This window comes from Nocardia sp. NPDC003963, assembly GCF_053605105.1.
In genome coordinates this window covers 1-94,782 of sequence record NZ_JBSGIP010000022.1, presented here as the reverse complement: position 1 = coordinate 94,782, position 94,782 = coordinate 1, and the positions used below count along the sequence as shown (strand labels likewise).

Genomic DNA, 94,782 nt, shown 5'->3' with positions numbered 1-94,782 from the left:
GTGGGGCCCGCCCCGGTTCTGGAGCGACGAAGCGAAGGAGCGCAGCGACTGAGCGCAGGAGTGAAGAACCGGGGTTAATAGGGCCCCACCCCGCGGCGCCGGAGGCGACGCCATAAACACCGCCCCACCCCGCGGCGCCGGAGGCGGCGCCATAAACACCGCCCCACCCCGCGCCGCCGGAGGCGGCGCCATGACTCAGCCCAGTGCGTGGTCGAGGTCGCCCAGGAGGTCTTCGATGTCTTCGAGGCCGACCGAGAGGCGGACGACTCCGTCCGACAGTCCGATGCTCGCGCGGCCCTCGGGGCCCATGGCTCGGTGGGTGGTGGTGGCCGGATGGGTGATGAGGCTTTTCGCGTCGCCGAGGTTGTTGGAGATATCGACGATCCGCAGGCCGTTGAGTACTTCGAAGGCTCGTTTCTTCGCGTGGTCGGCGGCGGCCTTCAGTTCGAAGGTCACCACGGTGCCGCCGCCGCTCATCTGTTCGGCCGCCAGGGCGTACTGGGGGTGCGATTCCAGGAGCGGGTAGCGAACCCAGCTCACGGCCGGGTGTTCGTCGAGGTACTGCGCGATCCGCAGCGCCGAATCGGTGGACTGCCGGACCCGCAGCGGCATCGTTTCCAGGCCTTTGAGCAATGTCCAAGCGTTGAACGGGCTCAGTGCGGGGCCGGTATGGCGCATGAGCGTTTTCACCGGGCCTTCGATGTAGTCCGCGGTGCCGAGGATGGCGCCGCCGAGTACCCGGCCCTGGCCGTCGATGTGTTTGGTGCCCGAATAGACCACTACGTCGGCGCCGAGTTCGAATCCACGCTGCAGCAGGGGGGTGGCGAAGACATTGTCCAGTACGACCTGGGCGCCCGCGGCGTGGGCCAGTTCGCAGACCTTGCGTACGTCGACCAGGGTCTGCATCGGGTTGGCCGGGGTTTCGAAGAACACCGCGGTGGTCGGTTCGGCGAGGGCGGCTTCCCACTGGTCGAGGTCTTCACCGTCGACGAAAACCGTCTCCACGCCCCAGCGGGGCAGGATCTCGTTGCACACCACGAAACAGGACCCGAACAGGCTGCGGGCGGCTACCAGCCGATCGCCTGCCTTCAGTAGCGCGCCGAGTGCGACGAAGACCGCGGCCATACCGCTGGCGGTCGCGAAACAGGCTTCGGCGTTGTCGAGCAGCCGCATCCGTTCCTGGAAGGTGGTCACGGTGGGGTTGCCGTAGCGGGAGTACACATAGTGCGGGTTGTCGCCGGTGAAGGCGGCTTCGGCGGCTTCGGCGCTGGCGTAGACGAACCCGGAGTTCAGGTAGAGGGCCTCGGAGGTTTCGTCGAATCCCGATCGGGTCAGGCCGCCGCGGACGCCCAGTGTCGCCGGTCCGACTCCTTCGGGTAGCGGACGTTCGAACGAGCCGCCGCTGATCACGACTGCCGCCAGGGGAGTCCGTCGGCTCGCCAGCCGGCGCCGCCGCGGTGTCCGAGTGCGTCGAGCGGTCCCTCGAATCCCTCACTGATGTTGTAGGCGGGAGCGATACCGGCCGCTGTGGCGGCGTCGGCCGCGTGGGCCGAGCGCTGACCGGAGCGACAGAGGAAGAGCACGGGTGCGTCGGCGGGGCGGTCGGCCAGCGCGCTACGCAGCTGGTCGACGAATTCGGTATTGCGGGCTCCGGTGCCGTCGACCCACTCGACGAGCAGGGTGGGTTTGGCGATCGGGCTGGTGTCGGGTACCCCGACGAACTTCCACTCGGCTTCGGTCCGCACATCCACCAGGACTGCGTCCGGATGTTCGGTCAGCAGCTCCCATGCCTGCTGCGGGCCGATATCCCCTGCGTAACTCATACGTGGCACCTCCTGCGAATCCGCACTTGCCGCATCCGATCGATGCGCGCCAGGTCGTCACCCGGAGCACCCCACCGCGGAGGAGGGTTGCCGACCAGCGAGCCGGGGCTTGGCACTGGTACTCATGACCTAAGGAATGAGATTGCCCGGCCCGGCCCGGCCGTGTCAAACCCCGGTTGACGTGCCCGGTGGAATCATTCGACCGGCTGGTTGCACACCAGCCAGTCGTCGTCGGTGTGGAACAGCCACCAGGTCGCGGTCTTCTCGTCGCCCTCGACCCGGCTGGTCACTTCGACGGTCGCCGTATCGCCGTTGACCTGGACGGGGCCGAATCTCGTGATCTCGATGTCCTTCCCGGTCTCGCCGGGCTTCAGTTGTCCGGCCAGCGGTGAGCGCGCGGGTACGAAACCGGGACAGACCGCTTCGCGGGGCGGGGCCACCCCGTAGCGGCTGTTCGCCTCGGCGAATTCGCGGACCGCTCCGTTGATCCGGTCGGAATCTGTGACATTTTTCTCAGCGGGCGACACCAGGCCGGCGATCAGCACGCCGGCCAGGACCAGTGCCGCGACCGCCGCGGCCACGATGAACGGGGTGATCGAGCGCGGTCGTTCCTCGTCGCCGGATTCGGTGGCCGGCTGCTCCTCGGCTCCTCCGTTGTCGGTCATACCGACGATCATCCCTGGTCCCCGGATCGGTCTGTGCCCACACCCCGATAGAATCGCGGGTGAGGTGGGTGCCGCAGTACAGCGCTACCCGCACAGACGTGGGAAGACGAACGGTGAACAGCCGCCCGCGGACGGCGCGATGTAGGTGCATACGAGCCGCGCGTCAAGTTAGCCTAAGCTAACAACAACGCCAGTGATTCTTTCGACCGATAAGGGTGCGCGTAACAGATGACCGAGCAGAAGGAAGCGAACCGCCCGCTTCGGATCGCGATCGTCGGGGCCGGGCCGGCCGGTATCTATGCCGCTGACGCGTTGATGAAATCCGATGCAGACGTCTCGATCGATCTGTTCGAGCGGATGCCCGCCCCGTTCGGACTGATCCGCTACGGCGTGGCTCCGGACCATCCACGGATCAAGGGAATCGTCACCGCGCTGCACAAGGTGCTGGACAAGGAGCAGGTGCGCCTGCTCGGCAATATCGACTACGGCACCGATATCACCCTGTCCGATCTCCGCCGTTTCTACGACGCGGTGATCTTCTCCACCGGTGCCAACGCCGACCGGGCACTGCCGATCCCGGGGATCGACCTGGACGGCTCCTACGGCGCGGCCGATTTCGTGTCCTGGTACGACGGCCACCCTGACGTTCCGCGCACCTGGCCGCTGGACGCGGAGAAGGTCGCGGTCCTCGGTGTCGGCAATGTCGCGCTCGATGTGGCGCGGGTGCTGGCCAAAACCGGTGACGAGCTGCTGCCGACCGAGATCCCGCCGAACGTGTACGAGGGCCTGAAGGGCAACAAGGCCGTCGAGGTGCACGTATTCGGCCGCCGCGGTCCGGCGCAGGCCAAGTTCACTCCGCTGGAACTGCGCGAACTCGACCATTCCCCGACGATCGAGGTCATCGTCGATCCGGAGGACATCGACTACGACGAGGGCTCCGAGGCCGCGCGCCGCCACTCCAAACAGGTCGATATGGTGGCCAACACCCTCGAACAGTGGGCCATTCGCGATCAGGGCGACCGCCCGCACAAGTTGTTCCTGCACTTCTTCGAATCCCCCTCCGAGATCCTCGGCGAGGACGGCAAGGTCGTGGGTCTGCGGACCGAGCGCACCCAGCTCGACGGCACCGGCAATGTCAAGGGCAGCGGCACCTTCAAGGAATGGGATGTGCAGGCGATCTACCGCGCCGTCGGTTACCTGTCACAGAACATCTCCGAACTGCCCTTCGACGACCAGGCCGGCGTCATCCCGAACGAGGCCGGCCGGGTCCTGGTCGACGAGAACGCCGACGGTGCCGCCCGCTACCTGCCCGGCACCTATGTGACCGGCTGGATCAAGCGCGGTCCGGTCGGGCTCATCGGCCACACCAAGGGCGACGCGAACGAAACGGTCGCCTGCCTCGTCGACGACAGCAAGAACTTCGCCGCGGCGGAGAGCCCGGAGCCCGAAGCCGTGCTCGAATTCCTGGAGGGCCGGGGTATCCCGTTCACCACCTGGGCCGGCTGGTACCGGCTCGACGCGCACGAGCGGTCGCTGGGCGAGCCCGAGGGCCGCGAGCGGGTCAAGGTCGTCGAGCGCGAGGATATGCTGCGCGCCAGCGAACCCCACAAGGTCTAATCCGTGGTCCGCTCCTCCCGTTCCACCGCCGGGAGGAGCGGATACCCCGACATCTCAGGCATGCTGTAGCAGTGTTCGACGCCCATGTGCACATCATCGATCCGCGTTTTCCGCTGATCGAGAACGAAGGCTATCTACCGGAGCCCTATACCATCGCCGACTACCGGCGACGGATGGCTCGGTTCCGGCCTTCCGGTGGCGCGGTGGTGAGCGCATCGTTCCAGGGCAACGACCAGAGCTATCTGCGGGCCGCCCTGGCCGAACTGGGCCCCGGCTGGGTGGGGGTGACCCGTCTCGATCTGGACGCCTCGGATTCGGAGATCCTGGACCTGCACGAGGCCGGAGTGCGCGCGGTCCGGTTCAACCTCAAACGCGCGGCCGCCGATATCACGACCATGACCCGGCAGGCCCTGCGCGCCCACGAGTTGGCGGGCTGGCATGTGGAGATCTATGTGGACGGCCAGATGCTGGCCTCGCTGCAACCGGTGATCCTGAAACTGCCGAAGGTTTCCATCGACCACCTCGGCATGTCCGCGGAGGGGCTGTCGTATCTGCTGAATCTGGTCGATCGCGGGGCGCGGGTGAAGGCGACCGGTTTCGGCCGGGTCGATATGAATATCGCTACGGCGCTGCGCCGGATCCACGCGGTCAATCCGGAGGCGCTGATGTTCGGCAGCGATCTACCCGGTTCCCGCGCCGGCCGGCCGTTCCGGGAATCGGATGTGGAATTGATCTGCGATGTGGTGGGCACGGATATGAACGCGGTCCTCGAGGACAATGCCCGCGCGTTCTACGGATTGCCCGCGGTGGATCGAACCATCGAGGATCCGACTCCGACACTGCCGCTGATCGTTCCGCCCCGGGACGACCGGCCCCCGGTACACGACGGCACCACCCGGCCGCTACCCATCGTCCAGAAGCGGCCCGGACGCAGCTGACAGCAGTGCTTGCGCTGTGGCCGGCGAACTTTCGTGCTCTGAACTGGTGTGCCCGAGTACGCCGCATTAATCTCGTTCCGATGAGCAGCGGTTGGCGATCGGCATTCGGTCACCTCTCCGCCCGGCTCGAAGGGGCGATCGATCGGACCGCCCGGATTCTGCATCGCGATATCTCCGGCCACGCCGCCCACCCCTCGAATTCGGCGATCGGCGCATTCTCCGACGAAGACAGAATGGCCGCCGATCTGCTCCGCGGGAGAATGGCCGGGGGCCGAACGATCGATGTGTGTGATCGAGCTGGTGTGGCGTCGGTGCTGGACGTTCGGAGACCCTTGGTCGAGGTGATCGAGGGGCGGGCGAAGAAGCTTTTCGGGCATACGGCGAGTATCGCCCGGTACGATACTCGCGGTGGTGGCCGGATCTGGTACAGCGCCCAGCACCACTCGAAGGATCCGGGGCATGTTCAATATCCTTTGATCCGGCGGGTTTTCGAGGCTTTCGTGAACGAGCCGAACGGCCGTCGGCGGATTGCGCTCAACGAACAGAATGCTTTTTCCGACGACGCGGTGCGTGGACTGGATCTGGACGACGCCGTCCGGCAGCGCGGTGACCATCTACATATCCGGGCACTTGCAGCTCACCACGGGATCCGTGGTGAGCTGGGGGATATCGAAATCGCGGAGTTCCTGACCACGGTCGATCCCGGACGGGAACGGCTGCATCATCTGTGGTATTTCCTGAACAACGTGAAGCATATGCACAACCAGGAACCGCCCCCGTCGGGTGAGAAGATCATCGACCACCTACGGAAATGGACGTCCGAGCACGATGCCGATCTCCGGGCCACCGGAACATGGCCCAATGCCGACGGGCCACAGCGATTGACCTTCGACGATCTGGCTTCGTGGTACGAGGAGTACCTGGGTGAACCTTTCGACCCGACGAAGAATATCCGCGATATGCTCAATCCGAATCTGATGGATACGTCCAATCCGGTGAACGAGATCCTCCGCTATCGGAACAACGAGCGAGACGTCAGGATAATGGATAGTATCGACGGCTGGAGCCGACAGGGATATGACGTATTCGTCGGGCAGGGGGCCAGCCATTACGCCATTCAGAAGGAATTCTTGCAGCAGCGGTACGGTGAGCCGCTGATATACCGTCCCGGACAGGCGAGTGGAAACCTGCTGATGGATGCGAGCACCTCGTCCGCCGAGATCCGGCAGAGCGTGTCCGCGACGCGGGACCGGATGGCTCGAGCGGAGAACCCGATCGACGAAGTGCTGCTGTCCGAGGAGTTGCGGGTACTCGAATACGAACTGGCGCAGCGGCCCTGACGTGTCCGCGGTTCAGGCCGCGATCGCGCCGATCACCCAAACTCCACTCGCGAGCAGCGCGCCCAGTAGCTCCACCAGAATCGAGAGTCCCACTCCTTTTATCGCGTGTTTGCTCGATACCCAGGCCTGTCGGTTGTCGGGAAGACGCTGGAGTTCGGAGAGGTAGACGCCGACAACGAAACCCACGAACAGGCCGACCACGGGGATTACGAAGAAGCCGACGATACCGGCGATACCGCCCAGGAGCAGCGTCCGGTTCGGCACACCCGCCTCCTTCAATTTCCGGCCCGGCCAGGTGTATTTCACGACCCCCGAGATGACCAGCAGAACGGTACCGACGGCGAGTACCGTCCACGCGGTGGTACCGCCGGTGACGAACGCCCAGACGGCGATCGCTCCGAAGATCAGGATCACCCCCGGCAGAATCGGCACCACGATACCGACCAGGCCGACCAGGATCACCAGGCCGACAACGATTTCTCCCCATACGCTCACAGCACCAAAGTAGCCGGGATCCGCGGCCGGTGGGATGGCGGAAATCCGCGTCCGGCGGCGTGGGCCGCCGAACGCCGCGAGTACCTATACCGGGCGGGGCAGGCCGAGGGTGCGCGCGGTCAGGTCCAGGACTCCGTCCCGATGGCGCCGGGCGGCAACCATATCGGTGATCTCGGGGCGCATGCTCGCGAAGATCGCGAGAGTCAGGAACTCGCTGTCGGTATCGGGTGCGGCCTGTGCGATCAGGTCGGTGAGGAGAGCACGCCAGGGCGCCCACGTATCGGAATGGCAGCCGTCGGGCAGCGCCCGCATCAGTGGGGCCAACTCGATGGCGGTGAGGTCGAAGACCGCCGCGACGACGGCAAGGATCCGATCGTTCACGGGCAGTGCGGAATCCGCCGCGAGAGCGCGGACGGTGTCCCAGGTCCGGCTGGTCCGGTCTTCGACCAGGGCTCGGATGAGACCCTCGCGGTCGCTGAACCTGCGGAACAGGGTGCCCTTGCCGACTCCGGTGGCCGCCGCGATGTCGTCCATGGAGACGCCCTCACGTTTCTCGTCGCAGATCAGGCGTCCGGCGACGGACAGGATCGCGGCGCGATTGCGTTCGGCGTCGGCACGCATCCGGACTCCTCCTGTTGACAAAAGCGGACTGTTGGTCCGTATGATACAGGCGACTAAACGGACTACTGGTCCGTATCGAGGAGGTGGAGTGCTGTGCGTGCAGTTCGATATCACGAGTACGGAGCGCCGGAGGTGCTGCGTGTCGAAGAGGTCGAGGATCCGGTGCCGGGGGAGGGCGAACTGCTCGTCCGGGCCACGGCCACCGGAGTCAACTATTTCGAGGTGCAGGTGCGCGCCGGGGTCCTGCCCGACCCCCTCGGCTCGCCGTTACCGCATATTCCGGGTATCGAAGTGGCCGGCACAGTGATCGCCGTCGGTCCCGGCGTCGACGGTCGCCGCATCGGTGAACGTGTGATCGGGAATGTCGCCTCCGGCAGTTACGCCGAGCTGGTCGTGATTCCCGCGGCGGCTGCTGCCCCGCTGGACGAGCGGCTCGGCGAACACCGAGCGCTGGCACTGCTCGGGCAGGGGGCGACGGCGGTCGGGGTCCTCGAAGCCGCCGGAATCGGGCCCGGGGATACGGTTCTGGTGGAGGCGGCCGGCGGTGGTATCGGAACTCTGCTGGTGCAGCTCGCCGGACGCGCCGGGGCCCGGGTGGTGGCCGCCGCGAGCGGAGAGGCCAAGCGCCGCCTGGCCGCCGACCTGGGCGCCGACACAACTGTGGACTACTCGCGACCAGGCTGGACCGACGAGGTGGGTCCGGTATCGGTGGTTCTCGAAACAGTCGGCGGGCAGATCGCCCGCGAGGCCTACGGCCTGCTCACCGCGCCCGGCGCCCGGATGGTCGTCTTCGGTACCGCGAGTGGGGAACCGGTGGAGATCGGCTCGCAGCAGCTGCTTCCGGTCGGTGCCACGCTGATCCCGTTCAGTCTCGGCTACCGCCCGCAACGATGGCCGGAACTGATCCGTCGCGCCGAGGAATTGACGGTGCGCGGCGAACTCGCTCCTGTTATCGGCGCCGTCCTCCCGCTGGCCGAGGCCGCGACGGCGCACCGTGCCTTCGAGGCCCGCACCGCGCTCGGTAAGACGATCCTCACCCTCTGAGCCGGCCGGCCCCCACGCGGCGAACTCACCTTGTTTCCGGGGCTTTCCGAACTGCTCATATATCGAGGAGTCGCCGGAACCGATCGCCCGCATCACCGGGATCGCGACCCGGCCGCACCGCATCACCGGGAGCACGTTTCCGGAAGCCCGGCCGGAGCGGGAGGGTCCATGATGAGCCGACCAGTAGAGGAATATGGAGGTAGCGATGCGGCCGGTGGTTCTGATCGTGGCGGTGGTCCTGTTCGCGGCAATGGGTCTGTACGCGCTGGCCGTACCGGCGAAACTGACCCAGCCCTTCGGTATCTCGGTCACCACCGCGGCCGGGCGTTCCGAGGTGCGCGCGGTGTACGGCGGATTCGGGCTGGCGGTGGCCGGTGCCCTCGGCTGGGCCGTCGCGGGGACCGGCGAACTACGACGCGGCGTGGTACTGGCGGTAGCTGTCGCGCTCGGCGGGATGGCGGCCGGGCGGGCGATCTCGCGGCTACTCGACAGCTCGGTCCCGTTCTATCCCATCTGGTTCTACTTCTGGGTGGAGGTGATCGCGGCCGCCGCGCTGTTCGCGGTCGCCTGAGATCGCGGATGCGGATACGGCGCACCGGCCGGCCCCGGCGAGTACTGCGTGCCGATCCCGGGAGCGGAATCGGTCCGGTTCCGGTCTCAATTCTGGCGGGGCAGGAGTTCGGTGACGAAACGATCCAGGAAGCCGTCCAGCGGTTTGCCGCTCGCCGGGACCACGACGAACTTGCTGAGTCCGGCTTCGAGGTAGCCGTCTATCAGCCGGTGCAACTCCGGCCAGCTGCCCGCGACGAGTTCGGCCGGGTCGGTTCCGGGACGCTGAAGCGCGATCCTCGCGAAGAGCTCGGCCGGGATACCGTCCTCCGCCAGCAGCAGGGTGATTCCGAAGTGATCGGCTTCGATCTCCCGCCCGGCCGCCGCGGCCTCGGTGTTTATCGCCGCGACCCCGGCGGCCGCTTCGGCCGGGGTCAGGAAGCTGCCCAGCCAGCCGTCACCGTACCGGCCGATGCGCCGGAACGCGGCGGGTGCGCGCCCGCCGAGCCAGATGTCCAGGGGGCGGGCCGGGCGGCTACCCACCCGCGCGCCGCGCACGGTGAAATAGTCGCCTTCGAAATCCACACCGTCGGCACGGAGCACGGCGCGCAGTAATCGCAGGGATTCGTCGAATACGTCGCCGCGCCGACCGGCCACCGGGAACAGTTCGCGTTCCCGCGGGGTGGCGGGTTGCAATCCGAATACCGGCAGCACTCGTTCGGGGGCGAGGGCCGCCAGTGACGCCAGTTGTTCGGCGACCAGGACGGGATGGCGGCCGGGCAGGATGGCCACGGATGTCCCGACCTTCAAACGCGTGGTGCGTGACAGCGCGAACGCCATTCCGACGGTGGGGTCCACCGCCGGTGCGTAGATCAGTTCGGAGAACCACAGGGAATCGATACCCGCGCCTTCCAGCCGGTCCACGAGATCCGGCAGATTCGCCGGATCGCTGTTGGAGCCCGTACCGATGCCGAATCGAACTTTCATCTCGCCACTCCTGGTCTGGACGAACTGCCCGTACTGCGACCCTACGGAACTCCGGCGGGCCCCGGCGTTCGGCGACGAGTCGCCCGGCCCGTTCGCTCCGAGGATTCCCGCCGCGCGGCGATATCGGGTTGTGGATCCGCGGTGGCGACGGCTCTCTCGTCCGGTTACCGCCGAGGTTGTGCGCCCAATGGCGGCCGGAGCCATCGCTCGGGGCCCGGAATTCGTTACATATCCGGCCCATCCAATTGGTAATCGGTGTCGAATACAAGTTGGGTGTCTCATAGCTACAAGCCATAACTGCTGCTAGGGCGTTTCGTTTGGTCTCGTCTGCCGGCTGTCGGGGGCTTGGGTGAGAGCGCAACCGTAAGAGTCCGGGCGTCTGTCCGGGCGGACAACGAAACCATAGAAACGAGGATTGAAATGGGACTGCTCGGTGGTCTGCTGGAACTCGTGGGTAGCGTCGTCACGAACCTCGCCGCGGTTGTCGGCGTGCTCCTCTGATCAGATCGCCCCGCCGCCGGATGTGCTCGTAGACACTGCACCCGACGAGCATTTCCGTTCAGGCGATTTCGATATCGCCGGATGCCCGCCTCGGCCGTTCGCTGCGCGGCGACGGCCCGGGCGGGCATTCCGGTGTAGCAATCCTTTTTGCGCCGAGTGTTCCGGGCGCATTCGTATTCGCCGTGAGGAGTTCAAGTGCTTCTGAGTGTTGTCGGGCAGCTCGTCGGCACGGTGCTCGATCTCGTGATCGCGCTGCTCGTTCCGTAGCCGGCTCGCGCTGGGCCGATTGCCGAACGACGCCGTCGGGAGCCGCGTCGTTCCGATGAATCCGGAGGTCTGGATGAGCCGCGCCCGCACGGTGTTCGAACGGATGGTCTGCGCGTTCGCCGCGGCGCTGACCGCCTCCGTCGGCACGCTCGCGATCGGCCCGGCCGCGATCGCCCGGGCCCAGGACGGCGTCGAGGTGGCGCTGGCGGAGGCCGGAGGTTGCCCCGGCCTTTTCGTGCTCGGCGTGCAGGGCACCGGCCAGTCCACCCCGAACTCCCCGGTCGCGGCGGATGCCGGCCTGCTGTCGCTGGTGCTGGGCCCGTTGGCCGAGATGCTGAGCGGGCCGGCGGTAGGTCGCGCCTACGTCCCCTATCTGGCCGGTTTCGGTGGTGCGTTGCCCGGTGCCACCTCGGCACCGTATTCCGTCTCGGCGGGTGCGGGATTGGAACGGCTGCGCGATATGGCGGCCGAAGTCACCGGGCACTGCCCACGTTCCCAGCTGGGCGTGATCGGTTATTCACAGGGTGCGCACGTTGTTTCGATGTTCGCCCGCGAGGTCGGAGCCGGCCGGGGCTCCGTCCCGGCCGACCGGGTCGCGGCGGTGGCACTGCTGGCCGACCCCACCCGTGCGCCCGGGGCCGCGGTGTTCCCCGGACAGCCGGGGAGTGGCCGCCCGCAACCGGCCCCCGGCACCACGGGTGCGGAACTGGACGCCTTGCCGGAATTTCCGCAACACCCCGCGCCGGGTGGTGGAATCGGTCCGCTGCGCGATATCGCTCCGGATTTCGGGGAACTCACTGGCCGGGTCGCCTCGTTGTGCCTGCCCGGGGACCTCGCCTGCGATGCGCCCACCGATGCCCCGCTGCTGCATATGGTGGTGAACATCCTGGGCCAGGCCGAGCTCATCCCGTCGGATCCGGTGGCCGCGCTGGAGTCGATCGGTGACGGTTTCTCCTCGACCCTCGCACGCACCGCGACAGCGGTCGTCACCCATGATCTCCGCGGATACTCGCTGGGTACCCTGTCGCTGACGCCGGAGAAGCCGCTGGGTGTCCGGCTGGCCGAGGCCGCGGATCCGCGATCGGGGAGCGAACCCCAGGCGCGCGAGGCGCTGCTGAAACTGGGTACCAGCGCGCTCAACACGGTGCTGGCGATCATCGGTATCGCGCTCGAACCCGCCGAGGTCGCCGGAATCGCTACCGCGCCCGACCCGCTGACCGGTCTCGAACGTGCCACCGACGCGCTCATCGACGCTGTCCGCCGTCCGCTGCCACGCCGCACCGTGTTCAACCTGGTCAGCAAGACCTTCAACGCGCTGGGGCAATTGAGCGCCGAGAACGGAGAACTCCTCGACCCCGCGCTGTGGCTGCGGTACGCGGATACCGTGCGCAAACACGGCGACTACTTCCACGCGGGTTTCACCGCGGACGGCCGGCCCGCGGCCGACCTGGTGCTGAAGTGGTTCACCGCGGTCGCCGGAGATCTGGCCACCGATCGCGTACCGGAACCGTCCCCGGCACAGTCGGTTCCGTCCGCGCCCGGTGAACCGGCCCCCGCACCCTCTTCGCGGCCCACACTGCCGCCGCTCCCGCCTGTCGCCGAGCCCGATATCCGCAATGTCGCGGTGGGCGGAGCGGATTCGCCGCAGACACGAGCGGTGGCCGATACCGCATCGCAACGGCACCTGTACGACCTCGCTCCGTATCTGCTGGGTCTGGTGTTGACGGCGGCGGTCTCGATCGGCGCGTGCAGTGCTTTCGGTATCGCGCATCGGGTGCGTGGTCTCCGTTTGCCGGCGCCGGACCGTGCCCGCCGGTACGCCGGCCGGGTCGCCGGATTCGCCCACCGGGTCCGGGACCGAGCCGCGGGGGGTCACCCCCGTGCCCGGGAACGCCGGCCGTGGCTCGGCTCTCGCGGTGGGTCACGCGGCGGTCGCCGCTGACTGCGCGCCTCCCCGTACTATTCGGTCGCGGACCGGCCGGTTGCGGCAGCGCGGCGGTGTGGCCAGCGATTGTCGGCCTGCGCCGCGGCGATGGCCGCGTAACCGGGTTCGCGCATCCGGCCCGCCGCGATCAGGGCTTCGGCCTTGCCCCGATTGATCTCCGACCACGGGCTCTTCGGCGTCCGGGGCGAATAGCGCTGCAGGTAGTGGGTGGTGTCGAAGGCGCGGCGATGGCTGTCTATCCAGCCGTAGCAGAGCGCGACGTCGAGAGCCTCGGTGATGGTGATCGTGGGGACGGGGGCGTTCTTCTTGGCGATCTTCAGCCAGATCTCCGAAGCGCGGTCGTGGTGGGCGGACAGCCAGGCCGCATAGTCCGCGGCGGTATCGAAAGTTACGGAGGTGTACTCGACGGTGGACATATGCGGACCTCTTCCGGCTCGTCTGTGCTGGTCTGCCTCGATCCTCCGGCAATAAGTGCGCACCGAATGAGCACTTATTTCCGGGCGTCGCCGTAGCGTCCGACCAATTCCGCGCCCAGGGCGGCGAGCTCTTCGCGCACCGCGTCCGGTGCCACGACCTCTACGGTCGCGCCCCAGCCCGCGAGCTGTTCGGCGATCGAGCGTGCGGTGTGCGCGGTGAACCGGACCCGGACCCGGCCGTCGGGTTCGGGTCCGAGGATTTCGCAATGCCGGCCGTGCCGGTCGCGCAGGACCGGGAGCAGGCGTGCACCGATCAGGACGACGGCGGAGGTGGTCGCGCGGCGCTGCTCCATTTCCGCGACGACTTCGGACCAGACGGCGGACAGGTCCAGATCGGCGGGGCGGTGTGCTTCCTCGTCGGTGGGGTCGGCGCGCAGGATGCGGTCCACGCGGAAGACGCGGCGGCCGTGTTCGGTGCCGGCCACCAAGTACCAGATGGCGTCCTTGTCCACCAGGCCCCACGGATCGACCACGCGGTCGGTCGCCGATCCGGCTCGGCCCGGGTAGCGCAGGGCGACCCGGTGGCGCCGTACGACCGCCTGCTGTAACTGCCGCACCGTTTCGGGGAGTTCGCGTTCGGTGCGGCCCCAGCCGGCCGGATCGATCACCACCGCCTCGGCGGCGGCCGCGGCCTCCCCGCGAAAGGTCGCCGGCAGGGCACGCAGCAGTTTGCGCAGTGCCGAGCGCGCTTCCGGCACCGCACCGGTGGAAGGGCCGGTGAGCAGGAACAACGCGCGTGCCTCGCCCGCCGTCAATCCGCTCAGATCGGTCCGGGCACCGCCGACGAGCTGCCAGCCGCCGCCGCGCCCGGGCTGTGGATACACCGGGACACCGGCGGTGGAGAGCGCCTCCAGATCGCGGCGCGCGGTCGCCACCGATACCTCGAGTTCGGCGGCGATCTCGGCGGCGGTGACTCGGCCGCGGGTCTGCATCAACAGCAGGGTGGCCACCAGACGATCTGCTCGCATGGCCCGATTCTGCCCCGGAAAGTGCTCAGAAGTTGAACACTTTACCCCGCGATGATGGTTCCACCAGCTCGAAACCACGACCGAGGAGAACGACCATGCTGCGCGGAATGACCACTGTGAATTTCTACGCCGACGATCTGGCGGCGGCCAAGGACTGGTACACGGAGTTCCTCGGGACCGCGCCCTACTTCGAGGTACCCGGGTACTACGAGTTCCGGGTCGGCGATTACGAGCACGAATTCGGTCTGATCGACGGTGCCCACCGGCCGGAGCGTGGCGAACCGGAACCGGGCGGTGCGATCCTGTACTGGCATGTCGATGATCTGGCGGCCACCTACGACCGGCTGCTCGAACTCGGCGCCACCGCATACGAGCCGATCACCACCCGGGGGCCCGGTTTCGTCACCGGTTCGGTGGTCGATCCGTTCGGGAACGTGCTCGGCATCATGAGCAACGTCCACTACGTGGAGGTCCTGGGCCGGAAATGAGGTCCGCGTACGCCGCGGGCCGGTCAGAACAGTGTCGGCTCGCCGAAACCGGGCGTGCGTTCGATCGCCAGCAGCTTCGATTTCGTGCCGATTCCGCCCGGTGCCGAGAAACCGTGTAGCGAATGGTCGGCCGCCAGGACGCGGTGGCAGGGCACGATCAGCGGGATCGGGTTGCTGCCGAGCGCCTGGCCGACGGCCTGCGCCGCTCCGGCGGCGGCGCAGCGTCGGGCGACCTCGCCGTAGCTGAGGGTGTGACCGGGATCGATGGCGCGGGTGACGGTGTACACCGTCCGGTGGAACTCGGGCAGTCCGGTGAGGTCGAGCGGTATCCCGCGCAGGTCGTCGAGATCGCCGTCGAGGTGGGCCCGGATACGGGCTATCGCTTCGGCGCGCGGGCCGTCGGCCGGAACGGGGATCGCGCGGGCGTCCGCACCGGTGGCCCGGGCGAAGGTGGTGCCGGGATCGTGACCGGGCAGCTGGAAGCGGACCACGGTGTCCGCGCGCCACGCGATGGCGCAGCGGCCGATCGCGGTATCGAAATCCGTCGCGTCGAGGGGTGCGACCGCACTGTCCGGCATATCGACAGTCTGCTCGCGGCCACCGACGGCCGCCCGTCCGGACGCCGATCGCACCGGCCCCGTGACTCGGAGCCGTTGTTGTCATACTGTCAATATGCCCGGCAGGGCAGACACTGGATCGACGACGAACCGAGGTAGGGCGTGAGTACACCATCCACCGCCACCAAGCAGGGCCCGCTCGCGGGCATTCGCGTGATCGAACTGGCCGGGATCGGGCCCGGGCCGCATGCCGCGTTGCTGCTGGCCGATCTCGGTGCCGATGTGGTGCGCGTCCAGCGCGCCGGTCAGCTGCCCGGCGGGGCCGATCGGCCGCAGCTGCGCGGCCGCACCGTCGTGGAGGCGAATCTCAAGGATCCGGCGGATATCGAGAAGGTGCTCGCCCTGGTGGCGAAGGCCGATGTCTTCATCGAGGGCTTCCGCCCCGGCGTCACCGAACGGATGGGGCTCGGTCCCGACGATCTGTTCGAACGCAACCCGGGTCTGGTGTACGGCCGGATGACCGGCTGGGGTCAGGAAGGTCCGCTGTCCGACCGCGCCGGGCACGACATCAACTACATCAGCCTCACCGGCGTCCTGCACGCTATCGGCCGCAAGGGCGAACGGCCGGTGCCTCCGCTGAACATGGTCGGTGATTTCGGCGGCGGTTCCATGTTCCTGGTGTTCGGCATCCTGGCCGCTCTCGTGGAACGGCAGAACTCCGGAAAAGGCCAGGTCATCGATGCCGCGATGGTCGACGGGACGCTCGCGCTGTCGAATATGATCTGGGCCTTCCGCGGTACCGGCGCCTGGTCCTCGGAGCGCGGGACGAACCTGCTCGACACCGGTATGTCGTTCTACGACACCTACGAGACCTCCGACGGCAAGTACATGGCGGTCGGCGCCATCGAACCCCAGTTCTACGCCCAGCTGCTGGCCGGTCTGGAGATCGATCCCGAGGGGCTGCCGTTCCAGATGGACCCGGCCGGGCAGGACACGCTGAAGAAGCTGTTCACCGAGAAGTTCCGCAGCAAGACCCGCGACGAATGGGCCGCGATCTTCACCGGCACCGACGCCTGTGTGAGCCCGGTACTCACCTTCGACGAGGCGGGCGCGAACGAACATATCGCCGCGCGCGGTTCACTCATCGAAATCGACAATGTCACCCAGCACGCGCCGGCGCCGCGCTTCTCCCGCACCCCCAACGGTGTGCCCACCCCGCCGCCCACCGAGGCGACCCCGATCGAATCGGTCTGGACGGACTGAGACGAGAAACGGCATACGAGTTCATCGGTGACGGCTCGCGATCTGCTACCGGCCCTGCCGGTGGCAGATCGTGTGGCCGACCGGTGGTCGAGCCCGGGCAGTGCCATTCCGCTTCACCGCCATCGCGAAATGTATTCTGATACAATGCTTTCCGCATTCGGGCCGTAGGCCGACCGATCGGCCTTCTGGATACTGGGAGTCAGGAATGGGAATCGCGGGATCCGGGCCGCCCTGCGGCGATCGTCGTGAGCAAATTCCTGAATACTTCCGATCGAATTTTCAAGCCAGCGTGTACATTTGTGAAACATCGCGTCGCTCCTGTCCATGGTGAACTCGGTTCAGAGGGCTCTTCTGACAGTTCTCGGGAAGACGAAGGACAACGTTGCGTTGGGTGCGGAATTCCGGCGAAAATTTATGGAAGCCAATGCGGACGCCATTGAAAGAGGCGTCCAGCTGAAATTGGATGCGGAAGCAAGGGGTACCACGGCCTTCGCGGATGTGGTGTCGAGTGAGGAGCGGAAGCAGTTTCGGGTGGGGGTTCGCGCCAACTCCTTTTTCTATGATCCTTCTTCGGTTGCGCGGATCAAGATTCCGAAGGATTTCACAGAAGACGACCACGCCATAATGGCCCACTATCTGGGCGATGGTTTCCGATCGCTGAACCTGCAGCTGAGGGCAGGTAACTACGACGCCGGAAAGTATATGCGAGAAACGCTCTCCAAATTTGATACGTATACTGGAGTGGGATTCCGGGGTGTCGATTTTCCGGATCATATACTCGATATGTATCGAGAGGGTAATATCGTGAGGGATAAGGGGTTCGGCAGTTTCTCGAAATATTTGGAAGGCGCGAAGAGTAGGTCGACGTTGCTCCGAATATTCGCGACGTCGGGCAGGGATATCAGTGAGTACTCCAAATATCGCTTCGAAGCCGAATTCATCCTTCCGGACAGGGTGCCGATGAAAGTCATCTATCGACAGGACCCCACCCCTCATAATCAAATGAGATACATCGATCTCCTGGAAGTATGACCGGCGCCGCTCTGTAGGGATTCGCTACGAGATCCGGGAGCGCGGATACCGTAGCCGGTTGGAATACTACGGCCCAGCGGATCGGTACGTCTGTATCAGAACCAGGTGACGGGCCGGATGTAGTTGGCCAGATCGACCAGTGCGTAACGGTGGCGGCGACCGGGCGCCAGGCGGGCGAGTGTGCGCAGCCCGGACTCGGTGCCGTCGCGCAGCGCGTGTTCGGTGAACGCGACCCCCATGATCGGCTGCCGGGGCGGCCGCGGAATGTTACCGGCCTGCAGCCAGGCCAGCGCGCTGCCCAGGACCATGACTCGCAGTTGGACGGCCCGTCGCTCGTCCGTGGGCAGCGCTTCCACGCGGGCCGCCGCTTGGCGCAGCAGATGTTCCGGCAGTTCGGCCACCGGCGCGCTGGTGAGCAGCAGCAGCACCACGGTCATCCGGGCGGTGGTGTAGTAGCGGGAGGAGCCGGGGACTTCGTCCAACGCGGTGACGGCTTCCGGATGGCGGCCGGCGGCAGTGAGCAGCCGGGCCGAACCGAACGCCGCGCTCACCAAGCCGTGATCGGTGCGCCAGGTCGTGGCGTAGAAATTCTCCGCGTAGTCGCGCCAGGCCCGGGTCTCGTCCGGTTCCCAGTGCTGGAGTACGAGTTCGGCGGTGGCGGCCAGGGCCAGCTTCGGCGCCAGCTCACCCGGCAGCATCCGCAGTACGGCATCGAACGCGGAATAGGCCTTCTCGTAGTCCTTCTCGCGTAACCCGGCGATACCGGTGTACCAGTCGATCCGCCAGTCCCGGCGTCCCGGCTGCGGTATCGCGTCGAGTAATTCGGTGGCTTCGGTGGCGCGGTCCAGGTCCAGCAGGATCCGTGCCTCGGCCAGGCGTAGTTCCCGTTCCAGATTCTCCGGTGCTGCGGCCGGATCCTCGGCGAGTTGTTCGCGCGCCTCGTACAGCGCGGCCAGTGCCTGGTCCGGATCCGATTGCAGGGTGTCGGTCAGCCGGGCGGCCGCCGGATCGGAACGCGATAGCGACGGGATCGGCAGGGCGGCGGCGATATCGGTGGCCGAGAGCAGCGTATCGCGCGCGATACCGTCGGCGTAGGCATCGGTCTGGCCGATCAGTTCCTGAGCGCCGAACGCGCTGCGCTGTTTACCGAAAACTGTGGATCGGTGCGGTCGTTCCACGCCGGTGTCGAGCGCCAGGATCTCCCGCAGCACGCCGGACAACTGGTCGGCCATGGCGCCGGCCGACGGGAACCGGCGATCCGGATCGGAATCACCGGCGCACAGCAGCAACCGGTGGAACGATTCGTAGCGGGCCAGGATCGGTTCGTCCTCCGGCGTGGGCAGACCGTCCCGATAGGCGCCGTGCTCGGTGGGCATGTTCAGGGTGAGGACGGCGAGCGTACGGCCGACGGTGTAGATATCGGAGGCGACGGTCGGACCGGTCCGGGCGATCTCGGGTGCCTGGAAACCGCGCGTTCCGTACAGGTTCCCGTAGGCCTCGAGCGGCGCCACCGCCCCCAGATCGAGCAGTTTGACCTGGTCCTCGGTCACCATGATGTTGTCGGGTTTGAGGTCGTTGTAGGTGAGTCCGGTCGCGTGCAGATAGTCCAGTGCGGGCAGCACTTCCAGGATGTAGGCGATGGCCTGGGCCACCGGGATCCGTTCCGGGCGTTTGTGGTCGTCGAGCATGCTGCGCAGGGAGCGGCCGCCCACGTACTCCATCACGATGAACCCGATCGGTTCCCCACCCGACGGTAGGTGTTCGACGAAATTGTGGATTTTCACGATGCCGGGATGGGCGACCTCGGCCAGGAATTCCCGCTCTGCCACGGCGACCGCCTGCGCCTCGATATCGTCGGCGTGCAGCAGCCCCTTGAGCACCACCCAGCGGTCGCTGACATTGCGGTCGACGGCCAGATAGATCCAGCCCAGCCCGCCGTGCGCGAGACAACCCTGGACCTCGTACTGTCCGGCCACCATATCTCCGGGGGCCAGGGTCGGGCGGAAATCGTAGGGGGCATCGCAATGCGGGCAGATACCGCGGGTGCTCGCCGGACCGCCCGCACTCGACCGGCCGACCGGCTTACCGCAGCGCCAGCAGAACCGCTTGCCCTCCGCGACGACCGGATCGGCCAGTACCGCGGCGACCGGGTCGGCCGCTTCGACGGGCGGTATCTCGACCAGACCCGCGACCAGGGTGCGCACCGTGGGCCGGGAGCGGACGGTGCGGGAACTCCGGCCGGTACGCAGCTGGGAACCGCTGCCGCGCCCCGAACTCCCGGTGGATCCCGAACTCGTCCCGGTACCGGCCGAGGGGACGGCGGCCGCGGTACCCGGGTAGGCGGCCGTACCCGCGACCGCGGCCGTCTGCGTCCCGGCGACCGCGGCGGTCGGGGGACCGGCGTCGTCCCCGGAAGTGTGCCGCTGGTCGCGGGCCCGACCGGCCCCGAGCCGGGTGGCCGCATGCGGTTGCCCGTCCGGCGGCCGCGCGGCGTCGACGGCACGAGTCGGCGGCGGCTCCGGAACATCACCGGAGCCGGACCGGGTATCCGACTCGTCCGTCGACAAGGCGATCAGTCCCGATAGACCGGTGGCGGGGGTCCGGGGGAAGGGCCGAGGGCCGACAGCCACGTGTTGTAGAGACGGTTCCAGGTACCGTCCGCGCGGATTCGATCGAGGGTCCCGTTGACGAACCGCACCAGATCCTCGTCCCCCTTGGGGATACCGATCCCGTACGGCTCTTCGCTGATACTCGGGCCCACCAGTTCGGTGTAGGGGTCCTGTTCCTGGAGACCGGCCAGGATCGCGTCGTCGGTACTCACCGCGTCCACCTGGCGCTGCTGCAGGACCACCAGGCAATCCGCCCAGGTGGGGACGGTGAGAATGGATGCGTCGGGCTGGATCTGGCTGATATGTTCCAGCGAGGTGGTGCTACGGATCGTGCACACCCGTTTGTTCGCCAGATCCTTCAGGCTGTTGATCCCGGAGTTCTGCATCGCCAGCACCCGCTGATGTGCCTTCAGGTACACGGTGGAGAAGGCGACCCGCTCCAGTCGCGCGCAGGTGATGGTCATGGTTTTGACGACCATATCCACCCGGTGCTCGACCAGCGCCGCCTCGCGCTCCTCCGAACCCAGGCTGCGGTACTCGATCCGGTCGGGATCGCCGAACAGGTCGCGGGCCACTTCGCGGGCGATATCGGCGTCGAAACCGACGATCACACCGCTCTCCGGGTCCCGGAAGCTGAACAGGTTGCTGCCGGTGTCCAGTCCGACCACCAGCCGACCGCGGGCCCGGATCCGGTCCAGCACCGGACCCGTCGCGCCCGGACCGGTGGGGCGCAGACCGGCCGTCGGGTCGCCGCAGTCGGTGCGATCGTCGGGTAGCGGTAGCGGACCGTCGGCCTCCATCGCGGTCGCCTGCGCGGGTAGCGGTGGTTCGGAGTAGTCGCTGTGCGGGATCTCGCTGTGCGGTCCCGGGCCGGTGGCGCAACCGGCGAGCAGCAGCGCGGTGCACATCATGGCGAACCGCAGCGGCCTCGATCGCCGCGACAGCCGCCGAGGGGCCGCCGGTCGGACCGGGTTTCGCGCAAACCTCATCGATACTCCCGCAGTCTTGGCCAGATGCCGAAGGCGATATACGCCGTGGCGGCGATGCCGAGGATCAATGCACCGGGCGCCAGATAGTCGAGTACCCGGGCACTGTGGAAAATATTGCTGCGCAGTGTCTCCCGGGTATCGGTGATACCTTCGCCCAGCGCTTTGTCCAGGGCTTCCACGTGGACGGTCGCGTTCTCGTCACCCGCCGCGGTGGCGATCGTGGCCGCGCGGGCGAATTCCCCGCGGTTGAGTGCCTCGTTCATCCGCTGATGCGCGGCCAGCCAGTGCAGCAGGGCGGCCCGCGCGTCGACGGTCGCCCGGTCGGTATGACCGGCGAGCAGTTCGTTGAGCCGGGTGATGTTGGCGTCGAACGCGTGGTCGTAGTCGCCGGTGGTGTCGCGGCGCACCAGCTTCAGGGTTTCCGCCGACCGTGCCTGCTGCGCGAGGATCCGGCTCTCGGTGAGCCGGGCGGCGGGGACCGTACCGTCGGCGCGACCGCTGGACATCGCCACCGAGGAGACCGATCCGGCGATCACGGTCCACAGCATGAGGATCAGGAGCGCACCCGAGGCCAGCAGCAGGCCCGGATTGAAGGTCCGGTGCCAGTGCCGGGCCAGCAGCCGTTGCCCCCAGACGAGCGCGATCACGGTGACCACGAGCAGGAGTATCGCGAACCACGGCGGTCGCACGTGCCGGTCCTGGGCGGTATCGACCGCGGCGGCGCGGCGCACATACAACTGTTCGGCCGCCGGGAGCAGCACCGTCTGCATCTGCGACGACGCCTCGCTCAGATACGCCGCGCCGACCGGATGGCCTTCGCGGTTGTTGGCCCGCGCGGTCTCCACCAGACCCGCGTAGACGGGCAGACCCGAGCCGATCCCCATCCGCTGTTCGACGTCCTGGGCGTCGTCGCCGGACAGCGTGACCAGGTCGGCGCCCGCTTCGCCCAGTGCCTGGCTGTAGCGGTCGCGCACCTGTTCGGGTTCCAGGCCACCGGAGATGAACGCCGTGGCCGCGGCGGCGTCGGCGACCGAGAGCGAGGTGTAGAGCCGATGTGCCGCGTTCGCGTCGGGTTCGGTGTGGGCGAGCAGGATATCGAGGTCGCGCTGGCGATCGTGCACCGCGCCCGCGGTGATCGCCCCCGAACCCAGGCACAGCACGACCAATAGCAGCCCGATCCCGAGTAGTCGCCCCGGGGAGGACTGCGCGAACAGGCGTAACCGTGCCGGATTCAACCACTTCCAGGCCTGCGCGATCCGGGGGCGGCCGCGGCCGGTTCGCCCGGGGACGGGTGCCGGTTCCGGGTGGGCCGGGCCGGGTTCGATCGCCACCCGATCCACCGCCAACCGCGTCATGTCCACCCTCCAACTCTGGGCGCCGTGTGCGCTGTATCGCTTCGCCGGTGCCGCGCGAGATCGCTCACACCGCGCCTATGAGCGTATTCGGTATTCTCCACGCGCGCGCCCCGACCTCCACAACGCCTCACTCACCGAGCACGGTGGGGCAGGATGGAGGCGACGGTCGACGAGGGCGGTGCGAGATGCGTGGTGACGGTGACGGGTGGTCCATAAGCCCGGGTGGTGTGCGGCACTGGGGCCTGTTCGGTGCCGCCGGGTTGCTGCTGCGCGCCCCACTCGACACCGGTGGTTCGGCGGTGTTGTTGCAGCATCGTGCCCTGTGGAGCCACCAGGGCGGCACCTGGGCGCTGCCCGGCGGTGCCCGCGACAGCGACGAGACCGCGGTGCACGCGGCGGTCCGGGAAGCCGACGAGGAGACCGGGATCAAGGCCGCCGATATCCGGGTGCGCGCCGAGCGGGTCACCGCCACCGCCCCGAGCGGATGGACCTACACCACCGTTGTCGCCGATGCCGGGAAGCCACTGCCGGTACGTCCGAACATGGAGAGCGTCGAACTGGCCTGGGTGCCGGAGGACGAGGTGGATCAGCGCCCCCTGCACGCCGGATTCGCCGACGCCTGGCCCGGGCTCCGCGCCACCCTCGCCCGGATGGATCCGGATGAGTGCACCGCGGCCGAAGCGGCGGAGCTGGCCGCGACCCTGCCCCGGACGGTCGATCTGGGCGCGGAATTCGTCTGGTTGCACGCCGAACCCGGCGGGCCCGGTGAACGCGCGGTGCTACTGGACCCGCCGTACCCGCCGGAGGACCCGGCGCCGAGCGGATCCCCGAATCCGATCGGCGCGGCGGGTCACGCGGGAGCGGGACTCGGCGCGGCCACCTCCGCGGAAGCCCGGGTACTGGGGATTCCGCGCAGCGCGGTGCTGGGTCCCGAGGGCTGAGATGGAAACCGGCACCGCGGAAGGCGGCCGCGCGGGACGGCCGTACGTACTGCTCTCGGTGGCGGTGAGCGTCGACGGCTATATCGACGATGCGGAGCCCGAACGCCTACTGCTGTCCAACGAAGCCGATTTCGACCGCGTGGACGGTGTCCGGGCCTGGTCGGACGCGATACTCGTCGGTGCCGAGACCGTACGCAGTGATGATCCGCGGCTGATCGTGCGCGACGAGTCGCGCCGTGCGGAACGGATCGCCGCGGGCCGGTCGGCGTATCCCCGGAAGGTGACGGTGACCGCGAGCGGTGACCTGGATCCCGACGCGCGTTTCTGGCATCACGGCACCGCCGGACACCCGCCGCTCGTGTACACGACCGAGGCCGGGGCGCGTCGGCTGCGCGACCGGCTGTCCGCGCCGGCCGAGATCGTGGTACTCGGCCCGGACCTCGAATTCGGACCGCTGCTCGACGATCTCGGTGCGCGCGGTATCCGGCGCCTCATGGTGGAGGGCGGTGGCCGGATCCATACCGCATTCCTGTCCGGCGGGCTGGCCGACGAATTACAGCTGGCCATCGGGCCCACACTCGTCGGCGACCCGGCCGCGCCGCGTTTCCTGCACCCCGCCCGGTTCCCCGGTGGTTCCACCCACCGCATGCGCCTGGTCGATATCGACCGGCTCGGGGATGTGGCAGTGTTGCGGTATCGACCCCGGGCGTAACCTCCGCCTCCGCTCCGGCCGTGCGCGGTCTGCGGACGGGCTACGCCCGACAGTGACCCCGGGCGTAACCTCCGCGTCCGCTCCGGCCGTGCGCGGTCTGTGGACGGGCTACGCCCGACAGTGACCCCGGGCGTAACCTCCGCCTCCGCTCCGGCCGTGCGCGGTCTGTGGACGGGCTACGCCCGACAACGCCAGCCAGGAGGCCCGGTGTCCGACCCCGACCACCACCATTGGATGAACCGGGCGATCGACCTCTCCCGGCTGAGTCCCCCGGCGCCCGGCGCATTCTCGGTGGGCGCGGTGCTCGTCGCCGACGGCGTCGAGATCGCCACCGGCTTCTCGCGGGAGACCGACCCCAAGGTGCATGCCGAGGAATCCGCGCTGGACAAACTGGATCCGGACGATCCGCGGCTGCGGCACACCACCCTCTACAGCACCCTGGAGCCCTGTTCGGAACGGGCGACCAAGACCCGGCTGCCCTGTACCGACCGGGTGCTCGCCGCCGGTATCCCGGTCGTGGTGATCGCCTGGCGGGAGCCGTCCACCTTCGTCGAGAACTGCGTGGGGGTGGAGAAGTTGCGTGAGCACGGGGTCCGGGTCCTCGAACTTCCCGATCTCGCCGACGCCGCCATGGCGGTGAACCGGCATCTCGATCTCTAGGACTGCCGGAATCGCCGGGAGTGCGGATCACCGCGGGAAAGAGCCGCCGGATTCTGTTGTTCGGCCCGTTCGGTAAGGCCGTGGATGGGAGCATCGTCAGATGGACCCAGTGACGGCAGTGGTGGTTTCGGCGATCGCGGCGGGCGCGGCGGCGGGGGTGAGCGATACCGCGGCACAGGCGGTGAAGGATGCCTATCTGGGATTGAAGGATCTGCTGTCGCGTAAGTACCGCGGGGTGGATTTCTCCGGGTTGGAGCGAAAGCCCGAATCGCAGTCGAAGCAGGCGTCGCTGGCGGAAGACCTCGACGACGCCGGCGCCTCCGGCGACGCGGAGTTGGGTGCGGCCGCGGTCGCGGTGCTGCGTGCGGTGCAGCAGCATCCTTCGCAGGTGGGGGTCGAGGTGCGCGATCTCGTTGCCGCGGCATTGGAGATCTCCGATATCGCCTCCACCGGTGACGGAGTGCGGGTCACCGACAGCGAGATCGCGGGGGCGGTGCAGATCGCCGGTGTGCGAGCGGGTTTCACGGAGGCGCCGGACCCCGGCACGGCGCGACACTGAGCCCGGGTGGCGCCGCGCCTTACGTTCCGCCACCGTCCGGCGGCGGAGCGAATTTAACCGGGAATCATATCGGTGGCGATGTCAATGTCGTGATTTCGGGAGACCGGGTACCGCGGACACTGCGGGGTCTGGTGCATATCTTTGGAGGCGACGACCTGCCCCGGATCGCCGAGACGGATCCGTATCTGCTGGGCGCGACGAGTTCGACGTTCGGCGGCCCCGGTGAATACGGGCGCGGAGACCGATATGTGGCGCGGACTGCCAACCGGGTCGACGAGCGCCTGGCGGAGGCGCTGACCGGTACCCGGATGGTGATCGTGGTGGGACCGTCCAAGGCGGGCAAGACCCGCACCCTCTTCGAAGCGGTCCGCGCCCTGGACTCCCGTGCGCGGATCGTCTGGCCGGTCATCGACGGAATCGGCGAGCTCGCCGGCCACCCCCGGGTCGCCGACACCGACGACACACTCGTGGTGTGGCTGGACGACCTGCACGAATACCTCTCCGGCAGTCAGGCGCTCACTACGGCGGTGCTGGCACAGCTGACCGCGCGCCCCGGGCGAACACCGGTGGTGGCCACGCTGCGCTCGGAGATGCGCGCTCAGCTCCGCGGCGAAGGTGAACTACGGCGTGACATTCGGCTGTTGCTCGAACAGGCGTCGATCATAGATCTGGCCGCCACCAGCGAAGACCCCGTAGAGCAGAATGCCGCCGTTCGGATGTACTCCGGCCAGGTGTTCGGGCCGCACGGTCTGGGTGAAGTGCTGGCGGGGGCGCCCGAGCTGCTGGCTCGTTACGACGACGCCAAGGCCGCCGACCCGGTCCGGCACACGGTGCTGCGGATCGTCGTCGACTGGGCGCGGATCGGGCGGCCGGATCCGATTCCGGAACCGATCCTCACCGAGCTGACCATCCGGCAGCTACGGGTGGAGCGGCCCGAGATCGATATCCAGCGTGCAGCAGTGGATTTCGCGATCGGTGCTGCCCGTACTGCACCGCAGGGTGCGGGCCGGGCGGCCGCGCTGCTCACCAGTTATCTCAGCGAGGAGGTTCGCGGGTACCGGCCTTTCGACTATCTGGTCGCCGCCGACGACGGTCAAGACAACCGCGCGCTCCGTCCCATCCCGGATTCGTTCTGGGAACATGCGACCCGGGACACCGGTCCGGAAATACTGTTCGCCGTGGCGAACACTGCCTACCAGCGCGAAAACACAGCTGAGGCGGGCAGGTTGTCCGAGCGGGCCGCGGAAGCAGGCCATCCGGGCGCGATGTACAACCTGGGGATCCTGCTCCATGCCCAGGACCGGTTGCCGGAGGCGGAGCACTGGTGGCGCCGGGCCGCCGAGGCCGGGGTTCTCGCCGCCATGGTTAATTTGGGGGAACTGCTGCATATTCGGAACCACTTGCCGGAGGCGGAGCACTGGTTGCGCCGGGCCGCCGAGGCCGGCGATCCGGCCGCCATGTCGAATCTGGGCAGTCTGCTCCATGCCCAGGATCGGTTGCCGGAGGCCGAGCACTGGTGGCGCCGGGCCGCTGACGCCGGGTCCGCTGCGGCGATGCACGGTCTGGGTAGTCTGCTCGAAGACCTGGGCCGGGTGCCGGAGGCCGAGTTCTGGTATCGCAAGGCTGCCGAGGCCGGTGAGTCGTCCGCGATGTACAACCTGGGGTTGCTGCTCTCCCGGCAGGGCCGGGTACCGGAGGCGGAGCTGTGGTATCGCCGGGCCGCCGAGGCCGGTGTCTCCATCGCGATGTACAGCCTGGGGGTGTTGCTCTCCGCACGGGAGGATCGCTTGCCGGAGGCGGAGCTCTGGTATCGCAAGGCTGCCGAGGCCGGTGAGTCGTCCGCGATGTACAATCTGGGGTTGCTGCTCTCCCGGCAGGGCCGGGTACCGGAGGCGGAGCTCTGGTATCGCAAGGCTGCCGACACCGGCAATCCGGGTGCGATGCACAACCTGGGCATACTGCTGTATGCCCAGGACGAGGTACGAGAGGCCGAGGAGTGCTGGCGCCGGGCCGCCGAAGTCGACTACTCGGCCTCGATGACGAATCTGGGTAACGTACTCGCCGAGCGAGATCGACCGGAAGATGCGGAGCTCTGGTATCGCAAGGCTGCCGAGGCCGGGATCCACGACGCGATGCACAATCTGGCGATACTGCTCCGCGCGCAGGGCCGGACGCACGAGGCGGAGATCTGGGACCGCAGGGCGAACGAGTGAGCAGGTGGATAGATTCGTCCGGCAGCCGGTGGGGCCGACGGCAGCTGCGCGTGGGTGCGCTTCGTCAACGCAGGCAGGCGGGCCCGAAAAGGGCTTTCAGCTCGCCCATGAGGGCGGGTGAGGTGGTGACCCGGAAGCGCGGGTCCAGGGCGAGCAGCCGGGGGCCCCGGGTGCCGATGAGATCGATCCGGAGATCGGTGGGGCCGGGATGACGCTGCAACGTTTCGCGCAGTGCGCGCACCGTATGCGGGGTACAGGACGCCACGGGGAGAGTGAGGGTGAGCGGATGGCCGGCGGTCGTGCCGGTGAGGTCGGGGGTACTGACCTGATCGCCCAGCAGCGACTGCCGTCCTTCGCGGATACTGACCGTCGCGGTGACCACCACGACGGCGTCCTCGGTGAGATACCCGGCAGCCGTGGCGTAGGCAGTGGGGAAGAACAGGATCTCGGTTCCGGCCTCCAGATCCTCCAGGCGGACCACTGCCCACGGCTCGCCCTTGCGGGTGACCCGCCGGTCCACCGCGGCGATGATTCCGGCCACGCGCACCCGGCGGCCGTGTGGCACCCGGCTGTCGAGCAGGGCGGCGATCGGAGTATCGCCCGCGGCGGCGAGCGCGGTCGCGATCTCGTCGAGCGGATGCCCGGATACATAGAGTCCGAGCATCTCCCGTTCGTAACCCAGTCGTTCGCGGGTGCCCCATTCCTCGTCGGGTACGGGCAGATCGAAAACCGATCCGTCGATCTCCGGGCCGGCGTCGGCACCGGAGAACAGATCGAACTGACCCCGTGCGGCGGCCTTCTTGGTGACCGCCACCGCGTCGATCGCCTCGGTGTGGATCGAGTACAGACCCTTGCGGGGATGGCCGAGTGATTCGAAAGCGCCCGCTTTGATCAGTGATTCGACCACCTTCTTGCTGCACGCCACGGTGTCGGCCCTGGCCAGGTAGTCGGAGAATCCGGTGAATTCACCGGCCGATTCGCGGGCCCGGAGCACCGCTGCGACCACCGGTTCCCCGACATTGCGGACAGCTCCCAGACCGAAGCGGATATCGGGCCCGACGCTGGTGAACGTGGCCACGGACTGGTTCACATCGGGTGGCAGGACCCGGATACCGCGTTTACGGCAATCGGCGAGGTAGATCGCCGATTTGTCCTTGTCGTCGCCGACCGAGGTGAGCAGGGCGGCCATGAATTCGGCCGGGTAGTTGGCCTTCAGGTAGGCGGTCCAGTACATCACCAGGCTGTAGCCGGCGGCGTGGGATTTGTTGTACGCGTACCCGGCGAAGGGGAGTACCGCCTCCCACAGCGCGGTCACCGCCTCGTCGCGGTAGCCGTTGCCGCGCATACCGTCTCGGAAGTTCTCGAATTCCATGGCCAGTACTTCCGGCTTCTTCTTACCCATCGCGCGGCGCAGCAGATCGGCCTGGCCGAGCGAGTATCCGGCGACCTGCTGGGCGATCTGCATGATCTGCTCCTGGTAGACGATCAGCGCATAGGTTTCGGCGAGGATCTCGCGCAGCGGTTCGTCGAGTTCGGGGTGGATCGGCGTCACCGCCTCCCGCCCGTTCTTGCGGTCGGCGTAGGACCAGTGCGCCCCCACCCCCATCGGCCCGGGCCGGTACAGCGCGTTGGAGGCCACCAGATCGTTGAACTCGGTGGGTGCCATCCGCAGCAGCAACTCGCGCATACCGGCCGAATCCATCTGGAAGACCCCGAGATTGTCACCGCGCGCCAGCATGGCGTAGGTCGGCGCGTCGCCGAGTGCGAGGGTGTCCAGGTCGATCTCGGTACCGCGGTTGGCCCGGATATTGTCCAGGCAGTCGCCGATCACGGTGAGCGTGCGCAGCCCCAGGAAGTCCATTTTCAGCAGACCGACCGCCTCACACGACGGGTAGTCCCAGCCGGTGATGATCGCCCCGTCCTGCGGGCGTTTCCACAGCGGCACGATATCGAGCAGCGGTTCGCTGGACAGGATCACCGCGCAGGCGTGCACGCCGGCACCCCGGATCATGCCCTCGAGACCCACCGCGGTGTCGTAGATCCGGCGCATATCGGGATCGCTCTCGATGAGCGCCCGGACCTCCGCGGCCTCACCGTAGCGAACGTGTCCGGTATCGGTGATTCCCGAAACCGGAATATCCTTGGCGGCCACCGCGGGCGGTAGTGCCTTGGTGATCCGGTCGGCGAGTGCGAATCCGGGCTGACCGAACTGGACGCGGGCGGCGTCCTTGATCGCTGCCTTGGTCTTGAGGGTGCCGAAGGTGATCACCTGGGCCACTTTGTCCGCGCCCCAGCGCTCGGTGGCGTAGCGGATCATCTCGCCCCGGCGGCGATCGTCGAAATCGATATCGATATCGGGGGCCGACGGGCGTTCCGGGTTGAGGAACCGTTCGAACAGCAGCCCGTGTTCGATGGGGTCGATATTGGTGATCGCCAGCGCGTAGGCGACCAGCGAGCCGGCCGCCGAACCGCGTCCGGGACCGACCCGGATCCCCACCTTCCGCGCGTACGCCACCAGATCGCCGACCACCAGGAAGTACGCGGGAAAACCTTTGTCGCGGATGATGTCCAGCTCGAATTCCGCACGATGCCGGTACTCGGCGGGCACGCCGTCCGGGAAACGCCAGCGCAGGCCCGTGTCCACTTCGCGGCGCAGCCAACTGTCCTCGGAATGTCCGTCGGGGACCGGGAACACCGGCATCCGGTCGCGGAACTCCCAGACCTCGTCGTACGGTTCGATCCGTTCGGCCACCGTGAGGGTGGTATCGCAGGCCCCCGGCACCTCGTCGTCCCACAGGGCCCGCATCTCCGCCGGTGATCGGAGATAGAAACCGTCGCCGTCGAACCGGAACCGCGCCGGATCCGAGAGCGTTCTGCCGGTCTGCACGCACAGCATCGCCTCGTGGGCCGCCGCCTGCTCGCGCCGCACATAGTGGCAGTCGTTGGTGGCCAGCGGTGCCAACCCGACCTTTTCGCCGACCGCCAGCAGATCCTCGCGGACCCGGCGTTCGATGGCCAGGCCGTGATCCATCACCTCGAGGAAGAAATTGTCCGGGCCGAAGATGTCCCGCCAGCGGCCCGCCGCCTCGTAGGCCGCGTCGAATTGTCCCAGGCGCAGCCGGGTCTGGACCTCGCCGGACGGGCAGCCCGTCGTGGCCAATACGCCCTCGGCGTGCTCGGCGACGAGTTCGGCGTCCATCCGTGGCCATTTCCCCAGCTGCCCCTCGAACGACGCCCGCGACGATATGCGGAAGAGGTTGCGTAATCCCACCGCGTTCGCGGCGAACAGTGTCATGTGCAGGTACGCGCCGGAACCCGAGACATCGTCGGATTTCTGTCCGGGATCGCCCCAGAAGACCCGTTTGCCGGAGAATCTCGACTCGGGCGCGATATAGGCCTCGATACCGATGATCGGTTTCACCGTGTGGCGCTGCGACTCCCGGTAGAACTCCGCTGCTCCGTACATATTGCCGTGATCGGTCATCCCGACGGCCGGCATCCCCAACCGCTCCGCCTCGGCGAACAGCGGACCCACTTTCGCCAGGCCGTCGAGCATCGAGTACTCGGTGTGGTTGTGCATATGCACGAAAGACGCATTGGTCATCGAAAACCCCGTGCCGTCGAACCGGTCCGGAGGCGGTTCGGTTGTCGATCCGGCCGGGCCGATAAGGTCGTTTCGGCTACATATGACCAGCTCATATGCGACAGGTCGAACAATCGACACGAGAGCGGGAACAACCAATGGATGTATCGGGAGGTGGGGTGGGCGAGCTCGATCTGGCGACCGTGCGAGCCTTTGTCGCCGTCGCCGACGAAGGTCAGTTCAGTGCGGCCGCGGCGCTGCTCGGGATCAGCCAGCAGGCGGTATCGAAACGGATCGCGCGGCTGGAGAGACAGTTCGGGCTCGACTTGTTCGACCGCGTACCCACCGGCGCCGCACCGACCGTGGCCGCCGCCCGGTTCCTGCCGCACGCGCGGTCCCTGCTCGCCGTCGCCGACGAAGCGGTGGCGACGGTGGTGCGGCGGCCCCGGCCGCTACGGGTCGCGGTCCTGGGGGAGCGGGCGACCGAAATGCGGGCCATGCGTTACTACCTCGGGCGACATCCCGACCGCGATACCGAGATCGTGCTGACCAACGCGTTCGTCACCTCCCGGGACGCGCTGGTCGCCGGGCGGGTCGACGCGGCTCTCGCGCGCGCCCACGGTGGTCCACGGGCACTGCCGGCGCGGATCGCGGCTGTCCCCGTCCATCTGGATCCGCTGCATCTGCTGGTCGGCAAGGACCATCCGCTGGCCGGTCGGCCGGCGGTACCGCTCGCCGAACTGGCCGGGGTGCCGGTCTGGGTGCCCGGGACATCGGTGGAATCGGAATGGACCGACTACTACCGCGCGCTGAGCCGGTACAGCGGGGTGGTGATCGACAGCAGCCGCCGGTTGGAACTGTTCCCCGATATCGCCGCCGATCGCGGTCCGGCGCCGATCGTGACGGTGATCGAGCACATCGCCGATTCGGACCACCTCGCGACCTTCAGCGCCGAAGGGTTCGAATCTCCGTGGCATCCGAATATCCGCCGGGTGCCCGTGGTAGACCCGACTCCCGCCTACCCGCACGCATTGCTGTGGAACCGAGCCGACCAACATCCGGGTATCGCGGATCTGGCCGGATACTTCCGAGACAACTACAACAGCGATATCGCGGCCGACTGCTGGATCCCCGAGGCCGACCGGTCGCTGTTCGTACCCGCGTAGTGGGCGGCGGTCACGAGGCCGAACTGACCCGGTAGATCCGCAGATCCTCCGGGACACCGCTGAGCGGGGCGGCGAAGAAGCTGCGGCGGTAGGGCCGTGCCGTGTACCCGAGTTCGTCGAGGGTGTCCGGCCCCAGCGCGGCCAGTGTGGTCTCGGAGATCATCAGCTTGCCGTTGCCACCCGCCTCCATCACCCGGGCGGCGATGGTGACGTCCACACCCAGCCAGTCGCCACCGATCTCCCGGGGCGAACCGGTGTGCAGACCGACCCGCATCCGGGGCCGGTAGCCGCCGGTGGTGATCTCGGCGAGGTTGCGTTTCGCCGCGATCGCGGCCTGGACGGCCCGATCGGCGGACGGGAACACGGCCATCACGCCGTCGCCCATCCGTTTCACCACCTGCCCGCCGCGTTCGGCGATCGGCGGTTCGATGGCCTTGGCCACCGTACGGAGCAGGTCCAGGGTCGCCTCATCGCCCGCGGTGAGCGACCAGGAGGAGAACGAGACCAGATCCGTGAACATCACGGTCATCTCCTCGGTGCCCTTGCCGCGGCCGAGGCGTTCGAGCATCGCCTGCCAGACCTGGAGCGCGCCGAAACCGATCTCCCGGGCGGCGCTCGGGTTGTCACCGACCAGGCGGTCCGCGGCCCGCGCGACGGCGCGTGCGCCACCGGGGCCGGTGACCGAGAGCGGGTCGCCGAACGCGGGGTCTCCGGGGAGCTGGTGGCGGGCCCGGCGCAGTACCTCGATCACATCGGGCCGCTGGTTCGCCGCGTTCATCAGGGCGGACAGCGGGTGGACGCGTGGGCGGCCGGAGCCGACGGTCTCGCCGTTGCCGGGTACGGGGGTCAGTCCGATCCTTATCTCGTCGGCGGTCACGTGATCGGCGCCCGGCGCGGCGGCGCTGTCGACCTCCGGCTCCGGTACGGCACGGCCGGAGGGCTTTTCGTTCACGTCCCGAGGGTATCGCAGGGGATCGGACGTGGGGGGAACGCTGAGAATCGTCACCTGTCGCCTCTCTATCGGAGGAGTGCGGCACGCCGTTGGGTCCGCCGATGGAAAACGTGTGGTGCCCGATCCCGATGGTAGTGGCGACCGGCCCGCTCCTGGTGAACGCATGGTTACAGTTATCTGGCAGCTCTCGTAGAGCGGTGCCCATCGCCTTGCTGAGCAGGGTGAACAACCACACTGTGTGATCACGACCACCGGCCCGGTGCGTTGCCGCACCGGGCCGGTGGTAAGTGCACTCCGACGACCGGGCAGTGGTCGCCGGCGTGCGGGGCGCGCGATCCTCCCGACGAGTTCGCGCTACCCACTACCCGAGCGGCGAGGGAAGCGGCTCGGGTGGCTCGCGGTCAGGCGTCGCGCCGGTCGACAACCAGTAGTGCGATGCCGGTGACGATCGCGACGAAGGCGATGAAGTAGATGAGGCTGCCCCAGGTACCCCAGTGCCAGTTGCCCGACGCCATCGATTCATCCGCCATCGCGAAACGGCTCGCGTTCTGGAACGGCAGGAACGCGCTGATCTCACGACCTACTTTACCCAGCGCCCCGACCAGTGGTTCGACGATCAGCTGCCAGAGCACGATCAGCGAGATCGCCGCGGCCGATTGCCGGACCAGTACCCCGATACCGATGGCGAGTACCACATTGAGGAAGGCCAGGATCGGTATCGCGTACAGGGCACGCCAGTTGTCCTCCAGGACCAGCGTCGAACCGGCATCGCCGGCGACCGCCTTGGCCACCGCGTACGCGGCGAAGGCCAGCACAGTGGTCAGCGCGGCCGCGTACACGCCGACCAGGCCCGCTTTGGTCCCGATCACCAGCAGGCGGTTGGGCACCGCCTGGAAGGTGGTGCGAATGATGCCGAACCGGTATTCGCTGGTCACGGTCAGGGTCGCCATGATGGCCAGCACCATGACCCCGAACCCGCTGATCCCGAGGAAAGCCGTATCGACGGTCAGGGCGGGCGCACCGGAGGCCTGCGGGTCGTCGGCGGCGATCCGGCCGATCAGCCCGAACAGCGCGGCGAAACCGACGGCGAGGGCCACCACGATCAGCGAGCACCACCACGGCGAACGGGTCGAGGTGAGTTTGATGCGTTCCGCGGCGATCACACCCATTACTTGGTACCTCCGAGAACTTTGGTTTCGACCGGCTCGGGCGCGACAACACCTTGCGGCCCCGCCGCGACAGCTCCCGGCGGGGCCGCCGCGACATCGCCCTGCGGGCCCACCTCACCGTGATACTGGACATCCCCGCCGGTCATCCGCATGAATGCTTCTTCCAGCGAGCCACGCTGCGGGGCGAGTTCGAAGAGGGTGATGTGGTGTTCGCCCGCCAGCGCGCCGACCGCGTCGCTGGTGACCCCGTTCACCACCAGGGCCGCGCCGTCGGCGCTGCCCTCGTTCTGTTTCACGGTCATCCCGTTGGAGGTGAGCAGGCTGCGCAACTCGTCGAGTTGCGGGCTGCGCACCCGGACCGAGGACTCCGAAGCGCGTTCGATGAACTCCGAGGTCGTGGAATCGGAGATGAGCCGGCCGCGACCGATGACCACCAGGTGGTCGGCGGTCTGTGCCATCTCCGACAGCAGATGGCTCGACACCAGGACGGTCCGGCCCTCGGCGGCCAGCCGCTGCATGAACCGCCGGATCCAGAGGATGCCCTCCGGATCCAGGCCGTTGACCGGCTCGTCGAACAGCAGCACCTTCGGATCGCCCAGCAGCGCACCGGCCAGGCCGAGTCGCTGCGACATGCCGAGGGAGAACCCGCCGGCCGATTTACCGGCGACCTCGGACAGGCCCACCAGCCGCAATACCTCTTCGACCCGGGATTTCGGCAGCCCGTTGGAGGCTGCCATCCATTCCAGATGGGCGCGTGCCGAACGGTTGGGATGCACCCATTTCGCGTCCAGCAGCGCGCCGACCTCGCGTAACGGATGTTTCAGCTGACCGTACGGTCTGCCGTTGACGAGCGCGCTGCCCGCGGTGGGGCGATCCAGGCCGAGGATCATGCGCATAGTGGTGGATTTACCGGCGCCGTTGGGTCCGAGAAAGCCGGTGACCTGACCGGGTTTCACACTGAAGGTCAGGTCCTGGACCGCGACGGTCTGCCCGTAATGCTTGGTCAAGCCCCGGACTTCGATCATGACGACCAGCATGCCCTATGCGCGGCGCGTTCGCGTCGCCCGATGGTCGCCATCGGCACTCATCCTGGAGGATGATCCGCCCCCGGCCTGCCACCCACTCACGGATGGCCCGGCCTCGGGGGATCTACCGCCTGGGTGAGTCTATCGCCCGGGTGAGGACGCCTGGGCCCAGAACCGTTTCGGAATGCGGCCCGCCTCGCGGGCCCGGTAGCCGGCCCGCACCGCGTCGGCCATGGCCGCGGCCATCAGCGCCGGATGCCGGGCGCGGGTCACCGCGGTCGCCAGCAGCACCGCCGAGCAGCCGAGTTCCATGGCGAGTGCCGCGTCGCTGGCAGTTCCGATTCCGGCGTCCAGGATCACCGGCACCTGGGCGCGGCTCACGATCATCTCGATATTGTGCGGATTGCCGATACCCAGACCGGTGCCGATCGGGGCGCCCAGTGGCATCACCGCCGCACAGCCCACGTCCTCCAGCCGCCGGGCCAGCGCCGGATCGTCGTTGGTGTAGGGGAGCACGGTGAAACCGGCGTCCACCAGCTGTTCGGCGGCATCGATCAGTTCGATCGGATCGGGTAGCAGCGTCCGGTCGTCGGCGATCACCTCGAGTTTGACCCAGGTGGTGTCCAGCGCCTCGGCCGCCAGCCGGGCGGTGAGAACCGCCTCGGCGGCGGTCCGGCAGCCCGCGGTATTGGGCAGCGGCGTGATGTCGAGCCGTTTCAGCAGGTCGAGCACGCCGGTACCGCCCGCGGCGTCGACGCGCCGCATGGCGACGGTGGTCAGTTCCGTACCGGAGGCCAGTAGGGCCTCCTCCAGAACGGTCAGGTTCTCCGCACCGCCGGTGCCCATGATCAGCCGGGAACCGAATACGCGGTCGGCGATGCGCAGCGCTTCGTCAGCCACCCTGGACCGCCGTGAGCACATCGATCTCCCAGCCGCGACCCACCGGCTCGTCCCAGCGCGATTTGGGGAATACGGCACCGTCGACCGCCAGCGCGACACCCTGGCACGGCAGTTCGAGGCGTTCCAGCAGTTCGCGCACCGTGAGCGGTTCGGTGAACTCGTGATCGATCCCGTTCACCGTGACACCGATCGGCACGGACGACCCGTGCGCCGGTGACCCCTGTGTGGACGACTGTGTCATCGACTACCTCCTGGAGATGTTGCCGTGAACCGGCGCGGATCGGCGGGCGCGGCTGCCGCCAGCGGTTGCCCGCGGAGTTCGGCCAGTACCGCGTCGGCGGTGAGCGCGCAGGTCAGCATGCCGTTGCGGCCGTGTCCGGTGGCCGCGATCACGCGGTCGGACAGTCGGCCGACGAGCGGAAGATTATCGGGGGAGCCGGGTCGCGACCCCGCCTCGGCCGCGGCCAGTTCGTATTCTCCGATACCGGGGAAGACGGTTTCGGCGTCGCCGATCAGATCGCGGACCCCGGCGACGGTGACCGCGGTATCGAAACCCGCCTCGTACTGGGTGGCGCCGAGCACCACCCCGTCGGCGCGGGGCACGAAGTACACGGGCCGGCCGTGGACCCGGGCGCGAACGACCCGGGTGGGTGGGGGTTGCGCGCCGGGCCGGTGCCGCAGCCGCAGGATCTCACCCTTCACCGGCCGGACCGGCAGGCCGGGCCACAGTTGGGCCGAGGCCGCGCCCGCGGCCAGCACCACCTGCCGGTGCCCGAGTTCGGCGAGGTCCGCGATCCGGTCCGGGCGTACGGTCACCCCGGCCTCGGTCACCGCTTTGCGCAGCGCGGTGACCAGCCGGCGATTGTCGACGGCCGGTTCGGTGGGGGCGAGCAGACCGGCCCGGACCGTCCGGGCCAGTGCCGGTTCCAGCGCGCGGACTCCGGCCCGGTCCAGTACCCGCAGCTCGTGTCCGCGCGCACCGACCCATTCGGCGACTGTGCGCAGATCGGCGGCGTCGGCGGCGTCCTGCGCCACCGTCAGGGTCTCGGTGGCGACGAAGACGTCCACGCCGGTGACAGCCGCGAGCCGGGCCGCGAAACCGGGCCAGGCGGCCAGCGCCGCGGCGCCGAACTCCAGCACCTCGTCCTCACCCGGCCAGCCCTCCGACAGCGGTGCGAGCATGCCCCCGGCCACCCACGAGGCGCCGGTGCCCACGGCCGGATCGAACAGAGTGACCGTCCAGCCCGCTTCGGCGGCCCGCCAGGCCACGGCCAGCCCGACCACTCCACCGCCGACGATCGCCAGGGTCGAGCCGGTGGCCGGTGCGCTCACCTGTGCCACCTCCTCGGGACGCCGGGCCGGCGACGCGATGCACCGGCGATACCGCCGGATCGATGGAGCGGTGCCCGGCGACCTCGCGAGAGCGGCGCCCGGCTACCACGTACCGGTCGCGTCCGGTTCGCCGCCCGCGCCGTGCGCGCGGATGTTCGCACTACGTTCCACCTCCTGCAACTTCTCCACGTTAGCGCGGTTACCGTGGCAGTTGTGCAACCGTCCTCCCCGCGCCGACCACTGCCCCCGCGTGACCGTCTCACGACCGCCCGGCTGTACCTGTGCACCGATGCCCGCCGGGAAAAGGGGGATCTGGCCGAGTTCGCGGAAGCCGCGCTGGCCGGTGGTGTAGATATCGTCCAGCTCCGGGACAAGGGTTCGCCCGGCGAACGGCAGTACGGTCCGCTCGAGGCCGAGGGCGAACTCGCGGCCCTCGCCGAACTGAAGGCGGCGGCCCGCCGGCACCGGGCGCTGCTCGCGGTGAACGACCGCGCCGATATCGCGCTGGCGGCGGGCGCCGATGTGCTGCATCTGGGCCAGCAGGACCTGCCGCCCTGGTACGCCCGCAAGATCCTCGGCCCGGATGTGGTGATCGGGCGGTCCACCCACGACCGGGAGCAGGCGCGTCTGGCCGCGGGCGACGAGAACCTCGACTATTTCTGCACCGGCCCGGTATGGGCCACCCCCACCAAGCCCGGACGTACGCCCGCGGGCCTGGATCTGGTGCGCGAGACCGCGGAAGCGGAACCGACCCGGCCGTGGTTCGCCATCGGCGGTATCGACGCCGCGACGCTGCCCGAGGTGCTGGCGGCGGGTGCCGAACGCGTGGTGGTGGTGCGTGCGATCACCGCCGCCGACGACCCGGAGGCCGCGGCACGCGCGTTGAAAACCGTGCTGCTGGAAGCCCGCTGACGCGGGAGCGGCTGTTCCGGCGCACCGGTTCGTTCCGCGGGGAGGAGAGTGCCCAGTTCGTCGGCGAACAGCAGCGCGGGGTCGAACTCCGTCAGCGAAATGGCCGGCGAGTTCGAGTGAGGGGACCGTACAGCCGGGTCTACCCGTGCGATTTTCCGAGGTGGCGGTAGTTGGTTTCCTGGCCGCCGGTACGTCCGCGGGACCGGGCTGCGGCCAGCCCGTCGGGGGGTGCGCTCGGACATCAGGGCGTGTTCGTATCCGGCGATGGCGCAGAGTCTTTCTCCGCCAGCCAGCGGTCCATTGCGGCGGCGTCCCTCAGGTCGACTCCATCACGCCTCATGTCGTGGATGACGCGGTCGAGGTCCTCGCCGACTATTTTCCGGAGGTAGTATCTCGGGCCGGCCAGCGGGCTTCCGGAGAACGTGGGCTTGTCGAGGATCTCTTGCCCGACCGCGTCTCGCACCTTGACGACGGCTCCGTCGCTGGTCCCGATGAACTCGGCCGCGGCGCCACGGGCGCGGTTGCCGGCTTCCTCAGTGTTTCCAGCGAGTTTGCCCGCTGCACGGTGGGCGGTGTTCACCGTATCTTCCGCGATGCGTTTTACCACGTCGCGCGGCGATTTTTCCATGGTTCCATCCAGCGTCGACCGCACGACAGCTCGACGTGAGATGTCGCTGATGAATTGTCCCAGGGCAGCGCGACTCACTTCTTTCTCGAGGCGGGCATACGGGTCACCAGCCGCAGTCGAGCGGTTTATGCAGGTGGAGGCGGTGTCTGTCCTGCTGTTCAGCCCGGTGTGAGGTAGCGGTGCAGTGATGTCCAACGGGGCGCAACCATCTGTCCGCCGCCATCGGCAATACCTCCACCAGGACTCGCGCCGAGGCGTTCCGCGCCGCGGAACGAATGGCCCGGCTCTGATATTCGTCCGAAGGAGTTCCCGTGCGGGGGCCGCGCCCTCGGAACGGTGGCGCGCCGGTCTCGTGCCCGGGGTGGCGGGAGGCGGGTCGGGAACGACGGCCGGCGCACCGGCCGAGCGGAAGGCGCGCCGGCCGTGCCCGGCGCAGAGGGGCAGGGCCGACGCGTGTTCCGGCGGTGCCAGGGGAGGTATCGGGTGGAGTCCGGACGGATGGTCCGAACTCTGCTCCACCGTGACTTCCGGCCTGTCGCGCAGCGCGCCGTGCCCTGAGTGTTGCCCCCGGGAAGGCATGGGAAACCTGGTCAAGTGTCCTGTTCGAGCAGGGCCTGCCCCGGCCCCCGCGGTTCGAGTACTCGGCCTCGGCACCGGCGGTCGGCCCCGGCCTCCTCAGAGCAACCAGAACACCGCGCCCACCGCCGCGAGCGCGGCGCAGACTCCCAGGCTGATCGACAGCGGCCGGGTGGTCTTCCAGGTGGTGTAGGCGCCGCCGATGAGGAATCCGGCGAGGGTGAACAGCAGAACTACGGCTATATCGGTGGACACAGAACCCTATTGTGCCTGGTCTTCGTGTCAGTTCTCAGGGCATCTGGCGGTGCGCGCCCGGCCTGAGCTGCGGTGCGCCACTTGCGTCAGCTATGCGTGCATCAATTCCTTCCCATCCAAAGTGGCGGATTCCCGGCTGGTTCGCTCCGATTCCGTCCGTCCACGGTGCACCGACCGGCGGCCTGGGGCCATTTTCCGTCACTTCGGACGGGCAGCCCTGCGCCCAGTTTTGGCTTCTGCAAGTCGCTCGCTGCGGTGCTCGGTGAACAGGTCGATAGGGACTCGGGTGGGGGCACGTCACTGCCGCGATCTCGCCTGGTGTCAAACCTTCGTTGCCGGGTCGCTGTGTCGGAAACGCTGCCAGGCACCGATGGCACCCGAAATATGACGAGCATCACAATTGCTGGATCATGTTTGGGGGGAACCGAATCCGTGGCTGGTGCATCGAATATTGGTGAAGGGAAGAGCTCCGGTCCTTTCGAGCCTGGGCCGAATCCGGAGGGGATATGGCCCGAAGGGCTGCATCGAGTATCGATGCTCGTCCGGAGCTATAGAACGGGGGAAGCGAATGTTCGGTAAGGGACTGGTTAGCGCAGCTGTCGTGGTCGGAATGGCGCTGATGGGGGTATCGGTGGGGTCGAGTGCTGTCGCCGTGGCGGCGCCGGGCTATACGGCGGTCGACACGCAGGTGCTCGCTGCTCCGTCGAAGGCGACGTGCGACAAGGCTGTCAAGCTCCTGACCCAGGTTGTGCGCTTGGCCGAAAAGTACAAGATCAAACTGTCGCCGAAGCGGAAGAGCGAGCTGCAGGCAAAGATCAACAACGGCACCATCACCTCAAACGACCTCCCGGGAAAGATCCAGTCGGAGTTCCCGGGCGAGTTCAAAGGTAAGACGCTCAACGACATCAAGAAGGAGTGTGGGATCAAGTGACCACAGAGAAAGGGCCGGAGGGTGAAAGTCCATGGTCGGAGGAGTTGACGGCCGAAGAGATGCGCGAAAGCCTCGTGGGTCTGTCGACGACCGAGCTCGCTGCCCGGTGGTCGGTCGGTGACGAGTACGACGACTACTACGAGGCAGTCGCCCGAGAGCTGTACGAACAGGGTGAACCGGGCGTCGAGGTGCTCACCCAGGAGCTGGCCGGTCGTCGAGTGCCGCAGCTACGCGCAGCGCTCACCGTCTTGGCAATGCACCAGGGCAGTGAACCGGCGTTCGTCGAGAAGGTCAAGCTGCTGGCAGGTGATTCCGAACCGGTCATAGCTGGGGACGCGATCAGGCTTCTCGGCTCACTCGGTGTCACAGAACTGGGAGAACGCATCCGCGGCCTGGGGGATCATCCGTCGCCGTTCGTGCGGGCCAGCGTGCTGGACTATCTGGCTCGGGCCGAGCCGGAGTTGGCGTATCCGGCGCTGGTGCAGGGCCTTCGCGACAGCGACTACGTCGTGCGTGAGACCGCCGTCGATGCGCTCGACGACCTCGACTCGACGGACGCGATCCCCGCGATCGAGCCGCTGCTGGAAGACCCTCACGAGGATGTTCGCCAGGCCGCGCGGACTGCCGTGGACAACCTGCGCGACCGTGCCGGCTCCACTGGCTGAAAGGCGGCACACGATTCGGGAGTGCCATCGAAAACCACCCGGTCACCGACCCGCACCACACCCTGGCCGTTCACCGGCAGCCACCTGCAACCAGATCCTGCGCCAGTTGCGCCACATGCGCCACCTCCGCCGCCGTCCGTACGACTGTGCGATGCGACAACACCGCCGCCAGATCCGCCACCAGCAACTGCTTCCACAGCAGGTGATACAGAACCGGCAACGTGCCCAGCGGATCACCGGCCAACTCCGCACCATCCATCAACGGCCTCGGCGTGGCGAACACATCGAACAGCCGCGATGCAACCACCTCATCCAAACAGCGGGGATGCCGATACCCGGCCAGCCAACGCTGATTGGCCACGATCGTGGTGTCCATCCGATCCCACACCGCATATCCCCAGCCCACTCCGGCACAGGCCCGGCCGGTGACGGTGAACGCTACCCGGTCACGTTCCCGGGCCAGGTGCAGCGGCCGTGAGTCCAGCACCACCATCGTCCCGTCGGCCGAACGCACCAGGAAATCCGGGGCATGACGGCGTGGTTTACCCCACTGCGGCGTCCACAGCAGCCAGAACGGCTGCGAGACGATATCGACCACCGACGCATCGAAGTCCAGCGCAACCAGGTGATCGCGCTCCACCCACGATTCGAACCTGATCAAACGGTCCAGCGTGCAAGACCTGGATAGTTCCGCTGTCCCCGATACGACGGAAACGACCGCACCGGCCGCTCCAACTCCTCGACCATCTCCGGCAAGCACTCCCACGGCACCCGGCGCTCCACCCCGGCCCTGGTCACAAACACTGCCTCGAACTCATCATCGGCACAGCTCAACTGCGCGATCTCTCCCGGCACCGCGACATCATCCCCGCCACATACAGCGAACCTCCGCCACCACGCCGCCACATACACCGGGAATCCGCCACTTCCGACGGGAACCGACACTTCGCGCCGGACCGGGCCGGGTTCGGCCTCCGCAAATTAACAAGCACGCGTGCTTGATTTTTTACCTGTCTCCTGTGATGCTGAGGCGGTACGCGGACAGCTACGGGCGCATATCGGCGCCCCGCCCGGTGCCGCGGTAGGAGGCGAAACCGCTGATGGGTGGTCTGGCTGCCGATCCCGGCCTGATCCGGATCGGTAACTGTTCCGGGTTCTACGGCGACCGGTTCGGCGCGATGCGCGAAATGCTCGAGGGTGGACAGCTCGATGTGCTGACCGGCGACTATCTCGCCGAGCTGACCATGCTGATCCTGGGCCGCGACCGGATGAAGGATGCCGGACTCGGCTATGCGAAGACCTTCCTGCGTCAGCTCGAGGACTGCCTGGGGCTTGCTCTGGAACGCAACGTCCAGATCGTCACCAACGCCGGCGGTCTGAACCCGGCCGCGCTGGCGGAGAAGGTGCGGGAACTGGCGGCCCGGCTCGGCCTCGAGGTCCGGGTCGGATATGTGGACGGCGACGATCTCACCGGCCGTGCCGCCGAACTGGACCTCGGTTCGCCGCTCACCGCGAACGCCTATCTCGGGGCCTGGGGTATCGCCGAATGCCTGGAAGCGGGCTCGGATGTGGTGGTCACCGGCCGGGTGACCGATGCCTCGGTGGTGGTGGGCCCCGCCGCCGCCCACTTCGGCTGGAAACGTACCGATTACGACCGGTTGGCCGGTGCGGTGGTGGCCGGACATGTGATCGAATGCGGTACCCAGGCCACCGGTGGCAATTTCGCGTTCTTCACCGAACTCCCCGATCTCGGCCGGCCCGGGTTCCCGCTCGCCGAGATCCGGGCGGACGGCAGCAGCGTCATCACCAAACACGCGGGCACCGGCGGCGCGGTCACCGTGGACACCGTGGCCGCTCAGCTCATGTACGAGATCCAGGGCGCACGCTACGCCGGACCCGATGTCACGGCCCGGCTCGATACCGTCGAACTCGCCGCCGACGGCCCGGACCGGGTGTCGATCCGGGGTGTCGAGGGCGAACCGCCGCCGCCCACATTGAAGGTCTCGCTGAACACCCTCGGCGGATTCCGCAACGAGATGGAGTTCATCCTCACCGGTCTCGATATCGAGGAGAAGGCCGCGCTGGCGCGGCGGCAACTGGAGTCCTGGTTGCCCGAACGACCGGCCGAGCTGGACTGGACTCTCGCACGCCTGGACCGTCCCGACGCCGAAACCGAGGAACAGGCCAGCGCCCTGCTGCGCTGTGTGGTGCGCGATCCCGATCCGAACAAGGTGGGTCGCGCCTTCTCCAGCGTCGCGGTCGAACTCGCGCTGGCCAGCTATCCGGGATGCAGTTTCACCGCCCCGCCCGGTAACGGTGCGCCCTACGGTGTCTACCGCCCGGGATATGTCGACGCCGCCGAGGTCTCGCATACCGCGCACCGGCCGGCGGGGTGTCAGGTGCTCGTCGGGGCGCCGTCGGAAACCCGGGAACTGGCCGCCGTTCCGGAACCGGAACTCCCCGAGCCGCTTCCGTTCACCGCCACGAAGCGGGTACCGCTCGGTACGATCGCGCCGGCCCGCAGCGGCGACAAGGGCGGTGACGCCAATATCGGTGTCTGGGTGCGGACCGATGACCAATGGCGCTGGCTCGTGCACACCCTCACGGTCGACCGGCTACGTGAACTGCTGCCCGAGACCGCGACGCTGGGGGTCTCCCGGCATGTACTGCCGAACCTGCGCGCCCTGAACTTCCTGATCTCCGGTCTGCTCGGTGAAGGCGTGGCCTATCAGGCCCGGTTCGATCCGCAGGCGAAGGGCCTCGGCGAATGGCTGCGGTCCCGTTATCTCGACATACCGTTGGAGCTGCTGCCGTGAGCACTGTCTGGAATACGCCGGAGCGCCGGGAACTGCGCGCGACCGTGCGGGCTTTCGCCGAGCGCGAGATCCTGCCCCACCTCGACGAGTGGGAACGCGACGGGGAGATCCCGCGCGAACTGCACAAGAAGGCCGGTGCGCTGGGCCTGCTGGGTATCCAGTTCCCCGAGGCCGCGGGCGGCGCCGGGGGCGACGGTATCGACGGCGCGATCGTCTGCGAGGAACTGCACTACGCGGGTGTCTCCGGCGGTCTGTTCGCCTCGTTGTTCACCTGCGGTATCGCGGTTCCACATCTCATCGGCGCGGGCGATGCCGAACAGATCGACCGCTGGGTGAAACCGACTCTGGCCGGGGAGAAGATCGGCTCATTGGCCATCACCGAGCCCGGCGGCGGTTCCGATGTCGGCCATCTGACCACCACCGCCCGCCGCGACGGTGACCATTACATCGTCAACGGCGCCAAGACCTACATCACCTCCGGCTGCCGCGCCGATTTCGTGGTCACCGCCGTCCGCACCGGTGGCCCGGGCGCCTCGGGTGTCTCACTGCTGGTGGTCGAGAAGGGCACACCCGGTTTCACCGTCGGCCGCAAACTGGACAAGATGGGCTGGCGCGCCTCCGATACCGCCGAACTGTCCTACTCCGATGTCCGGGTACCGGTGTCGAACCTGGTGGGGCCGGAGAACTCGGGCTTCCTGCAGATCGCGTCGGCCTTCGTCAGCGAGCGGGTGGGCCTTGCCGTACAGGCGTATTCGAGCGCGCAACGCTGCCTGGACCTCACCCTGGACTGGGTGCGCAGTCGGGAAACCTTCGGCCGCCCGCTCATCGGCCGGCAGGCCGTGCAGAACACCGTCACCGAGATGGCGCGCCGGATCGATATCGCCCGGGTGTACACCCGCGATATCGCCGCACGGGCCGCGGCCGGGGAGACCGATCTGATCGCCGAGGTGTGCTTCGCCAAGAACACCGCCGTCGAATCGGGCGAATGGGTCGCCAACCAGGCGGTGCAGTTGTTCGGCGGGCTCGGCTATATGCGGGAATCCGAGGTCGAACGCCAGTACCGCGATATGCGGATCCTGGGCATCGGCGGCGGCACCACCGAAATCCTCACCGGCCTGGCCGCGAAACGATTGGGGTACCAGTCTTGACGACACTGCGCAGCACCCTCGACACCGGCAGCGGTGACTACACCGCGGCGGCCGAGGCCATGACCGCCAAACTCGCCGAGGTCGAGGCGGAATTCGAGAAGGTCATCGCGGGCGGCGGGCCGGACAAACTGGCCCGGCATCGTAAACGCGGCAAACTGACCGCCCGCGAACGTATCGAACTGCTCATCGACGAGGATTCCCCGTTCCTCGAGCTGTGCCCGCTGGCGGCCTGGGGCAGCGAATTCCAGGTCGGCGCGAGCACGGTCGCCGGAATCGGCGTGGTCGAGGGTGTGGAATGCATGATCGTCGCACCCGATCCCACGGTGCGCGGCGGCACCTCCAACCCGTGGACACTGCGGAAAACACTGCGGGTCAACGACATCATCCGGGAGAACCGGCTCCCGGTGATCTCCCTGGTGGAATCGGGTGGCGCCGATCTGCCCACGCAGAAAGAGGTTTTCGTCCCCGGCGGCCGTATGTTCCGCGATCTCACCCAGGCCTCGGCCGCCGGTATCCCCACCATCGCCCTGGTCTTCGGTAACTCGACCGCGGGCGGCGCCTATATCCCCGGGATGTCCGATCACGTGGTGATGATCAAGGAACGCTCCAAGGTGTTCCTGGGCGGCCCGCCGCTGGTGAAGATGGCCACCGGGGAGGAATCCGACGACGAATCCCTCGGTGGTGCGGATATGCACGCCCGGGTCTCGGGACTGGCCGATTACTACGCGCTCGACGAACAGGACGCCATCCGGATCGGCCGGCGCATCGTCGCACGGCTGAACTGGACGAAACAGGGCCCCGCCCCGCGCGCGTCCGTGCTCGAACCGCTGTACGACCCGGATGAACTGCTCGGCATCGTCCCGCCCGATCTCAAGATCCCGTTCGACCCGCGTGAGGTGATCGCCCGGATCGTCGACGGCTCCGATTTCGACGAGTTCAAACCGCGCTACGGTTCCAGCCTGGTCACCGGCTGGGCCGATCTGCACGGGTATCCGGTCGGTATCCTCGCCAACGCGCGCGGTGTGCTGTTCTCCGAGGAATCGCAGAAGGCCACCCAGTTCATCCAGCTCGCCAACAAGACCAACACTCCGCTGCTGTTCCTGCACAACACCACCGGCTACATGGTCGGCAAGGAATACGAGCAGAAGGGCATCATCAAACACGGTGCCCAGATGATCAACGCGGTCTCCAATTCCAAGGTCCCGCATATCTCCGTACTCATGGGCGCCTCGTACGGCGCCGGTCACTACGGTATGTGCGGCCGGGCCTACGACCCCCGGTTCGTCTTCGCCTGGCCCAGTGCCAAATCCGCGGTGATGGGCGGGGCGCAGCTGGCCGGGGTGATCTCGATAGTCGGCCGCGCTTCCGCCGAGGCCCGCGGGCAGACGTTCGACGAAGAAGCCGACGCCGGGATGCGTGCCATGGTGGAAGCCCAGATCGAGGCGGAATCGCTGGCGATGTTCATGTCCGGGCGGCTCTACGACGACGGTGTCATCGACCCGCGCGACACCCGCACAGTGCTGGGTATGGCCCTGTCGGCCATCCACACTGCTCCTGTCCAGGGCGCCGAATCCTTCGGCGTCTTCCGAATGTGAGGCCGGACGTGACGAATTCGCAGATCACCAGTGTCCTGGTCGCCAATCGTGGGGAGATCGCGCGCCGGATCTTCGCCTCCTGCCGCCGGATGGGCCTGGGCACCGTCGCCGTGTACTCCGACGCCGACGCGGACTCGCCGCATGTGGGCGAGGCGGACGCGGCGGTCCGGCTCCCCGGCAGCACCCCGGCGCAGACCTACCTGCGCGCCGATCTGATCATCGCCGCCGCGCACGCGGCCGGGGCCGACGCGGTACATCCCGGCTACGGATTCCTCTCCGAGAACGCGGAATTCGCGCATGCGGTGGAAGCCGCCGGACTGGTGTGGGTCGGCCCGCCGCCCACCGCCATCGCGGAGATGGGTTCCAAGGTCGCGGCCAAGAAGATGATGGACGCCGCCGGAGTACCGGTGCTGGCCGAACTGGACCCGGACGAGGTCACCGAGGCGCAGTTGCCGGTGCTCATCAAGGCTTCCGCCGGTGGTGGTGGGCGCGGGATGCGCGTGGTGCGCACTCTCGCCGAACTCCCCGGACAGCTCGCCGGAGCCCGGCGGGAAGCCGAATCGGCGTTCGGTGATCCGACCGTCTTCTGCGAGCGCTATCTGGAGACCGGACGCCATATCGAGGTCCAGGTGCTGGCCGATACCCACGGCACCATCTGGGCCGTCGGCGAACGGGAATGCTCGATCCAGCGCCGCCACCAGAAGGTTGTCGAGGAAGCGCCGGCACCGCTGGTGGAACGGATCGATTCCGGTCGCGGGCCCGGCGCGGGACCCGGTATGCGGGACCGACTGTTCGACGCGGCCCGGCAGGCGTCGGCCGCCATCGGATACACCGGGGCCGGGACGGTGGAATTCCTCGCCGACGAGGCCGGAGAGTTCTACTTCCTGGAGATGAACACCCGTCTGCAGGTCGAACATCCGGTCACCGAATGCACCACCGGTCTCGATCTCGTCGCACTCCAGCTCGAAATCGCCCAGGGTGCCCGGCTCGACCCGGAACCCCCGGCCATGCGTGGGCATTCCATCGAGGTCCGGCTCTACGCCGAGGACCCCGCACAGGAGTGGCAGCCGCAGAGCGGGACCGTGCACCGGATCGAGATCCCTTCGGTGATCGCGGAATTCGATCTCCCCGCGCGACCCGGTATCCGGCTGGACTCCGGCGTGGTGGACGGCACTGTGGTCGGCGTGCACTACGACCCCATGCTGGCCAAGGTCATCTCCTACGGCCGCACCCGTGACGAAGCCGCCAGGCTCCTGGCCGGGGCGTTGCAGCGGGCCCGGATCCACGGTCTCGTCACCAACCGCGACCTGCTGGTCCGGGTGTTGCGGCATCCCGCGTTCCTGGCCGGCGATACCGATACCGCTTTCTTCGCCACCCACGGACTGGACACGCTGGCCGCACCGCTGGTCACCCCCGGCGACGAGAAACTCTCGATCGTCGCGGCCGCGCTCGCCGAAGCGGCCGCCAACCGCGCGCGGGCCGGTGTGGTCGCCGGTGTGCCGAGCGGCTGGCGCAATCTGCCGGCGCAACCCCAGCGCAAGTCCTACGAGAGCCGCACCAGCGGTACCCACGAGATCGACTACCGGTTCACCCGGACCGGTATCGAAGTCGCGGATATCGCGGGACTGGAGTCGATCACGGCCACGCCCGGTGAGGTGGTGCTGGCGGTACCGGGCGAACACGGCCCGGTGCGGCGGCAGTTCACCGTCGCCCGCTACGACGATCTCGTCTGTGTGGATTCGGCCCTCGGGCCGGTGACTGTGCGGCGGCTGCCGCGTTTCACCGATCCCGCCGACCAGATCGCCACCGGTTCCCTGCTGGCCCCCATGCCGGGCAGCGTGATCCGGCTGGGCGCGGAGGTCGGCAGCACCGTCACCGCCGGACAGCCGATCCTGTGGCTGGAGGCCATGAAGATGGAGCACACCGTCGCCGCTCCGGCGGACGGCGTGCTCAGTGCCGTCAATGTCGAGGTCGGCCAGCAGGTCGAGGTCGGCGCCGTTCTCGCCGTGGTGGATCCCGCCGCCGAAAACCAGGAGTGAGCAATGAGCTTCATCGAAACCGACGAACGCCGGGAACTGCGCGCCGCCGTGGCCGCCCTGGCGGCCAAGTACAGCTACCGCGACTATGTGCTGCCCAAAGCGCGTAACAATCAGCCCCTCGACGAACTCTGGAACGAAGCGGGCAAGCTCGGCTTCCTCGGGGTGAACCTCCCGGAGGAGTACGGGGGCGGCGGCGCCGGAATGTACGAGCTGGCCCTGGTGATGGAGGAACTGTCCGCCCACGGCGCGGGCCTGCTGCTCATGGTGGTCTCCCCGGCCATCTGCGGCACCATCATCACCAAGTACGGCACCGACGGGCAGAAAGCCGAATGGTTGCCCAAACTCGCCGACGGTTCGGCCAAGATGGTTTTCGGTATCACCGAACCCGACGCCGGTTCCAATTCGCACCAGATCACCACCACCGCTCGCCGTGACGGTGACGACTGGCTGCTCACCGGCCGCAAGATCTTCATCTCCGGTGTCGATCAGGCCGAAGCGGTGCTGATCGTGGCCCGCACCGAGGACCACAAGACGGGCAAACTCAAGCCCGCCCTGTTCATCGTCCCCACCGACGCGCCCGGGTTCGAGAAGACCCCGCAGGAAATGGACATCATCGAACCGGATCACCAGTTCACGCTGTTCCTCGACGATGTCCGGTTGCCGTCCACCGCGCTGGTCGGCACCGAGGACGCCGCCCTCATGCAACTGTTCGCGGGCCTGAACCCGGAACGGATCATGGGCGCCGCCATGGCGGTCGGAGTCGGACGCTACGCCATCGACCGGGCCGTCGAGTACGCCAAGGAGCGCACCGTCTGGAAGACCCCGATCGGCGCGCACCAGGGGATCGCGCATCCGCTGGCGCAGGTGAAGATCGAACTCGAACTGGCCCGGCTGATGATGCTCAAGGCCGCCACCCTCTACGACGCCGGTGACGAGATGGGCGCCGCAGAAGCCGCGAACATGGCCAAATACGCGGCCGCCGAGGCCAGTATCAAAGCCCTCGACCAGGCCATCCAGACCCACGGTGGTTCGGGCCTCACCTCCGAATACGGTCTGGCCGCCATGCTCGGCGCGGCCCGCATCGCGCGGGTGGCGCCGGTGAGCCGGGAGATGATCCTCAACTTCGTCGCCCAGCATTCGCTGGGTCTGCCGAAGTCCTACTGAGCACCCCGCGGGCCGGGGTCGACGCACCCCGGCCCGTCCAGAAAGGCAGGACCGCCGTGACCGGAACCGAGACCCGGGTTGTCGATTACACCGTCGAGGACGGGTTCGCCACCCTCACCCTCGACTCCCCGCACAACCGCAACGCCATCTCCGCGCGTCTGGTGACCGAACTCCTGGACGGGTTGGCGCGTGCCGCCGCCGACCTGCAGGTGCGCGGGGTGGTCCTCACCCACACCGGTAATACCTTCTGTGCCGGAGCCGATCTGAAGGAGGCGGTGGACGCCGACCCCGCCGCCGCCTCCGATATCCGCACCCAGTGGATGGTGCGGTTGCTGCGCACGATCCTGGAACTCCCGAAACCCGTGATCGCGCGGGTGGACGGCAATGTACGGGCCGGCGGTATGGGCCTGCTCGCGGCATGCGATATCGCCGTCGCGGGCCTGTCCAGCAGTTTCGCGCTCACCGAAGCCCGGCTCGGCCTGGCCCCGTTCGTGATCTCGCTGACCCTGCTGCCCCGGATGGCACCCCGCGCCGCCGACCGCTACTTCCTGACCGGCGAGAAATTCGACGCCGACACCGCCGAGCGCATCGGCCTGATAACCCTGGCCACCAGCGACCCCGCCGCCCGGGTCGCCGAACTACTCGACGAGCTGCGCCACGGTTCCCCGCAGGGCCTCGCGGCGAGCAAACGTCTCACCACCGCGCCGATCCTCGCCGAATTCGACCGTTCCGCAGCCGAATTGGCGAGCCGTTCCGGCAGTTTCTTCGGGACCGAGGAAGTGATCGAGGGGATGACCGCATTCCTGCAACGCCGCCCACCCCGCTGGGCCGTCCCGGCCACCGAAACGCCCTCGGCAGAATAGGCCGCTATGGCGACACCCCACGAACCCAAACAGGACCGCAGCCGGGCCACCCGGCAGCGGCTCCTCGAGGCGACCATCGACTGCCTGGCCGAACGAGGCTGGGCAGCCGCCACGGTATCGGTGGTCGCCGAACGCGCCGGGGTGTCGCGAGGCGCGGCCCAGCACCATTTCCCCACCCGCGAAGACCTGATCACCGCCGCCCTGACCTATATGTTCGACACCCGCACCGACCAGGCGGTATCCGCGGTGGACGCGGAACCCGGCCTGGCCCGCACCGAAGCGGTGGTGGCCGCGCTGGTCGAGTCCTACACCAGCACGCTGTTCAAAGCCGCCCTCCAGGTCTGGACGCATGCCGCCGCGGACCCCGCCCTGCGTGAACGAATCGTCCCGCTGGAGGCTCGTTTCGGCCGCGGCGCGCATCGCCGCGCCGTCCGGGCCCTGGCGGTCGACGACACCGATCCGGTCACCCACCACCTGGTCCAGGCCACTCTCGACCTTGCTCGGGGCCTCGGTCTGGCCGACGTCCTCACCGACGATTCGGCCCGCCGCACACAGATCGTGCACCAGTGGGCGGTCACCTTGCACGAGGCGCTGGAAGCCAGGAGGGGTTGAAACGGTCCGTGGCCGCGCCCACCCGGCGGCATCGGAAGGGGTCGTCGCTGCGGTGGCGGCGGGTATGCAGGCAATCTTGGAACTACCCCGCGTCCCCCGCCTCGGAACCGAGGGTTACAACCACCCTGGAGCGCTGTCATGAACTGGAATGAACCCACGCTGGATGTTGCACACGGTGACAAGGCTTTGTCTCTGCAGGTGGCCGGGGCCCTGCAGATGATCGCCCGGCATTCACCGGATCCCGCCCTGAAGAGTCAGATCGACGACATCACCAGTGGCCGGATGAGCGCACGGGATCTGATGAACGGCGAGGCATTCAATCGCGTCCTGGACCGCGTGGCCCCGGACGCCGTGCGGTGGGCAGCCGAAACCTCCGCCGAAGAGCGTCGAGAGCTGGCCGACCGTGGTGCGGCCGATCTGGAACGGGTTCGACGTGAAATGTCCGAACCCGTAGCAGACCCGGGAACACCGCCGGCCCGTGCGACCGATCACTCATCAAGTGATGCACGGGACCCGATAACCGGCCGGCCACCTACCACGGCTGCCGAATCGGCGCCGGAAGCGCGCCGTTCCTGGCGCGATGTGGTCGTTACCCCGGATGAACCCGATGAGGACGACCGCTATTTCCAGGACCGAGGCCGGCGCGGCTGGCTGGAATGACCGCCATGGCGGTACTCGATTTCGCTGCTCTCCGAGGGGGATATCATCCGACATCCGGTATCGATAGAGATTCGCGCCGATATCACAGCGGGGGTGTACCGCAGAGGGCCCTCGATCTTCTCGATTTGCGAGCCGTTGCCGGACCGCTGCGCGGAACACGGCCGCCTCGCGGTAGCGCGGCCCGCTACCCAGGTGAACTTCTTGGCGGCGGAGTACGGTTCGGAACAGCAGACCTTCACCAGCGATGCAGTGCACTTCGTCGGTAAGTGGAGGGGAATGTCGCGGACTTTCCGGTACTCCACGCCGGACGCGGTGGTCGCGACCCATTGGCCTTGTTGTTCGCATTGCCTGCGCCGGATGCGGACGTATCGATGGGTGGGGCGGGCACTTCTCGCCTGTGTCCCCGCCGCAGGCGTATTGGCAATCGCTTTTCCCCTGGGGCAGGACTTTTTCTTCCCGGACGGCGGTACAGATCTCCACCGGGCGATGATGTACCTGGTTCCCGTGGCTCTCTGGGGATTCGTCGCGAGCAGGGTGGCTTTCAGCAATACACGCCCGATCCGCGAGGCCAGGTTGAACGACGACCGGACCGCCATGATCGTTTCCGCGGTCCACCCCGACTATGTGGCAGCGCTGGCGGACCAGCGGCAGCCATAGGGTGGACTCGGCTCGCGGTTCACCGAGGCGGGCGCCGATCCGCAGTTCGAGGCGGCTGTGGAGAAGGCGGTCGACGACTCGAGCACAAAGCATCCGAACGCCGGGATTCAGCTGGAGTGGTCTGATGAGCTACATCTTCGATATCGGTGATGTCACCGTATGGAGTCCTGCTCTCCGAGTCGGCCGACTGTATGTGAGCATGGCCCAGGATGTGGCCGGCGTGCTCGAAACTTCGACCGGAATGACTGCTATGGCTGCGGACTATTGGGAGATCGAACTCCATGAATTCGATTCGTTCGTTCGAGCTATGTACGAAAGCTACTTCGCCAGTGAACATCCAGTGTTGAGAATGCTGATCGGAGCAGTGCTGGCGCCGTCCATTGTCCTATTGGAGCGGGGTGGCAACTCGATCGCTCCCGGATCTGATGCCGAGCAGGAATTGTTCGACCGTGTTCACGCGTTGTCCATGCCGCAGTGAGATCATAGAAAGCCATGCCTCTCGTCCTTCCCTGAGTATCCAGTGACCGCTGGTCATCCGCCGCCTCTGGAGACCACATTGTGTTCGGACGGGATCAGGCGCAGACGCGACGACCTTGATGGCAAGCCGGGCCCAACTCGGAAACACACATTGCGATCGATCCGGATGGTACATATCCAACTCCGAAAGGATGGCGAGGCTGATAATCCCCATGCCTGGGCGCCCAGTAGAACTGGTGCAGCTCGTTCCCGTGCTGATACTCCGTGTGGGAACGGCTTTCGAGGTGCAGATCGAGAGTTCGGTGGGCCTCCGAATATCAGGTGACAACGTGCACCGGTATCCGATCGGTGAAATACCCGAGGAAGTGGGTCCGCAGCTCAGTGGAGCGCTTCGGGCCGCGCATGTGGCAGACAACGGGACATTGCAGTTGGAATTCGAGTCCGGAAGCACACTACAGGCTTTTGCGGATCCGGATTACGAGGCATGGAACATAGTCGGAGCTCACGGATTCAGGGTGGCTTGTATGCCGGGTGGTGAGCTGGCTGTGTGGTCGGCGAGCGGATCATAGAATCGGAAATTGTGCGCCGACCGATAGGGCGGCTGACGCATGTTTGCTCGCGGCTGTCGTACCGCGGGGATAGGTAGGGCCGCGGCTGTCCTCGGTGGGCCGGTCGTGATTGATCAGCGTGACCGGGGCGGTGGGGTTCCGGCGACGATTGTCCCGATCCAGTCGAGTGTGCTGTGCAGTCCGGTCGGCAGGTCGGTGGTGGATCGCCAGCCGAGGCCACCGTGGCCGGGGTGATCGGCGTCCGATGCCGCACTCGTCGTGTGGTTCGGCCGGCCGGGCGCAGCGGTTCGGCGGGCCATATTGCCACGCGCGGACGCCGACGCCGACCCGGCCGCCCGGTTGCGCATGCACGCGGCCGTCGCCGGCCGCGGCGCTGTGCTGCTCACCCAGGACTCGGCCGCCGGCACCGACCGTGGCGGCCAGGTGCGGATAGTTTTCGTCCCCACGCACACCCTCGCCCGCCGTGTCCTCGGCGCCTTCCCCGACGTGCCCTGTGGCAGCGGCCCGGAGATTCGGATGGATCGCGCGGAAGTCGACGAACCGGCCGTTCACGGCATTCTTCGACGACGCGGGCCCGCCTGCGCGACGCGGCCCGCCGCTTCTTCGAACGCCCCCGCTCGACCGTCGCCCATATCACCGTCTACCCGGGTGGTGCCTACGACCACCGGCCGGCCCCGGCCCGGGACTTCCACATCATGGACTACCCGGACGGCCGCTACCGCGTTTGCGCCACCGCCACGGTCCACGCCGTCCCCGCCGATACCGCCGAACTCTCCGCCCACCTGAACAACCTGCTCGAACGAACCCTGACCGACTACCGCGAAGATCACGAGCTCTGACCGCGCGATCGATGGGACTCGTCGTCGCCGAGGGGGCTGCGGGTGTCGACGTGCGAATTCGGGTGTCCGGCGTCGAGCGCCGCCGCGAAATCCGGGTGTGCGCGCAGTGTGAAATGCGCGGTGGTGGTCATCGGACGGACCCGGGCCGGCCGCGCACCCCGGGCGTGCAGGGTCAGCGCGAGGGCCAGTGCGCCGGGCAGCCAGCCGGGGAAGAAGGCCAGCACCATGGGCAGCGTCACCTCGGTGACCACCCCGGCCTGGACGGCGAGGAAAAGTACGCACAGGGCGAGCGGACCGGACGCCCCGAGGCCGAGGGCGAGTGCGGTGAGTATGCGGTGCAGCCACGCGCAGGATCGGCACAGTGGCCAGCGGCCGTACACGTGCACGGTGGTCGCCGGGGTCCCGGCATACCGGGTGAGACCCCAGCGGTAGGAGGACCACCACGTGCTCTCGACCTGTCCTCTCGCGCCCTGGTGCAGCCGCTGCTGAGTGTCGATACGGGTTACCGCCGTCCGCCCGTGCCGGGCGCAGCGGTCGGGTAGCTCCTGCCCGACCTCGAGGAAACGGAGCCGGGTGGTCTCCGAGAGCGTGGTGCGCTGCCCCATCTCGGCCGCGCTGAGCGGCCCGCGATACGGCCGTAGAGCGATCGCCACATCGGATTTCCGGCGGAATCCTGTTCTGTTCCACATCGTGACCGCCCCGCCCTACTCGAGCCAGCCGTGGCGCCGCCGCTGCTCGAAATAGAGATCGTCTTCGTCCGGCTCGTCGGGGGTCACGACCTCTTCCTTGCGGCGGCGTGTTCCACGGTCGGCGGGTGGCGATACCGAGTGCGGCTCCGCCGCGGGCGACGGCTCCGGCTGTCGGGCCGGCATGTCCCGCCAGGGATCGTCCGCGGTGGGCTCCGGCCCGGCGGCCGCCTGCTGCCGGTACCGCTCGAGATCGGCTCGGCCCTGTTCGGCGAGGCGTTCTCGCTCTTCCTCGGACAGTGCTCCGATTCGTTTCATCATGGCGGGCACGGCCGAGTCCAGTAGTTTGCTGATCGTCTCGGTGCGGGCGAAATCGCGCACTCCCATCCGGCCGTCGAGCACCTCCCGGGTCAGCGCGCGCAACGCGGGGTCGCGGGTGTTCGCGGCCAAGGTGCGCAGCGCTTCGCCGAGCTGCCGTGAGGTTGCCGCATCGCCCCGGGCGACATCGAACATCGGTTCCGGATTCGTCACGTCACACTCCCGGGTGGTCGTAGGCGTTATCGGGTAGTGGTGGAATTTCCGCCGACTGGATACCGGCGACCCCGTTCAATATCATCCCGATCGCCGTCTCGCCGGCGGTGATATACGTCGCGTACGTCGAGAGCACCTGATTCCACAGAGCGACCATTTTCAGCATATCGGCAACCACCGATGCCTGTAGTACCGCTGCCGCGGTGGCGCCTACTCCGGTGTGCGCCGCAGCGATTGCCGCCAGCTCCTTCACGATTGCTATGACGGCAGTATCGAATATTCCCTGTATGAGAAACGAAACGCCCTGCGCCGTGTAGTAGGAGGAGAGCGAGAACTCCTCGATCTGGGTAGCGATATCGCGGAGCGGAGCGGCCTGATCCTTGGTGGCGCCGCGGAACTGGTCGAAATAATCCCGTGCGGAGTCGCCGGCATTGCCGCGCCAGGAGTCTATATCCTTGACGGCTTCGCCGAGGGTGCGGGAGTAGGAGTCGTTGTAGGAAGCCAGATTACGAATTGCGGATGCGGAGATCTGCATCTGCTCCCAGTCGCCGGTGAACTGTGCTGTAGCCCAGGTCAGCGGATCTGCGTCGAGAGTCCGCACAACGAAATAGTTGGCCCAATAGGTGAGTGAGTATATATTGTTGTTCAGAAATAATTCGAGCGGATCTGGTATCGGATCGCCTGCGCCCGGATCGGTGAGTTTCTCGACGGGCTTTTCCGAAGTCATTTCTTCGCCGGGTAGGTCTTGTCCAGTGCCGCGGCTGTGGATCCATCGGTTGTCCGGTACATCTGTGCGGTTCTGGACAGTTCGCCGGAGGAAACCGACGTCAGGTTGCCCAGCCCGCTGTAGTTCTTCTCCAGCAGATCCCGAACCTGCTGAATCGTCTCTGCCACTCGTCCGTACATCAATCCGGCTTGTTCGCTGGAGAGATCGATATGATCCCGAATATACGATTCCGCTCGTATGTTCTCGTCTGCGAGTTGTTTCAGCGTCGTCGCGAGCCCATCGAGATCTTCTGGTCGCACGGAAAGATCTTCCGGCATGATCCCCCTCTTCCTCATCCTGGAACACAATCGGAATCGAGCGGTGCCTATTGCGCGCAGCGCCGAGTCCGCTTGTGCTTCGTCGAGCATCGGATGAGCCCAATGTACCTGTGCCGTCCGGTTGCCTGCACCGCACCCATGGCGATCGTGCAACGCGCTCTGGAAGTCGTCTCAGAGTTCGGCCACGGCATCGATATCGATACCGGAGACGGTGAATTCGGCACCCGCACGGTCCAGGAGGCGTCGGGCCGCCGTGTTGTCGGCGGTGGTGGCCGCCACGAGTTGCCGCGCACCCGAGCCGCGGGCCAGTGCGCGCAATTCGTCCATGAGCGCGGTACCGATCCCGTGCCCGCGGCGCGATCTTCCGATCCAGGCGCCGATTTCGATCCGGCCGCCGTCGAGGGGTTCGAGCCGGACCGCACCGACGACCCGTTCGTGGACGATGACGAGGTAGGTGGTTTCCACCGGCCGCCGCGCGGCGAGGGACCGGGCGTGGTGGAATTCCAGGAATGCCTTCCTGGCCGTCGGATCCCAACCGGCTGCACCGGGAACCGGTGGCATCACTTCCGTGGGATCGGCATCCGCCACCGCCGCCGCGAGCAACAGGTGCAGATTCTCTTCGGTCAGCGGTAGCAGCCGCGCCTGGATCATTCGGCGCAGATTTCACCACCGAGCGCCGGGTGTCAATCGAATAGCGATGCGGACCGGTCGGATACGGCCTGCCATGCCGAGGTGGCGCCGCGGATATCGGGTACCCGGCAATCCGGTCGGCTGGTCGGAGACCCGTGATATTCGATCGCAAGCAGTGACCCTGCCGCTGACGGTGGCAGTGTGCCCGGGCCCGCCGACCTGTCTACTCGACGCTGCTCTCGTGCGGCACCCGCGGCAGAGTCACGGCTCTTACGGTGACAAGCTCTTCCAGTCCTTTGAAATCGTCGGGATCGGTCGTGTACAGGGGCAGACCTTCGGCCAGAGCCGAACGGTATGGGGTCGAATTCGTGCTCGGCTCGTTGGAAGCCATCCAGGCGCCGGGCTCGCTCGGAGTGCTCCTCGTAGTTGTTCTGCTCGGTACCGGCGCGGACCTCGTGCGGCCCGGCCGACAACCTACCCAGCGCTACCAGGTGCTACTCGAGGGGCGATGAGACTCCCTTGCTGGTGAACCCTGACGTCAGGCCGGTACGAGCCCGGTGCGATTCCACGGGACCCGGTCCGCCGCCATCCCGTCCAGGCTGAAACGGCCCGCGCCGGTGCACAGTAGTAGCAGAGTGCCTGCGCCGAGTCCGACGACCAGTTCGCTGCCGCCGCCGTTCACGAACAGGCCGTTACCCATATGGGTGATCAGGTAGGCGCCGGCCATATCCGCGAAGAGCAGTACCGCCCAGATCGGGGTGATCGCACCCAGTATCAGGCCCGCGCCGCCGACCAGTTCGATGCCGGCGGCGGCGATCGCGGAGATATCGGGTAGCGGGGCGCCCATCGATTCGAATCCCCGCTGGGTCGTGGCGATTCCGTTGGTGAAGAACTTCTGCCATCCGTGGGCGAGGAAGACGATGCCGAGACCGGCACGGGCCAGCAGGATCAGCAGATTGCGGAGAGTGCTCATGATGGTGTCCTTTTCGGGAGAGATCAGCTCGGGGGTTCGGTACCGGTCGCGACGGTGGACGACAGCCGTGTCCGCGGCGAGACGGTGACGGAGTCGGTCAGCGTCCTTGTTCGTTGCCCGCTCCGGTGCTCGCGTGATCACGCAGGGCGGCGACGATGGCGGATCGGCCGAGCCGTCCGGCATTGTCCAATGCGGTGCGGCCGGAGCTGTCCCGGATCGACGGGTCCGCGCCCGCCGCGAGCAGGGCCGTGACGACCTGCTGGTAGCGCTCCGATCCGTCGCCGTACACGATCGCCTCGTGCAGTGCGGTCCAGCCCGATTTGTTGATGTGGTCCACGTCGACCCCGGCGGCGATCAACCGCCGCACAGTGTCGACGTGGCCGTGTTCGGCGGCCGGGATGAGCGCGGTGCCTCCGTAGCGATTCACGCTGCGCAGATCGGCGCCGTGCGTGAGCGTCATCTCGAGGATGTCGTCGATACCTTCCGCACCGGCATAGAGGTAGGCGGAGTCCGCCAGGTCGTCCTCGGCGTCGACATCGGCACCCGCGTCGATCAGCACCCGGGCGGCCGCGGTGGCTCGGTTCCGGGTGGCGGCGATCAGCGGCGTGCGGCCCTGTTCTCCACGGGTCTCCAGGTCGGCCCCACTCGCGATCAGTTCACGGACCAGGTCTGCGTCGTTGCTCGCGGCCGCCTGCAGCAGTCGCGCATCGAGTGCTGGGTCGACGGTGGGCGGTGGAGTCGGTGCGACGATCGGCTGCGCAGGACTCGCCGGCGCGGTCCGCTGGGCCGCGGAAGGTGGATCCGTGGTGCACGCCGCGGCACCGAGAGACAGTGTCGCGAGCACGGCGCACAGGGCCGCGCCGGGGCGAACGGTGCGCATAACGGGATTCCTCCTGGCCGAGTGGACAGTCCCACGATGCCGAACAGCGGCGATAGTGTCCAAGAGATGGTGCTCATCGTCTCTATAGGCAGGGCCTATAGTTGCTCGATGGAGCTGCGCCACCTCAGGTACCTGCTCGCGGTCGTCGATCACGGCAACTTCACCCGCGCGGCCGAAGCGCTGCATATTTCGCAGCCCACGCTGTCGCAGCAGATAAAGCAGCTCGAACGGTCGCTGGGCGTGCAGTTGCTCGACCGCTCGGGCCGCACTGTGCGCCTCACCGACGCCGGCGACGCGTACACACAGCACGCGCGGCTCGCGCTCCGGGACCTCGATGCCGCCGAACGCGCGGTCCACGATGTCCGGGATCTGTCCCGCGGCCGGCTGCGAATCGCGATGACCCCTACTTTCACCAGCTATCTGATCGGGCCGCTGGTGCACCGGTTCCGGTCCGCGCATCCCGGGATAGGGCTCGTCGTCGGGGAAACGACCCAGGACCGGATCGAGGCCGATCTGCTCGCCGACCGGATCGATCTCGGAATCGCCTTCGCCGGCACCCACACCCCCGGAATCGAGCGCACCCCGCTGTTCACCGAAGAACTGGTCCTCGTCGTAGGTTCGGGCCATCGCCTGGCGGACAGTTCGCGGCCACTACCGGTCGAGCGTCTCGCCGACGAGCCGCTGGGCCTGCTCACCGGGGATTTCGCGACGCGTTCGTATATCGACAGGTACTTCGCGAGGTACGGGATCGCCCCGTATATCGGGGTCGAGGCGAATTCCATCAGTGCTCTGCTGGAGTTCGTCCGCCGCGGTTCACTGGCCACCGTCCTCCCGAAAGCGATCACGGTCGAGCGCTCGGACCTGCATCCGGTGCCGCTGTCCCCGCCACCGGCCGCCCGGACGGTGGAACTCCTGCGCCGCAGGACCGCTTACCATTCCGCGGCCGCCCGGGCGTTCGCGGCGCTGGCCGGGGAAAGCGGCTGACCTTTATCAGCTCGCCCGGGAGCAGGCCGAACAACGAGAGTGTCGCGCCGCTCCTCGAACGGAGGATGCGCGCGCCTTAGTCCGTCACGGACGAATCCACACCGCGCTGCCAACCGGGCAATTACGGACAAAATCTGGCCGCTATCGCTTCTATCGTCGCGTTCGTATTCCATCGACGAGAGGACCGAGATGCCCGGACATATCGCCACGACGCCCATGGGCTACACCACCGTCGCGCCGTGGGTGGTCACCGATGACACGGGCGCTTTTCTCGATTTCGTCACCCGGGCCTTCGGCGGGGAGGAACTGGCGCGGGTGGTGACCGAGGACGGTGCCATCGGGCACGGGGAGATCCGCGTGGGCGATACCGTCGTCCTGGCCTTCGACCGGAAGGTGGATTGGCCGGTGCTGCCGAGTCTGCTGCGGGTGTTCGTCCCGGATGCGGACGCGGCGTTCGCGGATGCGCTCGCCGCCGGCGGCCGGACCGTGACCGCGGTGCGTGACGATGCTTTCGGGCAACGGGGCGGTCGTATCCGGGATCCTTTCGGAAATATCTGGTGGGTTGTCGGCCGGGTCGAGGATGTCGCCGAGGACGAGATGTGGGAGCGGCTGCGGAAACCGGTGTACGCCGAGGGGATGCGGGTCGCGCAGGCGAGCCTGGACGCCGAACTCAGCGGCCGCGCCGAGGGCCGCAGCAGCGCTCCGGTCGAGCCGGCCGGAGAACAATCGGCGATATGAAATGAACAAGGGGAGAGACCTGTTCGTGGTCGCGAATTTCGACATGTCGTCTACCGCGCCGCAGGCATCGCTCTCGGCGGTCTCAGGGGCATCGCTGCGGCCGCAATGATGTCGAGGCCCACCCGGCCCCGGCCGAGATGATCGATCACTGTTCTCACCGCGCTCGCGGCGAACCGGTAGGCGCTTCCCTGTCACGCCGCCCGCGCAGGGCGCTCGACGGGCCGGCCGCCCTCGAAGTGGGCTGTCGCGCCAGATCGAGGTGCTCACCGAGAGGAAGACCGAACCCCGGAAAGCGGGGAAGCCTTCCGGAGTTCAGCGGCCTGACGACCAGTCACCCGAGGTTGCGCAGATTCGGGTGGTGCCCCACGTCGCTCTCGCGAAGTGGACGAGCCGGCGTCCCGGCACCGAGATCGTCCACGGAGGTTCGTACGGGTGGTGCTTGTTACAGGTTTCCGCCGGCGTAGTTGGACCCGGTCTGCAGCAGCTGCAGTACCTGCGCCAACTGGTCGGCAGATCCGGTGGCACCTCCGGTCCCCGGGTCGGTATCGGTCACCGGTGCCGCTGGGGTCAACTGCACCGGCGCCGCGGAGGCGGTCCCGGCTGCTGCACCGAGACCGGCCGCGGCGATGGAAACGGCGGCGACGGCGGTACTGAATCTGGATCTCACAGTGTTCCTATCATCGGTGTCTCACGTCGGGACAGATCGTTGCACCCGCGCATGATCGGCGGACGCAATTGCTGTACAGCGTGTTTCACATTATGTCGATCGCTGCGTTGTCGATTGCCCCCAATTCCCGGGTCGTCTCGGCTCCTCACGTGCGAGGGTGTATCAACGGCCGCGTCCGAATTCGGTGACGACAACTGGAAGAACGACAAATCCATCGGCCACCGACAACAACTCTCGATACTGCCCGAGGCTCTGGCAGTTGTCCCTGGGTGGTCAGCGGCAGCAGTTGGGGTCGAGGACGGTGCACAGTGCGGTGAGGGCGTCGCGGCGGGCCTGATGCAGCACGCTCATGCCGTGGCGTTCGGAGTCGATGAACCCGGCCTTGCGGAGCTGGGTGAGGTGGTGGCTGACGGTCGATTCCGATAACCCGACGGCCGCGGCGAGGTCGCCGCCGGTGCGGCCGGTATCGGGGTCGGCGAGCAACAGCGAGATGAGTTTGACCCGGACCGGGTCGGCGAGCGCCTTCAACCGGAGCGCGACGTGCAGTGCCCCATCGTCGTCGACCGGGCCGGCGGCCACGGGGGCGCAGCAGACGGGTGCGGTGATGTCGATAACGGGGAGCGCTTTGGGCATACACCGCATCCTACCGGCAGATATTGACTTATGTCGAAAAGGTGGCAGACTGACGGTCGCCAGCTATTCGATATATGTCACACAGGTGGTGGTCATGATGTCCCGGATACAGCTCGCGCTCAACGTCGACGATCTGGAAACCGCGATCGGGTTCTATTCGACCCTGTTCGGTACCGAACCGGCCAAACGCAAGCCGGGATATGCGAACTTCGCGATCGCCGAGCCGCCGCTGAAGCTGGTGCTCATCGAGAACCCCGGCCACGGCGGCAGCCTCGATCACCTCGGTGTCGAGGTCGAGTCCTCGGAGAAGGTCCACTCCGAGATCGCACGCCTGTCGGAGGCCGGGGTGTTCACCGAGGAGCAGATCGCGACGACGTGTTGTTTCGCCACCCAGGACAAAGTCTGGGTGACCGGGCCCGGTGCGGAGCGGTGGGAGGTCTACACCGTCCTCGCGGATTCGGAGTCCTTCGGCACCGCGCCGGAGTTTGCCGAGATCTCCGATGAGGAAGCGGTGCGGACATGCTGCGGCACCGACGGCCGCGGTGACGCCGGAAACGTCTGCTGCACCCCGGCGTGAGCACGGCGGTAGAGGCGCCGGCACCGCGCTTGCCGATGCTGGACCGGCTGCTGCCGGTCTGGATCGGAGTCGCGATGGCCGCGGGGCTGGCGCTCGGTCGACTTGTGCCCGGCCTGGGTGAGGGCCTGTCAGCGGTCGAGGTGGACGGGATTTCGCTGCCGATCGCGGCCGGACTGTTGATCATGATGTATCCGGTGCTGGCCAAGGTCCGCTACGACCGCCTGCACACCGTGACCGGCGACCGGCGTCTGCTCGCGGGATCGCTACTGTTGAACTGGGTGATCGGACCCGCACTGATGTTCGCGCTGGCGTGGCTGCTGTTGCCGGACCTGCCCGAGTACCGGACCGGGCTGATCATCGTCGGGCTGGCGCGCTGCATCGCGATGGTGATCATCTGGAACGACCTCGCCTGCGGGGACCGGGAAGCCGCTGCGGTGCTGGTCGCGATCAACTCGGTATTCCAGGTGCTCATGTTCGCGGTCCTGGGCTGGTTCTATCTCTCCGTGCTGCCGGGATGGCTGGGGCTGGAGCAGGCCACGATCGAGGCTTCACCGGTCGATATCGCGGTCTCGGTGCTGGTGTTCCTCGGGATCCCGCTGGCCGCCGGATATCTCACTCGCCGGATCGGGGAGAAGGCACGCGGCCGGGACTGGTACGAAACCCGGCTGCTCACGAAGCTCGGGCCGTGGGCGCTCTACGGGCTGCTGTTCACCATCGTGATCCTGTTCGCCCTGCAAGGTGAGCAGATCACCGCACGGCCGCTCGATGTCGTGCGGATCGCGGTGCCGCTGCTTATCTACTTCGCGCTCATGTGGGGCGGCGGTATCGCCCTCGGCGCGATGCTGCGACTGGGTTATGCGAGGACCACGACGATGGCGTTCACGGCGGCGGGCAACAATTTCGAACTCGCCATCGCTGTCGCGATCGCCACTTACGGCGCGACCTCCGGCCAGGCCCTGGCCGGTGTGGTCGGCCCGCTGATCGAGGTCCCGGTCCTGCTCGCCCTGGTCTATCTCTCCCTCGCCCTACGCCGGCGCCTCACCTCGGCACCGGTCGGCTGAAAGGTCTCTGCCCTGATGCCCTCCACTCCGAGCGTGCTGTTCGTGTGCGTCCACAACGCCGGACGCTCCCAGATGGCCGCCGCCTTCCTCACCCACCTCGCCGGGAACCGGGTCCAGGTCCGCTCCGCCGGTACCGCGCCCGCCCACACGATCAACCCGGTCGCGATCGAGGCGATGCGCGAGGCCGGAATCGATATCTCCGACCGGATCACGGCCGTCCTGACCGCCGACACTGTCGAATCCTCCGATGTAGTGATCACCATGGGCTGCGGGGACACCTGCCCCTACTTCCCCGGAACCCGCTACCTCGACTGGCAACTCGACGATCCCGCCGGCGCCGACCTCGCCACCGTGCGCCGGATCCGCGACGATATCGAACACCGGGTCCGGGGTCTGCTCACCGAACTCGGGGTGGAAGCCACCTGACTCCGCGGACCGAACCAGGCCCAGAGCAGAACGCCGGCCGGCGGCGTTCTGCTGTATCCGGTCCGTGGCTGTGCCGTAGCAGTTCCGTATCACCCGCCCGTCTCGACAGCCGCCTCGAACTCAGTCTCGAATCCATGGTTTCGAGACTGCGTCCGGTTCCTGCCGCCTCCGCCTCCACTACCCGATCGCGGGCAGACCGGCACCGGCCAGTTCACCGGCCGCGATCACCAGCGAGTCCTACGTCGGCTCGCGGGTAGCGTCGGCGCTCGTGACTTCGACTCTGCATACTCAGCGTCTTGTCCTCGAGCGGTACGTTCCGGAGGATGAGGAAGGCTTCGTCGCTTTGTTTCAGGACGCGAGGGTATCTCGATGGATGGGTGACGGCCCGTCTTCCGAAGCGTCCGACCGGGCCTTGTTCGGGCGGGTCTTCACCGAGGTCTATGCGGACGATCTGTTCGACGTCTGGGCCGTTCGCCGGGAGGGACGCCTGGTCGGGCATGCCGAGATCAAGCCGACCGACGCGGTCGAGGGCTACGAGATCATTTACGCTCTGACCCCACAGATGTGGGGATGCGGTTTGGGCGTCGAGTTGGCAGAAGCGCTCGTCGCCTACGGTTTCCACACCCTGGGACTGACCGAGGTGCACGCCACCGTGGCCGCGCCGAACAAGGCTTCGCTGCATGTCCTGAGCAAAGTCGGTTTCGAGCATATCCGGGACATCACCGAAAATGATGGCAGTACCACCCTGCTGTTGACCCGGTCGATCAGTGACAGCTCCTGAAGAACGGCACACCTCGATGACCACCGCTGCCGATGTCCTGGTGGAACGCGCCCGGACGATGCTGCGACCGGATGTCACCACGACCTACGTACTGGCACCGGCCACCGGCGTGACCCTCGCCGCCCTCGCCGACAGTGAGCATGCCCGCCGCTCGGCTGCGTTACTGCGCACCGGCTCGGCATCCCGATGAGGACCCCGGCGGTCCGGCGCACGGGCCCGGGCCGGACCGAGGATCGTCGTCGCGCTGATCGGGCTGTTCGGCGGCGGGTGTCGCGTAGCAGGTCCGCAGCGGCGAGGATCGGGGTATGAACGATCGGCCCTCATTCACCTATTCCGAGGTCGGCGCGACGCGGGGCGAACTGCCCCCGGGCCGGCATCATCTGCGGGTCCGTCGCGAGATCGCCCGCGGTAGAGCCGAATTCCAGCGGCTGGGCGAAGCCGTGCTCGGCTATCGGATACAGCGCGGCCTGGGAATTCTCCGGGAGACGCAGCGTCCGGTGGCCGAACCGGGGGCCGATGTCACGGTTGTGCTCGGCATCGGCCGGTTCGGTCTGCGTGCGCCGTGCCGGGTCGTCTACGTCCTGCGCGAGCCGGAGCGGATCGGTTTCGCCTACGGCACCCTGCCGGGGCATCCGGAGAGCGGGGAGGAACTGTTCGCTGTCGAATACGATCCGGCCACCGATATCGTCTACGGCGTGATCACCGCGTTCTCCAGCCCCGCCGGCTGGTATACGCGCCTCGGTGGACCACTGGCCGTGCTGGCGCAGCGGGTGGCCGCGAGGGCTTATCTCGCGGTGCTGCGCCGGACGCCGCGGGAGTGATGAACCCGGGCGGTGAAGAGTCGGTGACGACCCGCTGCCGCGCGGTGATCGTGCTCAGGGCGCGGGGTGAACGGTCCGCCGGACCTCGACCTCGCCCGGGGAGAAAGCCCGCCCGACCAGATTGAAGCTCCAGGACACTGTGGGGGTGATGCGCATATACGGTGCGGTCCCGAACTGCCCGGCACGCTCCACCAGTTCCGCCGTCCCGTAGACGCGCAGATAGCGCGGGGTCCACGGGTCGGTGGACACGAGATCGTCGATCACCACCGCGACTTTCGTATTGCCCTGTCCGATATTGCGGAATTTCCTGGTGCGCGCCGGGGCGTGGCCGCCTATGTACAGGTAGGTGCCGTCGAACTCGTAGCCCACCGGGGCCACATCGGGCTGGCCGCCCGGGCCCACCGTGGCTATGCGCGCGAGCGGCTGCGAGCGCAGATAGGTGACTTCTTCTTCGGTGAACGACATCGGGAGCCTCCTTGCGACAGGTCCGGGGGATGCCGTGCCGGACTCTCGTGCACGGCGATCGTCGACGGCCCCGATTATTTCGTGCGCACCCGGTCCGGAGCCGTCGCGTCGCATCCGGCGCGTCGGGTGGATTCCGTCCTGATCAGGACAGACCGAAATCGACGCCGGTGAGTTCGGCGGAGACCTCCCAGAGTCGCCGCGCCACGGTCACATCACTGGCCAGGGCCGACCGGCCGACGAGGGCCGGATAGCCGTGCATCTCCCCGCGGCCGTCCGGTCCGATGTAGCTCGCGCCCGGCAGGTCCTGGGTCGCCGCGAACAGAGTGGTCAGCGCGGCCTGCTCCGGTGGCTGGGCCAGATAGCGACCCGCGAGGTGCACTAGGGCGACCAGGAATCTGTTGCGATTCGCGGTGCCGAGTTCGGTGGCCGCGTAGCCGGGGTGGGCGGCCGTCGCACGGACGGCCGATCCGGCTTCCCGGAGCCGCCGCTCGAGTTCGAGGGTGAACAGCAGGTTCGCGAGTTTCGAGCGGCCGTAGGCCTTCACCGGGCCGTAGCCGCCCTTCGCGAAATCGAGATCGTCGAAATCGAGGGTGCCCACCCGGTGGGCACCCGAGGCCAGATTCACCACACGGTCGGTGATATGCGGCAGCAGCCGATTGGTGAGCGCGAAATGGCCGAGATGATTGGTGCCGAACTGCATTTCGAAGCCGTCCTGCGTCCGGCCCTGCGGCACCATCGCGACTCCGGCGTTGTTCACCAGGATCGAGATCTCGCCCTGCCACGCCTCGGCGAATTCGCGGATGGATGCCTGGTCGGCGAGATCGAGCCGCCGGACCTCGTTGCTGCCGCCGATCCGGCGGGCGGCCTCGTTACCCCGGCCGATATCGCGGACCGCGAGCACCACATGTGCTCCGGCGCGGGCCAGCAGGGTGGCGGTGCCGAAACCGACGCCGCTGTTGGCGCCGGTGACGACCACGGTGCGGCCGTCGAAGTCGGGCAGATCGGCTGCGGTCCAGTGGGAAGAACTCATGTCCAGACGGTAGCGCGGGGGCCGCCGCCGGGCGTGGGTGCGGCGGAAATGATGTCTTGCCTGCGATTACGCGGGTAACACACATCGCCCCGGATACGAAGAAATGATCGGAAGCGCCGAACACCACGGGGCCGGACGGGTAGCGTGAGGGTCGCGTTCCGGGGTCGGTCCGTGCGGCCGAAACTCCGTATCCCGGCATTCCGTTCGATCCGCTGTCACCGTTCGATCCGCTGTCACTCCGAAAGGGTCGTCGATGCATCGTTCACGCAGGACCGCTTCCGTCGCGGTATCGGCAACGGGCGCGCTGGCCGTGGCGCTCGTCGTCACCGCGCCCGCCGCACCCGCCGCGATCACCGAATTCGAACTGGCGCCGGGTAGCGGCACGGGTAGCTCCCCGGCGCCCTACGGCACGCACTGCACGTACACCGCCACGGCCACCGCGGAGCCGGGCGAGTACATCAGTTTCTACGACAGCCAGAAGGGTTCGTTCGATCCGCCCGGTGCGATCCTCGTCGGTGAATCCGGCGAGGTCACCGCGGAATGGACCCCGCAGACTCCCGGTACGCACAATCTGCACGCCGTGAATACCGGTAGTGAACAGTCTCTTCGGGTGGAGGTCGGCTCCGGCCTGAACCTCGGCTCCGCCTGCCCGGTGTTGTGACCGGCGGCGCACCCGCTGTGGCCGGAGGCCGCGGCGCTATCTCGTATTCCGGACCGAAAGGCAGACACAGACCTGTCGCGTGAACCGCGGCAGCCGGCGGAAGGGGTGTGTTCATGGGGGATATACGTCGCGCAAGACGCTCGGGTGGTGTGGGCGCCGTGATCGAGCGGGTCGGTGCGTCGCTCGACGAGGGGTCGCTACGCAACGAATTGACGGTGGCGGCGCTGGTCCTGTCGTCGTTCACGGTCGTACTGGGTCTGACCTCGGACGGTTTCGGCTGGACAGCCGGATACTGTGCCGCCGGGCTCCTCGGCGTCACGGGGGCGCTGGTGGTGATGCGCAAGGACCGGCCGCGGCAGCAGTGGTTGGTACCGGCCGTCATCTCGCTGCTCGATGTGGCCCTGCTGATCGTGTACGGCAGGATGTCCGGGAGCCTCTGAGCGGTAGCGGATCCCGCGCGACCACTCGTTGTTCCCACGGTGTGGTGTGGTGGGCGTGTTCGCCGGGGTGGTCGTGCGGGGATACTGTCGCTGCGTCGACTGTGCTGTCCGGTCCGAGGAGTGTCCTTTGCTGAACCGGCCCGATATCGCAGAGGCGCGGCGGCAGCTCTGCGGTGTGGTCAGCGGTGCGGTCCGGGATATCGCCTTCGCCACCGAAAGCGGGATCCGGGCCGTGGGCCGGCAGGCCGGGGGCGGAGCCGGCGAACTGCGGCGGGCCGATCGGGGGTTCCGGGGGACTCCTGATGCCGGGGACCCGAAGGCTACGTCGGGGGCGGATATCCGGCCGGTTACGCAGTTCCCCCGAGTGGCCGGGAACGATCCGCGCCGTCCCTTCCGGATGGTGACGTGGAATATCGCCGGTGGCCGGCGTTCGTTGTCTGCGGATGCGTTCCACTACGACGAAGTGGATCTACCGTATTTCGCCGAGCAATTGCGGCGTCTGCGTCCCGACGTGATCAATGTGCAGGAATCCGAAGTCGACGGCAGCGGCTCGATCGCCGAGAAGCTGGCCGAGCTCGCCGGTTGTCCCCATATCTTCGAGACGCCGATGTGCCCGTCACATATCAGCGACGGTAAGACGTTGAGTCTGGCGATGCTCAGCCGGTTGCCGATCGAGGGTGAACGGGCGCAACGGCTGCCGGTCACCCGTCTCGATCTGCGGGTCGCCGGCCGGTCCGTGGAGCCCTACGATCGCTACGCGCAGCGGGTCACGGTCGGTGGTGTCAATGTGGTCAATCTGCACCCGACCCCGCTGGGCTTCTTCGGGCACAGTTACGAGGAGGGAGCCGGTGCCACGCATGCGGGTGAGATCGGTTCGGCGGTACGCGAACTGATCGACGGGCCGACGGTGGTCGCCGCGGATCTGAACACCGACCGACCGGCCAGGGTGTACGGGCCCATGTTCGAGGAGATGGGCATGAGCTCGGCGCTGGACACCGACGCCAGGACCGTCCCGGGCTGGGACGGCGCACCCGACCAGATCTACTCCTCCGCGGACTTCCGGACCGTCGACCGGGGGGTGGTGACCACCGAGACCGACCATCACCTGGTCTGGGCCGATCTCGAGGTCGTCGACCCGCGTGCGCTCGACGTGCTGGCCGCGGCCCGTGGGCCGGCCGAGTAGCCGGGGCAGCGGATCCGCCGCAGTTAGCTGTTCACCTACGTCGGTGCGGGCTTCCGGATAGAGTCGGTGGATTCGGCGAAATCGTCGGTGACACAAGGTGAAAGAAGGCTCTGCCATGACCGCGATCGGTCGCGGCGGCGTGCGCAATCCGTGGACGCAGCCGACTTACGGGTACTACAACAGTTCTTTCGAACAGTCACTCACCGAGAAGGACACCGCCGGCGGTTTGACGGTGATGCGGTTGACGATCACCAAGGACTCCGCGCCTCCGCTGCATTACCACACGCGTGAGGACGAGTTCTGGGTCGTGACCTCGGGCCGGGCGCGGTTCTGGCTGGGTGGCACAACCCTGGCCGAATGTACTGTCCAGGAGGCCGATTCCGGGGCATTCGTATTCGGTCCGCGCAATGTGCCGCATACCTTCCAGACCATCACCGAGACAGCCGAAGTACTCGTCGGCAACACCCCCGGCGCGTTGGAGGGTTACTTCCAGGGTGTCGGTGCCGCGGAGGTCCGCCACGACGAGGACAACTCCGGTTTCCTGGAGGGTTTCGGCGTGTACTTCATCGGACCGCCGCCGGTCTGGAGCGAGTGGAACAGCGAGTAGCAGGGACCGGCCGTCAATTGTGCGCGGCCGTGGGCAGCATCAGGTGTTCGGTCAGGAAATTGATCTGGTCGGCGATTATCCGGTCCACCGCCGGTGGGTGGTAGACGGTGAAATGGTCGGCGTCGTAGTGCTTCAGCACGGCTCGGGGCGCGGTGGCCGCTACCCGTCCGGCGATGGTGGGATCGATCAGGTTCTCCCGCTCGCAAGCACAGACCAGCAGTGGACAGCGCACTCGGGGCGCGGCCGATGCGGCGTTGTAGAACAGCATGCCGAGCCCGGAGGCCGCAGTGATCCGGTTGTCGAAACGGTAACCCGGCGGCGTCACCGACTGCCATCCCTCGAGTGCGCCGGGTTGTGTTACGAAGGCGCGGTCGCCCGGCCTCCCGACCAGTGCCACATAGCGCCGGGGCAGCCGCAGTGCGGCCCGGATCAGGTCCGAGGCGATAGGCAGGGTGAATCGGAGCAGCTGCCCGGCGCCGGCCCGGGAGACGACCGCGCGTCCGCTGAAGACCGGACACTGCACAACGGCTGCGCGTAGGTCCCGATGACGAGCTGCGGCGGCCAGGACATGGCTGGCGCCGAAGGAGGTGCCCCACAGGGCGATCCGGCCGGGGTCCAGCTCGGGACGTGACCGGGCGAAACCGAGTGCCGCGTCGACATCCTCGGCGTAGCGGCGCTGGTCGACGAGCTGGCGTGGCTCACCCCCGGATTCGCCGAGGTGGCGGAAATCGAAGGCCACTACCGCCAGCCCTGCTCGTGCGAACCATCTCTCGTATTGCCCGAGCATCATCTCGTGGGTGGCGCCGCCTCCGTGGACGAGAACGACCGCCGGGTGCGGTCCGTCGCCGTCGGGCAGTGTCAGCCAGGCCGCGCAGTGGTCGCGGCCGGACGGGAATGTTGTGCGGATCGTCATCAGACCTCTATTTAGGTACGTTGTACGTGAACCAGTTCAGTTAATCACGTACGTCGTACTTGAACAAGGAGGGGTTATGCCGGCGCCCAGGAAATTCAGTCGGGAACAGCTTCAGGCGGCGGCCTTGGCCCTCGTCGATGACCAGGGACTGGCCGGTCTGACGATGCGCAACCTCGCCGCCCAGCTGGGTACCGGCGCGATGACGATCTACAACTATGTGGATGGTCGCGAAGGACTCGAGGAGCTGGTGACCGAAGCGGTCATGGGCGAAACCCGCTGGGCCGAGAGCGCTGACGAGTGGCCGGTGCGGGTCTCGGCCATCGCGGAGGGGATGTGGCGCGCCGTCCGCGCGCATCCACACGCCATACCGCTGATCCTCACCCGGCGTAGTTCCGATATCCCGACCCTCGCACCCGCCGAGGCGTTGCTGGAGGCGCTGGCCCGCTCCGGTCGATCCGGTATCGACCTGCTGGTGGCCTTCCGGGTGGTCTCCGGATTCGTCACCGGCTTCGCGCAGGCCGAACTCGCGAGCCCACTCGCTGCGCGCAACGGCGAGGATCGGACCGCTGTCGCGGCCCGGGTCGCCGGACTGCCGGCGGACCGTTTCCCGAAACTGATCGAGATCGCTGAAGCCGCGGCGTCGAGTGATCCGGAAGCCGAATTCCGTGACGGGCTGGGGATCGTCCTGGCGGGACTCGGAGCTCGCGGGCTGTCCGATGGCCGCCCGCGGTAGCCACCACCGAGGATTACGGCACCGCTTGGAGGCGCCAGCGCTGGTACGGGCCGCCACGGGGGGTCATCTTCAGGGTCTGGTCGCCGGGTAGGTAGGTGAGCACCGACTTGGGGTAGCCCTCCTCGAAAAGGTAGCCGCCCGCGAACTGCCACTTCACCGCGAGGCTGGAGCCGGAGGTCACGAGTCGGGCGTCCATTCCGCCGCGGGAGGGGGTGCTGCCGTAGGACAGAGCGAAGTATCCCCGTGTGTCCTGCGGGACGATACTGACGAGATTGTTGCGCACACCGGAGTGGGTATTCGCGCCACTGGAGTCGAACAACCATTGCTGCTGGACCGAACGGTCGCAGGCGCGCATCGCTGGGCCGGGGTCGCCGAGCGCACCGGACTCGTTGCCGGGGCGAGTGTATTCCGGCTGCTGCCGGGTGCTGTCGTATTCGTAGTAGCGGGCGGTCTCGCTGGTCAGGCAGAGCCGGGCGTCCTCGTTGCGCAGGGCGAACCTGCCGCCGGGAAAGCCGTTGGCGACGATCAGTGGACCTCGTTTCGACGGCTCCCGGCCGGTCAGCTCGATATCGGGCACCGTCGCCGAATATGTTGCGACGAGCAAGCCGGTGATCAGGGCGACCAGTATCGACGAGCCGCCGCGCACTCTTCGAGTTTTCATGCGCGAAAGCTATCAATGCTCGGTCGGTGGGTATCGATGGCGCGCGGAACCCGCACGGGAGAAACCGGATAGCCGTGCGTCCGGCCGGGATCTGGAGTGCGCGTGGCGTGTTCCGGCGCTACCGGCCGATATCCCGTCTGCGGCTGGGGGTTCGATCGTGCGCCGGCGGCGGCAATGGTCGGCCCCTGCTGCGTGCGGCGCGTGCCGTGGCGGATTGTCCGGTCAGGGGGTCTGGATGGCGGTGAAGGTCATCCGGTCGCCGCGGTAGAGGGAGCGGCGATGTTCGATGGGGATGCCGTCGGGATCGTAGGAGACGCGTTTGAGCAGGAACATCGGGGTGCGGGTGTCGACGGTGAGCAGCGCGGCCTCGCGGGCGTCGGGCAGGGTGGTCTCGATACTGTCGACGGCCCGTGCGAAAGCGATCCCCCGAGTGGCGATCTCGGCGTACAGCGATTGTGTGTAGTCGAAGGATTCGAGCAGTCCGGGATAGCGGTAGGCGGGCAGTCGGGTGGTTTCGAGGCCGAGCCGCACGCCGTCGGTGGTGAGGACGCGTTCGAGCTGGACCACCGGATCGCCGGGTTCGATCGCGAGCATGGCCGCCAGTTCCGGTTCCGCGGTCTGCCGGGACCAGCCGACGAGTATGCGGGTGGCGGTGCGGCCTTCGGAGCGCGCGGCCTCGGTATAGGAGCCCAGGGCCAGTGGTAGAACGAGTTTCGGGCCCGCGACCAGGGTGGTCTTCCCCTGTCGTTCGATCCGCCCCGCGACGAGGAGTTCGCGCAGCGCTTGGCGCACCGTCTCCCGGGCCACGTCGAAGCGCACCGCGAGATCGCGTTCGGAGGGCACGGTGGCTCCCACATCCAGCCCGTCGAGTAATTCCTCGATACTCGCGCGCACGATCTGATGTTTGAGAACCCGGGGTTCGACCGTCGACGACACAGCCCAACCCTACCGCCATCCTGGTCTATACCAGCTGTTAACCAAGGGTTCGCCCGGACGCCCTTTCTCCTGGTCTATACCAGGGGCATGCTCGATCCTGTGCAAGACAACAGCGATTTCACCCTGGTCGTAATGGATATGGCCGGCACCACGGTGGCCGACGACGGGGCGGTCATCCGTGCCTTCGATGCCGCCGCCACCGCCGTCGGCCTGCCCGAAGCCGGCCCCGAACGCGATGCGGCCCGCACGTACGTCCTCGACACCATGGGTCAGTCCAAGATCGCGGTGTTCCGCACCCTGTTCGGCTCCGACGAACGCGCCGTCCGGGCGAATGCCGCCTTCGAGGCCGCCTACGAACGGCATGTCGACGAAGGTGGGATCGCACCGATCCCCGGCGCCGAGAAGGCCATCACACAACTGCGCGAGGCCGGTATCAAGGTCGCGCTGACCACAGGGTTCAGCCCCGCCACTCAGCAGCGCATCCTCGCCGCGCTGGGCTGGACCGAAATCGCCGATCTGGTGCTGGCGCCGGCCGACGCCGGTCGCGGCCGTCCCTATCCCGACCTCGTGCTGACCGCGCTGCTGCGTACCGGAGCCGACGATGTCCGCCATACCGCGGTCGTCGGTGACACCTCCAGCGATATCACTTCCGGACTCCGGGCCGGCGCTGCCATCGTTGCCGGAACCCTCACCGGCGCACACGATGCCGCCACCCTGCGCGAAGCCGGGGCCACCCACGTACTCGACTCCGTCGCCGATCTGCCCGCCCTCCTCTTATCCGCCTGATCCGTTCCACACTCTCTCCCCGAGGACGTCCCATGTTCTTCCGTCGTCGTCACGCCGTGGTCGCCGCACTCGCCGGCCTGGCCCTCACCCTCTCCGCCTGTTCCGGTTCCGGTGATTCCGGTGCCCGCAACGAACAGGGATTTCCCGAGAAACTGACTCTCGCCGCGATCCCGGCGGAGAACTCCACCGATCTGCAGGCCAGCTACGATCCGCTGATCGCGCTGCTGGAGAAAGAGACCGGCTCCGAGGTCGAATTCATCCAGGCATCCGACTACGCGGGCGTCGTCGAGGGCATGATCGCCGGCAATGTCGATCTGGCGTTCTTCGGACCGTTCGCCTATGTGGTCGCCGGGGTGAACGGTGCCGGGATCACCCCGCTGGGTGCCGGAGTTCAGGAGAAGGGCGGTGAACCCGGTTACCAGTCCTACGGGCTAGCCGCGGCCGACAATGCGGCCGTATCCTCGCTGGCGGATTTCAAGGGGAAGAAGGTGTGCTTCGTCGACCCCAGCTCGACCTCCGGATTCCTCTATCCCACCGCCGGGCTGATCGAAGCGAAAGTGATCGCCTCGGGTTCGGAGGCCGACCTCTCGGCCGGGGTGCAGCCCATCTACGCGGGCGGGCACGATGCTTCCGCGCTGGCCGTGGCGGCCGGTGACTGTGATGCCGGATTCGCCTTCGACACGATGGTCGACAAAACCCTGGTGGACAAGGGAGACCTGGAACCGGGCCGGCTGAAGACGGTCTGGAAATCCGAGACCATCGCCGGGTCGCTGTTCTCGGCGAACAACGAACTGGGCACCGATGTCGTGGCGAAACTGAAGACGATCTTCACCGAGAAGGCCAATGCGGAATACATGCTGGGGCAGGGCTTCTGCACCGGCGAATGCCGGATCACCGACGAACGTATCTGGGGTGTCGCACCGGCCGGCGACGCCGACTACGACGGTGTGCGCCACGTCTGTGAGGTCACCGGCTCCGAGAAGTGCAAGGGCTGAGCCGGCCGTGCCTCCCGCGCCCCACCGGCCGACCGTGGCCGGAGACGATACCGTCATCTCCGCCGAGTCGGTCACCAAGAAATTCGGGGACACCGTGGCGCTCGACGATGTCTCGTTCGAGGTGCACCGCAGTGAAATGGTTGTACTGCTGGGGCTTTCCGGTTCCGGTAAATCGACCCTGCTGCGCTGCCTCAACGGACTGCATCCGGCCACCTCGGGGCGGATCGAGGTCGACGGCACCCGCGTCGATCTCGCTTCCGGGGCCCGGCTGCGGGCGCTGCGCCGCGATGTCGGCTTCGTCTTCCAGCAGTTCAACCTGGTCGGCCGGCTCAGCTGCCTGGAGAATGTGCTGATCGGCGGACTCGGCCGGATCCGGCTGCCGCGTTACGGTGCGCTCACCTATCCCAAGCGCATGCGGGCCGAGGCGCTGGCGCATCTGGACCGGGTCGGGCTGGCCGACCTGGCCGAACGTCGCGCCGACACACTCTCGGGCGGGCAACAGCAGCGGGTGGCGATCGCGCGGACGCTCATGCAGCGGCCGACCGTACTGCTCGCCGACGAACCGGTCGCTTCCCTGGATCCGGAGAACGCCGCGGTGGTGATGGACCTGCTGTTCCGGGTCTGTATCGAGGAGAAACTGACGGTGCTGTGCACGCTGCACCAGGTCGATCTGGCGATGGGCTGGGCGCATCGGCTGATCGGGTTGCGCGGGGGCGCGAAGGTACTCGACCGCCCGGCCGTCGGGCTCTCCCGTGACGAAGTCATGGAGATATACCGCCGGGTAGAACCGGCGACCGCGGGTTCGAACGCGACCGAGTCGCGATGAGCACGCTGTTACGCGACGCGGGCGCGAGTACGAAACCGCCCGCCCCGGACGCGATCCGCCGGGTGCTGCTGCGGGCGCTGGCCGGGGCGGGCGTGCTGGCGACCCTCGCGGCGGCCTGGTACATCGATTTCGCGCCCGCCACCCTGTTCGACGGTGTCGACGAAATCGCGGCGCTGCTCGAACGGATGCTGCCGCCGCGGCTCGACGACCCGGGCCGGGTTTCCGCCCTCGCGGTGGAGACCTTGTTGATGGCCGTCGTGGGCACGGTGCTCGCCGCGGTGGTCTCGGTACCGCTGGCCTTCCTGGCCGCCCGCAACACCACACCGCATCCCGCGCTCTACAGCGCGGCCCGCGGCCTGATCACCTGCTGCCGGGCGATACCGGATCTGCTGTTCGCCGCGCTGTTCGTCCGGGCGCTCGGTATCGGTGTCCTGCCCGGGGTGCTCGCGCTGGCCCTGCATTCGATCGGGATGCTGGGCAAACTCTTCGCCGATGCCATCGAGCAGACCGATTCCGGTCCACGCGAAGCGGTCCGTGCCACCGGCGCGGGCTATTTCCGGGAGATGCTGAACGCGGTGGTACCGCAGGTGGTCCCCGCCTGGATCGGTGCGTTCGTGTACCGCATCGATATCAACCTCCGGATGTCGGTGGTGCTCGGGTTCGTCGGCGCCGGCGGTATCGGATTCGCGCTACAGGACGCCCTGCGCGGCCTGATCTACCCGCGTGCGCTCGGGATCGTCGGGGTGATCCTGGTGATCATCGCCGCCATGGAAGTGCTCACCATCGTCATCCGGCGCACCCTGCTCACTCCGTCCCGTTCCGGACCGCGCCGGGACCGGTTCACCCGCTTCGTTTTCGGTGTGCTGGCCGCCGGCACCTGTGCCGCCGCGCTCTCGGTCCTGGAGATCGATCCGTGGACGCTGTTCAGCTGGCCGTGGGAATCGGTCGAGGTGTTCGGCCGGATGCTGCCACCGGATTTCGGCGCATTCGGTACCGACCTGTTCGACGCCGCGCTGCAGACTGTCGCGATCGGCCTGGTGGCGACCGCGATCGGGGCGGTGCTGTCCGTGCCGCTGGGCATCCTCGCGGCGGCGAACGTGACGCCGCATCCGGCGGTCTACTGGGTCGCGCGGGCCTGGATCCTGGTGGTCCGCGCGGTACCCGAACTGATCATCGCCGTCGTTTTCGTCGCCGCGCTCGGACTGGGCCCGATCGCCGGAACCTGCGCGCTGGCCATCGGTTCCATCGGATTCCTGGGCAAACTCGTCGCCGACGCGGTCGAGGAGATCGATCCGGGCCCGCTGGACGCGGTCCGCGCCGTCGGCGGCGGTTGGTGGAAGACGCTCTTCGCCGCCGTCGTCCCGCAGGTGATGCCCTCGATGATCGGTGCGGGCCTGTACCTGCTCGACGTGAACATCCGCACTTCGACCGTGCTCGGCATCGTCGGCGCGGGCGGAATCGGCTACCTGCTGTTCGAATCGATCCGCACCCTGAACTTCGATATCGCGGGCGCGATCGTCGTCGTCGTGTTCGTGATCGTCTACACCATCGAAAGGCTGTCCGGATGGATACGCTCACTCGTCGTCTGACCCGGGCCGCCGTCTGGTCCGAGACGGGCGTGGAACTGCGCGCTGTCGAACTGCCCGAACCCGGCCCCGGTGAGCTACTCGTGCGGGTGAGCCTGGCCACGGTCTGCGGTAGCGATCTGCACACGGTAGCCGGTCGCCGGGCTGCTCCCTCGCCGTCGATTCTCGGGCACGAAGCGGTCGGCCGGGTGGTGGCGGCCGGGCCGGATACCGACCACGGGATCGGGGAGCGGGTGGTCTGGTCGGTGACCGTGGCCTGCGGCCGATGTGCGCGCTGCCGCCGCGGCTTCACCGCCAAATGCGAACGGGTGCGCAAGGTCGGGCACGAGGCCTTCACCGGCGACTGGCCGCTGTCGGGCGGGTACGCCGAACATATCCTGCTACCCGCGGGAGTCACCACGGTCGCGGTACCGGACGAGGTCCCCGACACCGTCGCCGCACCGGCCGGTTGCGCGACCGCGACGGTGATGGCGGCGCTGGAGGCCGCCGGGGATCTGTCCGGGCGGCGCGTTCTGGTCTGCGGCGCCGGCCTGCTCGGCGTCACCGCCACCGCCGCCTGCGTCGCGCGGGGCGCCTCGGTGCAGATCAGCGACCCCCATCCGGCGCGCCGCGAACTCGCCGCCCGATTCGGGGCCGGCCCGGACGACGGGCGGCCGGTCGATATCGCGTTCGACTTCTCCGGCTCGTCCGCCGCGGTGGCCGCGGCGCTGTCCCGGCTCGATCTCGGTGGAGAACTGGTCCTGGCCGGCTCGGTGACCCCGGCCCCGACCGTGCCGCTGGATCCCGAAGCCGTGGTCCGCGGCTGGCTGACCGTCACGGGTGTGCACAACTACGAACCCCGGCATCTCGTCCGCGCGATCGAATTCCTCACCGCGACCGTAGCGGCATTGCCGTGGGGAGAGCTCGTGGCCGAACCGGTCGGGCTGGACGCGATCGGTACCGTCCTGAAGCCCGCGCCGCGCGGAGTCCTGCGCGCGGCGATCGCTCCGTGAATCCGTGACCCGGTGCCGCTGATTTGTACTGCGAACAGCCGTTGGACGTATCCGGGTATGTCATCATCGACCGGAAATCGGTCCGGCCGGGGATCGGGAGGCAGCGTTTCGGTCGGCGGAAGGATTCTGGTGTCGGGTTGGTCCCGGGCCAAAACCCAGTTGTTCCAGGGTGTGAAGAACATCGTCGACGGCCTCACCCATTCTCATATCAAGGCCAATACGGATTTCAGCGGCCGGCTACGGAAGGCGGCCGATGTGGTGAGCGACGGCGCCGACGATGCCGTGGCAAAAGTGGCGGCCCATGCCTCGAAGCCATCCGATGCCGGGATGCTCGGGCGAACGCGTGCGTCGACCGGGCCGGCCGGTCCGGTCGAAACGCGCCGATTGGAACCGGACGACTGGTGGATCAACCGGCAGATCGCCCTGACGATGGCCGATCATGATCGGCTCGACTTCAACTCGCAGCGATCGGATACCGAGAAGAAGACCGAACAGCAGTTCCGGGCCGATTTCGACCGACTCGAGTCGTTCGTGGCCTTCCGGGGCGACCGGCCGGTGGGTCGCATCCGGCTGCTGCACGGCGATGATCCCCGCACGCCGGAGATGAAGGCGGTATGGGTTTCCCCGGACGCCCGTGGTGCCGGTATCGGCGATCAGCTGATGGACACCACACTGGGGTGGGCCCGGGAGCACGACTGCTCGGCGGTCACGCTCTGGGTGCGGGAGAACAACGAATTCGCCAAGAACCTCTACTTGCGCAACGGGTTCCAACCGACCGGGGAGTCCCGGCGACATTTCTCCGAACCCGACTTGCGCTCGGTCGAGATGCGTCACGACCTGGCCTGACAGGCGAAGGGAAACTCGTAGCCGAGCCGGTGGGGTCGGACGGGTATCGGCACCGTACGCACCCCACGCGGCGCGCGCCCGGTCCGCGCCGGCGGTGACCTCTCGCTTCCGCCGGTCAGGACACGATGTCGGCTTGTGACTCGGCGTGGCGGCGCTGGGCGTCGAGAACTCGGGGCATGCGTGCCTCCAGGAAGGCTATGAGTTCGAGCAGCCGCGGGGCGGTTTCGCTGCCCAGTTCGGTGAGGCTGTACTCGACATGGGGCGGGATCGCGCGGCGCACCTCGCGATGTACGAAACCGTCGCGTTCCAGCTGCTGGAGGGTTTGGGCGAGCATTTTCTCGCTCACCCCGTCGACGCGGCGGCGCAGGTCGCCGAACCGTAGCGGCCCGGCGGCGAGGCCGGCCAGTACCAGGGCCCCCCAGCGCCCGGTGAGGTGTTCGAGGACCGGGCGGGACGGGCAGGCACGTGCGAAGACATCGAAGGGCAACTCCGCGGTCGCGGTTTCCGTGGGGCAGGGTTCCGCTACGTCCATACCGTCATAGTAACCACCAGTGAGCACTTACTAAAAGTTTGCACTGTGGTTTTTGCCGTGTATCGTGGTCGGCGGACGTACTGCGCGTCCGATACGGACCGAGAAGGAGTTCCCATGCTGGTCGTCACCGGTGCCACCGGACAGTTCGGCCGCCTCGCGGTGGAAGCTCTGCTGCGGCGCGGCGTACCGGCCGCGCAACTCGCTGTCGCGGTCCGCGATACCGCCAGGGCCGCCGACCTCGCCGAGCGCGGCATCACGGTCCGGGAGGCGGACTACGACCGGCCCGAAACGCTCGCTCCCGCCTTCGCCGGCGCGGACAAGCTGCTGTTCGTATCCGCCAACGGCCCCGACGATCTGCGCATCGTCCAGCACGCGGCCGTGGTCGACGCCGCGCGGCAGGCCGGCGCCGGACTCGTGGCCTACACCTCGATCGTCTCGGCCGACAGCAACCCGCTGGCCCTGGCGCGCGTGCACCGCGATACCGAAGCCCGGCTCCGGGCTGCCGGATTGCCCACCGTGCTGTTGCGCAACGGCTGGTACACCGAGAACTACACCGCCACGCTCGCCGACTCGATCCGGCGCGGGACGATCGTCGGCGCCGCGGGCCGGGGCGCGATCGCCTCGGCCACGCGCGCCGATATGGCCGAGGCCGCCGCTGTCGTACTGACCTCGCCGGACGATCAGGCGGGCCGTATCTACGAACTCACCGGTGCCACCGCCTGGACGCTCGACGAGCTCGCCGCCGCGGCGACCGCCGCGTCCGGCGAGAAGGTGATCTACACTGATCTCCCGGCCGCGCAGTACGCCGAAATACTCAACGGCGCAGGTCTGCCCGATTTCCTCGTGGAACTACTCGTCGATGCCGACACGCGGATCGCCGAGGGCGCACTCGCCGCCGTCACACCCGATCTGGCCCGGCTGCTGGGCCGCCCCGCTACTCCCTTGACCGTTGCCGTAGCCGCCGCGATCTGACAATTCCCGCTACCGCTCCGGTAATACGCACAGAAGGATCCCCATGGCCGTCCGCAGGCTCAACCACGCCGTCCTCTACATCCGCGATCTGGACCGCGCAGTCGATTTCTACACCGGCACTCTGCAGTTCGTCGTGGCCCACCGTGTCCCCGGCCGCGCCGCCTTCCTCCGCGCACCGGACACCGAGAACGACCATGATCTGGGACTGTTCGCGATCGGTGACGGGGCGCCGGGCCCACAGGCCGGCAGTGTCGGCCTCTACCATCTCGCGTGGGAGGTCGGCACCCTCGGTGAACTGGCCGAGACCGGCGAACGGTTGCGGTCGAGGGGCGCGCTGGTCGGCGCCTCGGACCATCTGATGTCGAAATCCTTCTACGCGAAGGATCCCGACGGCAACGAGTTCGAGGTGATGTGGCGGGTACCCCGTGCCGACTGGCCCGATACCGAGGACCTGCGCCCCCGTCCACTGGACCTCGACGCGGCCGTGGACCGCTGGGGCGCGGACCGGGAGACCGGCGCGGCGGCCGGCTCGCCGACCTGAACGACGCGGGCCGGGGACCGGAATCGCACCACTGCCGCCGGCGCGGGCTACCTGCCCACCCGGCGGCAGTGATGTACCGGTCGGCGGTCCGAACGACCTGGTCCTCGGCTGTGCCCGGGGCCGGGGCTCCGGGTGCCGCCTTCTCGATCGATAGCCGGTGGCTGCTACGGAACGGCGACCGGAGCCTGTTGGCCGGCATCCCCGGGACTCTGCTGGCCGGCCTCGCCCGGGGCCCGTCGGCCGGTGTCGCCCGGACTCTCCTGGTCGGTGTTCCCGGGGCCTTGTCGGTCGGTATTGCCCGGGCTCTGCCAGTCGGTGTCTCCGGGACCCTGTTGGTCGGTGTCTCCGGGACCCTGTTGGTCGGTGTCTCCGGGAGCCTGCTGGTCGGTGTCTCCGGGACCCGGTTCCTCCTCGCCTTCCTCCCCATCGTCCTGCGCGGTTCGGTCCGTGCCGGGAAAGAGTTCGGCGAGACTCGGAAGGCCCGGTATACCGAGTACGGGTTCGCTTTCCTGCTGGTCCGAGGCGCCGTCGGCGGGTTGCGCGGTGGCGGCCGGAGCGGCGAGGGCGACCGCGGCCGGGACGGCGAGAACCGCGAGCGTAGCGGCGGTAGTGGTGCGGATCGACATGTGTAACCCCTTCTCTCTCGGTGATCGGGTGGGAAGTGGTACGCGTGCGGATCGAGCACACCGGACCCTACGGGGATCGGGTCGGGCCCCGGGTGAGGCCGGTCGGGTCGGCGAGTGCGACCCGACCCAAAGGGATCGTCTATAGAAATACCAGCTCAGCGGGCATTTCGACGTGCTCGGCGGAGCGTCGTGATCAGCGCAGCCCGACCCGCTGGGCGGGGGCGGCCACCGGTCCTCGCGCCCGAAGGTAGGTTTCCAGCGCATCGAGATCGGTGGGCCCGACCGCTGTATCGGTGCCGCGCGTGAACACCGTGAACCCGTCGCCTCCCGAGGCGAGGAAGTTGTTGGTGCTCACCCGGTAGGCCGCGACCTCGTTCAGCGGTTGCCCCCCGATCCGGACCGAACCGTCGACTACCTTCTCGCCCGGCGCCGCCGAATCATCGTAGGTGTAGGTGATCCCGGCGACCGAGAGGACAGCGGGTTTGCTCTCGTTGTCCCATTGCTGTTCCAGCAGATCGAGAATCTGGCGGCCGGTGAGTGTCAGGGTCACCACCTGATTGCCGAAGGGCTGGGTCTCGTAGATGGCGCCGTAGGTGATCGGGCCCGGGTCGATATCGGCGCGGACACCGCCCGGGTTCATGAAGGCGGCCACCGCCTGCGCCGATTCGCCGGTGCTGTCGAGCATCGCGTCCGCGATCACCGATCCCAGGGGGGGATTCGCCCGTCGCGCCGCCCCCGCGTGCCAGCGCGGTGGTGGCGGTACCGACCACCCGCCCGGCGCGCGGTGCGGCCTGCCCGGCATAGAAATCGATGAGATCGGTGACCGCCGGATCGGGCTCGACATCACGGGTGACCACCCGGTTCACGGCTGCCGCGGTCACCTCCCCGTCACGGAACCGCAGGGATACATCGGTGATCAGCCGACCGTAGGAGGCGGCCTGGGTCACCAGTTTGCCGTCGAGATCGCAGATGTAGGGCTGGTGACTGTGCGCGGTGAACAGCACCCGGACCGCGGGGTCGGTGCGGGCGGCGAGGTCGGGAACGTCGGGACTGATATCGGCACAGCCGTTGTAATCGGTCGCCGGCGCGGGCGCCCCTTGCGCGCCGCCGTCGTGCACCAGTGCGACCACGGCTTCCGCGCCCGCCTGCTCCATGGCGGGGACGTACTTGTTGATCGCCTCGGCCTGATCGCCGAAGGTGTAGCCGCGGATCCCTTCCGGGAAGACGAGATTCACGGTGTCCGGTGTCACCGTTCCCACCACCCCGATCCGGTGACCGCCGACCTCCAGCATGGTCCACGCCCGCACCTCCGGCGGCAGTTCGCCGCGCGCGTTCGTGAGATTGGCCGCCAGGAAATCGAATTCCGCACCCGCGAACGGTGTGCCCGGTGAGCATCCATCGATCGCGCAGCCGCCCCGGCCGAGCCGGGCCAATTCGGCTACCCCGTGGTCGAGTTCGTGATTGCCCACCGCGGACGCCGCCACTCCCGCCCCGTTGAGGAACTCGACGGTCGGTTCGTCGTGGAACAGCGCGGACACCAGCGGGCTCGCGCCGATATTGTCCCCGGCGGAGAGCACTGCGCTGTCCGGGTACGCCGCGCGCAACCGGTCCAGATGGGTGGCCAGGTAGGCCGCCCCACCCGCCGGATATTCGCCGACCAGACCGTTGCTCGCCGCCGCCGGTTCGAGGTGCCCGTGCAGATCGTTGAACCCGAACAGATGCACCTCGCCGGCCTCCGCCGCGGGCAGGTCATCGGTGGATACCAGCGGAATCGGGCCGGACGGCGCGGGAGTGGGGTCCCCGGGCCCCGTGCACGCCGCCGCCAGAACGAGACTCAGCCCGGCAGCGCAAGCCGCCGCGGCCCGACGCAGAACACTCATACCGCCCGACTCTGACACCCCCGGGCGGACATCAGGCGACGATACGGTGAATTCTGCTCCCACCAGGGCATCTACAGAAATTCTCAGCACACCGATGAGTTTCCACCGTCCGCGTCGTCGGCACCTACGGGACGGCGGTCCGTAAATCCGAGATACTGGTCCGCCGTCCCCTTACTCCGACGTCCGACCGCTGCCCGGAGCCATCGTGCGGACGCTCGCGACAACCCGGAACATCACTGTGGACGGTGCCGTGGAAATGCTCGGCGACCGGTTCGATTACGCGCCCGCGTAACGGAGCGGCGCCGCGGAGTTCCGGGAGTCCGCGGCGGACCGTGTTCCCACGTCTCGGGCATGCGATTCCGGTCCGGTGCGTGCGCGGCCTGCACCGCCGCCGTAGTGCAGGCCGGAATCGATTCCGGCTCGTCACGGTGACGCCGGGGTTTGCCCGTGCGCCGGGAATCGGACAGTGGTCCTGTTCCGGTTGCGGGCCCGGACCGGTTGTGGCTCCATGAGCTGGCGCTGTCGATCGATTGCGCGCGGTTTGCCGTCCGGCGCCCGTCAGTGCGGGTCGCGGACACCAAGGAGTTCGACCATGACAATCGGGTATGTCTGGAACACAGTCTACGGATGGGCCGATACCGGTTCGGGGAGTTTGTTCCCCGCCGACGCGACCACCGGACTCCAGCCCATAAGTCACCATGTCGCCCACCCCGACACCAAACGCCGTTTCCACGAGCTGGTGTCGGTTTCGGGGTTGCTCGACCGCTTGCGGCCGATCCGCGCGGTTCCGGCCACCGAGGCGGATATCCTGCGGGTGCATACGGCCGAACATCTGGCCCGGATCGAGGCGGAGAGCCGCCAGCCGAAGGGCGGGGACGCCGGAGACGGTTGTTCACCGTTCGGGCGCGGCGGTTACCAGATCGCGGCGCTGTCCGCGGGTGGCGCGATCCAACTGGTCGACCAGGTCGTCTCCCGGACCGTCGATACCGGGTACGCGCTGGTCAATCCGCCGGGGCATCACGCGTACCGGGCGAGCGGGATGGGTTTCTGCATTTTCAACAACGTGTCGATCGCCGCCGCGTATGCCCGAGAGGTGCTCGGGCTGGCGCGGGTCGCCGTAGTGGACTGGGATGTCCACCACGGCAACGGTACCCAGGAGATCTGGTAGGACGATCCGTCGGTGCTGACCATCTCGCTGCACCAGCACCTGTGTTTCCCGCCGAACTCCGGCTATCTCACGGAGCGGGGCAGCGGGGCGGGGGAGGGGTATTCGATCAATATCCCGCTCCCGCCCGGTAGCGGTGATGCCGCGTATACCTACGCGGTGGACCAGGTGGTACTGCCGGCGCTGCGTGAGTTCCGGCCCGAACTGATCCTGGTGGCCTCCGGGTTCGATGCCGGCATGATGGACCCGCTGGCTCGCCAGATGGTCACCAGTGCCGGGTTCGCGCAGCTCACCCGGCGGGTACTGGATGTGGCGGACGAACTCTGCGCGGGACGTATCGCTTTCGTCCAGGAGGGCGGATACAGCCCCCACTACGTTCCGTTCTGTGGGCTGGCGGTGCTGCGCGAAATGCTCGGCGATCCCCACGAAGCCGATCCGTACACACCGATCGTCTCGTCACAGGGCGGTGACGTGCTGCTGGATCACGAAGCGGCGGCCGTCCGGGCGGCGATTCCCGAATCGCTACGGGCGCCGGCCGAAACGCACTGATCGCGGCCGTCGGTGCCACCGGACGGCGGGACATCGCCGCCGTGGCGCCGATCGGCGGAGTTGTGCTGTCGCGCGATATCCGGCGCGGCGCGCGGGGTTCCACTACTGTGCTCGCAGTAAATCGAAAACCGTTCCCTTTCTGGGAAACTCAGCAAGGAGTTGGCCTATGGCGTCCGTCCGGCAAGCCGTGGAGGACTACTACGAACACATCGACTCCGGCCGGTTGGCCGACGCCGTCCAGTTGATGACCGACGACGTGAAACTGACCTTCGCCAATGCCGAGCCGGTATCCGGCCGGGAGGCGGCGAGCGCCTCCATCCAGTTCGTGCTCGATCAGTGCACGAAGATCCGGCACTCCGTCTTCCACTGGATGGAGCCGCAGCCGGCGGGGGACGGTGGGAGCGAGGTCACCTTCGAGATCCGTATCCACTACTGGCTGAAGAGCGGTAAGGAACTCGATATCCCCGGGGCCGTGTACGCGAGCTTCGATTCGGACAACCAGTGCACCGAACAGCGTCTCTACGGCGACCTCACCGAAGTGTTCGCCTGATCCTGCCGCATACACTCCGCTGAACTTCGATGGCTCGGACCGATCGGTCCGAGCCATCGCCGATCTCCGGCATGCTCATTCGTCCAGCAGCGTCTCCATCTTCGCGTAGGCGGCGATATCACGGAAGTGGCGTGCGTACAGATCCCCGCCCGCGGACAGGTCTTCGGTCAGTGCCGCCGATACGTCGATCACGGCTTTCCGGGTGAGCGTGATGATGTCGCCCGCTTTGTTCTGATGGGTGCCCTCTTCGTACCGTGAACTCGTCTCCACGAGTTCACGGGCTTCCGCCTCGGAGGCCGCGTACACGAGTGTCACGTCCTCCCGGTACAGCGGTACGTAGCCCTCGGCATCGGAACTGAACTCGAACAGTGTGATGGCGATGTACGGTCGCTCGGCCAACGGCTACTCCTCATTGCGACGCGGTTTCCGCTGCGCGAAACCGTCCCGGACACCGGTGCGGTCCTATCCGTCGCCGCGCCGGCCCGTCCGTGCCCGGACGGCGCATTCGATCATTCCTCCTCGGCCGGCCGCTTCGCGGCCGGACGCCGCATCGGTCCCGCCGTGTGAGCCGCTCGGTACCAGGTTCGGTTGCCGATCAGTTGCCAAACGATTGCTGACTTCCTGTAACCGCAATTAAGAGGAATTTGTTGCGGGAAAACTGGTCGCTTGTTATGTTGCCTGGGTCACCGTCGGTCACAGCGACCGTGACCGTCCTCCCGGCCGCGATTCGACTCCGTGAGGACGACTCAACTCACTCGAGGAGTTTCACTATGGGTTCGATGGGCGATCTGCTCACCGCGTTGATTCCGGCACTCGGCTCAGCTGTCGCCGGCGACGGACTCTTGGACGTTTTCCTCGGTTCCCTCCAGGGCATCATCGCCTGATCCGGTAACCGGCAAACCCACATTCGTCGAAATTCCACCTGGGAATTTCGATTGTTCAGCTATACAAGGAGCACGACATGGGATCTCTCATGGACATTCTGGGCATGGGCACGGCCAGCGCCGGCGGCGTCGGCACGAGTATCGTCAACGCGCTGATCACCCTCAGTGGGGGCACGCCCGCCGCCGGTAAATAGATCGACGGTCGATATGGGGTCCACCCGGTCGCGACGGGGTGGACCCCGTGTCCGAGAGCCAGGCGTACTGATTTCATGATCTCCCTGCTACGAAACGCGCGGTCCGGGGTGTACCTGCTCGCGCTGCTGCTCGTGCCGGCGCTGAGTGCGGTGCCTGGCGCCGCGGCCGATCCCGGTGCGCATATCGTCTCGCTCGCGTCCGGTGCCGGACGGTCGGTCGAGGTCACGGTGCACTCTCCGGCCATGCGACGTGATATCGCACTCCAGGTCCTGCGACCGGCCGATACCGCGACACCCGCACCCACCCTGTACCTGCTCAACGGTGCGGGGGGCGGCGAGGACGCCGCTACCTGGTCCGCGCAGACCGACGTATCCGAATTCTTCGCGGATAAGCACGTCAATGTGGTGATCCCCCGGGAGGGGGCATTCAGCTACTACACCGATTGGCAGCGCGAAGACCCCGGTCTGGCAACGAAACTGGGCAACAACGGGCGGAATATGTGGGCGACCTTCCTCACCGAGGAACTCCCGCCCGTGCTCGATTCCGCGTTCGGCACCACGGGCCGGAACGCGATCGCGGGTATCTCGATGGCCGCGACCTCGGTTCTCGACCTCACCATCCGCGCGCCTCGGCTCTATCACGCGGCCGCCGCCTACAGCGGATGCGCGATGACCAGCGACCTGCTGGGGCAGGCGTTCGTCACCCTGGTGGTGAGCCTGGGCGGCGGCGACGCCGAGAACATGTGGGGTCCCAGCGGCGGCCCCGGCTGGCGCGAGCACGACCCCTACCTGCAGGCGGACCGGCTGCCCGATATCCCGATGTATATCGCCAGCGGCACCGGGCTGGCCGGCCGCTACGACTCCGCGGCCGATCCGCGGCTCGACGGTGACCAGCGAATGCTGTGGAACCAGCTGCTGATCGGCGGCGGAATAGAAGCCGCGGCCGACTACTGCACGCGGGCACTCCAGCGCCGCACCCAGGAGCTCGGCCGGACCGATATCGTCTACGACCTCCGTCCGTCCGGTACTCATTCCTGGGGGTACTGGGAGGACGATCTGCATCGGTCCTGGCCGCTGCTGGCCGGCGCGCTGTCCTCCTGACCCGCGCCCACGGTCCCGTGATCGCCGGGCCCCGCCGGTATCCGGCGGGGCCTCCGGCGCGTTATCCGACGCTGGTCACGAGTTCGTGGAACGCCTCCACGAGCAGTTCGCGGTAGCGATCCGCGTCCGGCATCATCGCCGGATCCACACTGAAGGTGAGGACGATCTCGCCGCCCTGTGCCGAGATCAGGTGCCGCAATCCGTCACCGTCCATCGGTGGCAGCACACCGAACACCCGCAGCAGCGGGGCGCCGCGGAAGGTCAGCCCGGCGCCCATCGGGGGCACATTGCTGATGGTGGTGTTGCTCAGCGCGACCGTGGTCAGATCGGTGAAGGAGCGGTGCGCCCGGCCCCAACCGGCCGCCCGCAGCAACCAGGCCGGTGCGGTCTCGACCCGGGCGGCGTGCCGGAGTACCGCCGGATCGCTGTGGCGCTGTCGTTCCCGGCGCACCGATTCCCGGATCGCCGACAATCTCGTGTACGGGTCGCGCTGCCCGGTGTGCAGATCGACCGACATCTGGCACAGCTGGTTCGCCGAATCCCATTGCGCGATACCGCGCATCGACATCGGCACCATGGCGGCCAGCGCGGCCGGGGGTGTCTCGCCCTGTTCCGCGAGATAGGCGGCGAGTGCGCCGGACACCACGGTCAACAGCACATCGTTGACCGTGACCCGTTCGGCGCACCGCGCCCGGAACGCGTTCACCTCGGGCAGGGGCAGGAACACCTGTTCGAACATCACGGTGGGGCCGATCGCGCGGTTGAAGCGGGTCGCGGGGCGCTGGGACAGCGGCTCGTGCAGCGACCCCGCCTCGATCCGGGAGCGGGCCTCGGCGCTCGCCGCCCGGGTGCGCGACAGTCCTCGCGCGAAACGGCCCAGCCGGTAGGGGAACAGTGCCACGGCCCGCGCGGTGGCCGCGGCTGCCGACCACCGGCCCTTCACCGGTACGGCCGGTGCCTCCGTCCCGCCGAACAATTCCAGTTCGAGTTGCCGGGTCCCCATGCCGTCGCAGGCGCTGTGGTGGAATTTCAACGCGACCACCGTCGCCTCGCCCGCCACCCCCGGGACGGCGCGAACCCTGTCGAATACCTGGATCCGCCAAGGGGGACGGGTCAGATCGATACGCTCCATGGCTATTTCGGCGACCCTGGAACGTACGGTGTCCCAGTCGGCTCCCGGGGGTCCGAGTTCTAGATGTTCGGAGATGTCGAGAGCCGGTTCGGGAACCCAATAGGGCAGGTCCAGGTCCAGTGGGACACGATGCAGCCGCCGTTGGAACAGGGGTGCGAATCCCAGCCGCGCCCGCGCCCAGCACAGTACCGCCGCCGTGTCCACGGGTTCGGCCCCGGTGGCATCGAAAACGTAGACCGCCACGATATTCGACGGATGCCGCTCGGTTTCGTCGTAGACGAACGCCGCGTCACGCGGTGTCAGCTGTTGTTTCCCGACAACGCTTTTCGCCTGTCTCGCGGCGAGAACGCTGTTCCCGTATGCCATCATGTTTCCTGCCGGGCCGATAATCTACTCGAAGAATGCCTGTTGGAGGCAGTCGATTCGACGATCCTATCGTCACGGTGTGTGATGTGGCGACGAAATACCACTGATCAGGAATGATGAAATTTCAGAGCCCGGGCAATTCACGGCAATCGATCGAGTGGGCGAACTGACGGGCATTGATTGTCCCGGACAGATCGACGGTCGGTGGTTTTCCGGGAATCGACGGTCCGGCGATGCCCGAGGCGTATTCTCTCGTCCGGTGTGCGCGGGGTGGGCCGCGGCTCGGGTGAACCTCTCGATGATGTGGTTTCCGTGCGGCAGAGCGTTGGATATAGCCGATACACATGATCAAGGATGATTGCTGAAAGTTGTCTATCCGATCGCTGGATCGAGTAACTCCGCCTCGTATCGGTTCGGCGATACCGCCGGCCCGGACCGGAAAGGTCCGAGCCGGCGATGTTTCGAGGGGATGTCACCTGGGTGCGGTGAGGTCGTAGAGCGTGACTCCGTCCACTTCCTGCGCGGTGAAGTTGTCCGTCACCCACTGCGATATCGCGGAGGTGGCGCCCCCGCGACCACCCGGCCCGAATCCGCCACCACCGATGAAGTAGTGGATCTGTCCGGCGGCGACGTACTGCTGGAACTGCTCGAGGGTGGGCGAAGGGTCGCTGCCGTTGAATCCGCCGATCGGCATGATCGGCAGTTCGGTGGCCAGCTGATATCCGGCCGCTCCGTTGGAGGAGACGGTGGCCGCTGCCCAGGTGTGGGCGTCGGCATCGGCGGTCAGCAGTGCCACCAGCGCGTCGCCGGGCCTGCTCGCGTTCAGGAACCCGCCACCGGGTCCGCCGCGGCGATCGCCGTCCCGGCTCCCGTCGGTTCCGGCACCGCCGTCAGCCCAGCCCGCCCCGCCGTCCGTTGTGCCGGGTGTACCTCCGGGCCCACCACTCGGCATACCACCGTTCAGACTCGGCATACCGCCGTCCATACCCTGCGTTCCGCCGGGTCCGCCATCGATGCCCGGCATTCCGCCGGGCCCGCCGTTCATACCGGGCATTCCGCCCGGACCGCCGTTCATTCCGGCCGGGAAGCCGCCCGGCATCTCGCCGTCCGCACCGGGCGGGCGCATACCGCCGAACATTCCGGTATTCGGCCCGGCTGTCGGGATCGCCCCGGCGTGCCCGGTGTTCAGAGTGTCGGCCGTATACGCGATCGGTCCGGCCAGACCCACCGCACCGGCGAGCAGTGCCGCGACCGCGGCCGCGCGGCCGGGCAGCGGAACCAGCAGCGCGAGAGTGGCGACGATACCGCCGGCCAGGACCGCCCACCGCAGCCACGGCAGGAAATCGGCACTGCGCGAGAGCAGCATCCACGCGGTCACGGTGGTGAGTCCGACGGCGAGCGCGGCCGCCACCCGGACCCACCAGCGGGACCGGTTGCGCCAGAACAGCACCGAGCCGATACCCACCAGCGCGGCGATCGCCGGCGCCAGTGCCACCGTGTAGTACTGGTGGAAGATCCCGGCCATGAAACTGAACACCAGCCCGGTGACCAGCAGCCAGCCGCCCCACAGCAGCAGTTGGGCCCGGGGACCGTCGGTGCGTCGCATACGACCGCGCAGCAGCAGGCCAGCGACCAGCGCGACCAGGGCGGCGGGAATCAGCCAGGCGATCTGCCCGCCCTGCATATGGTCGAACATCCGGGTGATACCGGTCTGCCCCCACATCCCGTTGCCCCCGGGCGGCAGTTCACCGCCGGGACCGACACTGCCGGTCTCGTTCCCGTTCAACCGGCCGAGCCCGTTGTAGCCGAGGGTCAGCTCGATGATCGAATTGTTCTGCGAGCCACCGATATAGGGTCGTGAATCGGCGGGCCACAGCTCCACCGCCAGCAGCCACCAGCCGGCGGCCACCACCATGGCGGCACCCGCGGCGAACAACTGCGCGATCCGTTTGCCCATCTTCGGCGGTCCGGCGAACAAATACACCAGCGCGAGCACCGGCACCACCAGCATCACCTGGAGCTGTTTGGCGAGGAACCCGAACCCGATGAAGGCTCCGGTGAGAACCAGCCAGCGCCAGCGTCCGTCGTCGAGCGCCCGCATGATCGCCCACACCGCCGCGACCATCAACAGCACCAGGAGCGCATCGGGATTGTTGAACCGGAACATCAGCGCGAACACCGGGGTCACCGCCATCGCGAACCCGGCGATCAACCCGGCCGACGAGCCGAACGAACGCCGGACGGTCACCCACACCAGCGCCACCGTCGCCACGCCCAGCAGCACCTGGGGTACCAGAATGCTCCAACTGTTCAACCCGAACAGCCGCACCGACAGTTCCATCAGCCACAACGAGGCGGGGGCCTTGTCCACGGTGATGGAGTTCGCGGCATCGGAGGAACCGAAGAAGAAGGCTTTCCACGACACCGAACCCGCCTGCACGGCAGCGGAATAGAAAGAGTTGGCCCAGCCGTTGGCGCCGAGGTTGTACAGATAGGAGAGGCCGGTGGCGAGCAACAGCACCGCCGGCGCCGCGAAGTCCCGACGATTCGCGCGTGCCGGTTCGGGACCGGTCGCGGTGACCGGTGGTGCCGCGGTGCCGGGCGGAGTCGCGGTAACGGTCATCGGGGCCCCACCTCGATGGTTGTGGCGGTGTGCCCGCTGTCCCGGAACACCCAGCGCAATCCGACGAATCGCATCAGGGTGGCGATGAGATTCGCGACGACCAGGACGAACAACTCCAGTTGCACCGGGGCGCCGGGCGCCCAGTGATGCAGGACGAACAGCGAACCACTGGTCACCAGCAGTCCGAACCCGAAGATCAGCAAACCTTGGAACTGGTGCGACACCATCCCGCTCTGCCCGCGCACCCCGAATGTGAAGGCGCGGTTGGCCGCGGTATTACCGACCGCGGTGATCAACAGTGCCGCGAAATTCGCGACCTGCGCTCCGGCCATCGGTTGCAGCAGCAGATAGAGCAGCGCATAGGCCAGGGTGGAACCGACTCCGACCAGCGCGAACCGGACCAACTGGCCGATCATGCCGAGCGGTACTCCGGGCACCAGCGGTTCCCGGCCCACAGCGGTACGCAATTCGGCCAGCGGCAGCGACCCGGTGGCCAGCGCCCGGCCCATCCGCCCTATCCCGCGCAAATCCTTGTACGCGGTATCGACGATGTCGACGCGGCTGTCGGGGTCGTCGATCCAGTCCACCGGCACTTCATGGATCCGCAGACCCGCACGTTCGGCGATGACCAGCAATTCGGTGTCGAAGAACCACTCCCCGTCCTCGACCAGCGGCAGCAGCTTACGCGCCACCTCGGTGCGCATCGCCTTGAAACCGCACTGCGCATCGGAGAAATGCGCCCGCAGCGACGCCTTCAACAGCAAGTTGTAGCAGCGGGAGATGAATTCGCGTTTCGGCCCGCGCACCACCCGTGAGCCGGCACCCAAACGGGTCCCGACGGCCAGATCGGAATGACCCGAGACCAGCGGCGCCACCAGCGGGAGCAGCGCGTTCAGATCGGTGGACAGGTCGACATCCATATAGGCGACCACCTGCGCGTCCGACTCCTGCCATACGGTCCGCAGCGCGCGCCCGCGACCCTTCGCGTCCAGATGCACCACCCGGACCCCGTCCAGTTCACCGGCGAGCAGTTCGGCCACCGCGAGCGTGGCATCGGTGCTGGCGTTATCGGCGACGGTGATCCGCGCCGGGAACGGGAACCCGCTGTCGAGATAGTCACGGAGCCGGCGCACACAGACGCCGAGATCGGTTTCTTCGTTGTACACGGGAACGACCACATCCAGCACCGGTGGCGCCGCGGTCGCGTCCCTGAGGTCCGCCGCTGCGGCGAGGGTCACGGTCTCGGTCATGTGGACCAGGGTCGGTGGGCGGGCTGGGGCCCCGCTCCAGCGAACCTGGGAGGTGGCTGTGTATATGGCGGCGCCTTCGGCGCCGCGGGGTGGGGCCCTATTAACCCCGGTTCTTCACTCCGCCGCTCAGTCGCTGCGCTCCTTCGCTCTGTCGCTCCAGAACCGGGGCGGGCCCCAC

The 94,782-nt window shown here is 67.6% G+C and carries 96 protein-coding genes, 1 pseudogene and 1 riboswitch; of the genes and pseudogenes, 55 read left to right on the top strand and 42 right to left on the bottom strand.

The window, feature by feature from the left end:
• Nucleotides 1-195: 195 nt before the first annotated feature.
• From ACWEWT_RS26430 to ACWEWT_RS26420, 3 genes are all read right to left on the bottom strand, one after another.
• Nucleotides 196-1,410, bottom strand: coding sequence for an O-succinylhomoserine sulfhydrylase (locus ACWEWT_RS26430; RefSeq protein WP_452562879.1), 1,215 nt, complete (start codon nucleotides 1,408-1,410; stop codon nucleotides 196-198).
• Nucleotides 1,407-1,823, bottom strand: coding sequence for a rhodanese-like domain-containing protein (locus tag ACWEWT_RS26425; RefSeq protein WP_452562878.1), 417 nt, complete (start codon nucleotides 1,821-1,823; stop codon nucleotides 1,407-1,409). The genes ACWEWT_RS26430 and ACWEWT_RS26425 overlap by 4 nt, the downstream gene beginning before the upstream one ends.
• A 17-nt stretch (nucleotides 1,824-1,840) precedes the next feature.
• A riboswitch (SAM riboswitch) is annotated at nucleotides 1,841-1,953 on the bottom strand.
• A gap of 64 nt (nucleotides 1,954-2,017) precedes the next feature.
• Entirely contained in the window at nucleotides 2,018-2,488 is a 471-nt protein-coding gene (locus tag ACWEWT_RS26420; protein ID WP_452562876.1) for an Rv0361 family membrane protein, read from the bottom strand.
• Between the two features lie 228 nt (nucleotides 2,489-2,716).
• Between ACWEWT_RS26420 and ACWEWT_RS26415 the strand changes: the two genes are divergently transcribed.
• The 3 genes from ACWEWT_RS26415 (at nucleotide 2,717) to ACWEWT_RS26405 (ending at nucleotide 6,383) form a co-directional block, all read left to right on the top strand.
• On the top strand, nucleotides 2,717-4,105 hold the full coding sequence (locus ACWEWT_RS26415; RefSeq protein WP_452562874.1) for an FAD-dependent oxidoreductase: 1,389 nt from the start codon (nucleotides 2,717-2,719) through the stop codon (nucleotides 4,103-4,105).
• Between the two features lie 71 nt (nucleotides 4,106-4,176).
• Nucleotides 4,177-5,043 carry an amidohydrolase family protein gene (locus ACWEWT_RS26410; RefSeq protein ID WP_452562872.1) on the top strand — a complete coding sequence of 289 codons (867 nt, stop codon included), beginning with the start codon at nucleotides 4,177-4,179 and terminating at the stop codon, nucleotides 5,041-5,043.
• A gap of 5 nt (nucleotides 5,044-5,048) precedes the next feature.
• Entirely contained in the window at nucleotides 5,049-6,383 is a 1,335-nt protein-coding gene (locus ACWEWT_RS26405) for a hypothetical protein (RefSeq protein WP_452562871.1), read from the top strand.
• Nucleotides 6,384-6,395: 12 nt separating this feature from the next.
• Here the strand turns inward: ACWEWT_RS26405 and ACWEWT_RS26400 are convergent, their stop codons facing one another.
• Entirely contained in the window at nucleotides 6,396-6,878 is a 483-nt protein-coding gene (locus tag ACWEWT_RS26400) for a DUF456 domain-containing protein (protein ID WP_452562869.1), read from the bottom strand.
• Between the two features lie 84 nt (nucleotides 6,879-6,962).
• Entirely contained in the window at nucleotides 6,963-7,499 is a 537-nt protein-coding gene (locus ACWEWT_RS26395; RefSeq protein WP_452562867.1) for a TetR/AcrR family transcriptional regulator, read from the bottom strand.
• A 93-nt stretch (nucleotides 7,500-7,592) separates the two neighbouring features.
• Between ACWEWT_RS26395 and ACWEWT_RS26390 the strand changes: the two genes are divergently transcribed.
• Nucleotides 7,593-8,543: a quinone oxidoreductase family protein gene (locus ACWEWT_RS26390; protein WP_452562865.1), complete on the top strand. Its 951-nt coding sequence runs from the start codon at nucleotides 7,593-7,595 to the stop codon at nucleotides 8,541-8,543.
• Nucleotides 8,544-8,748: 205 nt separating this feature from the next.
• Nucleotides 8,749-9,114 (top strand): DUF4345 family protein, encoded by a 366-nt coding sequence (locus tag ACWEWT_RS26385; RefSeq protein ID WP_452562864.1) that lies wholly within the window; start codon nucleotides 8,749-8,751, stop codon nucleotides 9,112-9,114.
• An 86-nt stretch (nucleotides 9,115-9,200) separates the two neighbouring features.
• Here ACWEWT_RS26385 and ACWEWT_RS26380 read toward each other — a convergent pair whose 3' ends face one another.
• Nucleotides 9,201-10,079, bottom strand: coding sequence for a TIGR03854 family LLM class F420-dependent oxidoreductase (locus tag ACWEWT_RS26380; RefSeq protein WP_452562862.1), 879 nt, complete (start codon nucleotides 10,077-10,079; stop codon nucleotides 9,201-9,203).
• Nucleotides 10,080-10,920: 841 nt separating this feature from the next.
• Between ACWEWT_RS26380 and ACWEWT_RS26375 the strand changes: the two genes are divergently transcribed.
• Entirely contained in the window at nucleotides 10,921-12,789 is a 1,869-nt protein-coding gene (locus tag ACWEWT_RS26375; protein WP_452562860.1) for a cutinase family protein, read from the top strand.
• 17 nt (nucleotides 12,790-12,806) lie between these two features.
• Here ACWEWT_RS26375 and ACWEWT_RS26370 read toward each other — a convergent pair whose 3' ends face one another.
• Both ACWEWT_RS26370 and ACWEWT_RS26365 read right to left on the bottom strand, forming a co-directional pair.
• Nucleotides 12,807-13,208 carry a YdeI/OmpD-associated family protein gene (locus ACWEWT_RS26370; RefSeq protein ID WP_452562858.1) on the bottom strand — a complete coding sequence of 134 codons (402 nt, stop codon included), beginning with the start codon at nucleotides 13,206-13,208 and terminating at the stop codon, nucleotides 12,807-12,809.
• Nucleotides 13,209-13,282: 74 nt separating this feature from the next.
• Nucleotides 13,283-14,236: a helix-turn-helix transcriptional regulator gene (locus ACWEWT_RS26365; RefSeq protein WP_452562857.1), complete on the bottom strand. Its 954-nt coding sequence runs from the start codon at nucleotides 14,234-14,236 to the stop codon at nucleotides 13,283-13,285.
• 95 nt (nucleotides 14,237-14,331) lie between these two features.
• On the opposite strand from ACWEWT_RS26365, the gene ACWEWT_RS26360 reads away from it, so the two are divergent.
• Nucleotides 14,332-14,724, top strand: a complete 393-nt coding sequence (locus ACWEWT_RS26360) for a VOC family protein (protein ID WP_452562855.1) — start codon at nucleotides 14,332-14,334, stop codon at nucleotides 14,722-14,724.
• 23 nt (nucleotides 14,725-14,747) lie between these two features.
• On the opposite strand, the gene ACWEWT_RS26355 is transcribed toward ACWEWT_RS26360, so the two are convergent.
• Nucleotides 14,748-15,302 (bottom strand): methylated-DNA--[protein]-cysteine S-methyltransferase, encoded by a 555-nt coding sequence (locus tag ACWEWT_RS26355; protein ID WP_452562853.1) that lies wholly within the window; start codon nucleotides 15,300-15,302, stop codon nucleotides 14,748-14,750.
• 141 nt (nucleotides 15,303-15,443) lie between these two features.
• Here ACWEWT_RS26355 and ACWEWT_RS26350 point away from each other — a divergent pair, with 141 nt between their 5' ends.
• The gene (locus ACWEWT_RS26350; RefSeq protein WP_452562851.1) at nucleotides 15,444-16,544 is read left to right on the top strand and encodes a CaiB/BaiF CoA transferase family protein; all 1,101 of its coding nucleotides are present in this window, start codon (nucleotides 15,444-15,446) and stop codon (nucleotides 16,542-16,544) included.
• A gap of 324 nt (nucleotides 16,545-16,868) precedes the next feature.
• On the top strand, nucleotides 16,869-17,576 hold the full coding sequence (locus ACWEWT_RS26345) for a hypothetical protein (RefSeq protein ID WP_452562850.1): 708 nt from the start codon (nucleotides 16,869-16,871) through the stop codon (nucleotides 17,574-17,576).
• Nucleotides 17,577-17,671: 95 nt separating this feature from the next.
• Here ACWEWT_RS26345 and ACWEWT_RS26340 read toward each other — a convergent pair whose 3' ends face one another.
• From ACWEWT_RS26340 to ACWEWT_RS26330, 3 genes are all read right to left on the bottom strand, one after another.
• Nucleotides 17,672-20,143, bottom strand: a complete 2,472-nt coding sequence (locus ACWEWT_RS26340) for a tetratricopeptide repeat protein (protein ID WP_452562849.1) — start codon at nucleotides 20,141-20,143, stop codon at nucleotides 17,672-17,674.
• A 5-nt stretch (nucleotides 20,144-20,148) separates the two neighbouring features.
• Nucleotides 20,149-21,096 carry a glutamate ABC transporter substrate-binding protein gene (locus ACWEWT_RS26335; RefSeq protein WP_452562847.1) on the bottom strand — a complete coding sequence of 316 codons (948 nt, stop codon included), beginning with the start codon at nucleotides 21,094-21,096 and terminating at the stop codon, nucleotides 20,149-20,151.
• A gap of 74 nt (nucleotides 21,097-21,170) precedes the next feature.
• Complete coding sequence (locus tag ACWEWT_RS26330) at nucleotides 21,171-22,529, bottom strand: hypothetical protein (protein ID WP_452562846.1); 1,359 nt, start codon at nucleotides 22,527-22,529, stop codon at nucleotides 21,171-21,173.
• Nucleotides 22,530-22,714: 185 nt separating this feature from the next.
• Between ACWEWT_RS26330 and ACWEWT_RS26325 the strand changes: the two genes are divergently transcribed.
• The 5 genes from ACWEWT_RS26325 to ACWEWT_RS26305 all read left to right on the top strand — a co-directional run bounded on the left by ACWEWT_RS26325 (nucleotide 22,715) and on the right by ACWEWT_RS26305 (nucleotide 27,614).
• The gene (locus ACWEWT_RS26325) at nucleotides 22,715-23,470 is read left to right on the top strand and encodes an NUDIX hydrolase (RefSeq protein WP_452562844.1); all 756 of its coding nucleotides are present in this window, start codon (nucleotides 22,715-22,717) and stop codon (nucleotides 23,468-23,470) included.
• A 1-nt stretch (nucleotide 23,471) separates the two neighbouring features.
• A complete protein-coding gene (locus tag ACWEWT_RS26320; RefSeq protein WP_452562842.1) occupies nucleotides 23,472-24,182 on the top strand; it encodes a RibD family protein in 711 nt (236 codons plus the stop codon).
• A 207-nt stretch (nucleotides 24,183-24,389) separates the two neighbouring features.
• Nucleotides 24,390-24,842 (top strand): dCMP deaminase, encoded by a 453-nt coding sequence (locus ACWEWT_RS26315; protein ID WP_452562841.1) that lies wholly within the window; start codon nucleotides 24,390-24,392, stop codon nucleotides 24,840-24,842.
• 100 nt (nucleotides 24,843-24,942) lie between these two features.
• On the top strand, nucleotides 24,943-25,401 hold the full coding sequence (locus ACWEWT_RS26310) for a hypothetical protein (RefSeq protein ID WP_452562839.1): 459 nt from the start codon (nucleotides 24,943-24,945) through the stop codon (nucleotides 25,399-25,401).
• A 131-nt stretch (nucleotides 25,402-25,532) separates the two neighbouring features.
• Complete coding sequence (locus ACWEWT_RS26305) at nucleotides 25,533-27,614, top strand: tetratricopeptide repeat protein (RefSeq protein ID WP_452562837.1); 2,082 nt, start codon at nucleotides 25,533-25,535, stop codon at nucleotides 27,612-27,614.
• Nucleotides 27,615-27,678: 64 nt separating this feature from the next.
• Here the strand turns inward: ACWEWT_RS26305 and dnaE are convergent, their stop codons facing one another.
• Nucleotides 27,679-31,218 (bottom strand): DNA polymerase III subunit alpha, encoded by a 3,540-nt coding sequence (dnaE, locus tag ACWEWT_RS26300; protein ID WP_452562835.1) that lies wholly within the window; start codon nucleotides 31,216-31,218, stop codon nucleotides 27,679-27,681.
• Between the two features lie 137 nt (nucleotides 31,219-31,355).
• Here dnaE and ACWEWT_RS26295 point away from each other — a divergent pair, with 137 nt between their 5' ends.
• Entirely contained in the window at nucleotides 31,356-32,363 is a 1,008-nt protein-coding gene (locus tag ACWEWT_RS26295) for a LysR family transcriptional regulator (protein WP_452562833.1), read from the top strand.
• 10 nt (nucleotides 32,364-32,373) lie between these two features.
• On the opposite strand, the gene ACWEWT_RS26290 is transcribed toward ACWEWT_RS26295, so the two are convergent.
• The 6 genes from ACWEWT_RS26290 to thiO form a co-directional block, all read right to left on the bottom strand.
• A complete protein-coding gene (locus ACWEWT_RS26290) occupies nucleotides 32,374-33,141 on the bottom strand; it encodes an adenylate/guanylate cyclase domain-containing protein (protein WP_452562888.1) in 768 nt (255 codons plus the stop codon).
• A 575-nt stretch (nucleotides 33,142-33,716) separates the two neighbouring features.
• Nucleotides 33,717-34,484: an ABC transporter permease gene (locus ACWEWT_RS26285; protein ID WP_452562831.1), complete on the bottom strand. Its 768-nt coding sequence runs from the start codon at nucleotides 34,482-34,484 to the stop codon at nucleotides 33,717-33,719.
• Entirely contained in the window at nucleotides 34,484-35,509 is a 1,026-nt protein-coding gene (locus ACWEWT_RS26280; RefSeq protein WP_452562830.1) for an ABC transporter ATP-binding protein, read from the bottom strand. Before ACWEWT_RS26280 ends, ACWEWT_RS26285 begins: the two co-directional genes overlap by 1 nt.
• 141 nt (nucleotides 35,510-35,650) lie before the next feature.
• The gene (gene thiG, locus ACWEWT_RS26275) at nucleotides 35,651-36,430 is read right to left on the bottom strand and encodes a thiazole synthase (protein ID WP_452562828.1); all 780 of its coding nucleotides are present in this window, start codon (nucleotides 36,428-36,430) and stop codon (nucleotides 35,651-35,653) included.
• Nucleotides 36,402-36,650, bottom strand: coding sequence for a sulfur carrier protein ThiS (gene thiS, locus ACWEWT_RS26270; protein WP_452562826.1), 249 nt, complete (start codon nucleotides 36,648-36,650; stop codon nucleotides 36,402-36,404). The genes thiG and thiS overlap by 29 nt, the downstream gene beginning before the upstream one ends.
• A complete protein-coding gene (gene thiO, locus ACWEWT_RS26265) occupies nucleotides 36,647-37,741 on the bottom strand; it encodes a glycine oxidase ThiO (protein ID WP_452562825.1) in 1,095 nt (364 codons plus the stop codon). The genes thiS and thiO overlap by 4 nt, the downstream gene beginning before the upstream one ends.
• Nucleotides 37,742-37,954: 213 nt before the next feature.
• Here thiO and thiE point away from each other — a divergent pair, with 213 nt between their 5' ends.
• Nucleotides 37,955-38,653, top strand: coding sequence for a thiamine phosphate synthase (gene thiE, locus ACWEWT_RS26260; RefSeq protein WP_452562886.1), 699 nt, complete (start codon nucleotides 37,955-37,957; stop codon nucleotides 38,651-38,653).
• Nucleotides 38,654-38,894: 241 nt separating this feature from the next.
• Here thiE and ACWEWT_RS26255 read toward each other — a convergent pair whose 3' ends face one another.
• Both ACWEWT_RS26255 and ACWEWT_RS26250 read right to left on the bottom strand, forming a co-directional pair.
• Nucleotides 38,895-39,476, bottom strand: a complete 582-nt coding sequence (locus tag ACWEWT_RS26255) for a hypothetical protein (protein WP_452562823.1) — start codon at nucleotides 39,474-39,476, stop codon at nucleotides 38,895-38,897.
• A gap of 480 nt (nucleotides 39,477-39,956) precedes the next feature.
• Nucleotides 39,957-40,112, bottom strand: coding sequence for a hypothetical protein (locus tag ACWEWT_RS26250; protein ID WP_452562822.1), 156 nt, complete (start codon nucleotides 40,110-40,112; stop codon nucleotides 39,957-39,959).
• 610 nt (nucleotides 40,113-40,722) lie between these two features.
• Here ACWEWT_RS26250 and ACWEWT_RS26245 point away from each other — a divergent pair.
• Both ACWEWT_RS26245 and ACWEWT_RS26240 read left to right on the top strand, forming a co-directional pair.
• Nucleotides 40,723-41,043: a hypothetical protein gene (locus ACWEWT_RS26245; protein WP_452562820.1), complete on the top strand. Its 321-nt coding sequence runs from the start codon at nucleotides 40,723-40,725 to the stop codon at nucleotides 41,041-41,043.
• A gap of 44 nt (nucleotides 41,044-41,087) precedes the next feature.
• On the top strand, nucleotides 41,088-41,708 hold the full coding sequence (locus tag ACWEWT_RS26240; RefSeq protein WP_452562818.1) for a HEAT repeat domain-containing protein: 621 nt from the start codon (nucleotides 41,088-41,090) through the stop codon (nucleotides 41,706-41,708).
• A gap of 70 nt (nucleotides 41,709-41,778) precedes the next feature.
• On the opposite strand, the gene ACWEWT_RS26235 is transcribed toward ACWEWT_RS26240, so the two are convergent.
• A complete protein-coding gene (locus ACWEWT_RS26235) occupies nucleotides 41,779-42,369 on the bottom strand; it encodes a TnsA-like heteromeric transposase endonuclease subunit (RefSeq protein WP_452562816.1) in 591 nt (196 codons plus the stop codon).
• A gap of 439 nt (nucleotides 42,370-42,808) precedes the next feature.
• On the opposite strand from ACWEWT_RS26235, the gene ACWEWT_RS26230 reads away from it, so the two are divergent.
• The 12 genes from ACWEWT_RS26230 (at nucleotide 42,809) to ACWEWT_RS26175 (ending at nucleotide 55,147) form a co-directional block, all read left to right on the top strand.
• A complete protein-coding gene (locus tag ACWEWT_RS26230) occupies nucleotides 42,809-44,524 on the top strand; it encodes an acyclic terpene utilization AtuA family protein (RefSeq protein ID WP_452562814.1) in 1,716 nt (571 codons plus the stop codon).
• Nucleotides 44,521-45,672, top strand: coding sequence for an acyl-CoA dehydrogenase family protein (locus ACWEWT_RS26225; protein WP_452562812.1), 1,152 nt, complete (start codon nucleotides 44,521-44,523; stop codon nucleotides 45,670-45,672). Before ACWEWT_RS26230 ends, ACWEWT_RS26225 begins: the two co-directional genes overlap by 4 nt.
• Nucleotides 45,669-47,267, top strand: a complete 1,599-nt coding sequence (locus ACWEWT_RS26220; RefSeq protein WP_452562810.1) for an acyl-CoA carboxylase subunit beta — start codon at nucleotides 45,669-45,671, stop codon at nucleotides 47,265-47,267. Before ACWEWT_RS26225 ends, ACWEWT_RS26220 begins: the two co-directional genes overlap by 4 nt.
• A gap of 8 nt (nucleotides 47,268-47,275) precedes the next feature.
• The gene (locus ACWEWT_RS26215; RefSeq protein ID WP_452562809.1) at nucleotides 47,276-49,306 is read left to right on the top strand and encodes an ATP-binding protein; all 2,031 of its coding nucleotides are present in this window, start codon (nucleotides 47,276-47,278) and stop codon (nucleotides 49,304-49,306) included.
• 3 nt (nucleotides 49,307-49,309) lie between these two features.
• Nucleotides 49,310-50,470 (top strand): acyl-CoA dehydrogenase family protein, encoded by a 1,161-nt coding sequence (locus ACWEWT_RS26210; protein ID WP_452562807.1) that lies wholly within the window; start codon nucleotides 49,310-49,312, stop codon nucleotides 50,468-50,470.
• A gap of 56 nt (nucleotides 50,471-50,526) precedes the next feature.
• Nucleotides 50,527-51,333 carry an enoyl-CoA hydratase family protein gene (locus tag ACWEWT_RS26205; RefSeq protein WP_452562805.1) on the top strand — a complete coding sequence of 269 codons (807 nt, stop codon included), beginning with the start codon at nucleotides 50,527-50,529 and terminating at the stop codon, nucleotides 51,331-51,333.
• A 6-nt stretch (nucleotides 51,334-51,339) separates the two neighbouring features.
• Nucleotides 51,340-51,945 carry a TetR/AcrR family transcriptional regulator gene (locus tag ACWEWT_RS26200; protein ID WP_452562803.1) on the top strand — a complete coding sequence of 202 codons (606 nt, stop codon included), beginning with the start codon at nucleotides 51,340-51,342 and terminating at the stop codon, nucleotides 51,943-51,945.
• Between the two features lie 138 nt (nucleotides 51,946-52,083).
• Nucleotides 52,084-52,605, top strand: a complete 522-nt coding sequence (locus ACWEWT_RS26195; protein WP_452562802.1) for a hypothetical protein — start codon at nucleotides 52,084-52,086, stop codon at nucleotides 52,603-52,605.
• A gap of 192 nt (nucleotides 52,606-52,797) precedes the next feature.
• Nucleotides 52,798-53,262: a hypothetical protein gene (locus tag ACWEWT_RS26190; RefSeq protein ID WP_452562800.1), complete on the top strand. Its 465-nt coding sequence runs from the start codon at nucleotides 52,798-52,800 to the stop codon at nucleotides 53,260-53,262.
• Between the two features lie 124 nt (nucleotides 53,263-53,386).
• Nucleotides 53,387-53,740 carry a DUF6086 family protein gene (locus ACWEWT_RS26185; RefSeq protein WP_452562799.1) on the top strand — a complete coding sequence of 118 codons (354 nt, stop codon included), beginning with the start codon at nucleotides 53,387-53,389 and terminating at the stop codon, nucleotides 53,738-53,740.
• A gap of 118 nt (nucleotides 53,741-53,858) precedes the next feature.
• Entirely contained in the window at nucleotides 53,859-54,308 is a 450-nt protein-coding gene (locus ACWEWT_RS26180) for a DUF6188 family protein (RefSeq protein ID WP_452562798.1), read from the top strand.
• Between the two features lie 695 nt (nucleotides 54,309-55,003).
• Nucleotides 55,004-55,147: a hypothetical protein gene (locus ACWEWT_RS26175; RefSeq protein WP_452562796.1), complete on the top strand. Its 144-nt coding sequence runs from the start codon at nucleotides 55,004-55,006 to the stop codon at nucleotides 55,145-55,147.
• Here the strand turns inward: ACWEWT_RS26175 and ACWEWT_RS26170 are convergent.
• The 7 genes from ACWEWT_RS26170 to ACWEWT_RS26140 all read right to left on the bottom strand — a co-directional run bounded on the left by ACWEWT_RS26170 (nucleotide 55,135) and on the right by ACWEWT_RS26140 (nucleotide 59,891).
• Entirely contained in the window at nucleotides 55,135-55,800 is a 666-nt protein-coding gene (locus tag ACWEWT_RS26170; protein ID WP_452562795.1) for a hypothetical protein, read from the bottom strand. The two genes, ACWEWT_RS26175 and ACWEWT_RS26170, sit on opposite strands and share 13 nt — an antisense overlap.
• Before the next feature lie 51 nt (nucleotides 55,801-55,851).
• Nucleotides 55,852-56,364, bottom strand: a complete 513-nt coding sequence (locus tag ACWEWT_RS26165; RefSeq protein WP_452562793.1) for a hypothetical protein — start codon at nucleotides 56,362-56,364, stop codon at nucleotides 55,852-55,854.
• Nucleotide 56,365: 1 nt separating this feature from the next.
• The gene (locus ACWEWT_RS26160) at nucleotides 56,366-57,091 is read right to left on the bottom strand and encodes a hypothetical protein (RefSeq protein ID WP_452562791.1); all 726 of its coding nucleotides are present in this window, start codon (nucleotides 57,089-57,091) and stop codon (nucleotides 56,366-56,368) included.
• Nucleotides 57,088-57,408: a type VII secretion target gene (locus tag ACWEWT_RS26155; RefSeq protein ID WP_452562789.1), complete on the bottom strand. Its 321-nt coding sequence runs from the start codon at nucleotides 57,406-57,408 to the stop codon at nucleotides 57,088-57,090. The genes ACWEWT_RS26160 and ACWEWT_RS26155 overlap by 4 nt, the downstream gene beginning before the upstream one ends.
• Before the next feature lie 171 nt (nucleotides 57,409-57,579).
• Nucleotides 57,580-58,059: a GNAT family N-acetyltransferase gene (locus ACWEWT_RS26150; RefSeq protein ID WP_452562787.1), complete on the bottom strand. Its 480-nt coding sequence runs from the start codon at nucleotides 58,057-58,059 to the stop codon at nucleotides 57,580-57,582.
• A 517-nt stretch (nucleotides 58,060-58,576) separates the two neighbouring features.
• Nucleotides 58,577-59,011, bottom strand: a complete 435-nt coding sequence (locus ACWEWT_RS26145; RefSeq protein ID WP_452562785.1) for a DoxX family protein — start codon at nucleotides 59,009-59,011, stop codon at nucleotides 58,577-58,579.
• A 97-nt stretch (nucleotides 59,012-59,108) separates the two neighbouring features.
• The gene (locus ACWEWT_RS26140; protein WP_452562783.1) at nucleotides 59,109-59,891 is read right to left on the bottom strand and encodes an ankyrin repeat domain-containing protein; all 783 of its coding nucleotides are present in this window, start codon (nucleotides 59,889-59,891) and stop codon (nucleotides 59,109-59,111) included.
• A 108-nt stretch (nucleotides 59,892-59,999) separates the two neighbouring features.
• Between ACWEWT_RS26140 and cynR the strand changes: the two genes are divergently transcribed.
• Both cynR and ACWEWT_RS26130 read left to right on the top strand, forming a co-directional pair.
• Complete coding sequence (gene cynR, locus ACWEWT_RS26135; RefSeq protein ID WP_452562781.1) at nucleotides 60,000-60,875, top strand: transcriptional regulator CynR; 876 nt, start codon at nucleotides 60,000-60,002, stop codon at nucleotides 60,873-60,875.
• Nucleotides 60,876-61,064: 189 nt separating this feature from the next.
• Nucleotides 61,065-61,613: a VOC family protein gene (locus tag ACWEWT_RS26130; RefSeq protein WP_452562779.1), complete on the top strand. Its 549-nt coding sequence runs from the start codon at nucleotides 61,065-61,067 to the stop codon at nucleotides 61,611-61,613.
• A 442-nt stretch (nucleotides 61,614-62,055) separates the two neighbouring features.
• On the opposite strand, the gene ACWEWT_RS26125 is transcribed toward ACWEWT_RS26130, so the two are convergent.
• Both ACWEWT_RS26125 and ACWEWT_RS26120 read right to left on the bottom strand, forming a co-directional pair.
• Nucleotides 62,056-62,280, bottom strand: coding sequence for a hypothetical protein (locus tag ACWEWT_RS26125; RefSeq protein ID WP_452562778.1), 225 nt, complete (start codon nucleotides 62,278-62,280; stop codon nucleotides 62,056-62,058).
• Between the two features lie 273 nt (nucleotides 62,281-62,553).
• Nucleotides 62,554-62,913 (bottom strand): Rv2640c family ArsR-like transcriptional regulator, encoded by a 360-nt coding sequence (locus ACWEWT_RS26120; RefSeq protein ID WP_452562776.1) that lies wholly within the window; start codon nucleotides 62,911-62,913, stop codon nucleotides 62,554-62,556.
• Between the two features lie 97 nt (nucleotides 62,914-63,010).
• Here ACWEWT_RS26120 and ACWEWT_RS26115 point away from each other — a divergent pair, with 97 nt between their 5' ends.
• The 6 genes from ACWEWT_RS26115 to ACWEWT_RS26090 all read left to right on the top strand — a co-directional run bounded on the left by ACWEWT_RS26115 (nucleotide 63,011) and on the right by ACWEWT_RS26090 (nucleotide 66,579).
• Nucleotides 63,011-63,490 carry an ArsI/CadI family heavy metal resistance metalloenzyme gene (locus tag ACWEWT_RS26115; RefSeq protein ID WP_452562884.1) on the top strand — a complete coding sequence of 160 codons (480 nt, stop codon included), beginning with the start codon at nucleotides 63,011-63,013 and terminating at the stop codon, nucleotides 63,488-63,490.
• A 35-nt stretch (nucleotides 63,491-63,525) separates the two neighbouring features.
• Complete coding sequence (gene arsB / locus ACWEWT_RS26110; protein ID WP_452562882.1) at nucleotides 63,526-64,551, top strand: ACR3 family arsenite efflux transporter; 1,026 nt, start codon at nucleotides 63,526-63,528, stop codon at nucleotides 64,549-64,551.
• Nucleotides 64,552-64,566: 15 nt separating this feature from the next.
• The gene (locus ACWEWT_RS26105) at nucleotides 64,567-64,977 is read left to right on the top strand and encodes an arsenate reductase ArsC (RefSeq protein ID WP_452562775.1); all 411 of its coding nucleotides are present in this window, start codon (nucleotides 64,567-64,569) and stop codon (nucleotides 64,975-64,977) included.
• A gap of 268 nt (nucleotides 64,978-65,245) precedes the next feature.
• On the top strand, nucleotides 65,246-65,758 hold the full coding sequence (locus tag ACWEWT_RS26100; protein WP_452562773.1) for a GNAT family N-acetyltransferase: 513 nt from the start codon (nucleotides 65,246-65,248) through the stop codon (nucleotides 65,756-65,758).
• Nucleotides 65,745-65,948 (top strand): hypothetical protein, encoded by a 204-nt coding sequence (locus ACWEWT_RS26095; protein ID WP_452562772.1) that lies wholly within the window; start codon nucleotides 65,745-65,747, stop codon nucleotides 65,946-65,948. The genes ACWEWT_RS26100 and ACWEWT_RS26095 overlap by 14 nt, the downstream gene beginning before the upstream one ends.
• A gap of 115 nt (nucleotides 65,949-66,063) precedes the next feature.
• Nucleotides 66,064-66,579 carry a DUF1990 family protein gene (locus ACWEWT_RS26090; RefSeq protein WP_452562770.1) on the top strand — a complete coding sequence of 172 codons (516 nt, stop codon included), beginning with the start codon at nucleotides 66,064-66,066 and terminating at the stop codon, nucleotides 66,577-66,579.
• 54 nt (nucleotides 66,580-66,633) lie between these two features.
• Here the strand turns inward: ACWEWT_RS26090 and ACWEWT_RS26085 are convergent, their stop codons facing one another.
• Together ACWEWT_RS26085 and ACWEWT_RS26080 are read right to left on the bottom strand one after the other, a co-directional pair.
• A complete protein-coding gene (locus ACWEWT_RS26085) occupies nucleotides 66,634-67,044 on the bottom strand; it encodes a PPOX class F420-dependent oxidoreductase (RefSeq protein WP_452562768.1) in 411 nt (136 codons plus the stop codon).
• A 142-nt stretch (nucleotides 67,045-67,186) separates the two neighbouring features.
• Nucleotides 67,187-68,080 (bottom strand): oxidoreductase, encoded by an 894-nt coding sequence (locus tag ACWEWT_RS26080; RefSeq protein WP_452562880.1) that lies wholly within the window; start codon nucleotides 68,078-68,080, stop codon nucleotides 67,187-67,189.
• Between the two features lie 247 nt (nucleotides 68,081-68,327).
• Here ACWEWT_RS26080 and ACWEWT_RS26075 point away from each other — a divergent pair, with 247 nt between their 5' ends.
• From ACWEWT_RS26075 to ACWEWT_RS26060, 4 genes are all read left to right on the top strand, one after another.
• The gene (locus ACWEWT_RS26075) at nucleotides 68,328-68,735 is read left to right on the top strand and encodes a hypothetical protein (protein WP_452562767.1); all 408 of its coding nucleotides are present in this window, start codon (nucleotides 68,328-68,330) and stop codon (nucleotides 68,733-68,735) included.
• A gap of 113 nt (nucleotides 68,736-68,848) precedes the next feature.
• Nucleotides 68,849-69,175, top strand: a complete 327-nt coding sequence (locus ACWEWT_RS26070) for a hypothetical protein (protein WP_452562765.1) — start codon at nucleotides 68,849-68,851, stop codon at nucleotides 69,173-69,175.
• Nucleotides 69,176-69,302: 127 nt separating this feature from the next.
• Nucleotides 69,303-70,358 carry an endonuclease/exonuclease/phosphatase family protein gene (locus ACWEWT_RS26065; RefSeq protein ID WP_452562764.1) on the top strand — a complete coding sequence of 352 codons (1,056 nt, stop codon included), beginning with the start codon at nucleotides 69,303-69,305 and terminating at the stop codon, nucleotides 70,356-70,358.
• A 115-nt stretch (nucleotides 70,359-70,473) separates the two neighbouring features.
• Nucleotides 70,474-70,965 carry a cupin domain-containing protein gene (locus ACWEWT_RS26060; RefSeq protein WP_452562762.1) on the top strand — a complete coding sequence of 164 codons (492 nt, stop codon included), beginning with the start codon at nucleotides 70,474-70,476 and terminating at the stop codon, nucleotides 70,963-70,965.
• 13 nt (nucleotides 70,966-70,978) lie between these two features.
• Here ACWEWT_RS26060 and ACWEWT_RS26055 read toward each other — a convergent pair whose 3' ends face one another.
• A complete protein-coding gene (locus ACWEWT_RS26055) occupies nucleotides 70,979-71,878 on the bottom strand; it encodes an alpha/beta hydrolase (RefSeq protein WP_452562760.1) in 900 nt (299 codons plus the stop codon).
• 76 nt (nucleotides 71,879-71,954) lie between these two features.
• Here ACWEWT_RS26055 and ACWEWT_RS26050 point away from each other — a divergent pair, with 76 nt between their 5' ends.
• The gene (locus ACWEWT_RS26050) at nucleotides 71,955-72,611 is read left to right on the top strand and encodes a TetR/AcrR family transcriptional regulator (protein WP_452562758.1); all 657 of its coding nucleotides are present in this window, start codon (nucleotides 71,955-71,957) and stop codon (nucleotides 72,609-72,611) included.
• A gap of 13 nt (nucleotides 72,612-72,624) precedes the next feature.
• On the opposite strand, the gene ACWEWT_RS26045 is transcribed toward ACWEWT_RS26050, so the two are convergent.
• Nucleotides 72,625-73,272, bottom strand: a complete 648-nt coding sequence (locus ACWEWT_RS26045) for a hypothetical protein (protein ID WP_452562757.1) — start codon at nucleotides 73,270-73,272, stop codon at nucleotides 72,625-72,627.
• Between the two features lie 222 nt (nucleotides 73,273-73,494).
• Nucleotides 73,495-74,208 carry a GntR family transcriptional regulator gene (locus ACWEWT_RS26040; RefSeq protein WP_452562756.1) on the bottom strand — a complete coding sequence of 238 codons (714 nt, stop codon included), beginning with the start codon at nucleotides 74,206-74,208 and terminating at the stop codon, nucleotides 73,495-73,497.
• Between the two features lie 87 nt (nucleotides 74,209-74,295).
• Between ACWEWT_RS26040 and ACWEWT_RS26035 the strand changes: the two genes are divergently transcribed.
• From ACWEWT_RS26035 to ACWEWT_RS26010, 6 genes are all read left to right on the top strand, one after another.
• Complete coding sequence (locus ACWEWT_RS26035) at nucleotides 74,296-74,994, top strand: phosphonatase-like hydrolase (RefSeq protein ID WP_452562754.1); 699 nt, start codon at nucleotides 74,296-74,298, stop codon at nucleotides 74,992-74,994.
• 32 nt (nucleotides 74,995-75,026) lie between these two features.
• Nucleotides 75,027-75,989, top strand: coding sequence for a phosphate/phosphite/phosphonate ABC transporter substrate-binding protein (locus tag ACWEWT_RS26030; protein ID WP_452562752.1), 963 nt, complete (start codon nucleotides 75,027-75,029; stop codon nucleotides 75,987-75,989).
• Nucleotides 75,990-75,996: 7 nt separating this feature from the next.
• Nucleotides 75,997-76,815 carry a phosphonate ABC transporter ATP-binding protein gene (gene phnC, locus ACWEWT_RS26025; protein ID WP_452562750.1) on the top strand — a complete coding sequence of 273 codons (819 nt, stop codon included), beginning with the start codon at nucleotides 75,997-75,999 and terminating at the stop codon, nucleotides 76,813-76,815.
• Nucleotides 76,812-78,404: a phosphonate ABC transporter, permease protein PhnE gene (gene phnE / locus ACWEWT_RS26020; RefSeq protein ID WP_452562748.1), complete on the top strand. Its 1,593-nt coding sequence runs from the start codon at nucleotides 76,812-76,814 to the stop codon at nucleotides 78,402-78,404. The genes phnC and phnE overlap by 4 nt, the downstream gene beginning before the upstream one ends.
• Nucleotides 78,380-79,393 (top strand): zinc-binding dehydrogenase, encoded by a 1,014-nt coding sequence (locus tag ACWEWT_RS26015; protein ID WP_452562746.1) that lies wholly within the window; start codon nucleotides 78,380-78,382, stop codon nucleotides 79,391-79,393. The genes phnE and ACWEWT_RS26015 overlap by 25 nt, the downstream gene beginning before the upstream one ends.
• A gap of 129 nt (nucleotides 79,394-79,522) precedes the next feature.
• A complete protein-coding gene (locus ACWEWT_RS26010) occupies nucleotides 79,523-80,239 on the top strand; it encodes a GNAT family N-acetyltransferase (RefSeq protein WP_452562744.1) in 717 nt (238 codons plus the stop codon).
• Between the two features lie 115 nt (nucleotides 80,240-80,354).
• Here ACWEWT_RS26010 and ACWEWT_RS26005 read toward each other — a convergent pair whose 3' ends face one another.
• The gene (locus tag ACWEWT_RS26005; protein ID WP_452562742.1) at nucleotides 80,355-80,771 is read right to left on the bottom strand and encodes a winged helix-turn-helix transcriptional regulator; all 417 of its coding nucleotides are present in this window, start codon (nucleotides 80,769-80,771) and stop codon (nucleotides 80,355-80,357) included.
• A 114-nt stretch (nucleotides 80,772-80,885) separates the two neighbouring features.
• On the opposite strand from ACWEWT_RS26005, the gene ACWEWT_RS26000 reads away from it, so the two are divergent.
• The 3 genes from ACWEWT_RS26000 to ACWEWT_RS25990 all read left to right on the top strand — a co-directional run bounded on the left by ACWEWT_RS26000 (nucleotide 80,886) and on the right by ACWEWT_RS25990 (nucleotide 82,916).
• A complete protein-coding gene (locus tag ACWEWT_RS26000; RefSeq protein WP_452562740.1) occupies nucleotides 80,886-81,743 on the top strand; it encodes an SDR family oxidoreductase in 858 nt (285 codons plus the stop codon).
• A gap of 43 nt (nucleotides 81,744-81,786) precedes the next feature.
• Nucleotides 81,787-82,284 carry a VOC family protein gene (locus ACWEWT_RS25995; RefSeq protein ID WP_452562738.1) on the top strand — a complete coding sequence of 166 codons (498 nt, stop codon included), beginning with the start codon at nucleotides 81,787-81,789 and terminating at the stop codon, nucleotides 82,282-82,284.
• Between the two features lie 188 nt (nucleotides 82,285-82,472).
• Nucleotides 82,473-82,916: a hypothetical protein gene (locus tag ACWEWT_RS25990; protein ID WP_452562736.1), complete on the top strand. Its 444-nt coding sequence runs from the start codon at nucleotides 82,473-82,475 to the stop codon at nucleotides 82,914-82,916.
• Nucleotides 82,917-83,103: 187 nt separating this feature from the next.
• On the opposite strand, the gene ACWEWT_RS25985 is transcribed toward ACWEWT_RS25990, so the two are convergent.
• Entirely contained in the window at nucleotides 83,104-83,595 is a 492-nt protein-coding gene (locus tag ACWEWT_RS25985) for a 5'-nucleotidase C-terminal domain-containing protein (protein WP_452562734.1), read from the bottom strand.
• A gap of 1,703 nt (nucleotides 83,596-85,298) precedes the next feature.
• On the opposite strand from ACWEWT_RS25985, the pseudogene ACWEWT_RS25980 reads away from it, so the two are divergent.
• Together ACWEWT_RS25980 and ACWEWT_RS25975 are read left to right on the top strand one after the other, a co-directional pair.
• Nucleotides 85,299-86,504 (top strand): annotated as a pseudogene (locus ACWEWT_RS25980) (class II histone deacetylase).
• A gap of 166 nt (nucleotides 86,505-86,670) precedes the next feature.
• A complete protein-coding gene (locus ACWEWT_RS25975) occupies nucleotides 86,671-87,054 on the top strand; it encodes a nuclear transport factor 2 family protein (RefSeq protein ID WP_452562733.1) in 384 nt (127 codons plus the stop codon).
• Between the two features lie 75 nt (nucleotides 87,055-87,129).
• Here ACWEWT_RS25975 and ACWEWT_RS25970 read toward each other — a convergent pair whose 3' ends face one another.
• A complete protein-coding gene (locus ACWEWT_RS25970) occupies nucleotides 87,130-87,453 on the bottom strand; it encodes a DUF4288 domain-containing protein (RefSeq protein WP_452562731.1) in 324 nt (107 codons plus the stop codon).
• A gap of 754 nt (nucleotides 87,454-88,207) precedes the next feature.
• On the opposite strand from ACWEWT_RS25970, the gene ACWEWT_RS25965 reads away from it, so the two are divergent.
• Nucleotides 88,208-89,233 carry an alpha/beta hydrolase gene (locus tag ACWEWT_RS25965; RefSeq protein ID WP_452562730.1) on the top strand — a complete coding sequence of 342 codons (1,026 nt, stop codon included), beginning with the start codon at nucleotides 88,208-88,210 and terminating at the stop codon, nucleotides 89,231-89,233.
• A gap of 61 nt (nucleotides 89,234-89,294) precedes the next feature.
• Here ACWEWT_RS25965 and ACWEWT_RS25960 read toward each other — a convergent pair whose 3' ends face one another.
• From ACWEWT_RS25960 to ACWEWT_RS25950, 3 genes are all read right to left on the bottom strand, one after another.
• Nucleotides 89,295-90,731: a wax ester/triacylglycerol synthase family O-acyltransferase gene (locus ACWEWT_RS25960; protein ID WP_452562729.1), complete on the bottom strand. Its 1,437-nt coding sequence runs from the start codon at nucleotides 90,729-90,731 to the stop codon at nucleotides 89,295-89,297.
• Nucleotides 90,732-91,203: 472 nt separating this feature from the next.
• Nucleotides 91,204-93,354 carry a glycosyltransferase family 39 protein gene (locus ACWEWT_RS25955; protein WP_452562727.1) on the bottom strand — a complete coding sequence of 717 codons (2,151 nt, stop codon included), beginning with the start codon at nucleotides 93,352-93,354 and terminating at the stop codon, nucleotides 91,204-91,206.
• Nucleotides 93,351-94,604, bottom strand: a complete 1,254-nt coding sequence (locus ACWEWT_RS25950) for a glycosyltransferase (protein ID WP_452562725.1) — start codon at nucleotides 94,602-94,604, stop codon at nucleotides 93,351-93,353. Before ACWEWT_RS25950 ends, ACWEWT_RS25955 begins: the two co-directional genes overlap by 4 nt.
• Nucleotides 94,605-94,782 lie beyond the last annotated feature (178 nt).

Coding starts and splice junctions, on each gene's coding strand:
- ACWEWT_RS26425 (WP_452562878.1), bottom strand. CDS start 1,823: ATGAGTTACGCAGGGGATATCGGCCCGCAGCAGGCATGGGAGCTGCTG.
- ACWEWT_RS26420 (WP_452562876.1), bottom strand. CDS start 2,488: ATGACCGACAACGGAGGAGCCGAGGAGCAGCCGGCCACCGAATCCGGC.
- ACWEWT_RS26415 (WP_452562874.1), top strand. CDS start 2,717: ATGACCGAGCAGAAGGAAGCGAACCGCCCGCTTCGGATCGCGATCGTC.
- ACWEWT_RS26395 (WP_452562867.1), bottom strand. CDS start 7,499: ATGCGTGCCGACGCCGAACGCAATCGCGCCGCGATCCTGTCCGTCGCC.
- ACWEWT_RS26385 (WP_452562864.1), top strand. CDS start 8,749: ATGCGGCCGGTGGTTCTGATCGTGGCGGTGGTCCTGTTCGCGGCAATG.
- ACWEWT_RS26380 (WP_452562862.1), bottom strand. CDS start 10,079: ATGAAAGTTCGATTCGGCATCGGTACGGGCTCCAACAGCGATCCGGCG.
- ACWEWT_RS26375 (WP_452562860.1), top strand. CDS start 10,921: ATGAGCCGCGCCCGCACGGTGTTCGAACGGATGGTCTGCGCGTTCGCC.
- ACWEWT_RS26370 (WP_452562858.1), bottom strand. CDS start 13,208: ATGTCCACCGTCGAGTACACCTCCGTAACTTTCGATACCGCCGCGGAC.
- ACWEWT_RS26365 (WP_452562857.1), bottom strand. CDS start 14,236: ATGCGAGCAGATCGTCTGGTGGCCACCCTGCTGTTGATGCAGACCCGC.
- ACWEWT_RS26360 (WP_452562855.1), top strand. CDS start 14,332: ATGCTGCGCGGAATGACCACTGTGAATTTCTACGCCGACGATCTGGCG.
- ACWEWT_RS26355 (WP_452562853.1), bottom strand. CDS start 15,302: ATGCCGGACAGTGCGGTCGCACCCCTCGACGCGACGGATTTCGATACC.
- ACWEWT_RS26345 (WP_452562850.1), top strand. CDS start 16,869: ATGGTGAACTCGGTTCAGAGGGCTCTTCTGACAGTTCTCGGGAAGACG.
- ACWEWT_RS26335 (WP_452562847.1), bottom strand. CDS start 21,096: ATGATGTGCACCGCGCTGCTGCTCGCCGGTTGCGCCACCGGCCCGGGA.
- ACWEWT_RS26330 (WP_452562846.1), bottom strand. CDS start 22,529: ATGACGCGGTTGGCGGTGGATCGGGTGGCGATCGAACCCGGCCCGGCC.
- ACWEWT_RS26325 (WP_452562844.1), top strand. CDS start 22,715: ATGCGTGGTGACGGTGACGGGTGGTCCATAAGCCCGGGTGGTGTGCGG.
- ACWEWT_RS26320 (WP_452562842.1), top strand. CDS start 23,472: ATGGAAACCGGCACCGCGGAAGGCGGCCGCGCGGGACGGCCGTACGTA.
- ACWEWT_RS26310 (WP_452562839.1), top strand. CDS start 24,943: ATGGACCCAGTGACGGCAGTGGTGGTTTCGGCGATCGCGGCGGGCGCG.
- dnaE (WP_452562835.1), bottom strand. CDS start 31,218: ATGACCAATGCGTCTTTCGTGCATATGCACAACCACACCGAGTACTCG.
- ACWEWT_RS26295 (WP_452562833.1), top strand. CDS start 31,356: ATGGATGTATCGGGAGGTGGGGTGGGCGAGCTCGATCTGGCGACCGTG.
- ACWEWT_RS26290 (WP_452562888.1), bottom strand. CDS start 33,141: ATGAACGCGGCGAACCAGCGGCCCGATGTGATCGAGGTACTGCGCCGG.
- ACWEWT_RS26285 (WP_452562831.1), bottom strand. CDS start 34,484: ATGGGTGTGATCGCCGCGGAACGCATCAAACTCACCTCGACCCGTTCG.
- ACWEWT_RS26280 (WP_452562830.1), bottom strand. CDS start 35,509: ATGATCGAAGTCCGGGGCTTGACCAAGCATTACGGGCAGACCGTCGCG.
- thiG (WP_452562828.1), bottom strand. CDS start 36,430: ATGTGCTCACGGCGGTCCAGGGTGGCTGACGAAGCGCTGCGCATCGCC.
- thiS (WP_452562826.1), bottom strand. CDS start 36,650: ATGACACAGTCGTCCACACAGGGGTCACCGGCGCACGGGTCGTCCGTG.
- ACWEWT_RS26245 (WP_452562820.1), top strand. CDS start 40,723: ATGGCGCTGATGGGGGTATCGGTGGGGTCGAGTGCTGTCGCCGTGGCG.
- ACWEWT_RS26230 (WP_452562814.1), top strand. CDS start 42,809: ATGGGTGGTCTGGCTGCCGATCCCGGCCTGATCCGGATCGGTAACTGT.
- ACWEWT_RS26210 (WP_452562807.1), top strand. CDS start 49,310: ATGAGCTTCATCGAAACCGACGAACGCCGGGAACTGCGCGCCGCCGTG.
- ACWEWT_RS26200 (WP_452562803.1), top strand. CDS start 51,340: ATGGCGACACCCCACGAACCCAAACAGGACCGCAGCCGGGCCACCCGG.
- ACWEWT_RS26195 (WP_452562802.1), top strand. CDS start 52,084: ATGAACTGGAATGAACCCACGCTGGATGTTGCACACGGTGACAAGGCT.
- ACWEWT_RS26185 (WP_452562799.1), top strand. CDS start 53,387: ATGAGCTACATCTTCGATATCGGTGATGTCACCGTATGGAGTCCTGCT.
- ACWEWT_RS26180 (WP_452562798.1), top strand. CDS start 53,859: ATGGCAAGCCGGGCCCAACTCGGAAACACACATTGCGATCGATCCGGA.
- ACWEWT_RS26175 (WP_452562796.1), top strand. CDS start 55,004: ATGGACTACCCGGACGGCCGCTACCGCGTTTGCGCCACCGCCACGGTC.
- ACWEWT_RS26160 (WP_452562791.1), bottom strand. CDS start 57,091: ATGACTTCGGAAAAGCCCGTCGAGAAACTCACCGATCCGGGCGCAGGC.
- ACWEWT_RS26155 (WP_452562789.1), bottom strand. CDS start 57,408: ATGCCGGAAGATCTTTCCGTGCGACCAGAAGATCTCGATGGGCTCGCG.
- ACWEWT_RS26150 (WP_452562787.1), bottom strand. CDS start 58,059: ATGATCCAGGCGCGGCTGCTACCGCTGACCGAAGAGAATCTGCACCTG.
- ACWEWT_RS26145 (WP_452562785.1), bottom strand. CDS start 59,011: ATGAGCACTCTCCGCAATCTGCTGATCCTGCTGGCCCGTGCCGGTCTC.
- ACWEWT_RS26140 (WP_452562783.1), bottom strand. CDS start 59,891: ATGCGCACCGTTCGCCCCGGCGCGGCCCTGTGCGCCGTGCTCGCGACA.
- cynR (WP_452562781.1), top strand. CDS start 60,000: ATGGAGCTGCGCCACCTCAGGTACCTGCTCGCGGTCGTCGATCACGGC.
- ACWEWT_RS26130 (WP_452562779.1), top strand. CDS start 61,065: ATGCCCGGACATATCGCCACGACGCCCATGGGCTACACCACCGTCGCG.
- ACWEWT_RS26120 (WP_452562776.1), bottom strand. CDS start 62,913: ATGCCCAAAGCGCTCCCCGTTATCGACATCACCGCACCCGTCTGCTGC.
- ACWEWT_RS26115 (WP_452562884.1), top strand. CDS start 63,011: ATGTCCCGGATACAGCTCGCGCTCAACGTCGACGATCTGGAAACCGCG.
- arsB (WP_452562882.1), top strand. CDS start 63,526: ATGCTGGACCGGCTGCTGCCGGTCTGGATCGGAGTCGCGATGGCCGCG.
- ACWEWT_RS26105 (WP_452562775.1), top strand. CDS start 64,567: ATGCCCTCCACTCCGAGCGTGCTGTTCGTGTGCGTCCACAACGCCGGA.
- ACWEWT_RS26090 (WP_452562770.1), top strand. CDS start 66,064: ATGAACGATCGGCCCTCATTCACCTATTCCGAGGTCGGCGCGACGCGG.
- ACWEWT_RS26085 (WP_452562768.1), bottom strand. CDS start 67,044: ATGTCGTTCACCGAAGAAGAAGTCACCTATCTGCGCTCGCAGCCGCTC.
- ACWEWT_RS26075 (WP_452562767.1), top strand. CDS start 68,328: ATGCATCGTTCACGCAGGACCGCTTCCGTCGCGGTATCGGCAACGGGC.
- ACWEWT_RS26070 (WP_452562765.1), top strand. CDS start 68,849: ATGGGGGATATACGTCGCGCAAGACGCTCGGGTGGTGTGGGCGCCGTG.
- ACWEWT_RS26060 (WP_452562762.1), top strand. CDS start 70,474: ATGACCGCGATCGGTCGCGGCGGCGTGCGCAATCCGTGGACGCAGCCG.
- ACWEWT_RS26055 (WP_452562760.1), bottom strand. CDS start 71,878: ATGACGATCCGCACAACATTCCCGTCCGGCCGCGACCACTGCGCGGCC.
- ACWEWT_RS26050 (WP_452562758.1), top strand. CDS start 71,955: ATGCCGGCGCCCAGGAAATTCAGTCGGGAACAGCTTCAGGCGGCGGCC.
- ACWEWT_RS26045 (WP_452562757.1), bottom strand. CDS start 73,272: ATGAAAACTCGAAGAGTGCGCGGCGGCTCGTCGATACTGGTCGCCCTG.
- ACWEWT_RS26035 (WP_452562754.1), top strand. CDS start 74,296: ATGCTCGATCCTGTGCAAGACAACAGCGATTTCACCCTGGTCGTAATG.
- ACWEWT_RS26030 (WP_452562752.1), top strand. CDS start 75,027: ATGTTCTTCCGTCGTCGTCACGCCGTGGTCGCCGCACTCGCCGGCCTG.
- phnE (WP_452562748.1), top strand. CDS start 76,812: ATGAGCACGCTGTTACGCGACGCGGGCGCGAGTACGAAACCGCCCGCC.
- ACWEWT_RS26015 (WP_452562746.1), top strand. CDS start 78,380: ATGGATACGCTCACTCGTCGTCTGACCCGGGCCGCCGTCTGGTCCGAG.
- ACWEWT_RS26005 (WP_452562742.1), bottom strand. CDS start 80,771: ATGGACGTAGCGGAACCCTGCCCCACGGAAACCGCGACCGCGGAGTTG.
- ACWEWT_RS26000 (WP_452562740.1), top strand. CDS start 80,886: ATGCTGGTCGTCACCGGTGCCACCGGACAGTTCGGCCGCCTCGCGGTG.
- ACWEWT_RS25995 (WP_452562738.1), top strand. CDS start 81,787: ATGGCCGTCCGCAGGCTCAACCACGCCGTCCTCTACATCCGCGATCTG.
- ACWEWT_RS25985 (WP_452562734.1), bottom strand. CDS start 83,595: ATGCTCGACAGCACCGGCGAATCGGCGCAGGCGGTGGCCGCCTTCATG.
- ACWEWT_RS25975 (WP_452562733.1), top strand. CDS start 86,671: ATGGCGTCCGTCCGGCAAGCCGTGGAGGACTACTACGAACACATCGAC.
- ACWEWT_RS25965 (WP_452562730.1), top strand. CDS start 88,208: ATGATCTCCCTGCTACGAAACGCGCGGTCCGGGGTGTACCTGCTCGCG.
- ACWEWT_RS25960 (WP_452562729.1), bottom strand. CDS start 90,731: ATGGCATACGGGAACAGCGTTCTCGCCGCGAGACAGGCGAAAAGCGTT.
- ACWEWT_RS25955 (WP_452562727.1), bottom strand. CDS start 93,354: ATGACCGTTACCGCGACTCCGCCCGGCACCGCGGCACCACCGGTCACC.
- ACWEWT_RS25950 (WP_452562725.1), bottom strand. CDS start 94,604: ATGACCGAGACCGTGACCCTCGCCGCAGCGGCGGACCTCAGGGACGCG.